Annotated in this window: 79 protein-coding genes (2 of these 79 running past the window's edge); 71 read left to right on the forward strand and 8 right to left on the reverse strand. The window is 45.0% G+C overall.

The features are described from left to right. From MHH56_RS06440 to MHH56_RS06500, 13 genes are all read left to right on the forward strand, one after another. Positions 1–925 carry the 3' portion of a sensor histidine kinase gene (locus MHH56_RS06440; protein ID WP_339207376.1) on the forward strand. Its footprint begins 848 nt before the window's first position, so the window shows 925 of its 1,773 coding nt (coding positions 849–1,773); its start codon lies beyond the left edge, outside the window; the stop codon is at positions 923–925. Then, a complete protein-coding gene (locus tag MHH56_RS06445; protein WP_339207378.1) occupies positions 925–2,463 on the forward strand; it encodes a helix-turn-helix domain-containing protein in 1,539 nt (512 codons plus the stop codon). The genes MHH56_RS06440 and MHH56_RS06445 overlap by 1 nt, the downstream gene beginning before the upstream one ends. A 97-nt stretch (positions 2,464–2,560) precedes the next feature. Then, on the forward strand, positions 2,561–3,889 hold the full coding sequence (locus MHH56_RS06450) for an extracellular solute-binding protein (RefSeq protein ID WP_339207380.1): 1,329 nt from the start codon (positions 2,561–2,563) through the stop codon (positions 3,887–3,889). A gap of 311 nt (positions 3,890–4,200) precedes the next feature. Further along, a complete protein-coding gene (locus tag MHH56_RS06455; protein WP_076269757.1) occupies positions 4,201–5,073 on the forward strand; it encodes a sugar ABC transporter permease in 873 nt (290 codons plus the stop codon). An 18-nt stretch (positions 5,074–5,091) separates the two neighbouring features. Then, positions 5,092–5,973, forward strand: coding sequence for a carbohydrate ABC transporter permease (locus MHH56_RS06460; RefSeq protein ID WP_083682329.1), 882 nt, complete (start codon positions 5,092–5,094; stop codon positions 5,971–5,973). 324 nt (positions 5,974–6,297) lie between these two features. Beyond that, the gene (locus MHH56_RS06465; protein WP_339207384.1) at positions 6,298–9,738 is read left to right on the forward strand and encodes an S-layer homology domain-containing protein; all 3,441 of its coding nucleotides are present in this window, start codon (positions 6,298–6,300) and stop codon (positions 9,736–9,738) included. A gap of 738 nt (positions 9,739–10,476) precedes the next feature. Next, entirely contained in the window at positions 10,477–11,592 is a 1,116-nt protein-coding gene (locus tag MHH56_RS06470) for a GTP-binding protein (protein ID WP_339207386.1), read from the forward strand. A 133-nt stretch (positions 11,593–11,725) separates the two neighbouring features. Further along, positions 11,726–12,256 (forward strand): hypothetical protein, encoded by a 531-nt coding sequence (locus MHH56_RS06475; RefSeq protein ID WP_339207387.1) that lies wholly within the window; start codon positions 11,726–11,728, stop codon positions 12,254–12,256. A 307-nt stretch (positions 12,257–12,563) separates the two neighbouring features. Continuing rightward, positions 12,564–15,053, forward strand: coding sequence for an EAL domain-containing protein (locus tag MHH56_RS06480; protein WP_339207388.1), 2,490 nt, complete (start codon positions 12,564–12,566; stop codon positions 15,051–15,053). Between the two features lie 199 nt (positions 15,054–15,252). Beyond that, positions 15,253–15,780: a sigma-70 family RNA polymerase sigma factor gene (locus MHH56_RS06485; protein WP_339207390.1), complete on the forward strand. Its 528-nt coding sequence runs from the start codon at positions 15,253–15,255 to the stop codon at positions 15,778–15,780. A gap of 65 nt (positions 15,781–15,845) precedes the next feature. Then, on the forward strand, positions 15,846–17,021 hold the full coding sequence (locus MHH56_RS06490) for a hypothetical protein (protein WP_339207391.1): 1,176 nt from the start codon (positions 15,846–15,848) through the stop codon (positions 17,019–17,021). After that, positions 17,018–17,971 (forward strand): ABC transporter ATP-binding protein, encoded by a 954-nt coding sequence (locus MHH56_RS06495; protein WP_339207392.1) that lies wholly within the window; start codon positions 17,018–17,020, stop codon positions 17,969–17,971. The genes MHH56_RS06490 and MHH56_RS06495 overlap by 4 nt, the downstream gene beginning before the upstream one ends. Next, positions 17,968–18,837: an ABC transporter permease gene (locus MHH56_RS06500; RefSeq protein ID WP_339207393.1), complete on the forward strand. Its 870-nt coding sequence runs from the start codon at positions 17,968–17,970 to the stop codon at positions 18,835–18,837. Before MHH56_RS06495 ends, MHH56_RS06500 begins: the two co-directional genes overlap by 4 nt. A 51-nt stretch (positions 18,838–18,888) precedes the next feature. On the opposite strand, the gene MHH56_RS06505 is transcribed toward MHH56_RS06500, so the two are convergent. Beyond that, positions 18,889–19,413: a GNAT family N-acetyltransferase gene (locus tag MHH56_RS06505; protein WP_339207394.1), complete on the reverse strand. Its 525-nt coding sequence runs from the start codon at positions 19,411–19,413 to the stop codon at positions 18,889–18,891. Between the two features lie 206 nt (positions 19,414–19,619). Between MHH56_RS06505 and MHH56_RS06510 the strand changes: the two genes are divergently transcribed. Together MHH56_RS06510 and MHH56_RS06515 are read left to right on the forward strand one after the other, a co-directional pair. Then, positions 19,620–20,657, forward strand: coding sequence for a LacI family DNA-binding transcriptional regulator (locus MHH56_RS06510; protein ID WP_339207395.1), 1,038 nt, complete (start codon positions 19,620–19,622; stop codon positions 20,655–20,657). Between the two features lie 36 nt (positions 20,658–20,693). Then, positions 20,694–22,886 carry an alpha-galactosidase gene (locus tag MHH56_RS06515; protein ID WP_339207396.1) on the forward strand — a complete coding sequence of 731 codons (2,193 nt, stop codon included), beginning with the start codon at positions 20,694–20,696 and terminating at the stop codon, positions 22,884–22,886. A 188-nt stretch (positions 22,887–23,074) separates the two neighbouring features. Here MHH56_RS06515 and MHH56_RS06520 read toward each other — a convergent pair whose 3' ends face one another. Beyond that, positions 23,075–23,371, reverse strand: coding sequence for a hypothetical protein (locus MHH56_RS06520; protein ID WP_339207397.1), 297 nt, complete (start codon positions 23,369–23,371; stop codon positions 23,075–23,077). Positions 23,372–23,719: 348 nt separating this feature from the next. Here MHH56_RS06520 and MHH56_RS06525 point away from each other — a divergent pair, with 348 nt between their 5' ends. From MHH56_RS06525 to MHH56_RS06570, 10 genes are all read left to right on the forward strand, one after another. Then, positions 23,720–24,529 carry a MerR family transcriptional regulator gene (locus MHH56_RS06525; protein WP_339207398.1) on the forward strand — a complete coding sequence of 270 codons (810 nt, stop codon included), beginning with the start codon at positions 23,720–23,722 and terminating at the stop codon, positions 24,527–24,529. Next, positions 24,519–26,288: an ABC transporter ATP-binding protein gene (locus tag MHH56_RS06530; protein WP_339207399.1), complete on the forward strand. Its 1,770-nt coding sequence runs from the start codon at positions 24,519–24,521 to the stop codon at positions 26,286–26,288. Before MHH56_RS06525 ends, MHH56_RS06530 begins: the two co-directional genes overlap by 11 nt. A 140-nt stretch (positions 26,289–26,428) precedes the next feature. Beyond that, entirely contained in the window at positions 26,429–27,280 is an 852-nt protein-coding gene (locus MHH56_RS06535) for an SDR family oxidoreductase (RefSeq protein ID WP_339207400.1), read from the forward strand. 146 nt (positions 27,281–27,426) lie between these two features. Beyond that, positions 27,427–28,266, forward strand: coding sequence for an STM4015 family protein (locus tag MHH56_RS06540; protein WP_339209521.1), 840 nt, complete (start codon positions 27,427–27,429; stop codon positions 28,264–28,266). Continuing rightward, complete coding sequence (locus MHH56_RS06545; protein ID WP_339207401.1) at positions 28,266–29,492, forward strand: STM4014 family protein; 1,227 nt, start codon at positions 28,266–28,268, stop codon at positions 29,490–29,492. The genes MHH56_RS06540 and MHH56_RS06545 overlap by 1 nt, the downstream gene beginning before the upstream one ends. Before the next feature lie 6 nt (positions 29,493–29,498). Next, positions 29,499–30,284, forward strand: coding sequence for an STM4013/SEN3800 family hydrolase (locus tag MHH56_RS06550; protein ID WP_339207402.1), 786 nt, complete (start codon positions 29,499–29,501; stop codon positions 30,282–30,284). A gap of 74 nt (positions 30,285–30,358) precedes the next feature. Continuing rightward, positions 30,359–31,657 carry an STM4012 family radical SAM protein gene (locus tag MHH56_RS06555; protein ID WP_339209522.1) on the forward strand — a complete coding sequence of 433 codons (1,299 nt, stop codon included), beginning with the start codon at positions 30,359–30,361 and terminating at the stop codon, positions 31,655–31,657. Next, complete coding sequence (locus MHH56_RS06560; protein ID WP_339207404.1) at positions 31,654–32,541, forward strand: STM4011 family radical SAM protein; 888 nt, start codon at positions 31,654–31,656, stop codon at positions 32,539–32,541. Before MHH56_RS06555 ends, MHH56_RS06560 begins: the two co-directional genes overlap by 4 nt. A gap of 45 nt (positions 32,542–32,586) precedes the next feature. Then, positions 32,587–33,117, forward strand: a complete 531-nt coding sequence (locus tag MHH56_RS06565; RefSeq protein WP_339207405.1) for a type 1 glutamine amidotransferase domain-containing protein — start codon at positions 32,587–32,589, stop codon at positions 33,115–33,117. 192 nt (positions 33,118–33,309) lie between these two features. Beyond that, positions 33,310–33,951: a hypothetical protein gene (locus MHH56_RS06570; protein WP_339207406.1), complete on the forward strand. Its 642-nt coding sequence runs from the start codon at positions 33,310–33,312 to the stop codon at positions 33,949–33,951. A gap of 37 nt (positions 33,952–33,988) precedes the next feature. Here MHH56_RS06570 and MHH56_RS06575 read toward each other — a convergent pair whose 3' ends face one another. Continuing rightward, the gene (locus tag MHH56_RS06575; protein ID WP_339207408.1) at positions 33,989–34,804 is read right to left on the reverse strand and encodes an alpha/beta hydrolase; all 816 of its coding nucleotides are present in this window, start codon (positions 34,802–34,804) and stop codon (positions 33,989–33,991) included. 118 nt (positions 34,805–34,922) lie between these two features. On the opposite strand from MHH56_RS06575, the gene MHH56_RS06580 reads away from it, so the two are divergent. The 6 genes from MHH56_RS06580 (at position 34,923) to MHH56_RS06605 (ending at position 57,164) form a co-directional block, all read left to right on the forward strand. Next, complete coding sequence (locus tag MHH56_RS06580; RefSeq protein ID WP_339207409.1) at positions 34,923–35,609, forward strand: M50 family metallopeptidase; 687 nt, start codon at positions 34,923–34,925, stop codon at positions 35,607–35,609. A gap of 22 nt (positions 35,610–35,631) precedes the next feature. Then, complete coding sequence (locus MHH56_RS06585) at positions 35,632–36,450, forward strand: PPK2 family polyphosphate kinase (RefSeq protein ID WP_339207410.1); 819 nt, start codon at positions 35,632–35,634, stop codon at positions 36,448–36,450. Between the two features lie 237 nt (positions 36,451–36,687). After that, the gene (locus tag MHH56_RS06590) at positions 36,688–45,231 is read left to right on the forward strand and encodes a cadherin-like beta sandwich domain-containing protein (RefSeq protein WP_339207411.1); all 8,544 of its coding nucleotides are present in this window, start codon (positions 36,688–36,690) and stop codon (positions 45,229–45,231) included. 67 nt (positions 45,232–45,298) lie between these two features. Beyond that, a complete protein-coding gene (locus MHH56_RS06595) occupies positions 45,299–46,438 on the forward strand; it encodes a response regulator (protein WP_339207412.1) in 1,140 nt (379 codons plus the stop codon). A gap of 32 nt (positions 46,439–46,470) precedes the next feature. Then, positions 46,471–49,590 (forward strand): ATP-binding protein, encoded by a 3,120-nt coding sequence (locus tag MHH56_RS06600; protein ID WP_339207413.1) that lies wholly within the window; start codon positions 46,471–46,473, stop codon positions 49,588–49,590. A gap of 371 nt (positions 49,591–49,961) precedes the next feature. Then, on the forward strand, positions 49,962–57,164 hold the full coding sequence (locus MHH56_RS06605; RefSeq protein WP_339207414.1) for an S-layer homology domain-containing protein: 7,203 nt from the start codon (positions 49,962–49,964) through the stop codon (positions 57,162–57,164). Positions 57,165–57,277: 113 nt separating this feature from the next. On the opposite strand, the gene MHH56_RS06610 is transcribed toward MHH56_RS06605, so the two are convergent. Continuing rightward, on the reverse strand, positions 57,278–57,754 hold the full coding sequence (locus tag MHH56_RS06610) for a small multi-drug export protein (RefSeq protein ID WP_339207415.1): 477 nt from the start codon (positions 57,752–57,754) through the stop codon (positions 57,278–57,280). A gap of 20 nt (positions 57,755–57,774) precedes the next feature. Next, a complete protein-coding gene (locus MHH56_RS06615; RefSeq protein WP_339207416.1) occupies positions 57,775–58,803 on the reverse strand; it encodes a M23 family metallopeptidase in 1,029 nt (342 codons plus the stop codon). A gap of 193 nt (positions 58,804–58,996) precedes the next feature. Between MHH56_RS06615 and MHH56_RS06620 the strand changes: the two genes are divergently transcribed. The 3 genes from MHH56_RS06620 (at position 58,997) to MHH56_RS06630 (ending at position 61,870) form a co-directional block, all read left to right on the forward strand. Next, positions 58,997–59,755, forward strand: a complete 759-nt coding sequence (locus tag MHH56_RS06620; RefSeq protein ID WP_339207417.1) for a response regulator transcription factor — start codon at positions 58,997–58,999, stop codon at positions 59,753–59,755. Then, a complete protein-coding gene (locus tag MHH56_RS06625; protein WP_339207418.1) occupies positions 59,752–61,503 on the forward strand; it encodes a HAMP domain-containing sensor histidine kinase in 1,752 nt (583 codons plus the stop codon). The genes MHH56_RS06620 and MHH56_RS06625 overlap by 4 nt, the downstream gene beginning before the upstream one ends. A 184-nt stretch (positions 61,504–61,687) precedes the next feature. Then, on the forward strand, positions 61,688–61,870 hold the full coding sequence (locus MHH56_RS06630) for a hypothetical protein (RefSeq protein WP_339207419.1): 183 nt from the start codon (positions 61,688–61,690) through the stop codon (positions 61,868–61,870). Positions 61,871–61,948: 78 nt separating this feature from the next. On the opposite strand, the gene MHH56_RS06635 is transcribed toward MHH56_RS06630, so the two are convergent. Further along, complete coding sequence (locus tag MHH56_RS06635; protein WP_339207420.1) at positions 61,949–62,611, reverse strand: PspA/IM30 family protein; 663 nt, start codon at positions 62,609–62,611, stop codon at positions 61,949–61,951. A gap of 62 nt (positions 62,612–62,673) precedes the next feature. Beyond that, the gene (locus MHH56_RS06640) at positions 62,674–62,889 is read right to left on the reverse strand and encodes a PspC domain-containing protein (protein WP_076271803.1); all 216 of its coding nucleotides are present in this window, start codon (positions 62,887–62,889) and stop codon (positions 62,674–62,676) included. Between the two features lie 576 nt (positions 62,890–63,465). Between MHH56_RS06640 and MHH56_RS06645 the strand changes: the two genes are divergently transcribed. The 36 genes from MHH56_RS06645 (at position 63,466) to MHH56_RS06820 (ending at position 113,372) form a co-directional block, all read left to right on the forward strand. Further along, a complete protein-coding gene (locus MHH56_RS06645; protein WP_339207421.1) occupies positions 63,466–66,807 on the forward strand; it encodes a PQQ-binding-like beta-propeller repeat protein in 3,342 nt (1,113 codons plus the stop codon). A gap of 465 nt (positions 66,808–67,272) precedes the next feature. Next, complete coding sequence (locus tag MHH56_RS06650) at positions 67,273–67,944, forward strand: hypothetical protein (protein ID WP_339207422.1); 672 nt, start codon at positions 67,273–67,275, stop codon at positions 67,942–67,944. A 1,654-nt stretch (positions 67,945–69,598) separates the two neighbouring features. Continuing rightward, positions 69,599–76,909: an endo-alpha-N-acetylgalactosaminidase family protein gene (locus tag MHH56_RS06655; protein ID WP_339207423.1), complete on the forward strand. Its 7,311-nt coding sequence runs from the start codon at positions 69,599–69,601 to the stop codon at positions 76,907–76,909. Between the two features lie 1,869 nt (positions 76,910–78,778). Continuing rightward, positions 78,779–79,975: a DUF4367 domain-containing protein gene (locus MHH56_RS06660; RefSeq protein ID WP_339207424.1), complete on the forward strand. Its 1,197-nt coding sequence runs from the start codon at positions 78,779–78,781 to the stop codon at positions 79,973–79,975. A gap of 148 nt (positions 79,976–80,123) precedes the next feature. After that, positions 80,124–81,308: an alanine racemase gene (gene alr, locus MHH56_RS06665; RefSeq protein WP_339209523.1), complete on the forward strand. Its 1,185-nt coding sequence runs from the start codon at positions 80,124–80,126 to the stop codon at positions 81,306–81,308. 227 nt (positions 81,309–81,535) lie between these two features. Next, positions 81,536–81,817 (forward strand): CopG family ribbon-helix-helix protein, encoded by a 282-nt coding sequence (locus MHH56_RS06670; RefSeq protein ID WP_028609437.1) that lies wholly within the window; start codon positions 81,536–81,538, stop codon positions 81,815–81,817. Between the two features lie 3 nt (positions 81,818–81,820). Next, a complete protein-coding gene (locus MHH56_RS06675) occupies positions 81,821–82,171 on the forward strand; it encodes a type II toxin-antitoxin system PemK/MazF family toxin (RefSeq protein ID WP_028609438.1) in 351 nt (116 codons plus the stop codon). Between the two features lie 247 nt (positions 82,172–82,418). Continuing rightward, positions 82,419–83,138 carry an SAF domain-containing protein gene (locus MHH56_RS06680; protein ID WP_339207425.1) on the forward strand — a complete coding sequence of 240 codons (720 nt, stop codon included), beginning with the start codon at positions 82,419–82,421 and terminating at the stop codon, positions 83,136–83,138. A 2-nt stretch (positions 83,139–83,140) separates the two neighbouring features. Beyond that, positions 83,141–83,989 carry a hypothetical protein gene (locus tag MHH56_RS06685; protein ID WP_339207426.1) on the forward strand — a complete coding sequence of 283 codons (849 nt, stop codon included), beginning with the start codon at positions 83,141–83,143 and terminating at the stop codon, positions 83,987–83,989. Between the two features lie 44 nt (positions 83,990–84,033). After that, positions 84,034–85,356, forward strand: a complete 1,323-nt coding sequence (locus tag MHH56_RS06690; RefSeq protein WP_339207427.1) for an ATPase, T2SS/T4P/T4SS family — start codon at positions 84,034–84,036, stop codon at positions 85,354–85,356. Next, positions 85,353–86,288, forward strand: coding sequence for a hypothetical protein (locus MHH56_RS06695; RefSeq protein ID WP_339207428.1), 936 nt, complete (start codon positions 85,353–85,355; stop codon positions 86,286–86,288). Before MHH56_RS06690 ends, MHH56_RS06695 begins: the two co-directional genes overlap by 4 nt. Positions 86,289–86,301: 13 nt before the next feature. Further along, complete coding sequence (locus tag MHH56_RS06700; protein ID WP_339207429.1) at positions 86,302–87,192, forward strand: hypothetical protein; 891 nt, start codon at positions 86,302–86,304, stop codon at positions 87,190–87,192. A gap of 35 nt (positions 87,193–87,227) precedes the next feature. Next, a complete protein-coding gene (locus MHH56_RS06705; protein WP_179089950.1) occupies positions 87,228–87,377 on the forward strand; it encodes a hypothetical protein in 150 nt (49 codons plus the stop codon). Positions 87,378–87,422: 45 nt separating this feature from the next. After that, positions 87,423–87,569: a hypothetical protein gene (locus MHH56_RS06710; protein ID WP_179089949.1), complete on the forward strand. Its 147-nt coding sequence runs from the start codon at positions 87,423–87,425 to the stop codon at positions 87,567–87,569. Continuing rightward, positions 87,566–87,991, forward strand: coding sequence for a hypothetical protein (locus tag MHH56_RS06715; RefSeq protein ID WP_339207430.1), 426 nt, complete (start codon positions 87,566–87,568; stop codon positions 87,989–87,991). The genes MHH56_RS06710 and MHH56_RS06715 overlap by 4 nt, the downstream gene beginning before the upstream one ends. A 9-nt stretch (positions 87,992–88,000) precedes the next feature. Then, a complete protein-coding gene (locus MHH56_RS06720; protein WP_339207431.1) occupies positions 88,001–88,498 on the forward strand; it encodes a hypothetical protein in 498 nt (165 codons plus the stop codon). A 63-nt stretch (positions 88,499–88,561) separates the two neighbouring features. Next, positions 88,562–89,782, forward strand: coding sequence for a Xaa-Pro peptidase family protein (locus tag MHH56_RS06725; RefSeq protein WP_339209524.1), 1,221 nt, complete (start codon positions 88,562–88,564; stop codon positions 89,780–89,782). 24 nt (positions 89,783–89,806) lie between these two features. Beyond that, entirely contained in the window at positions 89,807–90,286 is a 480-nt protein-coding gene (locus MHH56_RS06730) for a PH domain-containing protein (RefSeq protein ID WP_339207432.1), read from the forward strand. Beyond that, complete coding sequence (locus tag MHH56_RS06735; RefSeq protein WP_339207433.1) at positions 90,279–91,811, forward strand: PH domain-containing protein; 1,533 nt, start codon at positions 90,279–90,281, stop codon at positions 91,809–91,811. The genes MHH56_RS06730 and MHH56_RS06735 overlap by 8 nt, the downstream gene beginning before the upstream one ends. Positions 91,812–91,958: 147 nt before the next feature. Next, on the forward strand, positions 91,959–92,492 hold the full coding sequence (sigY, locus tag MHH56_RS06740) for an RNA polymerase sigma factor SigY (protein WP_076271743.1): 534 nt from the start codon (positions 91,959–91,961) through the stop codon (positions 92,490–92,492). After that, complete coding sequence (locus MHH56_RS06745; RefSeq protein WP_339207434.1) at positions 92,479–92,817, forward strand: YxlC family protein; 339 nt, start codon at positions 92,479–92,481, stop codon at positions 92,815–92,817. The genes sigY and MHH56_RS06745 overlap by 14 nt, the downstream gene beginning before the upstream one ends. Beyond that, positions 92,805–93,026, forward strand: coding sequence for a sigmaY antisigma factor component (locus tag MHH56_RS06750; RefSeq protein WP_339207435.1), 222 nt, complete (start codon positions 92,805–92,807; stop codon positions 93,024–93,026). Before MHH56_RS06745 ends, MHH56_RS06750 begins: the two co-directional genes overlap by 13 nt. 37 nt (positions 93,027–93,063) lie before the next feature. Then, positions 93,064–93,273, forward strand: a complete 210-nt coding sequence (locus MHH56_RS06755) for a PLD nuclease N-terminal domain-containing protein (protein ID WP_339207436.1) — start codon at positions 93,064–93,066, stop codon at positions 93,271–93,273. Then, positions 93,270–94,220, forward strand: coding sequence for an ABC transporter ATP-binding protein (locus tag MHH56_RS06760; protein ID WP_339207437.1), 951 nt, complete (start codon positions 93,270–93,272; stop codon positions 94,218–94,220). The genes MHH56_RS06755 and MHH56_RS06760 overlap by 4 nt, the downstream gene beginning before the upstream one ends. After that, positions 94,217–95,062, forward strand: coding sequence for an ABC transporter permease subunit (locus MHH56_RS06765; RefSeq protein WP_339207438.1), 846 nt, complete (start codon positions 94,217–94,219; stop codon positions 95,060–95,062). Before MHH56_RS06760 ends, MHH56_RS06765 begins: the two co-directional genes overlap by 4 nt. 104 nt (positions 95,063–95,166) lie before the next feature. Continuing rightward, a complete protein-coding gene (locus MHH56_RS06770; RefSeq protein ID WP_339207439.1) occupies positions 95,167–95,550 on the forward strand; it encodes an ATPase in 384 nt (127 codons plus the stop codon). A gap of 172 nt (positions 95,551–95,722) precedes the next feature. Continuing rightward, positions 95,723–98,782 carry an ATP-binding protein gene (locus tag MHH56_RS06775; protein WP_339207440.1) on the forward strand — a complete coding sequence of 1,020 codons (3,060 nt, stop codon included), beginning with the start codon at positions 95,723–95,725 and terminating at the stop codon, positions 98,780–98,782. Between the two features lie 59 nt (positions 98,783–98,841). Continuing rightward, positions 98,842–99,948 carry a response regulator gene (locus MHH56_RS06780; RefSeq protein WP_339207441.1) on the forward strand — a complete coding sequence of 369 codons (1,107 nt, stop codon included), beginning with the start codon at positions 98,842–98,844 and terminating at the stop codon, positions 99,946–99,948. A 168-nt stretch (positions 99,949–100,116) separates the two neighbouring features. Further along, a complete protein-coding gene (locus MHH56_RS06785) occupies positions 100,117–104,730 on the forward strand; it encodes an Ig-like domain-containing protein (protein WP_339207442.1) in 4,614 nt (1,537 codons plus the stop codon). A gap of 265 nt (positions 104,731–104,995) precedes the next feature. After that, positions 104,996–105,283, forward strand: coding sequence for an Asp-tRNA(Asn)/Glu-tRNA(Gln) amidotransferase subunit GatC (gene gatC, locus MHH56_RS06790; RefSeq protein WP_076271888.1), 288 nt, complete (start codon positions 104,996–104,998; stop codon positions 105,281–105,283). Positions 105,284–105,318: 35 nt separating this feature from the next. Then, the gene (gene gatA, locus MHH56_RS06795; protein ID WP_076271889.1) at positions 105,319–106,776 is read left to right on the forward strand and encodes an Asp-tRNA(Asn)/Glu-tRNA(Gln) amidotransferase subunit GatA; all 1,458 of its coding nucleotides are present in this window, start codon (positions 105,319–105,321) and stop codon (positions 106,774–106,776) included. Between the two features lie 36 nt (positions 106,777–106,812). Further along, positions 106,813–108,252: an Asp-tRNA(Asn)/Glu-tRNA(Gln) amidotransferase subunit GatB gene (gatB, locus tag MHH56_RS06800; RefSeq protein ID WP_339207443.1), complete on the forward strand. Its 1,440-nt coding sequence runs from the start codon at positions 106,813–106,815 to the stop codon at positions 108,250–108,252. 148 nt (positions 108,253–108,400) lie between these two features. Then, on the forward strand, positions 108,401–109,111 hold the full coding sequence (locus MHH56_RS06805; protein ID WP_076271891.1) for an MgtC/SapB family protein: 711 nt from the start codon (positions 108,401–108,403) through the stop codon (positions 109,109–109,111). 62 nt (positions 109,112–109,173) lie between these two features. Then, complete coding sequence (locus MHH56_RS06810; protein ID WP_339207444.1) at positions 109,174–111,018, forward strand: DUF4097 family beta strand repeat-containing protein; 1,845 nt, start codon at positions 109,174–109,176, stop codon at positions 111,016–111,018. 77 nt (positions 111,019–111,095) lie between these two features. Continuing rightward, positions 111,096–111,530 carry a peroxide-responsive transcriptional repressor PerR gene (perR, locus tag MHH56_RS06815; RefSeq protein WP_076271893.1) on the forward strand — a complete coding sequence of 145 codons (435 nt, stop codon included), beginning with the start codon at positions 111,096–111,098 and terminating at the stop codon, positions 111,528–111,530. Positions 111,531–111,608: 78 nt separating this feature from the next. Continuing rightward, on the forward strand, positions 111,609–113,372 hold the full coding sequence (locus MHH56_RS06820) for a glycosyl hydrolase family 18 protein (protein WP_339207445.1): 1,764 nt from the start codon (positions 111,609–111,611) through the stop codon (positions 113,370–113,372). A 170-nt stretch (positions 113,373–113,542) separates the two neighbouring features. Here MHH56_RS06820 and MHH56_RS06825 read toward each other — a convergent pair whose 3' ends face one another. Next, entirely contained in the window at positions 113,543–113,902 is a 360-nt protein-coding gene (locus MHH56_RS06825; RefSeq protein WP_339207446.1) for a YgzB family protein, read from the reverse strand. 153 nt (positions 113,903–114,055) lie between these two features. Between MHH56_RS06825 and MHH56_RS06830 the strand changes: the two genes are divergently transcribed. Next, positions 114,056–114,315, forward strand: the 5' portion of a protein-coding gene (locus MHH56_RS06830) for a nucleotidyltransferase-like protein (protein ID WP_339207447.1). Its footprint extends 625 nt past the window's final position; 260 of the gene's 885 nt are visible here — the first part of the coding sequence; its start codon is at positions 114,056–114,058; its stop codon lies beyond the right edge, outside the window.

Here is a 114,315-nt window from a genome sequence, read left to right on the forward strand (position 1 = left end):
TAATTACGTCCTGCAGCTGATGGCGATTGTCATTATTTTTTCGATGCTGCTCGTGGCCGTACTCGTTCTATACTTCGTTCAACGAGTGACCAATCCGCTTATTATGCTGACGCAGTTTCTAAAGCACTCGAACCCGGAAGAGCCGATGCAAACGTATCCGGTGGAAACGATGGATGAGGTAGGACAGCTCGTGCGAAGCTACAATAAGCTAAGCGAGCGAATTGAAGGTTTGACGGAGCAGGTAAAGCTGGAGGAATCATCAAAAAAAGAAGCGGATATGCATGCGCTGCAAGCGCAAATCAATCCTCATTTCTTGTACAATACTCTATCCTCTATCCACTGGATGGCGCTCATGAATCAAGATGAGAAGACGGCCGATATGGTAGGCAGCTTAAGTGATTTTATGCGATTCAGCTTAAACAATGGCGAGGAGTTTTGCTCGGTTGAGCAGGAGGTGGCGCATGCCGGCCATTATGCCAATATTCAGTCGATCCGCTTCCCGGACAAGTTTGAGTTTATCGTTCAGGTCGATCAGGAGCTAATGGACTTAACGATGCTGAAGCTTCTGCTGCAGCCTTTAATTGAGAATGCACTTATTCATGGTATTCAGAAGAAAGCTGAAGCTGGTTTGATCAAAGTCACCGCACATATGCAAGGATTGTTTATGTCCTTTGCTGTAGAAGATACAGGCGTTGGCATCGACTCGGTTAAGCTGGCTGCTATATATAAAGAGCTCCACGGACCGGATGATCGCAAAAAAGAACGTGATCGCCTAGAACGCGGCAGCTATGGACTTCGCAACGTTCATAAGCGGCTGCAGCTGCATTACGGAGCAGAAGCAGGCTTGCGCATTGAAAGCTTGGACGGAATAGGGACACGCGTGTCCTTCTCGATCCCGATGTTACACGAAGGAGGCAAAGCCTAATGAAGCTGTTAATCGTAGATGATGAGGTCATTATTCGAACAGGTCTGAGCACCGTTATAAAATGGGCAGAACTTGGCTACGAGCTGCTGCAGCCGGCAGCATCAGCCGAGGAGGCGCTTGCTCGTCTGGAATTGGAGCAGCCGGAAATTGTATTGACGGATATTCAAATGACGGGACGCAGCGGATTAGAGCTTGCGGGAGATGTCAGGCGTCTGCTTCCTGATAGTGAGGTCATTATTTTGACAGGCTACGATCAATTTTCCTATGCCCAGCAGGCGATTCGAGAAGGAGCAGGAGATTATTTGCTCAAAACGAGCCGTCCGGACGAAATCATCCGAGCGGTAAATGGAGCGAAGATGCGAATTCTGCAAAAGTGGGAGGCACTAAAAAAAGACCAGCTACGCGACAGATTGCTTGAGAGGCTGATTGCTGATACGGAAATTGACAATCACTCCGCAGAGAAAGCGGCGAAGCTTCTGCCGAAGCTGCGATTGAACGAAACCTTTTTTTATCAAACGGTAATTGTCTCGGCTGAAGGCTGGGGAAATGAATCGGGACACGGCTATTTATTGCTGTTTGCCGTGCACAATATGATAAGCGAGCTGATAGATGGAGAAGCTCTTTTGCGTAAAGATAGTCTTGTTATTCTCCTTAGGCATGAAAGCATGCGAGCAGATCAATCACAGCTCGCTAGATTGATGGAGCGGGTAACAAGGAAGCTGAAATGCAAATTGTTCGGAGCAGCAGGCACGGTTGTTTCAGACTGGCAAAAGCTTCAGGATTCGTACACGGAGGCTTCTTATGCTTTTTTGTTCAAAGGAATTATAGGCCAAGAAGGACTGCTCGCATACGAGGATATAAAGGGACGCCGAGGCGGACGTACCGTCTGCTCGCAGGAGGAGGAAGGACAGCTCACAGCGTTATTCCAGAACGGATCGGACGCGCAGCTTTACCAATGGGTTCAAGAGCTCATCGAACTCCAGCTCAAAGATGGAGATACGACGCCAGATTCCTTGCAGAAGTTTCTTCAATCCGTCCAAATTTCCGCTCACCGCTGGGTGGAGCGAGTCATTGCCTCTTTTGGGGAATCAGCTGTCCTCTCCAAAGAGAAATTTGCTAACAGCATTTCCTCCTCCCCAAGCACTGATAACGGAGTTGGATTGCTGTATGAGCAGCTTCACCAATTGATGATGCTGTACCGTGAGACGATCGGACAAGAAGGCATACCTTACATTAAGCGTGCGATTGCCTATATTCATGATCATTTGGACAAAGAGCTCACATTGCAGCAGGTTGCCAAGCATGTTCATTTGAATCCAAACCACTTCAGCGAGGTATTCAAGCGTGAGACGGGTCATACCTACATTGAATTTGTAACTCGCATGAGAGTGGAGCGCGCCAAGCGGCTTTTGGATGAATCACCGATAAAGGTGAGTGAGGTTGCAAGCCGCGTAGGCTATACGGATATGAAGTATTTTAGCCAATTGTTTAAACGGTTTACGGGTTTTACACCTTCGGAATACCGGACGAGAAGCTGAAGTTTATCTACCCTACTCCTGAGTTCTGTCCCCTGCCCATGTCGCCTATGATTCCCTATACTCGGAGGTAAGACAAATATCAAGGAGGAAACATGACATGAAGAAGACACTAACAATTGCAATTATGGTCACTCTAATGATTTCTATCTTGGCAGCGTGCGGCGGAACAAACAATAACGGCAAAAAAAATGAGGACGGCAGTGAGCCGGCAGCTGAGAAAGTGAAGCTAAGCCTATGGCATAACTTTACCGGTGACGATCTTAGAGCGCAAACGATGCGTTCGATTATTCAGCAGTTCCAGACCGATCATCCGAACATTACGCTCGATATTCAAGCGATCCCGCCAGACGGTTACAAGACGCGTCTAAAAACGGTCGCTGCGGCAGATGAAATGCCGGATGTATTCATTTTATCCAATGGCTCTATGACACAGGAATTTTCAGCAGGCAAACTTATTCAGCCGGTTAATGAGCTAATTGACAGCCACCAAGAATGGAAAGAAGGTTTCATGCCTAATTCCTTCGATGCTTTCACAGTAGATGGCAATATCTATAGCGCTCCGATGGGCTTGTCTCCAACATCGATTCTATACTACAACAAAACGATTCTTGAAGAAAACGGCCTTACTGTTCCAAAAACATGGGATGAGCTGTTGAATGCAATTAGTGTGCTGAAAGGCAAAAATATTACGCCAATCGCTCTAGGCAATAAAGCGGCTTGGCTCGCACAATCCAGTATTTTCAGCTCATTGGCTGACCGTGTAACAGGTACGGAGTGGTTCTTGAAAGCAGCAAGCCAAGATGGAGCGGCATTTACGGACCCTGAATTTGTACAGGCATTAACTTACATGCAGCAGCTAGGTACGGCAGGTGCATTCCAAGACGGATTTAACGCAATCGACAACACGCAAATGGAGCAAATGTTCGCGCAAGGCAAAGCTGCGATGATGATTGACGGCGGCTGGGCATTGTCGAATCTAGCTTCCAACGCTTCAGAAGATGCACTTAAAGCAATGGGCGCAACGGTTCTTCCATCCATTCCTGGTGGAAAAGGCGATCCTAATTCTCTATCTGGTGTCGTAGGTGTTGGCATGGGTCTAGGCAAGGATGCGATTGGTCCGAAAAAGGACGCAGCATTTGAACTTATCTATGCAATGTCAGGACCAGAAGCGCAAAAACGTACGCTTGAGAGCAATCAACTTGTCAGCTACAAAGTAGAGCTGGATAAGAGCAAAGTTTCTCCAATCTTTAGCGAAGTATATGAGCTTGTGAACAGTGTGAAGATGACGCCGGTGTATGATGGCAAGCTGACTTCTGCAGGAGCTGAAGCCGTGAACAATGGACTACAGGAGCTGTTGATGGGTGGCAAACCGGAAGACATCGCGAAAAAAATCCAAGAGGCGCAAGCGAAAGCGCTAGGAAAGTAACATAGCTGCTCGGTAGTTAGGTTATTGAGTACAGGGAATTTCCTGATCGCATGAAGATCGGCAAGCTGAAGTCCTTTACAGCAAGCACAACTGGAAGCTACTAAAAGGATCGCATGCCGAAGCTGTCAGGAAATCCCCGTTCTCTTTACTAGCATTACGAAGCAGGTTTGCTGCGCAAACCTTGGCTTATGCTTACGAAGCAGGTTTGCTGCGCAAACCTTGGCTTATGCTTACGAAGTAGGTTTGCTGCGCAAACCTTAGCTTATGCTTACGAAGTAGGTTTGCTGCGCAAACCTTTAGGAGGGACGATTATGTCATCATCTTTACGCATCAGAGGCTTTATCGCTATCGGACTTCTTCCGGCGCTTGCGCTTTTCATCTTTTTTGTTATCGTACCGATACTATGGTCATCTTATTATGGCTTTTTTGATTGGAAAGGCATTGGGGAGATGCGGTTTATCGGACTGGACAACTATAAAGAGGTTATTCAAGACCGGTTGTTCTGGCATTCGTTCAAAAACAATCTGCTCATTGTTGCTGCGTCTGTTTTCGGTCAGGTGCCGATTGCATTGGTCTTGTCCTTAGTACTGCTCAAAAACGGCTGGTTTCAAAAATTCATCCGAGCTTCCATCTTTATGCCAATGGTTCTTTCTTCCGTTGTAGTCGGTATCATCTGGGGATACATTTATCATCCGCAAATTGGTGTACTGAACTTTTTGCTCGACACTTTGGGATTAAGCAGTTGGAAACAGCAGTGGTTGTCTGACCCATCGATATCAATGTATGCCATCATGGTTCCAATCATTTGGCTGAATGTCGGTCCATATCTCATTATGTTTATTGCCGCTTTGCAAAATATTCCGAGTGAAATTGATGATGCCGCTCAGATTGACGGCGCAAAAGGCTCTCGCAAGCTTTTCTCGATCAAGCTTCCGATGATTTGGGATACGATTAAAGTAGCCGTGGTGCTCTGTATATCCGGCAGCCTTAAAGCATTCGATCTTATTTATGTCATGACAGGCGGCGGACCGGCGAATTCGACGGAGCTGCTCGCATCGTACATGTACAATAATACATTTTCGATCTATCGCTTCGGTTATGGCAGCGCAGTATCCACCATGATCATCATCATCAGCTTGGTTCTCGTAGCGGGAAGCCAATATTTAATGAAATCAAAAAAATAATGGAGGGGGACCCACAGTATGACTACGCCATCAATTAGCGCTTCACACTCAGCCTCCTCCGCAAGTTTAGGAACAGGGCTGCGCAAGCTGAGAGGAAGCTTGCAATCCATTGGTCTTACCGTATACGCCTTAGTCACGCTATATCCACTCATTTGGCTGTTTATTAGCGCTTTTAAAACAAATGAAGAATTTTACTCGCGTCCGTTCGGCCTGCCGGACATTTGGAATTGGAGCAACTTCACTCGTGCTTGGGAAGTTGCAGATATGGGCACTGCGTTCATGAACTCGGCCATTGTTACTTTAACAGCGCTTGTCATTACGCTTGTAATGGGTGCATTAAGCGCGTATGTGATCTCACGCTTTCAGTTTAGAGGCAAGCTGCTCGTAATGGGCATTTTTATGCTCGGCATGCTCATCCCTATTCACAGCACACTCGTTCCGCTGTTCATATTAATGAACAAGATCGATATTTTGAACACTTATGCGGCATTGATTTTGCCGTATACAGCGTTCGAGATGCCGATTGCCATCTTTGTCTGTGTGGCTTATATGAATACCTTTCCGAAAGAAATTGAAGAGGCTGCGATGATTGACGGGTCTGGCTACTGGGGAATTTTCCTGCGCATGATGCTTCCATTGTCCCTTCCGGCTCTAGCGACAGTTGGTATCCTAGCCTTCTTGAGATATTGGAATGATTTCTCCTTCGCGCTCGTCTTTATTAGTGACCCTGGCTTAAAGACGCTGCCGCTCAGTCTATCCATATTTGCAACAGGTTACTCCACAGACTATAAGCTTACGATGGCAGCGATGGCACTTGCTGTTATTCCAACGATCATTGCTTATCTGGCATTTCAGGAGCAGGTCATGAAAGGGATGACAGCTGGAGCAGTTAAAGGTTAGCTAGAGGATAGTAAACAAAAAAAACGGTATCATCCCGCTGGGGAGGATACCGTTTTTTCTGATTCTATCATTAGATTTAGCAGAGGCAGATGATCGTGAATACCTAATGGAGCTTCAAAAAAGTACGGCGCCATTCGTATGAGTTTATTGCTTATATGGGATAAATAGACTACGAATCGACGCCAAAATGCGCGTGGATACTGTCTTTTTCGACTTTATTTGCGCAAAACTAACTTTAGTTGGTGTTTTTTTGAAAGCCTAGCATTTATGCTAAAGCCCGTATGCAACTATAACTTATTCATGATTTGGGAGTGAACTATTCGTATGGCACAAGGATCAATACTAGTTGGGAAAAAGGTAAAAAGTATTCTAATACGAGTTATGTGTTTCGCATTAATTATTTCATTATTTGGGCCTTTGACGAATGCATCACAGGTATTTGCGGCGCCAGGCTTTAGCGGCGGAACTGGATCTGTTGAGGATCCTTATATCGTTACGACACCTGAGCAGTTAGATAACGTGCGAAATTATTATTCGGTAAATTTCAAGCTCGGCAGTAATATCGATTTAACGGATTATCTTTCTGAAGGTGAAGGAGGGTACAATGATGGACAGTTTTGGAAGCCCTTCGGTAACTTTTTCGGCACCTTCGATGGTGATGGTTATGTGATTAAGGGACTGAGAACGAATAGCAACGAAAATTTTGTCGGTCTCTTCGGACAAGTAGCTGCAGGATCTTTTATAAAAAATATAGGGTTAGAAAATGTGGATATCATAGGTGGAATGTTTACTGGTGGTTTAGTGGGCGGTTTAAGGGGCTCTTCATCAACAGTGTCGAACAGTTATGTTACAGGCGATGTTAAAGGGATGAATTATACAGGCGGTCTAATAGGGTACAAAGAAGAAGCAAAGATCATAAATAGCTATACGATAACCAATGTTTCAGGCACTTCTCAATTAGGCGGTTTAGTTGGACTTGAATATAAAGGTTCGATTACAAACAGTTTTGCTGCAGGTTATGTCGCAACTGCCTATCTTAGCGGGGGGCTAGTGGGCGGTACTTATGGAGGTGCTGACGCTAGCGTAGACGTAGATAGCTTCTATGATAGAGAGATTTCAAAACAATATGATAATTCAGGAAAAGGAATGCCTAAGTTAACGGCTGAGATGAAAACAGAATCCACTTTTACGAATTGGGACTTTGACTCAGAGTGGTTTATAAAAGAGGGGAACTATCCTCAACTGCAAGTTTTCTTGGCAGAAACTCCTACAGCGGATGTAGAAGAAGGAGCTGTTGAATGGAAGACAGAAGTGGAGCTTAGCAGTGGGACAATAGGCGCATCCATTTATTATACGACGAACGGCGATGTGCCGACGCTTAGCAGTACACGCTACAGCTCGCCTATCGTGGTGACAAATGATATGACGATTAAAGCAATTGCAGCTAAAGGAATGACCTATAATGAAGTTATGATTCAGAGCTATACGATATTAGGGGGAGCAGAAGCACCAACAACGGGGAAATTATCACCAGGAACAAATGTTGACACTACGCGTTTGGATGGTGTTACCGATGAAGTGGAGCTCAAACTAAATAATGGGCTTTATGTGGCGATTGCAGCGGGCACTGCTTTTATTGACAACCTAAGCGTACAAGTTGGGGATGTGTTATCGCTTCGTACAAAAGCAACATCGGATAAAGCGGCATCTTTTGCACAAGTATTAACGGTAGGTCTTGCGGACATTAAGCCAAGAAGCACGGTGTCCACGCTGACCTCGACAATAGGAACAGTAAGTACTGGCACAACAGCAAATGAAAAGATAACAAACATTCCATATGGAACAACGTTAGCCGATTTTAAGGAAGCAATTACACCAGCAGCCGCTGCGACGTTTGAAGTCTATGAGGCGAATGGAATAAACCAAGCAAACTCTTTAGCGACAGGCAACAAAGTCATCGTTACAGCGCAAGATAGAACAACGAAGACCACGTACACCATAACAGTGCAAGAAGGAGCACCAACAGGGATTTTATCACCTGGAACAATCGCAGCAACGACACGTTTGAATGGCGTAACAGATAAGATGGAGTACAAAATCAATAAAGGGAATTACGTTGCGGTTGCAACGGGTACAACTTCAGTTGATAACATAAGCGTGCAAGCGGGAGACACAATCTCCGTTCGTACAGCAGCAACATCAGAAAACCTTGCATCTGTTGTACAAGTGTTGACGGTAAGTCTAGCGGACATTAAGCCAAATAGTACGGTGTCCACGTTGACCTCGACAATGGGAGATGTAAGCACTGACGGAACAGCAGATGAAACGATAACGAATATTCCATACGGAACAACGTTAGATGAGTTTATTGATGCGATCACTCCAGCAGTGCATGCCACGTTTGTTGTCTATGAGGCGGACGGAATAAAAGAAGCTGACACATTGGTAACGGGCAACAAGGTTATTGTTACAGCGCAGGATACAACGACGAAGACCACATACATCGTAACGATGCAAGCAGCGCCGCCAGCAGGGCATTTGTCACCAGGAACAAACGTTGGAACAACGCGTTTGAATGGGGTTACAGATAAGATGGAGTACAAATACAATAGCGGAAATGATATTGATTTTGTAACGGCAACTAATTTTGTAGCGATTGCAACGGGTCAGACCTCTGTAGATAACATTAATGTACAAGCAGGAGACACAATCTCCGTTCGTACAGCTGCAACACCAGAAAATCCTGCATCTGCTATACAAGTGCTGACGGTTGGATTAGCGGACATTAAGCAAAAAAGCACGGTGTCCACATTGACTTCGACAATAGGAACAGTAAGCACAGGTGGAACTGAAGATGAAACAATAACGAACATTCCATATGGAACAACGTTAGCCGCATTTAAGGCAGCGATCACGCCAGCAGCTTATGCGACTTTTGAAGTCTATGAGGCGGACGGCGAGAATGAGGCAGAAACTTTAGAGACAGGCATCAAGGTTGTCGTTACAGCGCAAGATACTACAACGAAGACCACTTATACTGTAACTGTGAATGCAGCGCCAGTTGTAGTACCAACACCGACGTCAACAGCGCCAACAGGACCGAGTGTACCGACAGTACCAACACCGACACCGATAGCACCAACACCCACGCCTGTTGTCAACAAACCTGTTTACAACGACAAAGTGGATAAAGCATTTGTAGCTGAAATGAAGGCAAAGGCTGAAGCAGCAGCTCCAACAACCTTTAAGGATGTAAAATCAACTTCTTGGAGTTTTGCTGACATTGATTTCGCTGCACGGGCAGGGATTGTAAAGGGTTATGCAGGCGATAAATTCCGTGGTGAAGCGAAAGTAACACGCGGTGAGTTTGCTCAAATGCTCGTAAATGCACTCGGATTCACATCTAACGCAGCGCAAGAGCTGACGGATGCTAAGGGTCACTTTGCGGAGAAAGCAATTAGGGCCATAATGGAAAACGGCATTATGACGGGATATGCAGATGGCAGCTTCGAACCCAATCGTGAAATTACAAGAGCAGAAATTGCAGCACTATTAGCAAGGCTGCTGGATATTTCTCTTTTGAGTACAGAAGCGAAATTCCAGGATATCACTGCGAATTGGGCAGAAGATCAAATCAACGCACTAGCTAACGCTGGGATCATTAATGGTAAGAATGGACAAAAATTCGAGCCTAAAGCAAGCGCAACTAGAGAAGAAGCCGTTGTGTTGATCGTCCGTCTTCTGAAGATGGTACCCACTAATTAAGCGAGTATAGTTAATTTAATTGTAGTCTCTAATCCAAGGGCTGTCCCTAAAGTAAATTCCGAATCATTCAGCCCCCCACTTTTCACGTAATATTCTTGAAAAAAGAACCTTCAGATTCACTCTCGTAGTGGTTTTGAAGGTTCTTTTGCACACACTATGGGATTTTCTCGCACCGATTTAACCTTTTGGGATATCCCCTTTTCTAATTCGGCAAATATGCACTTCTACATCGTTCTTAATTATTTTCTATCTTGCACATTCGCAGGGTAGAAGCATCTTTCTCACACTTGCATTGATCTATACTGTATTTCCTACAATATAAGCGACTCAAAAGTGCTAAAATCGCAGACCATATAGCAAGTTATTGCAAAAATACAACATAAATATCCAACACAGCTTAAGATGGGAGAAGTTCCTGCAATTGTGCAGGATAGCTGGACGTTGATCGCGGAGTTTGGTGTTGGAGACTTCTCAAAATAGCATCAAAACAAAAGACTTGCTGCATCGTCTTCAAAAATATGAAAACCAGCAAACCGTGCTTGGAGATCGAAATAGTTATAGTCAATATTTCTGTTCAAAGTGAGCTATCCCTTCAGTGAGCAAAACGCTTTTTGGACAGCCCCTTTCTTTTTGCTTGATTGCAGTCCTGCTTACGAAAAGATGAATGAACGTAACAATTACGATATAATAGAATTATTCAAATGCGTTTAAAATTTGTTACATACAGGAGAACTTACAATGACTAATAGAGAAAAACACATACCGGTTCATTTGCTGTCTGGTTTTCTTGGAAGCGGGAAGACGACGCTGCTGAGAAGATTGTTGGATTATTACACCGCGCAGGGATTGAAGCCGGCGGTCATTATGAACGAGCTTGGCGATATTAACCTTGATGGTCAGCTTGTAGGGGATGAAGTGCCGATGGCTGAGATGCTAAGCGGCTGTATCTGCTGCACGATGCGGGGCGATTTGGGGATGGAGATCAGCATGCTCATTGACGAGCATAAGCCTGACGTCATTTTTATTGAATCGACTGGTGCTGCCAATCCGATGGAGACGTTGGATGGGATAACCGAGGCAGCGATGTATAAGGAAATCGATCTACGCAGTGTTATCACGATTGTTGATGGCCCTGAGCTGCTCGCGCGGAGCCGCGACGGGAAGGGTCGCACGTTCAAGCTGATGCTGGAGCAAATAAAATGTGCTACGATTTTGCTGTTGAATAAGGCGGACAAGCTGGAGCCGGATCAGCTAGTTGAAGCGCAGCAGCAGCTGCGGGAATTAAATGCCCATGCTCAAATTATAGCAACCGTGCGCTGCGCAATTGACGATTGGAGCTGGCTTGAAGCAGCTGGAAATACGGATCGACATGCAGCTGTGCATGCTGGTGATAAGGCGTTAGACATACATGAGCGCGCATCAGCCGCGCATGGTCATAGCCATGACAGCCAAGTATGCTCAGTAGCTGGATGTACCCATGACCACGGCGATGGCGTTCACTTCCATGATGATGACCTTAGCAGCCACAACCACAGCAGCCATCATCATTCGCATGACCATGTTATGGTTGTGACGCATTATTGGCGCGGTCCTGTGAGCAGTGAAGCCTTCGAATCTCTGCTGCAAAAGCTTCCAGCTAACATTTACCGCGCAAAAGGGATTGTGACGTTCACGGATGCGCCTAGCCGGTTCCTGTTCCAATATGCGTATAAGGAATCTGATTTTATGAGAATCGAGCCGCAAGGACATGTAAACGATGTTGCGGTATTTATTGGAGAGCATTTTTCCAAAGAATGGCTGCAAAATGAGCTGGAGCTACTTGAGCAGCACTTGAACATAGAGACGCAGGGGTAATCAACTTGCTGTAGGGATATGTCGAAAATTGCCATTATCATGTCTATTCCTGTGATTGCTTGGGCAAAATAATGCTGACGAGGCATGACCATCGTCTCTGCATCACGAATGTAATAGAAAGGTGTGGCAACAAATGATTAGAAAATGGTTTATTCCTATGGTAGCGCTGCTTGTACTGTTTTCAGTCGCTCCCGTATGGGCAGCGAAGTCGGTTACTGCTTTGCCTGATGCTTCACTAGTGGTTCTTCACCCTAAAGAGTCTGATATAGACAAAGAGCATAAGCATTACAAAGGGAAAATGACTCGCAAAGATTTTGAGGCTTACCGGCTGGAGAAGCTGAAGGAAATAGCGACCTATTTTGGTATTCAAGCCGATGGCAAGTCAGCGGAGCAGCTGAAGAAGGAAGTTGAGGCTGCGAAGCTTGCCAATAAAGATAAATGGGAAGCATTTAAAGCAGAGCATCAAGCGAAGCGGCTGGAGCATTTGCGTGAGATTGCGAAGGAACATGGCATTAAAACAGAAGGCAAGACGTCGGAGCAGCTGCGCGAAGAGCTATATAAGCTGCATGGCGGAAAAGGCAAACGTCCCCATCGCTTAGAGGATCATGACCGCAGCAACGAGGATAATGATGTTAAAGAGAAGAACAAACAAAATCAAGTGTAAGTGAACGATTCCATGGCCTCCCCTGTCATAGACAGAGGGGGCTTTTCTTCGTGTAGATATAATGGATTTAAATGAAAAGTGCTGGACTTTATTACTAGATATCATACAAATGAGAATAGATGCTATCGACCCTTGTCGTTTCAAAAAATAAAGAAATAAAGTGGTTTTTTGTCGAAATATATAGTGTTATTATCCTATTTTTATCATTGTGTTTGGGTCAAAATGTCAAGTATACTAGAACCGTATCATAATTTGACATATTACGTCGTTTTCTGCTTTCTCCGACAACAAGGGGCTGATAGATCGGATGAGAAAGATTAGGCTAAGCATCGCTCAAAAATTAATATTTTCCATAGGCCTGCTCGTTATTCTTTCATTTGGTCTATTGGTAACCGCTCACCTCATCAAGCTTTATCATTCCAACCTGCGCGAAAGCGAGCTTCTTGCACAGACGGAATCCATGGCCTACATAAATCCTTTCACTAAAACGATGGATCAAACGATGATGATGCTGGAAACGCTTGAAGTAACCATGACTCAAATGGGCAAAAACCAGATGCAAAATCGTGAATACATAGTCGAGCTGCTTAAGCAAATGCTTATCAAACATCCTGATCTATTAGGCGTTTATACGTTGTGGGAGCCTAATGCCTATGACGGGAAAGATGCATTTTACAAAAATAAAAACAGCTATGACGATGCTACGGGGCGCTTCATTCCTTATGTCGTTCGCGAGGATCAGTCCATTCAACTGCTGGCCATTGCAAATTACGAGGATAAGGAGAAAGGCAGCTTCTATCAAACGCCTAAACTTACGAAATCTTTTTCACTTATAGAGCCATATTCCTATGATATAGATGGTAAATCAATAATGATGATTTCCCTTGTGCTGCCTCTATTGAATGAGCAAAATGAGTTTTTAGGTATAGTAGGAGCAGATATTTCACTTGAATCGATGCAGAAACAGATCGAAGCTTTCCGGCCGCTAGGAGGATACTCCACGATTATTACGACGGATAACCAATATTTGGCTAACGGCAAGTACCCTGAGCTTGTGAACACACCGTATCGGTTATGGTCTAATAAGGATGAGCTTGAGGCGATGAAAGGGACGGATTCAAGAATTGCCTATACACGAGACTCGCAGGACAAAGAGACCGTGCTGCGTTTGCTTCATCCGATTCTTGTTCACAATGTGCTTTGGCATATTGAAACGATCATCCCCAAAAAGAACATGTTATCCAATTACTACAAAAGCCTTTGGGAATCGATACTCATCACGGGTATTGCTTTATTTTTGATGGCGATTGCTATGGTGTCGCTTGTAAGGAAAATCATTTTAGTTAATATTTATAAAGTTGTACAAGCCACCTCGGCTGTCGCAATTGGAGGCGAAGAACAGCAGCTAGCCATTCATACGAATGATGAGTTTGAATACATGGCTAATCATTTTAATCATATGCTTATCCAGCGCAAGGAAGCGGAGAAATTAATTGAATATCAATCGACACATGATCTAATGACGGGACTTCCTAATCGCTATGCTTATCATCGCCATATGGAAGGGAAATTAGCAGAGCAAGACAAGAAACAAGGCCATATAGCTTTGCTTTTCATAGACCTTGATCGGTTCAAAATGATAAATGATATGCTCGATCATACGATGAGTGACCAATTGCTCCAGAAAATGGCGCATCGAATTATGATTACCGTCGGCAGCTCGGGGAAAGTATTCCGCTTCGGGGGGGACGAGTATATCGTGCTGCTAGAGCAAGTTACTTTTCTCCATGTGGCGATGCATAAAGCAGAAGAAATTTTATCAGCTATTTCCCAGCCCATTGGGCTTGAGGATCGGATGTTTTATATTACAGCAAGCATTGGAATGAGCATTCATCATGAATGGACGCCTGCGACTGCAGACCAGCTGGTGAAGGAAGCGGATATTGCGATGTATGTGGCGAAGAAAGAGCGAAATACATGCAAACTATATTCTCCTACGATTAATGATGTAACGAAGAAGGAGCTTATTCTTGAGAGCAGCATGTCCAAAGCGCTGGAGCTGGGCCAATTTATGCTTTATTACCAGCCAAAGGTTGATTTAGCTACTGGCTCTATTTATGGGGCGGAAGCATTAATTAGATGGAATCACCCGGAGCTTGGTATGGTGTCACCGCTTGATTTTATTCCGATTGCGGAGAAAACCGGCTTTATTATTTCGCTTGGTGAATGGGTGCTGTTTACTGCCTGCCAGCAAATTAAAGAATGGGAACGCATGGGGCTGCAGCAGATCTCAATCAGTGTAAATATGTCGATGATCCAATTCCAGCAGAAACAAATCGTCCATACGATTGAAAGAATCATTTCGGATGCAGGGATTCGGCCTCATCAAATTGAGCTGGAAATTACAGAGTCGATTTTTATGGATAATGCGGCTCATACGCTTAACATACTGCATGAGCTTCAGCAGCTCGGCGTTAAGCTGTCGCTTGATGATTTTGGAACGGGGTATTCGTCGCTCAGCTACTTGCAAAATATTCCGCTGCACACGTTAAAGATCGACAAATCCTTTATAAGCGGCATCGTAAACGATTATAAGAAACAAATGATTTTTAAATCGGTCGTCGTTATCGCTCACAATTTAAATTTAAAGGTTGTGACCGAAGGAGTAGAGACAGAGGAAGAGCTGCGGATTATTAACGACCACCACTGCGATGCTGCTCAAGGATATATTTATAGCCCTCCTGTTGCGGCACCGAGATTTGTACAGCTGTATATGGAACATAATAAGGAAGCCTGATGGACATTCCGTCTCCCGTCAAACGTGGAGGCGGTTTTTTATTAGACCAGTTTTATTTTCGTATAACCGTTACGTTTTGAGCTTGTCGATAAATATGACATTCGTTTGGTAAAATATTGTTGAGCGATAGGTGTTACAAAATGATCTAAGGCATCGTCTTCTTTATAGCTTGAGCAAAAAACGTAAGGAGGTAAACGGAATGGAACATTCGGCGCCGGATTTGTTTCGTCAACAGTTTAATACACATTATCCTGCGGTTAGACGAAAGCTTGTCGCACTTATACGCGATGAAGCAGCTGCGGAGGATCTTGCCCAGGAAACATTTCTAAGGCTTTACCGGAATCCACCGGATCAGCCTGAAGCAATAGGAGGCTGGCTTCATCGCGTATTAACGAGGCTGGCTTATGATTATATGGATAAAAAAGCACGAGAGCGTGCTCTAACACAAAAGCAGGAACAAAGCATACTCGCACAGCCGCAAGCGGTTCAGTCGAATGAACAGCAGTTGATTGATAAGGACGAGCAGGAACGGGTTAGAGGCTGGTTAGATACGCTACCCGAACGGGACAAAAAAATGCTTCTGCTCCGATATGAAGGATACAGCTATGCGGAAATCGCAGAGCAGCTCCAGCTGCGGCAGCCGCAGGTCGGGACGATGCTGCGCAGAGCCGGGGCTAGGCTGAAGCGCCATGCGCATAAGGCAGAAGGAGCTTTGTCTCATGAATGATGTGCGATGGCCAGCGCCTGCTGCACTTAGCATGAAAGGTCAAAACCTTTTAGGAGGAGTCCAAGATGACAAAAAATGATGAAATAAACAAAAAAGAAGCAGAGCAAATGTCGGCTGCATGGGCGCGTCTAGAGAAACAGCTTCAAGCCTCAGAGCAATCGCCGCTTTGGGAGCAATGGGAAGAACAAGGCAAGCATGCTGCTGAGCTCAATAAGGAGTCAACAGCTGCTGCTAGCGCTGCGCAAACAAAAGCTGCTGCCGTTCAAACGTATCCTGAACAAATGCAAGCAAATGTGGTTCCGTTAGGACGAGCTCGTACTTCATCCAGTCCAGCTGCTAATAAACCGAATAAAAGTGGGGCGGCAGGCCGCTGGTTCAAAAAGAACGTTGGCAAAACAATAGCAGCATGCGCAGCAGCTATCATTACGGTAGTTATTGCGACGCCCTCAACAAATGAAGCATTGGCGGCATGGCTTAATACGTTCCGAATGGATAACGTAATGATTGTGCAGCAAAATGATTTGGAGTCGCTCATGAACAGCTTCATGAAGGATGGCGAAACGCGTGAAACCGTTAACCGTTTCGGCACCTTCGAGCAGACGACTGTCGGAAGCTGGTCAAAGATGACCGTAGATCAAGCTTCTAAGGAGCTGGGTTTTGCTGTTCCAACATTGACGGTTCCAGAGATTCAGTTAGGTGCCATATCATCGATGTCAGCTCAGACGATTGCCTTCCGCCTAAATGTGGATGAAATCAATAGTGCAATGCGTAAGCTGGGCGCAGATAAGCTGCTGCCGAAATCAGTAGACGGCAAAGCAATTGAATTCAACACAGGCCAAGGTGTAACGATCACGTATGAACCTAAGGAAGGAAGTACTTCTAAGCAAAGCCTATGGGTTGAATATATTAAGCAGCCTAGCATCAAAATTGATCCTTCTGTGGATGCAAAGGATGCCTATGAGGCTGTCATTCGCTTCCCAGCGCTTCCTGATCATTTGCGCAAATCGCTTATGCAAGCATCAAACATGGAAAACGGAGAAATTCCATTTCCGCTCATTACAAATGAAAAGCCGGAGAAAATCGTTATTGAAGGGGTTGATGTATATTTGAATCAATCCGCTGACCATAGTTATGCAAATGCGATGTGGCTTAAAGATGGCGTTGTAGCAAGCGCACACTTTAATGATTTTGAGGACAAACAAAAAGTACAGTCGCTTATTGCGGAGCTGATTCATCCATGAGTGCTGTTGCTATTGAAACCATCGGATTATGCAAGGATTACGGCGAAGGACGCGGCTGCCACGATGTTACACTGACGATTAGAGAAGGGGAAGCCTTTGGCTTCCTCGGTCCTAATGGAGCGGGAAAAAGCACGATAGTGAAAATGCTCACAGGCCTTATTAAACCAACCTCAGGTAAAGCTCAAATCTTCGGACAGCCTTCAGGATCAATCGAGGCTAGACGGAGATTTGGCTATTTGCCTGAGTTGTTTCGTTATCCGGATTGGTTGACGGGCGAAGAGGTTTTGGCTTTTCATGCAAAGTTGTGTGAGCTCGACCGCTCTATGGCCAAACGACGCATTCATCAGCTTCTCGACGATGTGGGCATTGGCAGCCGGGGAAGCGACAGGCTCAAAGGGTATTCGAAGGGGATGCAGCAGCGGCTTGGACTCGCATGCGCTTTACTAACAAATCCGGATATCGTTTTTCTTGACGAGCCGGCTTCAGCGCTTGATCCCGTTGGCAGGCATGAGGTGCGGGAATTGCTTGCTAGGCTGAGAAGCCAAGGGAAAACGATCTTTCTTAATTCGCATTTGCTTGAGGATGTGGAACAGTTGTGCGACAAGGTCGCTCTACTGAATAACGGAAAAGTGCTGGCGGAGGGAAAGGTATCCGATGTGCTGAGCTCGCAGTCGAGCTGGCGTTTGCGTGTAAGCGGTTATACCCCTTTAGCAGCTGAACGTATCCAGCAGCTGATAGGCGTGAATGTGATCGTGTCGAACGCTGAGCAGGATGATGCATCTGTTTGGCTGGAGATTGAACTGGAAAATGACGAGCAAATAGGATTGGTCAATTATATTCTTATTGAGCTGGGATTGACGCTTTATGAGGTTGGGAAATTGCAATCACGGCTCGATGAGTGGTTTATGCAGGCCGTAACGGGCCTTGAGCATAGGGGGGAGCGCAGATGATCGCGGTTTGGGGCCTAACTTGGAAGGAGCTCGTTCGTAAAAGAGTAACGCTTATGACGATCATCATGACGGTTCTCTTCTGGATTGCTTACTGGTTTATTGCTGATGCTATCGCCGGCGGCGAGGTGAATGTTGCGACTTCTATGAACTTATTCGAAAATTTTGCCCGCAGTGCAATGATTATGACATTAGGTTTCTTCTTTGGCGCTTTTGCGGTTTCCTTCCTTTCTATATTCAGCTCCGTTGCGGCTGTGACAGGGGAAGCAGAGCAGGGCGTTCTTCAATCCGTACTCGCAAGGCCCATTACGCGCTGGAAGTGGTTTTTGGGCAGATGGCTCGGCTTTGTCAGTTATGTTGCGTTATATGCATTCCTGTTATTCAGCTCAATTATTCTTATCAGCTGGGCAGAAACTGGCGTCTTATTCAACATGATGGTGTACTTCAAATCACTTTTGTTTTTTATGTCTGTTATTCCGCTATTAGTATCCTTAACGATGCTCGGCTCCTGTTATTTAAGTCCTTTAGGAAACGGCATATGGATGACGATGCTCTTCGGTATGGGCTGGCTTGGCAGTACGATTGGCCGGTTTATGAGCACAGGTAGGATTCAAATGAAAGGGATGCAAACACTTGAGACCATAACAGGCTTAATTAAGCTGGCTATGCCGGCGGATACTTTGCAGCAACGCATGCTTAACGAATTATTTTCAATCTCTGAGCTTAGAGGCTTATATAACATTAACGCAGAGCTAAGTATTTTCTCTATTAACGGAGCGGCATCAAATTCCTTTTTAATTTATTGCGGTATTTACACGGCTGCTCTGCTCGGCATAGGTATACTAATTATGAGGCGAAAAGATTTTTAAGCGGGGCTGCCCCTTTTTGGAGGAGGCAGTCGACTGCTTTTTTTTATGTCTTTATGGAAGATTGGATGCCATTAAAGTGGGGAAGCCTGCATAAATAGTATGATTTTTGTTGAAAATAAAAGCTTCTCTTTCTTTGGCAAAGCCAATTTTCTCGGCAACACGAATGGACGCTAAATTATTGGGGTCTATAATACTGATCAATTTTTGCAAGCCTAAGTGATGAAAACCATATTGCTTGCAAGCCATGGCTGCTTCAGAGGCGAATCCGTTGGACCAATATTTTTTATTTATATGGTAGCCGATTTCTACCTCAATTGTTCCATTTATCGTTTGTTTAACAAGGCCACAATCACCGATTAGTTCATCCGTTGCCCTTAAGCAGACTCCCCATAAACCAAATCCATCGTTTTTGTAGCGTGCTTCATTTCTTTTTATCCAATTTTGAGTTTCTTGGACAGTAAACGGTGCTGGATAATTAGCCATCGTTTCGGGGTCAGAAAAAATAGCATGTAAGCCTTCAAAATCTTTCTCTTTGTAGCATCTCAAATATAATCTATCCGTTTTAATAACAATCATATAATTACCCCTCCTTCGATGAGAATTAAATAATTCCACTAAATTATAACAGTAGTTATTCATAAATTCACCGATAATGCTTCTTCTTCATTAGGTATGAAAAGTGATTTCAATAAAAATGCAATAGGGTGCTTGTGGACTTTGCGAGCGTCTGCTAAACTAAAGTTGTTATTCAGTAAATTTATTAACTAAATACGGAGTGTGGCATGGCAACGATAAAAGATATTGCGCAGGAGGCAGGCGTTTCAGCTGCTACCGTATCCAGGGTTTTGAACAATGATGTCACCTTGGCAGTAAGTGAGGAAACGCGTACTCGAATATTCAGCATTGCCGAGCAGCTGCAATATAAGCCGTCCAGGCTGCGAAGAATGAAGAAGGAAGAGCAGCTCTCGCGTCAGCAAATCGGTTTGCTCATGTGGTCGACACTGGAAGATGAGCATGATGATCCTTATTTCTCCTCCATTCGCAAAGGCATTGAAACGCGCTGCGAGGAGCTTGGAATCAACATTGTGAAAGTGCTTCGCGGCAACAGTCGAGTGGAGATGCAGTCGTTCAACGAGCTGGATGGTGTGATTGTTGTAGGCTCCATTCATGATGAGGATGTTAATCAGTTGTATAGCAACGGAAATCGGCTTGTATTTGTGAACCATTCAGGCGAACTGTATGAGTATGACACCGTAAAGCTGCATTTTGAGCAAGCAACCCGAGCAGTAATCAAACATCTTAGAGAACTAGGACACCAAAAAATAGGCTATATCGGCGGGAATGATTATATCCATCGTCTGAATCGTCAATTTGAGAGTACAGAGACGGATGAGCTTCGCCGTGTTTTTTTCGAGAAGGAGATGCGTGAGCGAGGTCTTTATGATGAAAACTTCGTCATTAAGGCATATTGGTCTTCTAACAGCGGATATGAGGCGATGAATCACATGCTTCAGCAAAGCTCGCGGCCAACCGCTTGTTTTATTGGAAGTGACCCCATGGCTGTAGGTGCTTTGCGCGCGCTGCATGAGCATGGTCTTCGGGTTCCTGAGGATATGGCGATTGTAGGTTTTGATGACATTGAAATCTCTGCATTTTTGAATCCGCCGCTAACGACGGTTCGCGCGCATACTGAGCATATGGGCAGAACGGCGGTACAACTGCTGCTTGAGCGGATCGAAGGCCGTGAGGCAGCTGTTCATATGACCGTTAATACGACACTCATCGTGCGGGAAAGCTGCGGCAGCTCTGTGAAATCGTAAGTATTCATTTATATAAACTTCTAGGAGGTTGTTATTTTGTCTATTCAATATAATCAACAGCTCTCGGTATTCCACCTGCAAGCGAAGGATACAAGCTATGTTATCCATATTACGAAATCAGGTTATCCTGCACATGTCTATTGGGGCAAAAAAATTCGCGGCGTGCAGCTGGAGCGTTTATTTGAGCTTAAGGAGCGGGCTTCATTCACGCCTAGCACAGAGCTGGACCAATTGGAACTGTCGCTGGATACGCTTCCGCATGAGTATCCTGCATACGGCAACTCTGATTTCCGCATGCCTGCATTTCAGGTCAAGCTTCCAAATGGAACAACAGTAACGGATCTGCGCTTTGATTCGCACCGCATTGTGGATGGAAAGCCGGCGCTTGCTGGATTGCCTGCAACGTATATTGAGAACGACTCGGAAGCGCAAACGCTTGAAATCACGCTGAAAGATGATTTGACAGGCTTGTCCGTCAGTTTGTCTTATACCGTATTTGAAAACTACGATGCGATTGCCCGTTCAGCTAGAATCGTCAACAACGGTACTGATACTTTGGATTTACAGCGCGCGTTCAGCATGAGCTTGGATTTTGCGCATGACAACTTTGAGATGCTTCAGCTCTCTGGTGCTTGGATTCGTGAGCGCCATATTCATAAGCGCAAGCTTGAGCCGGGTCTGCAATCGATCGAGAGCCGCCGAGGTTCAAGCAGCCATATGCAAAATCCGTTTGTCGCTTTGCTCTCTGAGGGTTCTACCGAGGATCACGGTGATGTATACGGTGTAAACCTTGTGTATAGCGGTAATTTTACGGCTGGCGTCGAGGTTGATCAATTCCATGCAGCAAGGCTATTCATTGGCATTAACCCATTCGACTTTAATTGGCGATTGGAGCCGGGTGAGGAGTTCCAAACGCCAGAGGCGGTAATGGTTCACTCTGAGCATGGCCTCGGCGGCATGTCACGCAGCTTCCATGATCTGTACCGTGCTCGCTTAATTCGCGGTACGTTCCGTGATCAAACACGTCCGATACTCGTCAACAACTGGGAAGCAACGTATTTTAACTTTAATGCAGATAAAATCGAAGATATTGCGCGTGCCGGCAAGGAGCTTGGCATCGAGCTGTTCGTACTGGATGATGGTTGGTTCGGCAAACGCGACAACGACACAACTTCGCTGGGGGATTGGTTTGTTGACCCGAAAAAGCTGCCCAACGGCTTAGAGGATTTGGTTAGCCGCGTGAAGCGTCTAGATATGCAATTCGGCCTATGGTTCGAGCCGGAAATGATTTCGCCAGAGAGCGAGCTGTACAAAGCTCATCCAGATTGGTGTTTGCATATCGACGGCCGCAGACGGACACAAGCGAGAAATCAACTCATTTTAGATTTGTCACGCGCGGACGTTCAACAATATATCGTTAAGTCGATATCGGATATTCTTTCAAGTGCGCCGATTACGTACGTGAAATGGGATATGAATCGCAATATGACAGAGATCGGTTCAGCACTTCTGCCTGCAGAGCGTCAACGCGAGACCGCTCATCGCTATATGCTGGGTCTCTATTCCGTGCTTGAAGAAATTACGTCTGCTTTCCCTGATGTATTGTTCGAGAGCTGCTCTGGCGGCGGCGGCCGCTTCGATGCGGGCATGCTGTATTACATGCCGCAAACATGGACAAGCGACAACTCCGACGCGGTATCCCGCCTGAAAATTCAATACGGAACAAGCATCGTTTACCCAGTAAGCGCGATGGGCGCTCACGTATCAGCCGTGCCTAACCATCAAGTGAATCGGATAACTTCCCTAGAAACAAGAGGAAATGTTGCGCTATCTGGAAACTTTGGTTATGAACTTGATCTGACTCAATTTACGGAGGAAGAGAAGACGACCGTTAAGGAGCAGGTTGCACTTTATAAGGATGTAAGGCATCTTGTGCAATTCGGAGATTTCTATCGTCTGCTTAGCCCGTTCGAAGGAAATGAAACGGCGTGGATGTTCGTTTCCAAGGATAAAAAAGAAGCATTTGTAGTGTTCGTTACTGTTCTGCAAGAGCCAAATCTGAAGCTTAATCGCTTCTGCCTCAAAGGCCTTGATCCGAACCGCGATTACAAGCTGCTTGGTGAAGAAACGGTATATGGCGGCGATCAGCTGCTATATGCTGGACTTGCAACTCCGCAATTTTATGGCGATTATGCAAGCAAGGTATACCGATTCCTCGCTGTGGAGTAAACGATCTAAAATAAAGGGGTTATCTCAAAAGTGGATTTAATTACTTTTGAGGTAACCCCTGTTTTTTTTAGCTTAGGTGTGAATAAAAAAATAGCGATGCAGGGGTCGTCCCTGTACCGCTATTTATTCCTTGTTCAAAAACGAGCAGACTGCTGCTCGGATTTTCACTTCTATTATGTATTATTGTACTAGCTGCTCATAGAAGATGAAGCTGCTGCAGCAATAAAAATAACGAAAATGATGATGTAAATTACGAGAATGATTGCCGCCCAAATTAAGGATGCTTTAAAATAGTTTTTCTTCGTTGGGTTGCCTTCACCAAACGCCCATACAAACATCATAATAACATTAACGATCGGAATGATTAAAATGAGTGTAGTGAGCATCCACTCTTTAATTGTAATGACAGGCGACATTTCCTGATTTTGTTGATGCCCGTATCCTGGTACACCGGGATTTACTGGGGGCTGCTGATAGTTATCCATTCTTTCTCTCCTCTGAGTTCATAGTGCTGTAACAATTTGGTCACAAATTGATTATATATAAATTCCCATAATTTACAACCCTTGAATTGAAGAAAATTGTTTTTTATTTATAAAATTTAGGGCTTGTATTCAATTATAGCGACAAAATAATAGATTAATTGATAGAAAATAAATGATATTATCGAGTATCAAATTGTATTTTTACGAGCGGAAAGGTTAAGATAAACTCCTTATAAGAAGACATATTCTAGACAATATTTCCATAAAATTATAAATTTCATCCTGTAAGCCACTTGCCCTTGACGTTACGTCAAGGGTTATACTCTGTTCAAGAGGGGGAATGAACAGATGAATAATAGTTCTTCTTATGCGATTGGCGCATTCGCGAAGCTGACAAAAGTTACTGAGCGAACGCTCCGTTATTACGATCGACAGGGACTGCTTAAGCCGTCCAGCCGAAACGCGCATGGGCATCGCTTTTATACGGATCAGGATTTAATTCAACTGCAAAAGATTTTGACGTTAAAATATTTGGATTTCTCCTTAGAGGACATTTCTTCTTATTTGCAGCGTCCGGAAGAGGACTTGCAGCACTCATTAGCTTCGCAATATGAGATGCTTAAGAAAAAGCAGGCGCATTTGGAGCGTGTAATAGACACCATTGGACGGATGCAGAAAATTTTGGAGGGAGCGGGAAAGGTCGACAGCCATTCATTGCTAGTGTTTATTCAACATATTCAGCATGAGCAGCAGCAGAAGGAATGGCTGTCAACGCAAATGCCGCCTTCTTTAGTAGATGCGATATTTATGGAGGGGATAGACTCGGAAATCAGATCGGCATTTGAAAGTAAAATAACGGTGTTCGCCATGGAGCTAAAGGAACTTTATAAGCAAGGAAAACAGCCTCTGGACGAAGAGGTGCTTGCTTGCGGACTGAGTCTTGTTGCGCTCTTAGAGGAGCTGCTGTCACCTGTCTTAGAGAGATTTAGTGAAGAGGAGCTTGCGCAATTAGAGGTGCTGAACGATCCAGCTCATTCCTTTGATCCTGTTTTATTCCCAAATTTGTTTACGAAGGATGAAGAAGCCTTCTTAGCCGTTACTTTCGATCATCTTGAGGCATTGAAAATGTTGAAAGCAGGGATAACCGATGAAAAATAGTGTTGAAGCAGATAGGCCGAAGGCAACCATTGGCGTTTCACAATTTTTCAAGCTGATCGCGAAGCATAGACCCGCTAAGTTTTTAATTATCGTTGCCGTTGTACTAGGACTCGGAGAGACGCTGCTCTCGCTGCTCATTCCATTATTGACGAAAAATTTAGTCGAGGAGTTATCGCAATCGACCATCCAAACGATGACGTTTGTTGTGCTGGGAGCAGTATTTCTAGTTCAGACCATTATGTCTGGTTTCTCGGTCTATACGATGTCCTATGTAGGTCAGTTTGTTATTGCAGGCTTGCGACGTGAAGTATGGAACCGAGTGATAAAGCTGCCAGTACCGTTTTTTGATCGCAACAATTCCGGCGAGACGATGAGCCGTGTTACGAATGATACAAATGTGATCAAAGATTTTATCATCGGGCATGTAATATCGTTTTTTGGAGGAATTGTATCTATTATAGGCGGCGTCATTCTCCTGCTGCTGATTGATTGGAAGCTCACGCTGCTTATGCTGATTGCCGTTCCGGTAGCACTTCTTGTTCTATGGCCGCTAGGCACCAAAATGTTCACAGTATCCAAATCCATGCAGGATGAAACTGCATTATTTCAAGGCGATCTTGGCCGTGTGCTCTCCGATATTCGGCTTGTGAAGGCGTCGCTTGCTGAGCCGGTAGAAAATCGTCAAGGCGACAAGCGAATCTCGCATTTGTTTACATTTGGTTTGCAGGAAGCACGAATCATGTCAATCGTAACCCCTTTAATGATGACGGTGATGCTGCTCATTCTTGTTATATTAATCGGTTATGGCGGTGTAAGGGTCGCACAGGGCACTTTAACGGGCGGAGAGCTGGTTGCTGTTATTTTGTATATGTTCCAAATTGTTATGCCGTTTACGCAGATGGCTTCGTTCTTCACGCAATTCCAGAAGGCGATGGGTGCTTCAGAACGTATTTTGGAGCTGCTAAATGAGAAGGAGGAGCAGTCCAGCCATGAGATTGAGGCAGCAGTCCTTCACGAGAAAGACCATCATTCCTTTATTAAATTTGAACAGTTAAGCTTCGGATATTCGGAGGATCGGCCGCTGCTTCATTCGCTCTCGTTTCAAGTGAAGCAGGGACAAGTAACGGCGTTTGTAGGCCCAAGCGGCACAGGCAAGACAACGCTGTTCTCGCTGCTGGAACGGTTCTATAATCCAACCGAGGGCGTCATAACGTATGGCGGGGAACCGATCGCGTCCATGGCGCTGGAAGATTGGCGCAAGCGGATTGCTTATGTTTCACAAGATAGCCCGATGATGCAAGGCTCGATTCGTCACAATCTTACTTATGGGCTGGAGGATGTGAGCGAGGCGAAAATCAGGGAAGCTGTCGATCAAGCGAATTTGACAACTTTTATCGATTCGCTTCCTGAAGGTTATGACACGGAGGTTGGAGAAAGAGGCGTTAAGCTTTCGGGAGGCCAGCGTCAACGGCTGGCAATTGCCCGGGCTATTTTGCGAAATCCTGATATTCTGCTGCTGGATGAAGCGACGGCTCACCTCGACAGCGATTCGGAAATGCAAGTACAAGAAGCTCTTCAGGGCCTGATGACGGCAAGAACGACATTAGTCATTGCCCATCGACTTTCAACTATTCGAGGAGCCGACCAAATCATTGTACTTGAGAAAGGTGAAATTTCGGGTCAGGGCACCCATGCGGAGCTGCTGGAGACCCATGAATTATATGCTAAGCTCGTACAGCAGCAGTTTAGTATTGAGTAGTTAGGTTAGTCGCGACACTAAAACATGCTTTAGCGTTAATGCGATTCCAAAGGGGTATCCAAGCCGTTTTTGTCCAAATAAGCTATACTCAATACAACATGTTATTGTATACCATTCCTAGGAATTGAGGTGGCTTAAGGATGGCTAATGTAGCAGAAGTATCCAATCGACCCCTTGCATTGATTACGGGAGCATCCAGTGGGTTTGGGCTTTTGACTTCGATTCGCTTAGCGCAAGAGGGCTACTTTGTAATCGCAACAATGAGGGACATCGGGAAGAAGGAAGATGTGCTTGCAAAAGCAAAAGAGAACGGCGTACTAGATCATATTGCATTAATGAGGCTTGATATTACCGATTCTGACAACATAGTGGAAGTCATCGAGCAGGTAATGGAGCGCTGGGGCAGAATCGATGTGCTTGTCAATAATGCGGGTTATGCCGTAATGGGCGTCGTTGAGGAAATACCGATGGTGGATTGGCGTGCTCAATTTGATACGAATTTCTTTGGTACCATTGCTGTTACGAAAGCGGTTCTGCCACATATGCGAGTCCGCAGCCAAGGCAAAATTATTAATGTCAGCAGCGGAGCAGGCATTATTGGTTTTTCCAACACGGGTGCGTATTCGGCCTCGAAATTTGCATTAGAGGGCTTTAGTGAAGCGCTACGTCTAGAGCTGCTGCCTTTTTCTATCCCGGTCGTACTCGTAGAACCCGGTACTTACGATACTGGCATTGCAGCAAAGCATGTGTTTCGTGCGGAACAAAACTCCCCTTACAGCAAAATGATTGAGCGCTTTAATCAATTCAATAAAAAGTCGGAGAAAAATGCGCCTAATCCGATTCAGGTTGCGAACACGATCGTGAAAATTTGCCAATCCCGCCGTCCGAAGCTTCGTTATGTGTGCGGAAATGATGCGAAGATGATTTTTGTTATGAAAAAGCTGTTCCCTTGGCGACTCATCGAATTTCTACTTCGCAAAGCACTGCACTAAATTCAAATAGCTGAGAGCGCTGTTTTCTGCGCTGCTCGGCTTTATTTTTATGAAGCCAAGACAGATAAGACCCTGAGACCATTGACGCATCGAAAAAGTCCATGTTACTCTAACTTCACATGGAAACTATTGGAGGGATCATCTTGATTGAAATTCGCTTATCGGTAGGTTATGACGAGTATGAAGAAGGCGTAAGGATGTCTGAACTGATTGAGAAATTGGCATCTAGCGCAGATGGCGAGAAGCTGTCTATACTAACGATTGGCGATTGGGGTCAGGCGTATGAGAATTCTCCGGACAGCTTCTTGGAATCATTGATCAGCCATAAAGATTCTTTTCCTAATTTAACGAAATTATTTATTGGAGATATGGGTTTTGAGGAATGCGAGGTTTCCTGGATTAATCAGACGAACCTTTCACCGCTGCTTGCGGCATTCCCGAATTTGCAGTCATTGTCGATCAAGGGCAGCCAAGAGTTAAGCTTGCAGCCTCTTGTACACGAGAAGCTGCAAGAGCTCGTTATTATTTGCGGAGGGCTTCCGAAGTCTGTACTAGAGGAAATAACGAGTGCAAAGCTGCCTGAGCTGAAGAAGCTTGAGCTTTATCTGGGCGTAGATGATTACGGTTTTGACGGCGGAATAGAGGATGTCATGCCGCTGCTGCAAGGTGATCTGTTTCCAAAGCTTACATACTTAGGCTTGAAGGATAGTGAAATTCAGGACGAAATCGCAATTGCGATCGCGGATGCGCCGATTTTGGACCAGTTGGAAATACTTGATCTCTCTTACGGCACATTATCCGATGAAGGCGGAAAGGCACTGCTTGCAAGCGAGCGTGTGAAGAAGCTGAAGCACCTTAACCTGAGCTACCACTATATGTCGGATGAGCTGCTGCTTCGCTGGAAGCAAACAGGCCTGTCAGTAGATGTGACGGACCAGCAGGAAACGGATGAAGATGATTGGCGTTATCCGTTCCTTACCGAATAATGGATCATTTTAAAAACGACGGCGTTGCCGAAGCTCCTTATTTGCTCATCGGAAATCCGTCAAACAAACGAACATTCGGCTTGCAGGCTGCAAGAAGGAAGCAGGGGCTCGCTCCTGCTGTTGTGCTCTCCTATGAGCAGCTGCTCAAGCGAACAGTGTTTATTCAAGATATTTTGCGAGAATATACAGAAGCTGATAAGGTCATTATTCGGCTTGATGCGCCAGGTGAGGATCAAGCCGTTGAACGACAGTTGATCGCATGGGGTGCGGCTGACCGAAGCGGCGATGACTTATTCTGGTCAGCGGGCTCTCTGCCGCACAATATTTCGATATCCGCGGAGGAAGCGCAGCAGTTGCCGCTGGAGCATGGACGAATCTATTATCCAGCACAGTGGTACCGCGGGTACTGCCGATTTCTTGCTGCTATGCATACAGAGGTTAAAGCTTCAGGCGTTTCCGCAAGCTGGGTAAACTCGCCGGGAAGCGTAGCTAATATGTTCGACAAAAGAAGCTGCTGGCAGCTGCTCACACGCCATGGACTCATCATGCCGGCTCTTCCTGCTCCTACAGGAAGCATAAAAAATTACGATGAGCTGCAAGCGGCGATTGCTGCAAGCGGCATGAGGCGTCTGTTTATTAAGCTTGCTTGCGGATCGGGCGCTTCTGGTGTTATTGCCTATCAAATCAATCCTCGTACAGGCGATGAACTTGCTATCACGACCATCGGCATAGAAGAACGGGCCCGCGGCATTTGCTTTTTCAACGAAGGCAAGCTGCGGCGTTACCGGGAACACTCCGACATTCGGCGAATGGTCGATTGGGTATGCCGGGAAGGTGCACATATTGAACGATGGATTGAGAAGGAAAGCTTCGAGAGCAAGTCGTTTGATGTACGGCAGCTTGTCGTGGATGGTAAGGCTTGTCATACGGTACTCCGTTTAAGCAGCACTCCAATTACGAATCTTCATCTGCGCAACGAACGGAGGATGGATGTCGATCAGCTGCTATCTGCAGAAATAATGGCAGCGGTGCAGCGGACAGCTGAATCCGCGCTCCGAGCATTTCCCGGCTGCTCTGCGGCAGGGGTTGATGTGCTCGTTCAAAGAGGAAGCGGCATGACCTATCCGATAGACATCAATCCTTTTGGTGATTTGCTGTACGGCGCCGAGTATGAGGGAATGAACACCTATGAATGGCAAATGCAGCAGCTGCTTAGAGGGGAATAGATACGAATGCTAGATATGAACCAAATTGTAGGTTCTCACGATATACTCATGATTACGCTTGATACGCTGCGTTATGACGCTGCGAAGCTTGAGGAAAAGAATTGCCCGAACCTTTGCGGAAGTGGAGGCTGGGAGAAGAGGCATTCGCCGGGCAGCTTTACTTATGCTGCCCATCATGCTTTTTTTGGCGGTTTTTTGCCTACTCCTGCAAATACGGACAAAGCTTCTCATATTAGATTGTTTCATACAAAAAATACGGGGCTTAAGACGCACCCTCATACATGGTTATTTGACGCTCCGGATCTTGTATCCGGCTTGCAGGAGGCGGGCTACCGAACAATCTGCATCGGAGGCGTCATTTTTTTTACGAAAAAGAATAAGCTAGCCAAGGTTCTGCCTAGTTATTTTCAAGAAAGCTATTGGCGGATGACATTCGGGGTAACGAATCCGCGTTCGACGGAGCATCAAGTGAATCACGCGCTTAAGCTGCTGGAGAAATCGGATCCCGCCGAGAAGCTGTTTCTGTTCATGAATATATCTGCCATGCATGGACCAAATCATTATTTTGTAGATGGCGCCAAACGGGATTCCGTGGAAACACAGCGTGCCGCGCTTCGTTATGTTGATAGTCAGCTTGCCCCATTGTTTGAAGCCATGCGGCGCAGGGGAAAAACATTATGTCTCGCGTTTTCCGATCATGGGACAGCTTACGGCGAGGATGGCTATGAAGGGCATCGGCTTGCCCATGAGGTTGTCTGGAACGTGCCGTATCGCGAATTTATTTTGGAATAAGGAGGAGAAGCAGCTTGCAAAAATCATCTTCGCTACCATCTTTTTCGGAGCTTAAGGAGCAGGAGCAGCGCTGGATGGGGGCTCCTTACCGTTCCTATTTGTATTCCTATCCCCATAAGACAGCTTACCGAGATTTGTATCCCGCGCAGTCGCTGAAGGAGATGTGGGAGCGGGATCAAACCGATTATTATTTTTTGTATATGCATATTCCCTTTTGCGGTGCTCGCTGCGGCTTCTGCAATTTGTTCACGCTGCCGGATCGTCGTTTAGACGTACATGAGCAGTATATTGATGCTATGCAGCGGCAGGCGGAGCAGTGGGCGCCTTGGTTTAAAGGCAAAACATTTTCGCGATTTGCGATTGGCGGAGGGACGCCAACCTTGCTTGCGGCTCCCCAGTTGAACCGTCTATTCGATATAGCAGAGAATACAATGGGCCTTGATCCGATGAAAGCATCGATATCGGTCGAGACGTCGCCGGAAACGGTAACGGCTGACCGCATGCGCGTTCTTAAGGATCGGCATGTTGATCGGATCAGCATGGGTGTTCAAAGCTTCGTTGAAGAGGAAGCAGCAGCTATCTATCGTCCGCAGAAGCCGCGGCTTGCGGAAGAGGCGCTGGAGACGTTGATGTCCTATTCGTTTCCACTCGTGAATGTCGATCTTATTTACGGTTTGCCTAAGCAAACCGCGGAAACATGGATTTATTCACTGGAGAAGGCGCTCAGCTATGCGCCTGGCGAAATATTTATATATCCGCTATATACACGTGAGAACACCATTATTAAGCCAGAACAGATGCGCAGCGAGGGAGAGGATATTCGACTGGAGCTGTACCATATTGCGCGGCAGCGTCTGGAAGCGGCAGGCTATAAGCAGTTTTCGATGAGGCGTTTCGCTAGAGATACATCGTTTGATCATAAAACCGTGCTGCCCTTCAGCTGTCAGGAGGAAGGCATGGCAGGGCTTGGCTGCGGAGCACGCTCTTACACCCGCGATGTACATTATGCATCGCGTTATGGTGTGAGCGCAGCGGCAACGCGCAGCATTATTGAACAATATGTTGCTGCAGAGCGTTATGATACAGCTGATTACGGTTTTATTCTGAATGAAGCAGAGCAGAAGCGCAGGTTTATATTGAAAGCTTTGCTGCACCGCGAGGGGCTAATCTTACACACGTACGAGGAGCGATTCAAGAGTAATGCGCTAGCCGATCATCCTGATTTGCAGACACTGATCGGTTTGGAGCTGGCGGAGCTTCAGGAGGGTACTCTCCGCCTGACGACACAAGGCATGGCTTATTCGGATGCGATTGGCGACGAGTTTATTTCGGGCGATGTAAGGGAGCTTATGAACGGGTACGTCATCCGATGAAGGCGGTGCTCTATTACCGCGGCGCGTTGTCATCATGCAATTATGACTGTCCTTATTGCCCATTCAGCAAAATAAAGGACAGCAAAGCGACGCTTGCGAAGGACAAGGAGCAGCTTCATGCCTTTATGGACTGGGTTCGGGAGCAAAGCGGCTCCGGACATCAGCTTTCGATTTTTTTTAATCCTTATGGCGAAGCGCTCGTACATCGGTGGTATCGTGAGGCGATGATCGAGCTGTCCCATATGCCGCATATCGAGAAGGTAGCTGTCCAGACCAACTTATCCGTCAAGCTTGAATGGACGAACGACATCGACCGGAGCAAGGCAGCCTTTTGGGTTACCTATCATCCTGGACAAACGAGCCATGCTGCTTTCCTAAGCCAGTGCATGAAGCTGTATGAGCAGGGAATTCCTTTTAGTGTCGGGTCTGTTGGGATACGCTCGGCTTTCGGCGCGATTAAGCAGCTGCGGCAGCTGCTGCCAGAGGACGTATACCTGTGGGTCAACGCCTTCAAGGATCAGAAAAATTATTATTCAGAGAATGATATCGTTTATTTAACCGAAATTGATCCGCATTTCCAGCTGAACGTTCCCGATTACGATAGTTTAGGCAAACCATGCGGCGCGGGCTCACATGTGTTTTATGTGCAGGGGGCTGGCATTGTCAAACGCTGCTATAGCGATCGCAAGGTTATCGGCCATCTCTATCGTGACGGACTTGAGGGTCTAACATCTGAGCGTCCTTGCACGATGAAGAAATGCGGGTGCTACATTGGCTATATTCATATGCCCGAACTGAAGCTTGGCGAGGTTTACGGTGATCGTCTGCTAGAACGTATTCCGTCAGGTTATACGCAGCAGCTTGCTTCAAATTCATCGAAATAGGGTAAAGTAAATCATGGCTTGAATCATGAGAGGAGTGTGCAACATATGACACCACTAAAAAAGGTAGCATTTCTGCTAGCTGATGACTTCGAAGATTCCGAAATGAAAAATCCCTATGATGAAATGGCAAAGAACGGTCACGACGCCGTTATTATTAGCTTGAAGAGCAACGACGAATTAAAAGGAAAACAGGGGACCATTGCGTATACCTCGCATTTGTCCATTGAAGAAGCTGATGCAGATGACTACGCTGCAATCATTATTCCGGGCGGAAAATCACCGTCTCATCTTATGGACAATGCGGATGTGCAGGCGTTCGTTCAAAAGGCAGATAAAGCTGGCACAACTATTGCGGCAATATGCCACGGTCCGCAAATTTTGGAGGCAGCTGGCCTGCTGAAGGGACGCACGTTAACGGCCTATCCTGCTTTATCCGCAGAAATTGAAGCAGCCGGCGGGACTTTTGTCGATAAAGAAGTTGTCGTTGATCGCAACTTTGTTACGTCACGAACGCCAGAGGACGAGCCTGCTTTCATTCGGGAGACACTTGTAAAGCTTGGCGTAAACGCTTGGTAGTTTGAAATTGCTTTCGCTTTTATAGCGAAAGCGCAAGCAGGCAGGACTGTCTCACTAGATCCAAGCGGATCTGGGACAGTCCTTTTTTGTATCACATTGCATATTTTGCTGGAGCGAACTTGGTCATCGCAATGCAAGTAGGGTATACTTTTTAGTATATATACGTTTAGTAAGGAAGGAGAGCATGCTTGAATGCCACACATGAAGCAGGGTGAACATACAGATCAAGCAAACCGCCCCCTTATTCAACGGCCTTCTACAGTGAGCAGGACAAGCCTTATTGATAACGGCATGACCGTTTTGCAGCAATGGGGAGCAGATCATATTTGCAAAGTTTGTATAGCAAACAGCGGATCATGCTGCCGCGATTGCCGCCATTTGCTCGATGGGGTAGGCTGCCAATTGCGAAATACAAGCTGTACAGCATGGTTATGCGGTTTTCATAAATATTTATTGTTTGAGGTTGAACAGTTGGAAGAGTGGAACCTGTTTTGGGATGATGTTCCCGGTCAGGCATTTCGTGAGGACTCTACACCTGAGCAGGTCATAATTGATAAATCATTAACGATTCAACAGCAAACAATGGAGCATCTTGGCGAAGCGCTTGCTGCAGATTTACAGGAGATGGAACGCTCGCATATTGCGATCGGCATTATCCTTACGCTTCGGGAGAAGCTGGATAAAAATATTGATCAGTTTATGCTGGAAGACAAGGATCATAAGCGGAAGCTGAGGATCAAACGGAAAATAAAAGTTCTTTCAAGCGATTTCCAGCGCTTTCACCATTTATTGAATAAGTACAAGATAGAGCTAGCTGAGCTCCATAACATGTAGAAAAAGGAGCCGATTAATACGGCTCCTTTTCAGCTTTTTATTTCAAAAATTCGAGCAGCTCCTCATTGAATCTAGTTGGTTCGTCGAAGAGCATGCCATGGCCGCTTTGCTCGAACGTAACGAGCGTAGAGCCGTCAATGCCGCTAAGCAGCTGCTTGGCGAATTCTGGTGGACATATTTGATCCAGATTGCCTTGGAAAATCGTCGTCGCAGCTTTGATTTGCAGCACATCCTTCCGCAAGTCCTCATCGCGCAGCGACTCGAACGTATGGATTGACCCCCACGCGGATGCCTCTAAGCCGAGCAGCTGCAGCCAATCTTTGAATGGCTGGCTGATGGCGTTTGGGTCTTGATCGGCTAGAAATTTCTCGCCGAAATCTCGGAGCAGCTGCGGACGGTCTTTTTTGATTGCAGCGATTTGATCATTCGCTTCCTCTTGTGTCATGCCATGCGGGTAATTTTCACGCTGCGTGAATGAGGGAGCTGCTGCGCCTAGAAGCGCGAGCTTGCGAATGCCGTAACCGCCATGGCGCGCCATATAGCGGACGGCAATTGCTCCTCCTACCGAGAAACCAACGAGATAGGCTTGATCCAGTTTCAAATAATCAATAACAGCCTTTACGTCATCTGCTAGCCGATCGTAGCTATAGCCAGCTGCGGGAGCACTGGATTTGCCAAAGCCGCGTTGATCGATCCCAATACAGCGATAACCTTGCTCAGATAGCAGGGTGAACTGAGCTTCAAACATTTTGTGGTTCAGCGGCCAGCCATGCAAGAAGATAACGGGGCTGCCGGAGCCTATATCCTCAACATAAAGTTTAACTTTTTTCTCAACCTCAATATAATGTCCCATAATATCTCTCCTCTCGCGTCTATACTTTTACTTACCCGTATTAGCATCTTTTGAAAAATAATTCTTTTTCATACGTAAGAAGAGTTAGAATAGCGGTATATGACTTGGAGGCTAAAGCATGTTTTCTTGGTTGCGAATGACGGCTATTATTATCGTTACTGCTTTTTTAACTAGGTTCATTCCGTTCTCGGCTTTTTTTCAAAATGTGAATACATTAGTCCACGAGCTTGCCCATGCGCTTGCAGCTTTGCTGCTTAAGGGAAGCGTCTTGCATATTTATTTGTACGCTGACCAAAGCGGAGTGACTTATACCTCGTACACGGACAGCTGGATGCTAATCCCGATTGCGCTTGCCGGCTATACGGGCTCAGCTTTGTTCTCGCTGCTGCTTTTCTTTCTATATGCAAAAGGAAAAGCTCGTTTTGGACTCGCGATCGTTGCGATAGCAGCTGGAGTGGCGCTCGCGCTTTTTGTTCGAAATGATTACGGCATGGCTTGGAGCGCGGGTTTCCTAGCATTGACGGTTCTTATTTATTTTGCTGCTCCTCGCTGGCTCAGAGACTTTTATTATTTGCTGATCGCTTTTATTTGTTTAGTGGAATCCATTATTAGTCCATTTGTGTTGCTCTATCTTGCGATTACGGAGCCCGCATCAGCTGGGGATGCGGCTGGTTTAAGCGACGTAACCGGTGTACCTGCCTTTGTGTGGTCCGCTTTGTTCTGCTTCTTCTCGCTCTGGTGTGCCAAAATAGCGACTAGCTGCTTGTTTAGGAGAGGCGCTGGTGGGATACTAATAAGTAAATAAACACTGGAGAGGCTGTGAGCAAATGTCCAAAAGCTACAAACTGCCAGAGAAGAAAAAGGTGGATCTGAAGGACATCGATCCGAAGGATACGGGGCGCTTTTCGAATAAAGAAGAGGTCGTTCAGGCAGTGAAGGAGCTTGAGCTTGAGCTGCAGCAGCTGCAAGAAAAACTTGCCGCGAGCAAAGAGCATGCCGTGCTGTTTGTGTTTCAAGGCATGGATTGCAGCGGCAAGGATGGTGTAATCAAAAAAGTATTTGCCGGACTTCATCCGCAGGGCATTTCTGCCCACAGCTTTAAGACGCCAACAGAGGAGGAAGCGCGGCATGATTTTTTATGGAGAGCACATGTTGCCGTGCCTGCCCTTGGCCAGATAGCTGTATTTAACCGTTCATACTATGAGGAAGTTTTGATCACTCGAATCCATGGTACGGTAAAGAGCGAGGAAGCGAACGAGCGGTTTAAGCATATCAATCATTTTGAAGCTCTTTTAGCGGGCAGCAGGGTGAAAGTGGTCAAAATCTTTTTGCACATATCGAAGCAGTTCCAACTGGAGAAGCTAATAAGCCGTATTGAAGATCCGAAAAAAAATTGGAAGTTCGACCCGTCCGACTTAAAGGAGCGCAAGTCTTGGAAGCAGTACAGCGAGCTTTACGAGGAGCTGTTTGAAAAATGCAGCAAAGCGGCGCCATGGTATGTCGTCCCCTCTGATAATCGCTGGTATCGCAATTATGCGGTGCTTCGAATCGCGGTGGATGCGCTGCGGAGCCTTGATTTGAAAGATCCGGCAGCAAGGCCTGAGCTCCAGCCCTTTTTGGAGGAGCTTAAAAAAGAAGAAGCATAGCTTGCAGATGATTGATAAAGAATGGCAGTCCAACACATGGCTTCATGTGCGGGGCTGCCTTTTTTGTGTTTATAAGATGTAGGCTGCCTTTTGATCCTCAAGGAAGCTTTCCTATTTATCTTGTTATCCAGAGCGAGAATCATGTCGAAATATGTTTAGAACATGTCCAGAGCCAACTACTATAATGGTATTTATTGCTATATCAACGATGATAGAAGACTCAGGAGGGATTTTTTTATGATACATAAACCATTTGTCAGAGTAGTCAGCATGCTGCTCGCAGTGGTGCTGCTTACAACGATTTATCCTGTATATCCAAGCAGGTCGGGGCAGCAAATTTTCGCTCAGGAATCAGCTGAGACAGAGGTGGAAGAGCCTACAGTAACAAGCTCCTCCTACGATATGGAGTCTTTGGCTGTTGCCGGAGGTGCTGATAAGTTCTCCGATTATGGATGGGAGAAAATAGAATCGAACATTAAGCCTAGCCCGCGTATGGGGGCTGCTATGGCATTTGATGAAAAGAACGGAAAGGTCATTATGTTCGGGGGAGAAGGCACTTCGGGGCTGGTGAAGGATAACTTCCTGTGGGACGGCGAAACCAAGCAATGGCAAAAGCTCGCTGACTCGAGTGTGCCAAGTGGCCTTGTTGCCCGCAAAGGAGCGGCGATAACCTATGATCCTAACCTAGAGCGCGTCGTGATGTTCGGAGGCGAGGGTGCTTCAGGCGTCTTGAACGATATTTGGGTGTGGCATGGTGAGGTATTGCAGTGGAAACCATTGCTAATCCCAGCTCCATCGGCACGTGCTGGCGCTCAGTTTGCCTATGATGGACAAAACTTGGTGCTGTTCGGCGGTTATACGCTGTCTGGTTCTACTAAGAATAGATTAGCGGATACTTGGATTTTTAACGGAACGAGCTGGGAACAGCGGACACCTGCCCAAAGCCCTCCGGCCACTTATTCGGGCTCGATGGTTTATGACGGGCAGCATGCCGTGCTTTATGGCGGTAATATTGGTGATGAAATTCGCGGAACAGCCTATCAAATCAGTTCGAATACGTTATGGGCATGGGACGGAACGACTTGGAATGACAGCGCTCCAAAGGTTGAAGCGCAGGACTGGGGCCGCTGGGGGCAAGCGATGGCCTACGATGGACGGAGAGTCGTCTTCTATGGTGGAGAGTTCGATTGGATCAACCCGAGCAATAGTGCGGTTACGCCAAACAAAAAACGGCCTATCGCAAATTCGCAGGATGATCAAGGGAAGAAAGCTGCTTTCGGCTGGGACGGGAGCGCTTGGTCGGTATGGTCTGGCAAGAGCAAAGGGCCGGGCGGCGGCATAGAAGGCGGTCCAGGCTCAGGAAGCTATATGAGCATGGCGTATGATGGTTATAACTTTGTCGTATTCGGCGGAAACCATGAATGGGGAGGACTAACGAATGAGACGTTTACATTCGGCAATCCTTTGCCTACCTTGCCGCTCGTGAGCATAACGGGTTCACCAACGATATTGATGGACAAGAACAACAAAGCGAATGATCTAGCAAGGTTCTCTGCTAATGTGAAAGGCAAAGCGCTCAGCGAAATTGGGATAGAATACCGTGAAGCGGGTCAAACCACATGGCAGAAGAAGGCTCATTTGTCGGCTGAGGCTGGTGCAGTCACCATTGATCTTAACGGCTTGAAGTGGCAGGTCGACTACGAAGCACGCGTGTATGCGACAAATGTTGTGGGGACGGCATACAGCGCAGTTTCTACGTTCAAGTTTTTTGAGGACCCGGCTATGGTGGTTCCAGACCTGCGTTATGACCGTGCTTCGCCATCGGTGCTGCATACGAAAGATAAGAAGAGGCTGGTCGTCGTCGGAGAGGGCATCACCAATTTGTGGAGAAAGCCAGCTTCTAATATTCATTATTCACTCAAAAGCCAAGGCGGGCAGTTGTATCCGTTGACGCCAAACGTTCGCAATAATCAGGAGCTAGAGCTGACTTGGACGGATGAATTGCCGGATGGCAAATATGATTTGGAGCTTAATCACGATTTTTACGATGATTTTGTTCTCTCAGGCGCTTTGCTTATTACTTCAACCGGCGTATATGAGCCGCGCGATTATAATGAAATTATCATTCCTAGTACAGACTCGGACAATGAAGATATTAGTCAAATGGCTATTAGAGGGCCGTTCACGGAAAATCCCTCGGAGCTTGGTATATTTAAGCTAAACAACATAAATCAAGTGGTCATGCTGAATGAATATATTAAATTTAAAGGAACGAGCCTGACGATTGATAAGACGGGTGTAGATACGTATGTAACGGGTGTCGGACGGCTTTATGTTGAAAAAGCTGGCATTATGTATACGTTGTTCCTTGGCTCCTTTGAGTTTAATTCAGCCGAGTTCGTTATCGAGCTTGCTGGTGATATGCAATCTGATTATTTGAGCTTGAATTTGCCGATTACATTGAAGAAAATTACTTTTATAGCAGGCGGGGTAAGGCTCGGCGGGGATGTTAAAGTAGATTTCAGTGCAGGAACGACCAAAATTAAAGGCGAATCGGAGATTGAAGCGTTAGAGTACAAGCGCGAACGGTTCGATTTTGCTGGTAAATTCAGTATTGCAGGCGAGTTTGAGGCAGGTCCGCTCGAGGGTGCTGAGCTGAGCTTCCGGCTTGATACACGCATTCCGCTCTATGGTGCGGGAGGCTCCTTCGATTTGCGCAAGCAGAAGGTTGGATTTGAAGCAGATATTCAGTTCAAACGCGGGAAGCTTGATGCGCTTAGCTTTGGCGTTCGCCGCAAAATCAAGCTTGGCTCGACGGGGGCACAGCTCACTCGTCTTGGCGGCGGGTTTTCAAATCTAGCGAGCCAGAGCGAAGTACCGTTTACGTTGAAAGCGTTTGGCGGTGCATCAGATGTCATTGCGCCTGAGATCAAAGGCTACAATATGGTGAACGGCAACAATTTGAGCGTAGGATTATCGCGTTATCATTTTGAAGCGTCCGGAGAGCTGGCTGTTTACTGGGTTCCGGTTGCGAATTTGGATTTTCTGACCATTTGGAACGCAGCGGGCTTTAAAGAGTACAGCAGTGCAGGCTTCCGATTGGATGCGAACTTGAATCTGGTAGACGTTGTGGTCGGTCAGCTGTTCGCGCAATATTTTGCAAAAAGCGGCTACGCAGGTTTTGTTAGTGCACGCATAAAAATACCGAACTGGGTGTCGGTTATCGGCGGCAAAAGCTTTGGCGGCATTGATGTCGGCGTAAACAATCGTGAGATTTTTGGATCGGTTGGTTCAGGCTGGTTCGGTGGTTCTGCCAAGTATATGTTTGCTCCGAACAGCTTCGACTTCAGCCTTGGCGCGAGCAAGGATATGAAGCGAGAAATTGAGAGAATGAAAAAAAATATGGTTAAGCCGCCGAGCGCTCGCTCGATGCCATTGCTAAGCAGCAGTGCTTTGCTGTTCACAAGCGCATTCGCGGATACTTCTTTTACACCTCTTACGAATCCTTTGCTCACAGAGGATAAAGGTTACATGCTGAAGCTTCAGAAGGATGTGCTGCAGCAGGGTGAGATAGGTGTAGATACGGCTGCAAGCGGTCGTATTTTATTGGGTCAGTTTACGGCTGCATTGCGTGAGAATTCACCGCAAGCCAGCTTTACGAAGCAGGATCAGATTCAATACACATTGCAGGCAGACCATAGTTTCAAAGCGCTGCTTGTGCTGGATGGCAAGCAGGAAGATCTTTCGATCATTCGTCCGGATGAAAGTGTGGCATCACTCAAGTTCCCTGACACGGAGAAGGCTGGTAATGGTGCTATTTCTGCCGTATATCGTGAAGATGAGGATAAAACGTATATCCGTTTACAACTAACAGCGAATGAAGATTGGAAGCTGGCTGCATCGCACTCTTTGCAAGTGGAATTGTACGAGCTTACATTCCTAAATGAATCGCTCAGTCTTACTGAGCTAGCAGGACGTTGGGCTGCTGCACCTGAATTGAAGCTAACAGCAATAGATATGATGGAGCGCGGCTTGAAGCTGGTAGAGCTTGACCAGCCTAAAGGCGCTGTGAAATTGTACAAGCCAGATGGCCGTGAATATGGTCTGGAGTCGGATTCACTTAAATCAGGCTGGAATCATTTTGTCGATCCAGTAAGCGGTAAGCTTTATCTGTTGATCGATGTAGCTCAGCCGGGCGAATGGCTGCTTGAAGCAGGACAGAAAACGCCGGCTAAGGTATTTGCTCTTGGAGAGCATACCACGATTGGGGAGCTGAAAGACTGGATAACAAGCGGTGAGCTTCATACTGAAGTCAACCTAAAAAGCGGTCAGACCTTGCTTGAAATCGATCAGGCGGATGAGTCTGCGGTACTGTATCGCCCAGATGGCTCGGTATATCCGCTGCAAGCGGATCGCAGCGAATCAAACTGGAATGCATATTATGAGGCTGATAAACAAAAATGGACGATTTTGGTGCAAGCAGAGGATGAGGAAGCGGGTCTTTGGACCGTTCGCGGCAAACAATTCGTGACCATACGTGCCTTCCGCAGTGATGAGCAATACGACAGCTTAATTCCGTTTTTCTCAAATGGAACAGCAGAGTATACGACGAGTTTACAAATCGATAAGCCAGGCCGATATATGTTTATGTTAACAGGTGGTTCTCGCGATACCCAAATTATTGCACCTGATAACAAAGCCATTTCGGTTGTTTTTGAGGACGAGAATGCCAAAAACTACAATGCGGTGCTGCAAGCAGCAGTTGCAGAGGAAGATGAGGAAGCGGATAAATACGGCGATATGACATTTACATCGAATCTGCCTTTTGTTGCAGATGCGGATATGCTTTATGTCGCTGTTGATATCGAACAAACAGGAAAATGGGAAATTCGCTCATCACTGCCTATTCAAGCAAGCATGTATGAGCTCGATCCTGTAACTGAAATTAGCGAATTTAGTGCAGTTCCGGAGACAGAAGGCACGAATCGCTTCAAAGTAAAATGGAACGTCGACCATGCCAAGCAGGGAACCAAAGTAAGCTTAATGGTAACCGATCAATCCAATAAGGCAATCGGGCCGGTTATTTTGAAAGATCTTCCTGCATCAGGCATTCAAACGATTGATATTCCGGATGAATTTATGCCGGGTCAATACTGGTTGTCTATGGTGGCGGAAGGTGAAGAAATTGCACCTCTCTTTGCGGTAACGTCTGAGCCAGTACAGTTGACTGCTGAGGTCTTGCTGCCTCAACCGAAGCAGCTAGCGATTACTTCAACTGGAAACGGTGAGCTTACGCTGCGTTTTCCTTCCATTAAGGCCGAGGGACTAGAATATTATCAGTTGACGGTCAGCTATAAGGATGATGAAGGAAAAACTGTAACGGATACATTCGGAGCAGATCCTATGGCCGGAGATTGGCAGGACGTCATTATATCCGGGTACAAGCCGGAGCACAGCTACACCATCAATGCGATGGCGGTTGGCGAGCAAAATGGCAAAGTTATTGTTAGTCCAGTGTCAGCTAATGTGGAGGCGTTTTTGCCTAATCCGAAACGGGCAAAGCTTAACGTTGCTTTTAATACTTTTGGTGCTAAGCAGAAAACAAGCACCTACAAAAGTTATGATGAGCAAGAGGAGATTATGGTTAACACAGCTGCGGAAAAGGTTAGTGTAGAGCTGACTAGTGATCAAGCAGCAAAGCTTAATCTTTACGTAAACGGGGAATTGTTGCAGTCCAAGGATACCGAAGCCAATACGATCGCATCGTTCAATCTGAATGAATTGCTACTAGGCAAAGAAACGAATGAGCCGCTAGAGCAGCTTGATTATACGATTGAAATTGAAGCGGTTAACGAGCGCGGCGATTACAGCTCTGATTATAGGAAATTGTACGTAGACCGTACGGAGCCATTCTTGTATGTAGCAGGCAAGCAGAATGAGGATCTTGTTCGTGAGCCTCTCAATGGGCAGGTCGTATATGGCAGCCGTATACCTATGGTTGGTCAAACGGAAATAGGAGCTTTGCTGACCGTTGACGGACGAGCTGTTCCAGTGAACGCAGAAGGGAAATTTAATTATTTTGCTCCGATTGTGTGGGATGAAGCTGGCCTTCATACTGTAATCGTCGAAGTGGAAGATGAAGTCGGCAATCGAGTCGAATATCGATTTGATGTTGTGCAGGGAACAGAGACCGAGGAGCAGTCCAAGGTGAAGCCTTCCGATTTGGCAGCGCTAGAGCTGAACAAGGGTGTTCTATCCCAGCCTTTCCATCCGGATATGACGGGCAAATATGAGACGGTAATAGAAGATGGCAAGGTTCGATTATACGCTGTAGCTGCTGCAATAGATTCTATTGTAACAGTGAACAATGTGCCGTTGAACGCGGAAGGTTACGCAGAGCTTGAGGCTCCGATTGGCAACGGCGTAACTACAGCGCAGGTGAAGGTATCAGGAGCAGATACAAGTGAAAAGACATACGTCATTGAAGTGAGAAGCAAGCCGTCGGATGTCGCTGTTCTGAAGAGCCTCACGATGCGGGCAGGGACAGAGGAGCTGCTGACAGAACCAGCATTCAATGGTGCTGATAGCACTTATAGCGTGTATGTCGAAAATAATACGAATGCGGTAAGCGTTGCGGCTGAAGCTTATAAGCAAGGATCTACGATTCGTGTAAATGGCGAGCAGATTGGCGAAGCTGGGATTTCTGTGCCAGTACAGGTGGGAGAGACCCATGTAGCCATACAGGTTATCGCGCCAAATGGACAAGAGAATAAAACCTATAACGTTAAGGTTATTCGTGCGAAGGACAGCAATGCACAATTAAAGGAGCTAACGGTAAGCGGAGGAGTGCTAACGAGTGCTTTTGCAGGGAATGAGATGAATTACCAGATCATAGCGCCTTCCGATTCTGCGGCTCTTAGCATTGCTATGGAAGCAGCTAGTCCGAGTGCAGTCATTCGTATAGCAGATGGCGAAGTTGACCTCGGCAGCGGAGGAACGCATGTGCTTTCTTTGCGCAGCGGAATTCAACCTGTTCGACTGGATGTAACAGCAGAGGATGGTACTGTTGCAACTTACAAGCTTGCTGTTATCAAGCAGTCTGCTTCTGCAGCACCAGCGCCGTCGTTAACTGAGCTTTCTATCTCTGGATTAGAATTGCTGCCGGCATTCTCTGCGAGCAAGCTCAGCTATAAGCTGAAGTCAGAGATAGAAGACGCGAATGTGACTGTGCTTGCCAACACCTCAAATTCTGATGCTATACTGACCATAAATGGTAGGCCAGTTGAGAAAGGCGTGCATCAGACTGTAAGTTTAAAGGTGGGTACAAATCTAATTGTGATTGGAGTCGAGTCTGCTGACCGCAGCAGCTCAAGGCAATATTCGATTGAAATCGTTCGGAAACCAACGTATGCAACGCCGGATCGATTAGCGACTGTCGCATCAGGGGATTCAAATGCTGCAATAGCAAATGTAACCATTACTAGAACGGTTGCTAGAGATGGCAGCAAAATAGATACGGTTAATATTCCGCTTGCTAAGGCGGAGGAAATTCTTGCACAGATGAAATTGCAGAAGCAGAATGCGGCTCGCATCGTTATTACGAATTTGATTAATAATCCGAGCGATGAGATCAAGCTGAATGTTCCGTTAAAAGCAGTTGCCGCTTTAGCCGAGAGCGGAATTAGTCTTGTCATCTCAACGCCAACAGCAGAGTTGACGTTATCGCCAGAGACGATTCGTCATATCAAGGAAGCGGGTATTGACCTTTATCTCCGCTTTGTACCGATTCGCGAACAAGCGAAGCAAAAGCAAATTTATGACAGGCTGCTTGGCGAAGAGAAGCTTAAGAAGCAGTTGGGTGGCAGGGATGCTGAACTGCTAGGCCAACCTACTGCAATTGAAACGAACTATAAGGATAGTGTTACTCGCATCGTACTGCCGATAGCTGGTCTTGAGATTGCAAAGGACAGTGCAGCTGCGAAGGAGCTTGAGGCTCAATTAGCTGTTTACATTGAGCATAGCGATAGAGAAAAGGTGCTCCAGCCAGGAACACTGCAATATGACACAAAAGGAATCGTGAAAGGTATGGCATTTGATGTTGCTAAATTCAGCAATTTTGCTGTCGTTCGGCTTACGAAGGACAAACTTTATGAGCCTTACGTAACGGGGTATCCGGATGGAACCTTCCGTCCAAGTAAAACGATTACTCGTGCAGAGCTTGCAGTCATACTTGCCAAAGAGCTTAAGAAAAACGCCAGCCTGCTGGAAGAAACGGCGCCTAATCCTAATGAAACAGAGCTGCCAGAGTTTAGCGATGTCGTCTCCGATCACTGGGCAAAAGAAGCGATTACGCTGTTGAAAAATCATGGTATTATGAATGGTGACGAGCAAGGCAAGTTTAGACCGGGCGACGGAGTCTCTCGTTCAGAGATAGCGGTTATCGCGGCTCGTTGGAACAAGCTGTCTCTAAGCGGTACTGCCAAGGCGGATTTTACAGACTTAACGGGACACTGGGCATCAAATGAAGTTGCTGCTGTTGCAGAGGCAGGGTTTATGAAGGGATATCCGGATCATACCTTCCGTCCGAATGGTTTGCTGCTTCGCGGAGAAGCGGTTCGTGTACTCAACGCAATCTTCAACCGTCCAGTGCCGCAGGAAACTGTCAGCTCTAGCTGGCCGGATGTCGCGCCAAAACACTGGGCTATGTTAGATATTGAAGCTGCTTCTAGATATGTGCAGAAGCTGCCAGATGGACAAGTTCGAGTCGTAAAAACGAAATAAAACTAGGTCATACCGATAGCAGAAGGCTCACTGAAAAATAACAATGGAAGGAGGAGGGCATGGATCAATGCTAAAGGTAATATTAGTGGATGATGAGGAGCCGGCATTGATACATTTGGAACGATTGCTGAGGGCAGATGGCCGGGTTCAAGTTGTGGGCAAGTATACCTCTGCTATGGAGGGACTTGACCACCTAGCTCGCAGTTATGCCGATATCGCGTTTCTTGATATCGGCATGCCCGAGATGAACGGCCTTGAAGCAGCTGAACGTATACAGGAGTTGTACCCTGCAATACGTATCGTTTATGTAACCGCCTATTCAGCGTATGCTGTTGAAGCATTTGAGCTGCATGCGCTGGATTATTTATTGAAGCCGGTCGATTCTGCGAGAATTGGAAAAACGATAGATCGTATTGAGGAATATGCGAAGCTTTTGAACAATCAAGCACAAAGCTTCGAAGCTCTAGTGGAACAAAATGAGCTTTCAGTGCGATGCTTTAAACGGCTTGAGCTTGTAGGCGGGGCTGCTTTAAACGGCAAGGTGAAGTGGAGAACGAAAAAGGCGCAGGAGCTCTTTGCTTATTTCCTTCATTTGGAGGGTGCTTGGGTTACGAGAGAGCGGCTTATTGAAACGCTTTGGCGAGAGTATGAGCTGGACAAGGCGGTTACCTACCTTCACCATTCCGTTTCACGCATTAGATGGCTACTGCGTGAGTGGGGAGTTTCTTTCACAGTTGAGTATCAAGGTGAGAGCTACCGACTTCCGTATGCTGCCATTCGTACCGATGTAGCTGAGTTTGAGGAGACAGTAGCTGAGCTCCCGTATCAGTTTCAGGATAATTGGAGTCGGTATGAGCATGCGATTTCTCTTTATAAAGGCGATTATTTGGAGGATCATAATTATGCGTGGGCAGAGACCAAAAGAATAAATTTGCAGCATCGTTATTTTCGGCTGGTTAGCAGTATGGCAAGATATGAACTGGAGGAAGGCCGTGCTCAATCGGCTATCCAGAGACTGACGACTGCTCAGATCAGCTTCCCATACTCAGATGAAATTTGCAGATTGCTTCTTGCAGGTTATGCTCAGATAGGGGATACGGAATCGCTTAACCGCTGCTACGAAACCTATGCGCAATTATTATTGCAGGAGCTAGGCGTCATTCCTGAGAGGCAAACGACGGATTTATATCATCAATTATCCCAGTAAGACGTGAATTTAGGCAAGGAGGCAACGATGGGATGAGAAAGCAATGGTGGACGATAGTTGTATTTTTCCTTATCGTTGTAGCTTTTCCGGTAAACGAGTTTTTTTATAATCAATCCATTGAGAAGAGTGCACCCCATTCAAGCGCTGGCACGTTGGATTTGCGGGAATGGAATTTCGAATCAGAAGGACTTGTCGCGCTGAATGGTCAATGGGAATTTTATCGTGGACAGCTGCTGCTGCCAGAGCAATTCGCAGATCCAGCTATTTCTCCTTATAAGAGGCCTGAACTAACAGGCCTCTTTCCTGTGCCAGCGGAGTGGAACAGCTATATAGCGGAGGACGGCAACCCGCAGGGAGCAGGATTCGGTACTTATAGGCTGAGAGTGGAGTTAAACAACACAGCAAAAACGCATTACGGAATACGAACGACAAATATCCGCATGGCTAACCGGATATTTATAAATGGACAGGAAGTGGGAGCAAGCGGAGTACCGGGAGTCTCAGATAAAGAAGATATCGCATCGAATATCCCTTATGTTGGATTCGTACCCGTAGATAGATCCTATGTTGAAATTATCGTACAAGTATCCAATTTCAACTATGCTTCGGGCGGCATCATCTATCCGATTTGGTTTGGCTATGAGGCTGATATTCGCAAGAGCCGCGACATCGCGTTGTTTGGTGAATTTATGAACATCAGCGGGTTTGCATTGTTTTCTATGTTTTTCCTTCTTTTGTTCTACATGCGCAAAAAAGAGCGCTCGTTGCTTTACTTGGCTTTATTTTGCTTAGCTCTGCTGCTCTATGTATGTACTCATGGCGAGAAGATGATTGCACTGGTCTTGCCTCAGCTTAGCTACGATTGGATCATGAAGCTGCAGAACATTTCTTCAGCATTCGGTTATTATTTTTTATTGCAATATGTGAACGTGTCGGTACCAAGAGCTGTCAACAAGCTTGTGTGGCGGGCAAGCAATATTGCAACGATTATCGTCATTATTGCAGCATTCATGCTGCCGACGATGCTTTATTCACAGTGGTTTTTGAAGGGAATAGGTCTTTCAGTATTTACTTTTGGAGTAGTGCTTTACACCCTTGTCAAAGGTGTTATGCGCCGATCGAGGGATGCCTATTTTTTGCTTTTGAGTGCGATAACCATTTTGGTATTTATAATCGTCAGTGTCATGCAAGTATTTGGTCTATTGGAAAATCATTTTTTTATCTCGTTTGAGCTGCTTATCTTGGTCATTGTTCAAGTAATCATGCTAGCTCGACGTTTCTCTCACACCTTTAATGAGGTGGAAGAGCTCTCTCGCAAGCTGTTGACCTTGGATGAATTAAAGGATGAATTTATGGCGAATACGTCGCATGAGCTTCGAACGCCGCTGCATGGTATTGTAAATATCGCAGAATCCTTGCTTGAGGGTGTAGCGGGGACGCCAAACACCGATCAGGCAAGACAGCTTTCTATGATTGTATCAACGGGTAGACGATTGAATTATCTGATTCATGATATTTTAGATTTTTCCACCTTGCGAAACGGACAGCTTACACTGAATCGGCAAGCTGTTGATTTATCAGCAGCAGCGCAATCCGTAGTCGAGGTCATTGGGCATTTAGCCGATAAAAAAGGGGTAAGCCTGACGCAGGATTGGCCGCAGCAGATGCCGCTGCTCGATACTGATGAGGAGCGTCTGCGTCAAATTTTATTTAATTTGCTTGGCAATGCGGTGAAATTTACGCATCAGGGTGAAATTCGGATCTATGCGGAAGTCGTGGATTCATGGGTGAAAATTAGCATTACGGATACTGGAATTGGCATCGCGGCGGATCGTTTAGATGACATTTTCAAGGCGTTTAATAGCGTTTCCACTGTAGATCTACAATCGGGCTATAGTGGCACCGGTATCGGGTTGAACATTACGAAGAGACTCGTGGAACTTAATGGCGGGTATATTGAAGCAAATTCACAGCTAGGTATAGGTTCAACGTTTTCATTTACACTTCCTTCAGCTGCGCTGTCTGCTATTTCTGAGGTTGCTGCTGGTAAAAGCGGCAGAGCAGCGATTCAACCAGCATTAGCGCTCAATAAAACATTTCAAGCAGCGATGAATCGGAATGAAGTGATAGAAGATACACATCCATTCACTGTGTTAGTAGTAGATGATGATCCCGTAAACCTGCAAGTATTAATAAATGTATTGTCTATGGAAAATTATACAGTCATTGCGGTTGACAGCGGCGCTGAAGCGCTGGAGGTACTATCCAGCGAGCGACGGATTGATCTCGTTATAACAGACTGGATGATGCCAGCGATGTCTGGCCTAGAGCTTTGCCGTAGGATCAGGGAACAATACTCGTTGTCTGAACTGCCTGTACTTATGCTGACCGCAAGAAAATTGGCAGGCGATATTCAAACGGGCTTTAGTGCTGGAATCAATGATTTTTTAACAAAACCTGTTGACGGTATTGTACTGCGTGCTCGCGTACGAACTTTGCTTGAGCTTAGACAGTCTGTTCAAGCGGCTATTCGATCGGAACTGGCTTTTCTGCAGGCACAAATTAAACCTCATTTTTTGTACAACGCACTCAATACGATTATTTCGATATGTCCTGATGATCCGGATAAGGCTACAGAATTGTTATTGAATTTAAGCCGATATTTACGCAGCAGCTTCGATTTCCAGAATCGTCAGCAGATCGTCAGCTTGGAGAAGGAGCTTGAGCTTGTTCAGTCTTATGTCAAATTAGAGCAAGCGCGGTTCGGCAAACGATTGAATGTTGTATATGAGGTGGATAAACAGCTGCGAGGATTTATTCCGCCGCTTAGCATTCAGCCGATTGTAGAAAATGCAGTTAGGCATGGTGTCATGCAAAAGGCTGCTGGGGGCAAGATCGTATTACGTATTCAAGAGGCAGAGGAGAAGCTAATTATTTCAGTTTCGGATAATGGCGTTGGCATTAAGCAAAGTGATCTCAGTACGCTATTGCTTGGGCAACGGCAGTTGTCAGGCGTTGGCTTAACCAATATTCACCGCAGACTGCTCTCTTTGTACGGAAATGGCCTTGGTATTTCAAGCGAAGCAGGAGAAGGAACGACGGTGACCTTTGAGGTTCCGCAGATACAAATAGATATGAGCAAGACTTCGTAAAGTTTGATTGAATCGATGAAGTGAGAAGCGCTTAGGTGAGTTAGAGTTTGATCCTAAGTGCTTTTTTTCTTTAAAAAAACGGCTTGGAGAAAACATCAGTTTATTGATTGATTCTGTATGAAATAAAACGACATTTCATGTCGAAAAAAAGAGGATTTTATTCTATATTGTCGAATATCAAATTAGTTATAACACTGACATTTTTTGGTGAAAGGAAGGTTGGGAGGAAATTTCAACTGGATAGCATTTCATAGAAACGAATCGGAAGTTCAGTTCATTTACTAGAAAGGAGAATGCTAGACATTTTTTTAGTTGAGTAGCAGCTGTATCAAAAGACACATCTTGTAAAATTCTAATTTGGAGTTGAATTTATGTATAAGCGTATTCGTTTTCTTCGCGCTCCCTTACTCGTTATTCTTAGTTTTCTCGTCGTATTTTCTCAAATCGTATGGTTCTCATCAACAACATATGGAGCCGGCTCGAGCTGGAATACATTAAATAACCCTATCAATAATACGAGCAACCAGTTTTTGGGGATGGGCTATGGCAATGGCATTTATGTTGCAGTAGGAAGTAACGGTCTGATTGCTACATCTTCGGATGCTGCAAAGTGGACAACAAGAAGTACGAATAGTACTCAAAACTTAAATGAAGTGGATTATGGAAACAACGTCTATGTTGCAGCTGGTGCAGGAGGTACGATTTTATATTCTACTGATGCTGTTACATGGAATGCAGCAACATCCAACACGTCGAATCAGTTATTTTCTGTGAAATTTTTAAATGGTTCATTTTGGGCAGTTGGAGCATCCGGCATTATTCTGAAATCAAGTGATGGACAGTCGTGGACATCCATTGCATCTGGAATTTCCAATGATTTGTACAACATCTCCTATGGAAACAGTAAGTATGTCTTAGGCGATGCAAACGGAAAAATTTATTATTCGGCCACTGGAAATCCATCAACATGGGGCGGAGGACAGCAGCTTAACAGTACATATTATAGTTCAATAAACTTTATAGGATTTTTAAATAATCATTTTTACGCTTTTGATTCCAGTCCAATACTTGCAAGCTACAGATCTTCAGATGCCATTACCTGGACAAGTACTCCTTTAGCTTGGCAGGCTTTTGCAGGTGCATATGGCAATGGCGTGTATGTTTTGTATAGCAATGCTAATACAGCATTCACTTCTATGGATGGGGTGAGCTGGACTGAACGGACAACAAACTATGGAAACACGATGCAGGCTATTACATTTGGCAATGGAAAATTTGTCGCTGCAGGCAATAGCGGCTCTATCATGTATTCGCTTGATGGTATCGAATGGACAACAGTAACACCAAACATCACAGATACGGTCTATAACAATGGTCTTTATGTTGCTGTAGGCTATAACAATTCGGCTACGATTGGCGGCACCATTTTTACTTCCACTGATCGAGTGAATTGGACAAGCCGGATAACGCCAACTGCAAATGGATTTTCAAGTATTGCATACGGCAACGGCACTTATGTAGCAGTTGGTTCGGGCGGTACGATCTATGTATCAAGTAATGCAACCAATTGGAATTTGGCAGCTTCTAATACGACAAGCAACTTACAAGGTGTCCAATTTGTAAATAATCGGTTTATTGCTGTAGGAAACAGCGGAACGATTTTAACATCTAGCGACGGAACGGCATGGACATCAGCTGCAATTACTGGAGGTCCGGCTATCACGACTGTTCTTTACTCTGTTGCTTATGGGAATGGAACATATGTTGCTGTAGGTCAAGGATCAAGAATGGCATATTCATCAGATGGATTGAATTGGACTGCTTCCTCTTTAACAGGTTCATCCTTCATTTTCAGAAACGTTGTTTATGCAAATAATCTATTTGTTGCTGTGGGAGCCAGTGGTAAAATATTTACCTCGTCAGATGGCACCAGCTCGAACTGGACTAGTCAAGATAGTACAGCTACTGGTCACTTAACAGGGATCGCATACGGAGCGGGACAGTTTATGGTTTCAGGTATTGGAGGGAAAATTGTATCTTCTCCGGATGGAGCAAGCTGGACTTCAGAAGCAACTAATGTAGCAGCTTTTCTTACAAATGTGGTTTATGACGGCAGCCGGTTTCTTTCACTTGGATATAATTTCACGACTATAGAGGCTGCTGCCGTAGTTTCTTCACCACCTTTGATTATTGGAAATCCTAGCAATGCAACGATTAATGAAGGCGAGAACGCTACCTTCACGGTTGCTGCGTCTAATACGAACTCTTATCAATGGCAGGTAAATACGGGTGCTGGATTTTCAAATATTGTTAATAGTTCAACGTATAGTGGAGCGACTGCCTCAACGTTAACTATAACGGGTGCGACAACGGGAATGGATGGATACCAATATCGAGTCATTGCTATGGGAAGCACAGCGCCTGCGGCAACCTCGAATAGTGCGACGTTAACGGTAACAGCACCTTCGATTGCTTCGACTATTATGTTTAAATCGAATGCTGGTATTGCTGGCAACGCAACCGTTGTGTCAGATGGGCAGGGAGGATCAGATGATATACCGGGCTTTTCGCTTGATTTTTCGGCTAAGGCTGCTGCAAATCCAAATGAAAATTTAGTTCTAACTTATGAAATTCCTTATCCGGATACAATTGGTGCAAGTGGACTATCCGCTGGTTATGCAGATAGTGAATCCCAAAGTATATGGACGATTAAAAGTCGAAATTCATCTCAAAACTTCTCTTTAGATTCGATTACGTTAATCGATTCGGGCAATAAAGATGTCAAAATTGGTGCTTTTAATGATGGTGTTCAGGTTGGAGAATGGGTCGATCTAACGATTAGTGTTGATCCATGGATGTTTACGTTCGATCACTCAAATGGATTAAACTTTTCATTTGACAATATTGATGAAATTCGAATAATTCCTCAAGATTCAGAAATGTGGATTTCAATTAATAACGTTCAGATTGGTGATCCTGTGACAAGGCCAGCTCCTTCGATTACAAGCAATCCAAGCAATGCGACGATCAATGAGGGTGACAACGCGACCTTCACGGTTGCTGCATCTAATGCGAGCTCGTATCAATGGCAGGTGGACACTGGTGCGGGATTTACAAATATTAGTGATAATACAGATTACGCTGGAGCAACAACAGCAACTTTAGTTATAAAAGGCGCAACAGCGGCAATGAGCGGATACCAGTATCGCGTAGTCGCTTCGGGTAGTACTTCGCCTGCGGCAACCTCGAATAGTGCAACGTTGACAGTAATTCCTATGAATGTACCTTTGGCAGACTTTGCAAATACGAGCAAGACTGGAACATCGGCGACATTTGCATGGAGCGCAGCAACGGGCGCAACCAGCTTGAAGATTGAACAATCGCCAACTGGCGCAAACACATGGACAACAGCGACAACAGGTGCTCTTTCCACGAACGCAACAACAGCAACGGTAACAGGCTTGTCTGCAGCGACGGAGTATGATTTCCGCCTTGCTGTAACTGGCGGAGCGAATGCTGGCAACTCGAATGTGGTGAATGTGACTACTAATTCAGTTGCTTTAATAAACTTTGCTAGTACGACCAAGACCGGAACATCGGCGACATTTGCATGGAGCGCAGCAACGGGCGCAACCAGCTTGAAGATTGAACAATCGCCAACTGGCGCAAACACATGGACAACAGCGGCAACTGGCGCACTTGCGACCAATGCAACAACAGCAACGGTAACAGGTTTGTCCGCCGCAACGGGATATGATTTCCGCCTTGTTGTAACTGGCGGAGCAAATGCTGGCAACTCGAATGTGGTGAATGTGACTACTAATTCAGTTGCGTTGATAGACTTTGCTAATTCGAGCAAGACTGGAACATCGGCGACCTTTACATGGAGCGCAGCAACGGGAGCAACCGGCTTGAAAATTGAGCAATCCCCGGCAGGAGCAAATACATGGACAACAGCGTCAACAGGCGCGCTTGCGATCAATGCAACAACAGCAACGGTAACAGGGTTGTCCGCCGCAACGGGATATGATTTCCGCCTTGCTGTAACTGGCGGAGCAAATGCAGGCGACTCGAACGTAGTAACGTTGACGACAAATCCAATCGCACTTACAAACTTCGCGAGTGCAAGCAAAACGGGAACAAGCGCAACGTTCACATGGAGCGCAGCAACAGGAGCAACAAACATTAAAGTGGAGCAATCACCAACAGGTGCTAACACGTGGACAACAGCGACAACAGGTGCTCTTTCCACGAATGCAACAACAGCAACGGTAACAGGCTTGTCAGCAGCGACAGGTTATGACTTCCGTCTAGTTGTAACAGGCGGAGCAAATGCAGGCGACTCTAACGTAGTAACGGTGACGACAAATCCGATTGCACTAACAGACTTCGCAAGTGCAAGCCAAACGGGAACAAGTGCAACGTTCACTTGGAGCGCAGCAACGGGCGCAACAAACATTAAAGTTGAGCAATCACCAACAGGTGCAAACACATGGACAACAGCGACAACAGGCGTGATTGCGACCAATGCAACAACAGCAACGGTAACAGGTTTGTCCGCTGCAACGGGATATGACTTCCGTCTAGTAGTTACAGGCGGAGCAAATGCAGGCGACTCAAACGTAGTAACGGTGACGACAAACCCGGTTGCACTGACAGACTTCGCTAGTGCAAGCAAAACAGGAACAAGCGCAACCTTCACATGGAGTGCAGCAACGAATGCAATAAGCATTAAAGTGGAACAATCACCAACAGGTGCAAACACATGGACAACAGCGACAACAGGCGTGATTGCGACCAATGCAACAACAGCAACGGTAACAGGTTTGTCCGCTGCAACGGGATATGACTTCCGTCTAGTAGTTACAGGCGGAGCAAATGCAGGCGACTCAAACGTAGTAACGGTGACGACAAACCCGGTTGCACTGACAGACTTCGCTAGTGCAAGCAAAACAGGAACAAGCGCAACCTTCACATGGAGTGCAGCAACGAATGCAATAAGCATTAAAGTGGAACAAACACCAACAGGTGCAAACACATGGACAACAGCGACAACAGGCGTGATTGCGACAAATGCAACAACAGCAACAGTAACAGGCTTGTCAGCAGCGACAGGTTATGACTTCCGTCTAGTAGTTACAGGCGGAGCAAATGCTGGCGACTCTAACGTAGTAACGGTGACGACAAATCCGATTGCACTAACAGACTTCGCAAGTGCAAGCCAAACGGGAACAAGTGCAACGTTCACTTGGAGCGCAGCAACGGGCGCAACAAACATTAAAGTTGAGCAATCACCAACAGGTGCAAACACATGGACAACAGCGACAACAGGCGTGATTGCGACCAATGCAACAACAGCAACAGTAACAGGCTTGTCAGCAGCGACAGGTTATGACTTCCGTCTAGTAGTTACAGGCGGAGCAAATGCTGGCGACTCTAACGTAGTAACGGTGACGACAAATCCGATTGCACTAACAGACTTCGCAAGTGCAAGCCAAACGGGAACAAGTGCAACGTTCACTTGGAGCGCAGCAACGGGCGCAACAAACATTAAAGTTGAGCAATCACCAACAGGTGCAAACACATGGACAACAGCGACAACAGGCGTGATTGCGACCAATGCAACAACAGCAACGGTAACAGGTTTGTCCGCTGCAACGGGATATGACTTCCGTCTAGTAGTTACAGGCGGAGCAAATGCAGGCGACTCAAACGTAGTAACGGTGACGACAAACCCGGTTGCACTGACAGACTTCGCTAGTGCAAGCAAAACAGGAACAAGCGCAACCTTCACATGGAGTGCAGCAACGAATGCAATAAGCATTAAAGTGGAACAATCACCAACAGGTGCAAACACATGGACAACAGCGACAACAGGCGTGATTGCGACCAATGCAACAACAGCAACAGTAACAGGCTTGTCAGCAGCGACAGGTTATGACTTCCGTCTAGTAGTTACAGGCGGAGCAAATGCTGGCGACTCTAACGTAGTAACGGTGACGACAAATCCGATTGCACTAACAGACTTCGCAAGTGCAAGCCAAACGGGAACAAGTGCAACGTTCACTTGGAGCGCAGCAACGGGCGCAACAAACATTAAAGTTGAGCAATCACCAACAGGTGCAAACACATGGACAACAGCGACAACAGGCGTGATTGCGACCAATGCAACAACAGCAACGGTAACAGGCTTGTCGGCAGCGACAGGTTATGACTTCCGCTTAGTTGTAACAGGCGGAGCGAATGCAGGCGACTCGAACGTAGTAACGGTAACAACTTATTCAATTGAACCTTCACAGCCCAACCCGCCAAAAACGGAAGAAACCGATGTTGAAGTGCTGGTGAACGGTAAAATTGAATACGCAGGTAAAGCGACTACAGCAATTGTGAATAATCAAAAGGTGACAACGATTATCGTGGATCCTAATAAGCTTAAGAACAGATTGGAGTCTGAGGGTCAGCATGCTGTCATTACGATTCCGTTAAAAGGCAGCTCAGATGTTTATGCTTCACAAATAAATGGGCAGATCATTTCTGATTTGGGACAAAAGCAAGCTAACTTCGTCCTTCAACATGATCAATTTACGTATACGATACCTGCTTCGCAGATCAGTATTGATGCACTCACTAAGCTTTTTGGAAAAAAATTAAATCTTCAAGACCTCAAGCTCGAGATAGAGATTGCCAAGCCATTAGCAGATACCATAAAAATGGTGGAAAGTGCAGCAGTTAAAGGCCAGTTTGAGATGGTTGTTCCAGCGCTTAATTTCACAGTGCGAGCTTCGTATGATGGAAAAACGATTGAAGTTTCTAAATTCGATGCGTATGTAGAAAGAATGATAGCTATCCCAGCTGGTGTTGATCCTAACCGAATAACGACAGGGATTGTGGTTGAACCAGATGGATCTGTTCGTCATGTTCCAACTAGACTTGTCGTTAAGAATGAAAAGTATTATGCCGTAGTGAACAGCTTAACGAACAGCACATATACCATTGTCTGGCATCCACTTGCATTTAAGGATGTAGAGCGGCATTGGGCAAAAGAAGCTGTGAATGATATGGGTTCACGAATGGTAATAACGGGTGTTGGCAATGAAATGTTTAATCCGAATAAATCGATTACTCGTGCGGAGTTTGCTGCTATTATCGTTCGGGGATTAGGTTTGAAATTGGAGACAAGCTCATCGTCATTCTCGGATGTGAACAAAAATGAATGGTATAGCAGCTATATTCAAACCGCATTTGCAAATGGTCTTATTAACGGATATGAAGATGGAACCTTCCGTCCTATGGACAAAATAACGAGAGAGCAAGCCATGGCGATCATTGCAAAAGCAATGAAAATCACCGGCTTGAAACCGAGTCTTGCAGCAAGTGAAGCTGGAGAATTGCTGCTTCCTTATAAAGATGCGAATGCCGCATCCGAATGGGCGAAGAGCAGCATCCTCGATTGCTTGCAAGTGGAGATCTTCTCAGGCAGAAGCAGTACTGTGCTTGCTCCTAAAGATGAAATCACGAGAGCAGAAGTGGCTGTGATCATCCAAAGACTTCTCAAAAAATCTAATTTGATTTAAAAGACTAAATACTAAAGGGTTATCTTACAAAGGTGAATACACCAATGTGAGATAACCCTTTTTTCTGTTTGAGCAATAGGATTTAAGTGAGCCTGTATGCTCGATCATCGCAATTAAATTATTTTCATATAGCTAAATCCATAAACAGAGCCGAGCGCCATTACAATGGTCCATACGGCAAGGCTGACTGCCATCCATTGAATGACGCGTTTTCGCGAGGATCCTAATGACAAAGCTAATAAAGCCGCGATGTCGGTGCCCACAATAAGGGGAGCCAGCAGGGCAAGTCCGGGAAGGCCGTAACGCTCCCAAATTCGCCTTGCTCGAGTCTCCTTTTTTGATGTTGTGGTAATGCCCTTCTTCAATTTCCGATTCGTATTCCACTTCGAAAATTGTTTGAAAAACAGGCCCAGGAGCAGTACCAAAAGAAAGTTGCCTGCAAAGCCGATAATGGCTACAGCTACTGGCGACAATCCTGCTACGATGCCAAGAGGTACGACTAGAAATACATCCAACCACGGCGCTGCTGCGAGTAAAAATAAAACAATATATGGCCATATCCCATCCGTTTGCTGAATCCATTCAATCATATTGTTCCTCCAGTTATTATTTAATTAGCTGAGGAAATGGTTTCGCCTTGAGACGGCTTCATCGCATTTTCCCACTTCACATTGATGGATCGGGCAGTGAATAGTTCGGGTCCGTCTGATAGCTGAAAATGCAAATGGGGCTCACTGCTGTTGCCTGAATTGCCGGTCAGACCTATGACGTCGCCTTTTTTGACCTTGTCTCCTGGCTTAACTGTTGCAGAGCCTTTCTTGAGATGCGCCAGATGGCTGTATTCTCCACCGTGATCAATGACGACATTATTCCCAGCAGGTTGATTCGGATTCATTACCCCAACAGGCGCATTATCTAAAATATCATTCACTACCGATATGATTATACCATCCGCTGGAGCAATGATTTCTTTCCCGAAGGCATAATAGCTTTCATTTTTGAGCGGGTCACCTTTATAGGAAAAATGATCTTTTGTTTGGATAAAATCGTACGCGTATCGCTGAATCTCTAGTTCATAATGATAATTCACAAGAACATTCTCGCCGCCCCAAAATACAAACCATTCGCCCTCAAAAGGTAAAGCATATTTATTTTTGCTCAGCTTCGAATCGGTTTCAGGTGAGGAGGTTAGTTCCTGAACTTGAATTGATGTAATGACTCCGTCAGAATCAAACATTCCGAGCAGCCCCTTATTCCCCTCGTCACTCACCCATATACGCCGATCGTAACCATTAAGCTGTATAGTAGAGGATTTCTCGAATGTATGGATACCATTCGTAAACTCCTCTCCCGTCTTTTCTAAATCTGCTTCGCTTACCGCATCCCTTAAAGGCTGATTAAAACGGGCATAAATTTCCTTATACTTGCCGTCCAGCAGTGCCTTTGGCAGGTCGTCTGGCATAAGTAATTGGTTCGTCGTCTCAGTGGGGCTCATTGTTTGCACAGCTCCTGTATTGGTGGTCACTGCTGAATTTTCTCCGCTGCAAGCGGCCAGAAGTAAAGCTAGTGAACCGGCAGCTAATGCCGTTTTTGCAGTCATTGCTGTACCATATATATAATTCGTTGCTCCTTTTTTCATTTTCATCGCCTCCCGATAATACCATTGTAGCAGCAGAGTCTTAGCTCTTATGAAACCCATCATTAACGCACTCTTAACTTTAAGAAGAGTGAATGGAGACGAATTAAGCTTCCCTTAAGATTAGAATGATTTAAAGTGAAAAAAATCATGCTATGATGATATAAACATCAGTTGGCGGAAGGAGCTGGCACGAATGAACCATGCATCAATTTTGCTCGTTGATGATGAGCAAGCGCTACTGGAGCTTTTGCAGACGGTATTGCGCAAGGAAGGCTACATGAATATTGATACCGTGCAATCGGGTGAAGAAGCCATTGAAGCTTGTGAAGCTAAAAAATACGATTTAATTGTACTGGATGTGATGCTGCCAGGGCGCAGCGGAATTGAAATATGTCCTTTTATCCGTCAAACGACGAACGCGCCAATTTTATTTCTCACCGCGAGAACATCGGATTTTGACAAGCTGACAGGGTTTGCGATTGGGGGAGATGACTACATTACCAAACCATTTAATCCGCTGGAAGTAGTAGCCCGCATAAGGGCGCAGCTGCGGCGGTACTTTAGTTCGTCAACGGAAACTGATGCCTTAAAAAATACCTCGGAAGATTCCCACAATCGAAAATCCAACGTATTTGATTACGGTCGATTTAAATTAGATGAGACAGCAGGTGAGCTGTTTATTGAAGGACAGGCTGTTTCATGTCCTGCACTTGTGTTTCAGCTGCTGCTTTTTCTTTGCAAAAACCCTAATCGAATATTCAGTAAAAGCGAGCTGTATGAGAAGGTTTGGGGTGAAGAAGCCTTCAGTGATGACAATACGGTCATGGTTCATATTCATCGGATAAGAGAAAGAATTGAAGCTGATCCGTCTAATCCAAAATTTATCGTTAACGTCAGAGGTATGGGCTACAAACTAGTTAAAACGGATCAGCAGGAGCTTACTATGCCATGAATATTAAGCGACAACTAACAGTGAAGTTCGTTCTTCAACTCGCAATAGCAGGAATGATCGTTCTTCTCATAGCTGCGCTGACCTTTTATTGGATGCTGCAGCGGTTTAGCGAGATTAACATTACACGTGATTTTGCCAGTGTAGGGTTAGAACAGATGGTAGAATCCTCTAAGCTTGGCAAGAATGGCATTACGTTTGCACCAAGCTTGCTGAGGCAGGTGAAGAAAAACAATGGCTGGCTGCAAAGCCTAGATGAGAATGGAAAAGTTGCTAGTGCTTATAACACGCCCAAAGATGTTCCCAACCAATATGGGCCAGGTGAATTAGTGGAACACTGGATGGGGAAGAGCACATTTCCTTACCAGATTGCGTTATGGATACAGCAGAAGGATGGGAAGAAATACACAATGGTCTATGGGGCTCCAAAAGTAATAGAGCCTATATTGGAACAATTAAATGAAGTCGAATTCATTGTTTCTGAAAAAAAATTAGTCCTTCCAGATGCCTTATCAGGAAAAATAAGATCGGCTCATGCTTTTGTTCAACTGATCGATTCGGCAGGTGTGGAACTGGTCTCCTATAACAAACCCGATGCGGTACCTTCGTTATACTCCGTTCCGGAACTTGCGCTTCGTACATTGTATGGTGAAAGATACGGTTACCGGATAGCAACCTCGCATGATGCAGAAACAGGAAACACCTGGCTTGTCGGAGAGCCGAATAGTGTAGCGGGAGATTCGGGCAAAAAGAAATGGATACCGGAGGAAGCACAGGTAGTCATTATCGGGTCCATTTTCTTGTTTATCTCCTTACTGGTCTTGTTCGTACTCCTCTCACTATGGCAGGCCCATCGCTTTGGCGCACCGATGCTGCACATGCTTGTGTGGCTCGATTCAATAGGGAAAACGGTGTATGAAGAACCTGTTGATCGTAGAGGTCTCCATCGAAGCCGAACGTCAGCAGGGAAATGGCGGCGAAGGTATCGTGTTTTTGCTGATGTGATGGTTTCTATTGAAAAGTTATCCAATGCGTTGAAGAGAGAGCAAGCGATGCGGGAGCAAACGGAAAGCCTAAGAGAAGAATGGATTGCTGGCGTTACCCATGATTTGAAGACGCCGTTATCCTCTATAACTGGTTATGCCCATTTATTAGCAGAGCCGGCATATGATTGGTCTCAGGAGGAGGTACGTAAATTTTCTTCGACGATGCTGGAAAAATCGGCTCATATGGATATGTTGATCAGCGATCTTGCTATGACGTACCGATTGAGGTCGGGAATTCTTCCTCCTGAGACGATGAAGGTTGAACTGAACGCCTGGCTTTATGAAGCGCTTGAGCAGGCTGCCGCTGATCCTGCTTATGGAAAAGAGCGCATTGTATTTCATGCTGCGCAAGATGATGTTTGGGTCCAACTGTATACGCCTTGGCTGGAGAGAGTGGTTAATAATTTAACCGCTAATTCGCTGCTTCATAACCCGCCTGGTACCGTTTTGACGGTATCGCTTCTGGCGACTGAAGAAGGTGGCGGAATAACGATAAAATTCACCGATGATGGCGACGGTATGGATGAAGCTACATTGAATCGGCTTTTTGAGCGTTATTATCGCGGCACGGATACCGCATCCACCACCAACGGTTCTGGACTTGGCATGGCTATATCGAAGGGACTGATTGAAGCTATGGGTGGCAGGATTGCGGTTAAAACAACACCGGGTGAAGGGACGACGATTTTGTTAATTTGGAGCTGACAACGTCGACTTTCATCGAACAAACAACAGTTAAAGAATCGCTATAAAATTAGTAAATAAATAAAAAAAACGCTAGATCATGATATATTGATGATCTAGCGTTTTTTTAAATCTACAAAAGAATGAAAAATGTAAAGATAACATATTCTTGTCAATCGAAATTATTTGCCAGGGAGGGGTAAGAATGCAGCAACAGGAAAAAGAAATACAGGAGCTTAAAGAACGATTAGTTAACGTCGAGGAAAAACTTCAACGTAAATCGAATTCTTCTAACGCTCTTAAGTTTGTACTGTGGTTCATCCTTATATTCGTCGTTCTACTGATCGCAATTGGCGTATTTCAATTTATTGGCTCTTCTTCATCCTAATTTAAAATAATATTCTAACGAATAAAGCGGCGGTCAATGACGTTATTATACGTCTTTGCCCGCCGCTTTAAGTTGTATTTATGATTTTTTAGTTTGAAGCCGTTTAAGTTCTTCATCCACACGAGCTTTGCGCTGCTCTAGCTGCTGATCGGAACCATATGCGCCAGCATGTAAGCTGTTGTATGAACCTTTTGTAAGCTCACGTTGTGCTTCTAATTCCATTACCTTTTGTTCAATCCGATCGAACCCTTGTGAAGCGGAGCTTCCATGAAGGGAGTTGGAATAGCTAGAAGAGGTTGCAGTTGTCTGCTGCACGCGGGTAATGAGCTCAGCGCGTTTTCCTTGCAGCCGTGTTTTCTCTTCTTTCAATGCCTCAATGCGATAACCGAGGTCAAGTACCGCTTGCTTTGCAAGCTGCTGCAATCTTACCGTTTCTTCAGCTTGTTCTAGATACAGCAGCTTCGCTTCAAGCGCCGTACGAGCTTCTGCTTCACGTTCCTCAACTGCCGCTTGCTCTGCTTTACCCTCGTAATAGCTTACTTGTCCGCTGAATTCACTTAGTTTAGATTGCAGCATGCGATCCTGTGCTTGCTGCTGCGCCAGCGCATGCTCAGTTTTGGCAATTTCCTCATCCAAATCTCTCAAATAATGATTAAGCATCATGACCGGATTTTCCATCTTGTCCAACATTTCATTTGCTGCTGCCTTTGTCATACTAACTACTCGTTGTAAAATTCCCATTGATAATCTCTCCTTAAAAGTTTGTGTTTGGTTTTATTTTCATTTGCATTCGTTTATTTGATTTAGTAGTGATCGGCAAATCGAAAGTCGTTGTTAATTGCTTTTGGGATAAAGAGTGTAGCTATAAAATATGCGAGTATAACCGTTCCGAAGCTGAAGAACGCCGCAATGACAACTAACAATCTAACAATAGTGGAATCAATGCCGAGCCATTGTCCGATGCCTCCGCATAGACCTGTCAGCTTGCTGTCTGTCGTTGATCGAAATAATTTTTTCATATACAGTCATCCTTTCGTGTAGCTCATCTATGTCCTTATTGTAGTCTCTGGAAGATTGTTTCGTAACGGTCCTCGGGCCATTTCGGTGCTAGGCTTTAGGCGGGGACTGTCTGCGACGGGCGACGGGGCTGCCGCTATTCTTATAGCAGTTATAGGCTGTGCTTTATTAGAAATTGCTTTTGGATTGGTGTTGGTCTCAGATGAAATTGTAAATCCATAAAAAAGCTGTCCGAAAATCATTAGACCTTTGGGCAGCCTTATCGGGATGATCAGGTTGTAGAACCAGCGAATTACGGTTGTGGGTTACATGTTCATTGCGTAGCTAAGCTGTAGTAGCGTTGCTTCTTTAAAGGAGCAGCTTAGAAATTCTATTTCTGCAGGCAAACCTTCTGCTGTGTAATCAGTCGAAACCGTAATTGCTGGCTGAGAATCCTGAATAAGGACTTAGTTTATTATTGTTTACCGCCTTCCCGAGCGAGAGAGGCTGCTAAATTCCTTTACTCTATTCAACCAATCTACTATTATAAATTTAGATTTTAGAGATAATAATTAGTATAAATGGGAGATGGGACCAACATGAACAGATGGTTTTATTATAAAATCGGAATTTGCTTGCTGATCGTTTTTACGCTGTGTGTTCCAAGCTTCGGTGCTTCATCCTCTGTCCAAGCGAATGACGCTAAACCTGCTGCTTCCTATTTAGCAGAGCGATGGAGCGAAAGCATCAAGGGAGGTACAGCTGCGAATCCGGCCATCGGTGAGGACGGCACGGTGTACATCCTATCTCAGCAAGGGAAGGTTTATGCCTTTAGCCCTGTTGGCAAGCAGCTGTGGTCTGCTGATGTTAGTCCTATGGATGTTACTTCTTCAGAAAGAGAAGGTCAGCTCGAAATAGGAGCAGACGGGATCCTTTATGTCGGCTCAAGAGGGAATTTATATGCTTTCAACAAAGATGGCGTGAAAAAATGGGAGTATGAAACAACCTATTCAAGCTTTCAAAAGGTTGTCGTTCAACGTAACGGCTTAATCTATATTCAAGTGAGATCAAGGGACCTGCTGCTTGCCCTGCGTATGGATGGTACGAAAGCATTGGAACGGACCAATATTACGAATTTGGTAAAGTACGCAGACACTTTAGAGGATAAGGTTTTTATTACATCTTATAAAATAGATACCAAATTTGTTGAGGGCAAGCTAAGCACCGAATGGATATCTTATGCGGAGGAATTAAATGCTAGCGGCTCATCGCGCTGGAAAGTCAATATGTATGGATCATCTTATAATACCCCAATGACGGACAAGCAAGGCAATTTAATCGTATATTTAGAGGCTTCGAAAAAAGGAGATCAATCGGGTAGTTCACAGCTTAGTCAGGACAGAAGTCCAGGTGAGGTTAAAGTGATCAGTGAGGGAGCTGTGAAAAAAAGTTACTCGCTAAGCGCAAGGTCATACGCTCCTGTTATTTTTGATGATCAACAAAACGCTTATATTGTTACGAGAGATGCTGTCATTACTAAATTTGATACGCAAGGAAAACTGATATGGAAGCTGCAAATCGACGAAGATACTAATGTATTGGAAAACGGAACAGCAATGCAGCTGGATAAGGATGGTTCCCTTCTTTTCTACAGCTCATTGATTGGTTATGACAAGACGAAGGTTGAGAAAACCGAGCAAAGTGAATATTTTAAAAATCGCTTGCTTCGGATAAATCAAAGAGGGGAATTGCAATCCTCTATAAAGAGCGGCCTTTATGCTAGTTCGGTTGTTTCGTTAGACAATGGAATGAATGTAATAAATGGTTATAACAAAGTTGTTTTATCGGATTTGAAATCAACGAAGCTAACAGAGTACAACACAAATTCCCCCATTTATTTAACATATAGGGATATCAATACGATCTATGTTGGAACAGAGAGCGGCCGGATAATCGCGTTTGAAATTAAACAAGCCTCAAACAAGGGCGATGCGGTTTCCATCACGTTTGGGAACCTCTTTCCGTACATTGAATCAAAAAGTACATACTCGCTATTTGCAACTGTGAAGTGGGCAGATGGCAAGGAGCAAACCAATCCGCAAGGCATCGTTTATCGCAGCAACAATGAAAAAATTGCTTATTTTGATAAACAGGGCCTTCATACGGTCGGAGCTGGTGAAGTCGAGGTAAGCGCTGAATATTTGCATTTGAAGACGACAATGAAAATTAAGATAAACGAGCGAGCTTATATGAATGAGCCTGGGGTTACCTATAGCGCTCAGCTTGTGAAAAAATGGGGAGTGTCGTTGCCTACACTGAATAGCAGTATTAATGAGGTATACCAGGCTCCCCTCATCTCGGATAATGGTACGGTTTATGCACTTAGCAGTCAAGGGAAGGTAGCAGCTGTCAGCTTGGAAGGAAAGCTACAGTGGCAATACGATTTGAAGGATCAGGTATGGGCGAGACCTGCAATTGGACCGGATGGACGGCTTTTTATAGGAACGAATAGCGGTTTGCTTACAGCATTTGATCCAAGCAGCGGCAAGCAGGTTCTTCATAATATGGTGGCAGCTAATCAGCGCAATACTATGATTGGGTGGGATCGTTCCAGTAATAGATATACAGGATTTACAAATAATAATATTGTTAGGGATGGCAACAAACGCAGCGTCACCAGTTATCTTGAAGCATCAAATGTTTCGGATACTCGGCTTTGGTCGATATCGTTGAGTGGAGAGATCACACATTTTGAGCCAACTTTAAATGATACTGGAGACACTTTATATGTTATTACTACGGCAGATGAGTGGGTTGGTGAGAGTGCGACTATACCTTCAGGAATAGTACAAATTCGTAGACATGGCACGCTTTACGCTATTAATGCTTCATCTGGCAGCATTCGTTGGAAGTATGAGCTCGGCGTGTCAGATAATACATTTTATAAACCGTTGCTGCTTCAGGATGGGACCATTGTTACGAGCAGCTCACAAGGTACTGTAGAAGCAGTAGATAAAGAAGGCAAATCGAAATGGAAGAAAAATTTGAAAGTATATGCCTATACAGGACCATTTTTAAGCGAAAATAAGCTCGTTATATTTAAACCTGGCGAGAATATTGGCGTGACCGAGGGAGAAGAGCTTATCCGTTTTATTAATGTGAAAAATTATCCCGAATCCACCAATAGTATCAACCAGCAGCAGAATGAATGGCTTCTTACTTTATCTGATAATACTTACGCTAGTAGAGGACGTCATTCCCTTGCATCGTATAATTTAGCAGGCAAGTTGAAGTGGGAGCTCCCTATTGCTGGAGAAAAGACTGCAGTAAGTAGAATTAGCAACAACTTTCAAGTTGCAGTTATCGATTCAGCAGGTGAATTAACCTTCTCTGATATTGAGGTTAAACATACTTCTGGACTTTTATTTTCCGATTTGAAGCTGCACTGGGCAAAAGGAGCCGTTGAGGAACTTGCAGCAGCTGGCGTTGTAGACGGTTTTCCAGATGGAACCTACCGTCCTGCTGCTCAGGTAACGAGGGAGCAGTTTCTGGCTATGCTTGCGAAGAAACTGAAAGTTTCTGTTAAAGCAGAAAACCTGTCATTTCTTGACGTCCCGAGCACGCGTTGGTCTAGGCCATTTATTGAATCGGCTGTAACACAAGGCTGGATTGATGCTTCAAAATATGGAAATCGCTTCAAGCCTGAACAACCGATTACAAGAGAAGAGGTAGCGGTATGGACAGCAAAAGCACTAAAGTTGATCGAAAAAACGGACGGCTTAGCTAAGATTTCTGACAAATCATCCATACAAGCATCAAACCTTGGGTTGGTGGGCGCAATAATAGATTCCGGTATTATTACTGGCTACAAGGACGGAAGCTTCAAGCCGCTCGCGACTTTGACTCGTGCAGAGGCAGCTGCTCTACTGGCACGAATGTAACAAGTTAGAGCAGAAGTACACGATAACAGCAGCTGCCTAAGATGTGGCATTAGCGTATTGAAAAGTTGAATAAAAAAAGTGCGACGTAGAACGTCATAGTATGACATATTATAAAAAGATGAATAAACAAGTGTGACGTAGAACGTCATAGTATGACATCTTTGAAAAGTTGAATAAGATAGTTGTGACATAGAACGTCATGGCTGACATCTTTGAAAAGTTGAATAAGATCGTTGTGTCGTAGAACGTCATAGGCTGACGTCTTTTAAAAGTTGAATAAGATCGTTGTGACGTAGAACGTCATAGGCTGACATTTTAAAAAGTTGAATAAGATAGTTGTGACATAGAACGTCATGGCTGACATCTTATAAAAAGTTAAATAAAAAAGTGTGACGTAGAACGTCCCTGGTTTTCCTCTGAACAAGAGGAGCCAAGGACGTTTTTTCATTTTGAGGAGGATGAGAGATGGAATTTGCTGAAGAACATGAGAAATGGTTGAAAAAACATTTGCGTGCAAGTAAGGGAGAGCACAAGAGCAGGCTTCAGCGTGGACATGGGCATGGTGAACGTTTGTTTTTGAAGCAAGTTTGGTGGCCGATGATGGGTAGTTTTGATCATTTACATCCGGAGTATGAAGTCGTGGATTGGCGTGGGAACCCTTTTTATATTGATTTAGTTTGGCAGCGGGGAGCGACGAGGTTCGCTTTCGAAATAAAGGGCTATGGACCTCATGTTCAGAATACCGATCGAATTCGATACCGACGGGAGCTAAATCGGGAAACATTTCTGCAAGTGCTTGGATACCGCGTCGTGTCCATACCTTATGACGAGTTGGAGGAAAAGCCGCAACTTATTGCGTCTTTGCTGCAGTCGCTGCTGGCTCCTTATTTGGTGACTCACACGCAAGAGCAAAACATGACACGCCTGGAGCGTGAGTTATTGCATTATGCGTTTAGGTCAAACAAGAACATTCGCCCAGCCGATGTGATGAAGGAGTTTCATATTAATCGCCGTACAGCGGTCAAATATTTAAAAAGACTGTGTGATGTTGGCAAGCTGCGTCCAGTTGTATCAGGAAAAGGTATTCGTATTGTCAGCTATGAGCTGATACGCTCGGCTTTTAATCCTTTTTTGTAGGGAGCGGAAGTGGACGTAGGAGTAGGACTAGGAGTAAGAGTAAGAGTAAGAGTAAGAGTAAGAGTAAGAGTAAGAGTAAGAGTAAGAGTAAGAGTAAGAGTAAGAGTAAGAGAGGAATTAGAAGTGACGGCTGAATATGTGTGAATGTGTGCATTTGTGGAGCGTGTGACTTGTGAGTATGTGGAGTGTGTCTTAATTACATACGAATTGTATAGGTAGATTGTGTCTTAATTGCATACGAATTGTGTAGGTAGAGAGGGATTGAAATTATGTATATGGATTGTGAATGTAGTGTGTGTGGGGTGTGAATTTGGATTGTGCACGTAGTGTGAGTGAAGTGTGTATGTACCGCGGGTAAAGTTTGAATAAGTGCAAAAGTGCATCTATTTTCAATAAATGAGATGGATTTGACGAAAATAGGTGCACAAGTGCATCTATTTGAGTGGATTGAAAAAGTAGTTGTCGGAATAGGTGTATTTATGCGCTTAGATGAAACTGCTGGTATGAACCGGGGGGCTCACTTAACTAATCAGCATGTACTCTCGACTTTTTTTGTTGAGAGTAGCTGCTGGACTATGAGAGAATGTGCGTTTGTTAGGTGTATTCGGAGTACAGTTGGATGTATGTTAAGTGTGCGAGGAGTGTATTTGGATAGCATGTGAATTGTTTAGTTAGTTTATGGCGGCTTGTGCAGGTAGAGTGGATTATAGTGTGCTTGAACCATCTGTGAAGTGTAATTAAGCGCAGAAGTGCACTTGTTTTTATCAAATTTGATGGAAATGATGCAAAGAGGTGCAAAAGTGCATCTAGTTGAGCGGATTTGAAAGGTAGCTGGCGGAATAGGTGCACTTATGCACTTAGATGACGTTGCTGCTGCTAACTGGGGTTCTCACTTAGCTAGCCATCTTTTTATTCTTCTTGGCTTTTGTAGATAGTAGTAACTGGACACGCAGCAGTGTGAATATGTGAAGTGTATTAGGTGTGGGGGTTATGCGTTTGTAGAGCGTGCAAGGAGTCCGATTTGTATGTTAAGTGTAAGGAGTGCTATTAAACTAACAGTATGACATTTGTGTAGGTAGTGTGATTTGAGAGTATAAGTGGTTTACGTATGTTGTGTGATTGTAGTGTGCGTGACCGATCGTAAAGTGCAAATAAGCGCAGAAGTGCACTTGTTTTTATCAAATTTGATGGAGATAACACAAATAGGTGCACAAGTGCATCTAGTTGAGCGGATTTGAGAGGTAGCTGGCGGAATAGGTGCAGAAATGCACCTAGATCAAGTTATTGAGGTTAACTATGTACCTAAATGAAGCTATTACGGTTAGCTGTGCACCTAGATCAAGCAATTGAGGTTAACTATGTACCTAAATGAAGCTATTACAGTTAGCTCTGCACCTAATTTAAGGCATTACGGTTAGCTGGCACCTAGATCAAGCAATTGAGGTTAACTGTGTACCTAAATAAAGCCATTACGATTAACATATAACCTAGATGCAACTGAGCGGGCAACACCATAGCACCCGCCCCATCCCAGACAGACTTTTTTCAAAAAAGATCAGACTTCTAACAAAAATGATCATTCTTAAGCGCTTTCATCTGTTCTATGCTAATAAAATCCGATTAGGATCAGATTACCATGGAGGATGGGTGAAAGATGATTAAGAGGAAAAAAAGCACGGTTTTCAAATTGTATGTTTGGATGATTTGTTTCGCAATTTTGAGTCAACTGGCTGTATGGCCAAGTGCGGTATCCTATGCAGAGGAAGTCGTTGAGGTAAAAACGATCGCGAGCATTCCCTCTATCGAGAATGACACAACAATAGGGAACCCGCCGATTCTTCCGCTGGAGGTACAAGCTGTATTTAGCGATGAATCCGTTGGACAAGTTCAGGTAAGCTGGGACGAAATTGATCCCTCGCAATATGCTGAGGCGGGAGCTTTTAAAGTAGAAGGCACCGTTCAAGGCACTCCCCTCAAGGCTTCCGCAGAAATTACAGTGAGGGAGAACGATTTTACAGTATTTCTGAATGAGATCACGAGCAATGTGCCAGATGGACAAAGCGTCGTTTCCTACAGCAACAACTATCAGTCCATGCAGCCCGAATTGATGACTTTTATGAAAGGAAACGGGACTACATCGGTTAACAATGGGCTTACAGTAGATATGAATTCGTTAGAAAAAAATATCGCTATTGCTGCTTGGGATAAAGGACCATGGCTGTCCGCCGGCACAATCGATGCAATGCTGCGTTACACCAGCGGGACGCAAGGCAATATCGGGTTTGTAATCGGTGCCTATAATTCTACCCAAGGATTGTCTATTCGTTATGATGCGGGTACGACTTGGATCATTCAAAGCCCAGATGGTTCTGGCGCGTGGGAATCCTTTGAAGGACCTGAGTTGAAAATGGATACCGATTACCGAATCAAGATTGGTTATAACGGAAACAAGCTATTGGTTATCGTTGATGGCGTTACTTATTACAACAAGGAAACAAATTTATTAAATCTGAAGGCAGCAATAGGTCAGGTGGCCTTGTATAAACGTTTTGCGACGGGACAAGTCGTTTTGAAGGATATTAACATTCAAGGCGTTGGCCAAATCGAAAAACCGTCAGATATCATCAATTATGTACAAAATTACGAAGACCTGGCGTACACACCGCGTTGGTCCGGACTTAACGCTCAAGTGGTAACAGACATTACAGGCAACAAGGTATTATCGCTAAAAAAAGGAGCTAAAGAACGCGGAGCCGATTTGGATTCCCCGCAGCTACAATCGGGTACGCTTTCATTGGACTTTAAGCTAGTCAATCCTGTTAAGCTTTCTAGCGGCCAAGGTTTTGCATTTGGCTTCAGAATGAATGAGACAGCAAGCATCTTTAGCGAAATCGGAGTCGATCCAAATCGCTGGTTGCCTGAATCCAGCTCAGGTTGGGGCAGCAATTTAAATATTCCTTATCCGATTCAGGGGAAATGGAACAATCTATTGTTCAATTTTAATGGAAAAACAATTACGGTCTATATGAACAAAAAGCTAGTTGGCGATATTACATTTGCTGAATTTACAGATGCGGCTGGCTTGTTTGGACTTCGAATCAGAAGCACAGTAGAGCTGTACATCGACAACCTGCAGTATACGAATCAAATGATTACTCCAAAGGAATTGGTGCAATACAGCAACAACTTTCAGGATGGCATTACGGGAGGGTGGAGCAGCGGCTCTTCATCCATCATCAAAGAAGGCAGCAATCGCTTTTTGAAGTTGTCCGGCATCACGGGCACCGTATTGAATAACGACGCACCTCTCCTGCAGAGTGCAACTTATATGCTGGATGTAAAACCTACGACTGATGCGATTGGTTTTGCTATAGGCAGCAGCTATTTGGTGAAATTTGCGAATGAACACTGGATTTTGGAGAAGGATGGCAGCACTATTCCTTTTGTAGCAAGTGACGCTATTTCATCGAGTCCATTACTTATGAGTTGGAATAAGGTCGGATTACAATATAGCGACTCTTCGGTCACACTAAGTATAAATGGAGCTAAGTTGACTGCGAATTTACCGTCCGGACAACAATTCGGAGAAGGTTCATTCGGAGTATACGGGCAAGGCGACTTGTATGTGGACAACATTTTGTTCACGGAGGAATTTATCCAAATGGATACTTCCCCTGTCGCAGGCAAGATGTATTATGAACAATATTATGAAACAGCTTCAAGTATGAACTGGACAGGACTCGGCGGCAGTCAAGTCGTCGATGGTTATTTGAAGGGCAGTATCGCTTCGGGATCGGTTGCGATAAATGAAGATATCGTACCTGTGAAAAACGGCGTATACCAGGTCAAGATGAGGACAAATGCTTCGTCCGCAGGAGTTAAAATCGGCAATGCAGCCATTTATTATGAAGGTCAAGGAAAATGGTTGTATCAACCTAACGGTGGAGAGAAAATAACTATCGGAGACAACGTTGAAATTGTACCTGGCAAAGATTTTATTTTGCGGGTGCGGTTGATCGAAAATGAGTTGAATCTTTATGTGAATGGCATTTTGGCGGGCACTGTCCAAACGAAAAACTTCACCCCGGGAGCATTTGGAATTTATAATCCTGGAAATGAAGTGATGCAAGTTGAGATGGATGCGATGACCGCAGAAGAAATCAGAATTTATGAGCCTGACTTCGCAACGCCTAACTGGAGCGCGATGGATTCGAGCAGTCCGGCCGTGCTGGAAAGCGGCGAAGGCAGCGTTAAATTAAGGCTGCCCGGCGTATCTCTCGTTACCGATAATAACAGTCCAGACGTTGTCGATCAGAAAGTGACCTTTGATTTCAAGACGAGTGTAGGCGCTGGGACAGACGGAGGGCGCTATGGATTTATTTTGAGAGGATATGACGATAACCGCTACGTATCTATCGTTCATGACATCAATGGAACTTGGAAGCTTTCTGCAAACGGCAACGATTCCAACTTCCCTACTGCGTATTCCATGGCGGCGGATACTGTGTATAAAATCGAATTGAATCTGATCGGTAACACAGTTACTTTCGCTATTACTGATGTTGATGGCAACAGAACGGATATGGGCGCGGTTACGGATAATACGGTGACCTCAGGGGCTGGGAAATTTGGAGTGCGTTCCTGGTATAGCGCCAAAGAAATGACGATTGCCAATCTCAAAGTGGTTGAACAGGAATCCATGCCAAGGCTCCAGCTTGCGGCGGAGCTTGATTCGATCACCAAAGACGATTTGACTGTGACGCTGAATAAGGGTTTTCCGAGTATTTTTTCTTATCAGGTCGGCAATAAGACGATGAAAGCAGCAGACGAGCAAACCAATACATTACAAATTAACAATACGGAGTATACAGCTCAGACGGTTTCGGAAAAGGTTGGCGAAAGCAAATATGCCTATACGATGGCTTTTGACGAAATTGGCGTGGTGATTAAGGCTTTCATAGAAGCAAAAGAAAATAACGTTGTTCGATTCGAAGTGAGCGAAATTCAAGAAAAAAGTGATTTTGTTGTCAGATCTCTCGAGTTGAACAGTTCACTCTTCTATGTGGATAGCTCAATGAAAGGCGCGACGTATGCTTGGAACAAGTCTGACGGCAAGTGGCACGGGATTTCGGAAGAGCTGGTTGATGACATGTCCAAAATGAATCAAACCGGTTCATTCGGCGCAACGATGACGATGGTGAGCGCAGAAGGATTGGGCGCGTCTATGGAAAATAACGTGATGAGCGGCGGAAATAAGATACTCGTTAACGCCGAGAAAAAGTCCCTTGTAAACAAGCTTACCGTAAAACCAGGATCGTGGACTTATCGTCATACCCAGAGCAATGAAAAGGAAGCGCTGCCGTGGTATAACGTTGTTCTTACCGAGGATCGCAATTCCGATGGGAAGGTAGACTGGCAGGATGCTGCTGTGGCTTATCGTAAAGAAATATACGTGCAGCCGTTCGGCGCCGAAGACATGAAAAACAATATGATGTACATTGCGTTCAACTTCGCTAGTCAGGCAAATGATCCGTTCCTGAACGCTTTGGACACCGGTAAAGTGCTGTACAATTATTCCGACGGCTTTGGTCAAATGATTTTGGAAAAAGGTTATCAGGCGGAAGGGCATGACGATGATATTCCTTCTTACTCCAACATTGGGGTGAGACAGGGCGGATTAGCCGATTTTAACTACTTGATTGACGAAGGGGCCAAATATAATCTTCGCGTCGGCGTTCATTTAAACGCCACAGAATACCATCTTGATGCAAACGAGCTGAACTATTCCAATCTGACAGGCGCTACGCCAAACGGATATAAACAGGATCGGCTAGCAAAAGGTTGGGATTGGATCGATACGAGCTACTATGTAGATCAGACAAAGGATGTTTTGAGTGGTGATCTGAAGTCACGATTTACAAACTTGTACAATCTCACCAAAGATCCAGCAAACCCGAATGACCCAGCTTTGGATTTTTATTATATCGATGTATACACAGGCAACGATTACAACGCTTATAAATTGCTGCAGTATGCAAATGGCTTGGGGCTGAAAGTAGGAACCGAATTTGCGGGGCCGATTGAGCCAGGATCGGTATTTGTCCATTGGGGAACGGATTTGGGTTATCCGAACCAAGGGAACAAAAGCATTCTTTACCGATTGGTTAAAAATGACCTCGATATTTTCGTCGGCAACGCGCTGTTTAAAGGCCAGAAAATCCCGGTCGTAGCGACTTGGGGGGATTCGAAGCCAGATATTCAACAGGGTGTAACCGTGTTTTTCAATGAAGTGCTTCCGACAAAATTTACGCAGCATTATGGCGTCATGAAATATGAGACGGATCAAGTGACCTTTGAACAAAATGTTGTATCCAAACGAAATAAAGCAAGCAACAAGATTGAGCTTTCCAAAGACGGGAAAGTCATCTCTTCTTGGAAAGATACCGGAACAACGACGGATACAGCCGAGCGTCATACGAGCGAAGCAGACTCCTTGATCCCGTGGCTGTGGGATGTGAAGACCAACCAGCCTCTAGGCATAAACGAAGGAGCTAAATTGTACCACTGGAATACGACCGGTAATACGACGACTTGGCAACTGACAAATGATTTTAAAGACGTTGCATCGTTTAACATGTATGAATTAACGCAGCAAGGCAAGGTGCTTGTAGATACGATTGTTGCGGTGGATGGATCGCTAACGATTGCGAAGGCAAGCAAAAATACGCCTTATGTTCTTTACCCTGCAACAGCAGATGCTTTAAACCTGATTCCTTCTGCGGGTGAATGGGGAGAAGGCAGCCTGATTAAGGACTTTGCTTTCAATTCGGAGAAATTTAATGTTGAAGGATCATGGTCTGTTAAGGATACGGCCAATGCTTCCATTAAGGTCGTTCAAGGCGATGTTGGATACGACACGACAAAAGAGATGGTAAGGTCCAACTGGAACCGCTATGCGGAAATTGGAAGCCGTGCTGGTGAGTTGTCTCAGCAAATCACTGGATTGATTCCGGGAGGAGAGTATACGGTTGGTGTATGGACTCAAACCGTTAAAGGAAGAAAATCCTCTTTACAGGTAACCATGAACGGCAAAACGTACAGCAATTATGTAACAGGCTTGGACGGTTCACATCAAAGTTCATTTAAATATGTAGACACAACTTGGCAGAGAATGAATGTGAAATTTAAGGTGCCAGAAGGTACGACAACGGCAACAATCAAGTTAATCGCAGATGCTGGAGCTGGCACTGTGCTATTCGATGATGTCCGAATTTGGAAGCATCTGACGGCGGGAAGCGGTGCTGAGCAAGCTGGTTACGTCGTGAAGGAAGATTTTGAGAATGTGTATGAGGGCTGGGGGCCTTTCGAGTATGGAGGCGGCAGTCGAATGATTCATATCGCATCGGATCAGAGCAACCCGCATGACAACAATCCGATTGTTCAGGCAGCTGATCAAAAAATCGGTCCTGTCATGACTTGGGTATTGAATGGTCAGAATTCATTAAAGCTGAATGAAACTGACGTGGGCAGACTGATCAAATCAAATGAGTCCGACATTAAATTAAAAGCGAATAAGACGTATGAGCTTGGCTTTGTTTATACGATGGAAAATGGGGTTACCTATGAGGTCAGCGTGTTGTCTCGTTCGACCGGTGCTGCGGTGTTGAAGGAAACGCTGCAAAACAAGCCTAATTCGGGGATTAAGGCAGAGGATGGCTACATCCGCTTTAGCCAAACCTTCACCACTGGGGCCCAAGACGATTATCAGGTCGTGTTTAAAATGATTGCCAAAGGCGCAGGTAACGCGACTTCCGATTATGCTTTCATATTGGATGATTTCTATATCAAAACTACAGGCGTTGATTACGCCAAGGAGCTCCTGCTGCAAGCAATTAAAGATGCACAAGCGCTTAAAGAAGCGGAGTATACTCCTGTGACATGGGCGACTGTTGCGGCGGCTCTACAAAGCGCTATTGAAGTAAGCAGCAATGCTGAAGCAACAATAGAAAAGATTGAATCGGCGAGGACAGCTTTGGAGAAGGCTGTGAGTGAGCTGGAGACTCATGTCATCGCTATTGTAAGCTTGCAGGCAGTTTCGGTAACCACGACGGTTGGAACGGCGCCAGTGCTGCCTCAGACTGTGAGAGCTGTTTACAGTGACAAATCGGTTAAAGATCTTTTGGTCGTCTGGAATGCGATCAAAGCTTCCGATTATGCGCAAACTGGTACTTTTCAGGTAGAAGGCACGGTTGCAGGTACGACGCTTAAAGCGATCGCTACGGTGCAAGTGCAGGCGGACAACAGCGGGCCGGGTACAGATCCAGGAACAGGGACGAATCCTGGAACAGGAACAAATCCGGGAACGGGCACTGATCCAGGCACAGGCACAGATCCGGGAGCGGGTACTAAAGTGACTTTCCAAGATACAGCCAGCCATTGGGCTAGAAAAGAGATTGAAGCTCTTGCAGCCAAAGGCATTCTAACAGGCGTATCAGAGAACAAGTTTAACCCTAATGCGTCCATTACTCGCGCTGAAATCGCGGCTATGTTCACTCGGGGATTCAATCTCCAAGCAAGCACTCCTCAATCGTTTGAAGATGTGCGTGGGGACAAGTGGTACAACAATGTGATATCGGCTGCATCGGAAGCCGGATTGCTGCAAGGAACAGGAGGCAAACGATTCGAGCCCGACCGTTCCCTTACCCGTGAGGAAATGGCTGTCATTATCACGCGAGTGCTGCAAATGAAAGGTAAGCTGCCGACTCTTGCGACTTCTGAAGAAGCCATTTTAGCGAGCTTTAAAGACGAAGATCAAGCAGCCGCTTGGTCCAGAAATGCGCTGGCTATTTGTATCCAAGCAGGCTTGTTGAAAGGCATGCCGGATCAAACGCTCAAAGCCAACAAAGAGCTGACTAGAGCGGAAGCAGCGATTGTATTGAGCAGATTGTTCGACTATTTGAAATAGATTTAAAGTTTTTAGAGGACTAGTGGAGTTCTCTGCATTACAGATCAGGCTATCCTAAGAAGTAGTATTTGAAAAAATAGCGATATAGGGAGTTATTCCTGTATCGCTATTTTTCTATTCTGATGCATGGCTGCTTGTTTAAGTAGTTGACGTGTAAACAAACGCTGCTCGACCCGTTAGATGAGATTCTGGCAGCCGATAAGCAAGAGACGGAATCAGGGAACCCAGGGATTCTGTAGCCCCTGTAGCAGCCCCTCAAAGCCCTCAAAGCCCTCAGAACACCCCGAACCCCCGAACCCACAAAAAAACCGGAACCTTCGGAACCTTCGGAACCCCTGGAACCCCTGGAACCCCTGGAACCCCTGGAACCCCTGGAACCCCTGGAACCCCTGGAACCCCTGGAACCCCTGGAACCCCTGGAACCCCTGGAACCCCTGGAACCCCTGGAACCCCTCTACTATACTTTAGCTGTCTAAATACGCTTTCGAAAAGCGTGTTGGAGTGCGAATGAACTGTATATGAATTGTGAAGGTCGTGTGATTAGAGTGTGCGTGAACCAATCGTGGAGTGTAAATAAGCGCAGAAGTGCACTTGTTTTTAACAAAAGAGCTGGAAATGACGAGAATAGGTGCACAAGTGCATCTATTTGAGCAGTTATGAAAAGTAGCTGGTGGAATAAGTGTATTTATGCGCTTAAATGCTGCTACTAATCGGAGTGTGCTCACTAAACTAACTAATTTTATATTCTTGGCATCTGTAAGGAGTGGCGACTGGATGTGTGGGGGGGCATTTGTAAGTGTGTAAGGAGTGCGATTGGACTGTATGTGAATAGTGTAGGTAGAGTGTTGGTAGTGTGATTTGAGTGTGCGTGAACCGATCGTGGAGTATAAATAAGCGCAGAAGTGCACTTGTTTTTAATAAATTTGCTGGAAATGACGAGAATAGGTGCACAAGTGCATCTATTTGAGCAGTTATGAAAAGTAGCTGGTGGAATAAGTGTATTTATGCACTTAGACGCTTAGATACCGCGATGCTGTTGCTAATCGGAGTGTGTTCACTAAACTAGTTAGTTTTGAATCCTTGGATCTAGTAGGGTGTGGCGACTGCATGTGTGGGCGCGCATTTGTGAAGTGTGTAAGGAGTGCGATTGGACTGTATGTGAATTGTATAGGCAGAGTGTGTTGGTATTGTGATTAGAGTGTGCGTGAACCGATCGTGGAGTGTAAATAAGCGCAGAAGTGCACTTGTTTTAATAAATGAGGTGGAAATTACACAAATAGGTGCAGAAGTGCATCTATTTGAGCAGTTTTGAAAAGTAGTTGGCTGATTAGGTGTATTTATGCGCTTAGATGTCGCGATGCTGTTGCTAACAGGTGTGTGGTCACTAAACTAGCCAATGTTACATTCTTGAAATTTGTTGGAAACGGCGGCCAGTTACGTGAGAGAGCGTGCTTTTGTGAAGGGTGTGTAAGGAGTGCGATTGGACCGTATGTAAATTGTATAGGCAGAGTGTTGGTAGTGTGATTAGAATGTGCGTGAACCGATCATGGAGTGTAAATAAGCGCAGAAGTGCACCTGTTTACAAAAAATATGATGGAAATGAAGTATATAGGTGCAGAAGTGCATCTATTTGAGCAGTTTTGAAAAGTAGTTGGTGGAATAAGTGTATTTATGCGCTTAGATGCGCGATGCTGCTGCTAAACGGGTTGTGCTAAAGAAACTAGCGCGTCAATATGGGCTGAGATAGCCATATATTTTGATCCAAGCCCCTGCTTGTCAAACTAGTCCGCATAATTGGTCAAGTCCCCTCATAGACATGTTATCAGCCAGTAAAAAACAATGTGCAGAGGGGATGATTACATGCGTCGCATGACATGGACCGCGGCAATATTATTAATTTTTTCATTAGTATTAGCGGCTTGCGGAACGAAGGACGCCGAGTCCGTGGTTAAGGAGCTCGACAAGGTAGTAAACAGTATGGAGAGCTATCAAGGAAGCGGGACGATGACGCTGCGAACGGGACAGCAGCCACTCGAATACAAGGTGGAGGTTTCCTATCAAAAGCCGCAATTTTATCGGATCAAGCTGACAAATGAAGAGAAGGACATTACACAAATCGTGCTTCGCAATGACGACGGCGTATTCGTTCTCACACCGAAGCTGAATAAAGTATTCCGCTTCCAAAGCGATTGGCCGCAAAACCAAGGGCAAGTATATTTATATCAAACGCTCATTCAAAGCATTCTAGTTGATAACTCGCGGCAATTTGTAATCGATCAAGATGCTTACGTGTTTGATGTCATGGCTAATTACAACAATGGTTCATTGTCTCGTCAAAAGATTTGGCTTAATAAAGCAGACTACAAGCCGGTTCAGGTTGAGGTCAGCGATACGAATGCAACGGTAATGGTCGAAGTGAAATTTGACAAATTTGATTTTGGTCCAAAATTTGATAAAGCTGTGTTTGAGACAGAAGCAAACATGAATGCTGCTCCTACTAATCAAGAGACGGAAGAGCCAACGATGACTACGCCGGAGCAACCCGGCAACAAGGGAACAAATTCGAATACTGAAGTAGAAGCAGGAACCCCAGGAAATAAAGTGGACAAAGACGGGAATAAGCCAGGAACTGACAGTGCAGTAGACGGTAATAATGAAACGAACAATAGCGGCAATGCTGCGGAAAATGAAGACGATGGAGCTGCAACGGGTACTACTCCTGAAGCCACTAATTTCACAGCAATGGAACCTTCGTACATTCCAGATGGTGTGGGCGAGCCAGAATTAGTCGATATTAAGTTTGGCGGTAATCCTGGTCTGATGCTTCGTTACACTGGCGATTATAGCTATACGTTGATTCAGACGGAGCCAAAAGATCAAGCAGCCTCCCTAGTAGATGGGGTGATGGTCGATCTAGGCTTTACGTGGGGTCAGCTCAGCGGTGATGAACAACAGACGCTCACCTGGACTTACGAGGGTCATCAGTTCCGGCTTACCAGTGCAAATCTGCCTGAGTCCGAAATGCTTAAGGTCGCACAGTCGGTACAGGGAGAAATCGGGAAATAAAGCGGGGAAAAGAGCGAATTTCCAAGACGTACTAGCCAATTCCGAGGTTCGTTTCATTGACAGTCTTAGCAGCAAGGTTTAACATTATTGCTATTGATGTTTGCTGCTCGGACTGTTGTGGCTGAAAGATGAGGAGAAGGTGAAAGACTTGGATTCGTTTTATCGCCCGACTAGGGTTGAATTATCACTTGATGCATTACGACATAATTTACAAGCTTTTCGCAATGCCATGCCACAGGACTGCAAGCTAATGGCCTCCGTTAAGGCTAACGCTTACGGACATGGTGCGGTAGAAATAGCAAGGGAAGCAGAGCGCTTTGGCGTGGACTATTTAGGAGTCGCTTTTCTTGATGAAGCATTGCAATTGCGCAAGGCAGGCATCCTAACCCCGATTCTTGTACTTGGATTCGTGGCTGCGGATGCCTTGTCTGTCGCTAGAAGCAATGATATTACAATAAGCCTGTTCAGGGATGACATCATGGAAGCATCTGCAAAGCTGCCGCCTGACATAAGTGGACGAAAGCTTAAAGTTCACATCAAGATCGATTCCGGAATGGGACGGCTCGGCATAATCGGGAAAGACGCTGCGATATCTTTTATTGAAAAGGCGTTGCAGATACCTCAAGTTGAAGTTGAAGGGTTGTTTACGCATTATGCGCGTGCGGATGAAGCGGATAAGAGCTATACGATCATGCAATACGAGCGATTTCGAGAAGTGGCAGATTATGTCCAGCAGAATGGATTGCCTATACCGATTATTCATGCGGCAAACAGCGCTGCAGGCATTGACACTCCGCAATTTGCGGATGGTATGCTAAGATTAGGAATTAGTATGTTTGGTCTTTATCCTTCTGAAGAAGTTAATCAGCAGCGAGTGGAGCTGAAGCCGGTCTTGACGCTGAAAACAGAAGTGGTTATGGTCAAAAAAGTACCTGCCGGCTGGGGAATCAGCTATGGCACTCGTTATTTTTCAAAAAGCGAAGAAATCATCGGAACACTTCCGATTGGATATGCAGACGGCTTTAGTCGCATGCTAACGGGTAAAGCCCACGGACTTGTACGAGGTGTAAAAGTACCAATCCGAGGTACGATATGTATGGATCAATGTATGATAGCGCTTGATGCAGCTTCTGATGCGGGAGCGTTGCCAATTGAGCCAGGTGAAGAGGTTGTGCTCATTGGACGCCAGGGCAATGAGGCTATTACAGTGGAGGAAGTAGCTGAGCAGCTAGGAACGTTAAATTATGAATTAATCTGCATGCTTGCTACACGAGTACCTCGCGTATATGTCAGAGGTAACCAAATAATAGCTGTGCAAAACCCCCTAACTTAGACATCATTCGAATTGGTAATTGTTTCATCTTACAATTTTTCGTAAATGAAGAGGATTTTCGCCAAATATCTCGAATGTAGTAAGGCAGATCATCTATAATGGCTATACATGAAAACATACAGCATATTTGATATACGGCTATCATAGATATGTTGAAGTATAGCGACGGCAATATATTGTCATAATGTGTATTAAGGTTATGGAAAAGTTTTGGGGGTGCGAGTTCGGTGGCCAATGTACAAAATACCAAAAGAATCATGATTAGCCTGCCAGATCACTTGCTGGAGGAGGTTGACGGGATTGTAGCCAAGGAAAACTCCAACCGCAGCGAATTTATTCGGCAAGCCATGAAACTGTATTTGGTGGAGCGCAAAAAACGTCAAATTCGAGAATCCATGCAGCGCGGGTATATGGAAATGGCGAAAATAAACCTGAACATGGCCTCGGAAGCTTTTCAAGCGGAGGAAGAAGCAGATCATACGTTAGGCCGTCTCGTTAGCGGGGTGTAGAGGTTGATTGTAAAACGTGGAGATGTCTTTTTTGCGGATTTATCGCCTGTCGTCGGATCGGAACAGGGTGGTGTTCGCCCCGTCTTGGTCATTCAAAATGATATTGGAAACCGTTTTAGTCCAACGGTAATTGTGGCTGCAATCACAGCTCAAATTCAAAAGGCAAAGCTGCCTACCCATGTTGAAATGGATGCAGCCGCTCATGGGTTTGATCGTGATTCCGTCGTATTGCTTGAACAAATTCGGACGATCGACAAGCAAAGATTAACGGATAAGATTACGCATTTGGATGACGAAACGATGCGTAAAGTTGATGATGCTTTGTTAATCAGCGTTGGATTAATTGATTTTTAATGAGTGAGAGGGCTATTTGGCATAGGAAGGGGATTTCCCTTCTGCTGAATGGCTTTTTTTGTCGACTTTTACTGAATGTTGTTGAACTTGGAAAAATAATGATAGACAAATGAAAGTTCAATTTGCTATTATGAATTCAATTACTTATTGCAAACCTATATATGAGCTTTATTATGCGAAGAACGCACGTAGTACGCCTTAGTTGGCTGCTGCTGCGTTCTTTTTTTGTGCTCAGAGAGGAATGGGGATGAAAAAGAGACGAAATGCAATCATTAGTTTAACAGCTGCGGTGTTGTCGGCAAGCCTCGTGTATGGCATGTATGAGCTGCAACGAATTCAAATCCAGGGGGAGGAGACGGTAGCTGTTCTCGTACCCAAACGATTTATTGGGGCTGGCGAGCGGCTTAAGGAAAGTGATTTAGAGTATAAACTGGTTCCGCAATCCGCATATGTCTCCGACATGGTATTGAAGCTGGAGCAGGCTGCTGGGAAGGAAACGATGATCCCCCTTGGCAAAGGGGAGCCGCTCTTGATCTGGAAGGTCGATGATTATTATTTGCAGCCTAGAAGAAGCGAGTCGACATTTCAAATTCCGAAGGAGTATATACGCTCGATTTCGAATGGGATCAGAGCAGGTGATAAGGTGCTTCTATACGCATCAGGTGATGCGTCTCCATCGATGAGGATTTTCTCTGAGGCAGTTACTGTAGCCTCGGTCAAGACATCTGGCAACGTCGAAATAGATAATATTGAGAACCCGAATTTATTTTCGCTGGCTGAGGGAAATAAAGAGCAAATGTATGCGTCTAGGCGGGAAGCTAACGGAATGATTGATTATTTGAATTTAAATTTGTCGGAGGAACAATGGCTTAAGCTCGACAGCTTATGCAAGGGAGGCTCTTTGAAGCTAGTTGTCGCTTATAGTCCGACATCGCTTGATATGGTTGCTGGAGAGGAGGCTGAGTAATTGTGAATGGAACGCCAGCGCCTCTTGCAGTATTTATTGGCACGACTCCCAATATCGGAACGACAACCGCGGCGTTTGCAACCGCATATCGTATGGCGGAAGCATGCGGCAAGCCAATCGGCTACTTATGCCTTAATCTCAAAAGTGCGAAGATTCATCGGTATATCGGTGTAGACGAGCCGCTTGTAACGCTGGATAAGCTTCGTCCAGAGCTTCGTTCCTATACGTTGACGCCGGATAAGCTTCGCAGGGCTGTATATTCAGTGCCAGGTCAGCCGAATTTGCAGGTGCTGTTCGGCAATCTCATGAGAGATCAGGCCGAATATTTCACCCCAGAAGAAGCGGAGCATTTGCTTTCGATTGCGGAACAAACCTTTGCATTTGTCATTATGGATGTGGGTGCCTATTGGGACAACGCAGCGACTATTTGCTCTATCCGCAGCGCGGGCTCGCGCATACTCGTTACAACTCCTGCATTATCGCATTTTCAAGAGGATGGAAGACGCTGGATAGGACAAGTATCGCCTTTATTTGAAGTCACACCTGAACAATACGATTCGGTCATTATCAACGGTCCATGGAGAAACGGAGGTTATCAGATGAAGCATATTTGCAAAGAGCTGGGAACAAAGGCACTTGGCCAGCTTCAATTAAGCGAGCCAGTTTTTAGTCAGTTGGATAGTGGAACGTATGCACAGTGGCTAAAGGTAGATACGGAGGGCAAGCAGGTTATGCTGGAGCCCGCCAAAGCGATGATGAAGAGGCATAATATACGCAGTATGAGCACTTCTGTTACAGTACAGCCTTGGTATCGCAAACTGTTAGCGCATCGCAATGGTACGAGTTCGTGACAGCGGGGCAAAATCGATTTTCGCCTTCCCAATTCGCAGCTCAAATGCAATCAGAGAAAGAAAAACGTGAGCATGATGCAGTTGGTTCTTATTTACCATCGGACGCACAAGAGGAAATGGGCAAGCTTGCCGATGATATTCGAACTTATTTAAGCGCCCCGCACGGGCTTGGCGAGGAAGAGCGCAGGCAATACAGCGAGACATTGAATCGTGCAGTGCTTGGCTATGCGCAGGAGCGTGAGCAAATTCTTGCGGTTATCACGGATCGTTTAATTAGGCTTCGAATACATGGAGCAGCTAATATGCAGCATTCGTTTCAATCGCTCGCAGAGGCGTTATTTGCGGAAGTGATAGGATTGAATGTTTTGGAGCTGGTGCTTGCTGACAAGGAAGGCTTGGAGGAAATACAAGTCGTTGGCGAGAGGATTTTTACGGTAAAGAATGGGGTTACAAATGCATCATGCTACCGCTTTAACGACATTCGAGAGGTGGAGCGCATCCAGCAAAATTTAGTGCTCTACAATAATGACCGCATCAATCCGCGTAAACGATGGGCAGAGGTGATGCTGCGAGATGGATCGCGTGTTACGATGACAGGTTTTGGCTTCACGGCAAACCCGACCTTAACAATTCGATTCTACACGGTACGAAGCTTCAGCCTTGAGACATTAAGTAAACAGGAATACCAGACGATTAATGCGCGAGTAGAGAGCTTGCTTAAAGCCATCTTAGCTGCACGATTCAATATGGTCATTATTGGACCAACGAACTCAGGAAAAACCAATTTAATGAAAGCTTTAATTGCTGAGCTGCCTGATGAAGAACGAATCATTACGATTGAGAGTCGATTTGAGATGATGCTGGGGCGTGATTTTCCAAATAAAAACGTTGTGGAATATATGACGGATGAAGAGGATTCCTATCATCGCTCTGATCAAGCTTTTAAGCTCGCGCTCAGGCAATCGCCGCAGCGCATTATCCACGCCGAAATTCGCGACATGGATGCGAATATTTATGTCCGTGCTTGCACACGTGGACATACCGGAAGCATGACGACCGTTCATGCGAACAGGCTGGAGGATGTGCCAGAGGCGATAACCGATATGTGCATGCTCGATGGAAGAGGCATGAACGCTGAACGGCTCGCAAAACGAATTACACAGTATGTAACCGAAATCGGCATTGAAATGAGTTACTTGGGCGGACGGCGAGTCGTTAGTCGGATAGGAGAGCTATGCTGGGAGAATGGGCAGACAATCGTTCGAGACTGGGCAAGATTTGATGAGCTACTGAATGATTGGCGATTTCCAATGGAGCCAACTGTGAGGTCGGCTAGCAGGCTAATCACAGGGGGGGCACAACGATGAATAAACTTTCCACAGCAGCAGCGGCATGTTTGTTATTTTGCTTAATGTTTATCGCTTTGTATCACCTGTTCAAGCTGTGGTCGGCTGAGCAGCAGCTCAGAAGCAAGCTGGCTTACCGGGCAAATAACGGCTGGCGCAAGAAGCTGGCTGAAGGGTTCAGACGATATAGCTGGCTGCATGATCATTTGAATGAACTGATCGAGACGCTCCGATTGAAAATAACGCCTGCTTCCTTTGCTTGTGGATCAGGATTGCTGCTGCTTGCGGGGATTGCTTCTGGGGGCATATTTTTTCAAAGCGTCAAAGGAACCTTGTTGTTCGGCGCGTTGCTAGGGTTTTTCCCTTATACAATATTAAGAGCACTGCTGGTACACCGTAGAATGCAGACGCAGATGGATTTTTTACCTGCGGTGGAGCTTTTTTATCAATGTTATCTCGTAACAGGTGAGCGGCATGTCAGGGTTGCCCTGCAGCGCACGGTGGAGGAGAGAAGGCTGCTTGGACCGATGCAGCTTGTTTTTGAACAGCTGTATCGTAATTTATCGGTTCGAGGCGATGATGAAGCGAGCCTGAGGCTGCTCTCCGTTTCACTCGGCCATTTGTGGGCGGATTATTTCGTTCATATTTTGCGAGTGGCGCTTGTTGAGGGAGCTCCTATAACAGATAGCTTAAAAGAGCTTTTAACCGATATGCGCAAGGCAAGAAGAGCGGGCGAGCAGGAACGAAATCGATTGCTAGAGATTCGTGTAGCTAACTTCACGCCAATATTGTTCCTAGCTTTATTTGTAGGCATTAATCTCAGATACAACAAAGATAACTCTTATTATTACTACATCGTTGACCCGATGGGAAGAGATATGCTGCTAAATGCAATGGTGCTCATCTTTGCATCGTTCCTTATGGGTTTGTGGCTTTCACGCAAAAAGATGTGAAAGGAGGCAGTAAATGCCTGAATGGACAGGAGTATCAATACGGTTAGCGCTGTTAATAAGTCAGTGCATAGGCGGCGCGGCTGCGATTTATATGCTTTTGCAGTTGTGGCCGGAGCGGCCATCGAGATGGAAGCACCTCGCTGTATTCGGGTGGCGAACGAGGCAAGCACCTGATAAGTGGCTGCGGCTTTTGCTTATTTCAAGACAGCACCAATCGTTTATAGAGCGGGAGCTGCTGCTCGCAGGCTGTGGTGTAACCATCGATACAGCTTGGTATGTTTTTGCAAGGCGATCGTTATTAATTGGTGTAAGCGGGATGATTATTTTGGCTGCTGCATGGTATGAGCGTATAAACGCCTATATCCCCATGTCGTATGCGGGTCCAGGCTTACTCATTGTGATGCTTGTTTTATATGTCGACCTAATATGGCTGCGTTCTATTCGCAAGGTGCGCACCCTGCAAATTACGAAAGAAATATTCATTATTAGCAGGCAGCTTCTTTATTTATCCGATTCCTCTCTGCATGTCCATGCGAAGCTTCTAAGATGTGTACCATTTACGAGAGCGATGCGCTACGATCTTGAACGGCTTCTGGCTGAATGGTATCACGATGCGGGCGGCGCGCTTCAACGGTTTAAGCAAAGGCTCGGAACGGAAGAAGCTTTGAGCTTTGTAGAAACGATTGATGCGCTTCGACTCCATGAGAGTCCGCAATATTACGAATTGCTGCGTGTACGTATAGAGGATTATAAAGAGAAGCTGGAGCTGGCTAAAGAAAGCCGTAAGGAATCAACCTCTTATTTTTTGTTTGTCATCGCGGGAATCCCCATCTTGTATACCTTTCAAGTGTTTATATATCCATGGGTGAGAGAAGGACAGAAGCTGTTTGAATCGCTAGGCTAATCATTAATCGTTTATTTTGGAAAGGAGGTGGTAGCATGCGTAATATTTTGATGACAGTCATGATGCTTGTTGTTGTTATCGTTTTGTTTAACTCAATCATAGCTGAGGACAAGACTGGAACTAGCAGTCAGATCGAATCGCAAGGAACAGCAGCCAATACAAAAATTGGCGCTCTGCTTCCTTAAGCTCAGCTGCATAAATTTATAAAGTAGAGCGGAGGTGTTCCATTATTGCGCTCAATACTTGTATCAATGCTGCTGCTTGTTGCCGTAATTATTTGCTATCAAGCAGTTGCTGATGGTGATAAGGGAATGAAGAAGCAAATCGACGGGGCAGGCAGCTCGATAAGCAGCCATATTAGGGAAATGAGCCCATGAAGCAAATATTGGTTTTCGTTTTGTTTGCGGGGCTTTTATGCTGGCTTATGTTTTCACCCATTTATAAGCATGTTCTCATTGTTAGACAAGCTGTTTTGCAGCAGGAGGTTGATTATTTACTGGAAATAGGGGCGAGCGGTACCTACGGCTACATTAGCGAGGAAATGCAAGAGCAGTCTAGGCAGCGTATGGCTCGCTTTGGCATGCAGGCTGACAAGATCGAATATAAACTAGCCACAACGAGCGGTGTCGCAGCTTCAAACCCTAGCGCCCCTGTTGTAAGAGGGACCGGCATTTCGTTGACACTTAGCTACCCGTATGAGGATTTATTTGAAATAGATCGATTAATTGGTCTGGCACCTCCGCTGCCAGGCGAGCGAATGCGGGCATTTGGAATGAAAATGAGTGAATATTTGCCATAAGGGAAAGAGGTGAATGAATCGATGTACAAGCTATTGCTTATCGTGTTGATGATGACGGTCTGGATATCGATTCATTTGCTTCAGGTTGAAGAGGAGCTTGCGATGCGCACCTTGTTCCAAAGCAAGCGAGCGATTAATCGAGCTGCGCATGCAGCTGCACAACAGATTGATCCAGCGGCGCTTGGCAATGGCGTGCTTCGATTATCTCCGGGTGAAGCGGCAGCGGCAGCTACTTTATATTTACGGGAAAATTTAAGGCTGGATGAACAAGGCATGCCGCTGCCGGAATCATTTCTGAAAGAGCGAGTTGAGGTGCTCGTATTTGAGATCGTAAATGATGAAAAAACCTTTCCATACCTTTATCGAAATGAAACCTTTGATTATGAGGTAACGCTTAATCGTCCAGGAGTTGTGTTGATTATACATATCGTATATCCGCGAGCGTTTCAAGTGATGGATGCTATTGAATGGGATATTAAGGGGGCGGCGGAGCTGGTAGCAGGTTGACGAAAATTTGGAAAATTGGTGTAATAAGAGGAGGGAAATAAATAGGAGTTGATTAACGAAGTGATGGATATTAAAGCAGATGTTCCTGCTGAGCTTATCAAACAACGAATAGAGCGATTGCAGGACGTTATGAAAGCAGAAAGTATTAATGGTTTTCTTATTACTCAAAATGTAGATCTATATTATTTTTGCGGATCTATGCAAACGGGTTATTTATTTATTCCAAGCATTGGGGAACCTACCTTTTATGTACGTCGCAGCGTTCAACGCGCTAAGCTGGAGACGGTCATTCAGGTAGAGGAGCTCGGTGCTTTTCGTGTTTTTGGAGAAACGCTGGCAAAGAATTATGCGTATTTGTTTAACAAAGGAGAGGAGCTGCGGATAGCCGCCGATCTAGATGTGCTCCCAGCGCAGCTTTACATCAAGCTGACGGAGCTGCTTGGCACATCGGGACGTTGCGAGCTGATGGATGGCTCAGCTCACATTCGGAGATTGCGAATGATTAAATCTCCATGGGAAGTAAGCCGAATCGAGGCAGCTGCCGAAGTAGTGGCACAAGCATTAAGCGAGGCGCTGAATGACCTTAAGGAAGGAATCAGCGAGCTTGAATGGATGGCGCGTGTTGAATATGAGCTTCGCATTCGCGGACATATTGGTTTGATGCGCATGCGCGGCTATAACCAAGAGATAACGACCGGTATGGTTATTTCGGGAGCTGCAGCAGCGGTACCATCGTATTTTGACGGACCTGCGGGCGGACTTGGTCTTGGCGGGGCATCGCCGCAAAGCGTAAGCAGATCGATCATCAAACGCAATGAACCTATTTTAATTGATATTGGCTGCTGTGTAGATGGATATGTTATCGATCAGACACGTACAGCCGTAATAGGGAAGCTTTCAGAAACCCTTCACCATGCCTACAAGGTGTCGGAGTCAGTAATTGCTGATTCTGAGAAACTTATGATTCCTGGCACGCCTTGCGCAAGGCTTTACGAGGCTGCGCTTGAGAGCTGTGCAGCGGCTAAGCTAACGGATCATTTTATGGGTTATGGTGCGGATCAAGCCAAGTTTCTAGGGCATGGCATTGGGCTTGAAATCGATGAGTGGCCTGTACTGGCAAAAGGTTTTCAAATGCCTCTGCAGCCCGGCATGGTTATCGCAGTTGAACCGAAATTCACGTTTCCGGGAGAAGGCGTGGTCGGTATTGAGAATAGCTATTTAATTACGGAGCAAGGCGCTAGGGCGCTGACTCGTTCCAAGGCGGAGCTCATAATTTTGCCTTAACAAATAGAGGGGGAAACGATAGAAATGAATCGAAAGTTAACGAATCGGCTTCATCGTGATTATATTACGGTTTATCGCATTAGTGAGCTAATTACGAACGGTATTTTTCTCGCTTTAATCATCGCCTATTTTTCTTGTGCAACGATTTGGGATTGGACGCTAATACCAGGATGGATCGCATTATCCATTTTTGCCATCTCTTTTATTATGTTCACTTGGGTTATTCCAGAAATGAAGTATACGCGATTTTCATATGAGCTATTTGACGATGAGCTTGAAATTCAATCAGGTCTTATCTTTTTGAGCAATGTTCTTGTTCCGATGGTACGCGTACAGCATGTCGAGCTTGAGAGCGGTCCTCTGATGCGGAAGTATGATCTGGCTAGCGTATCGATAGTTACAGCTGCTACAACCCACCGAATCAGTGGTTTGAAGCAATCGGAAGCAGAGCAGTTGAAACGTAAAATTGGAATTTTGGCTAAGGTGGATGATCAGGATGAATGATCGCCGTACGCTTCATCCAATTTATATATTGTTCGGACTGCTGAACACGATTAAAGGTTTTATTCCTGTTATTTTGATCGGCGTATTGAAAGGCACCAGTTGGACTAATTTGAATTGGTACTGGTATACCGGGGCAGCCGTGTTATCTGTCGTATTATTAGTCTTTAGTTTTTTTGAATGGAAGCGTTTCGGTTTCTGGCTGGAAGAGGATCGTATTATCATTCGAAAAGGCTTGCTGTTCAGGGATGAGAAAACGATCTACTATACACGTATCCACTCCGTTAACGTCGAACAGCCGCTTATACAGCGGATACTCGGGGTTGCTCAAGTGAAGATCGAGACGCCTGGCGGCAATAAGAAGGCAGATGGGATATTGCCGGCACTCTCTATAAAAGAAGCAAATGACATCCAGTATATGCTTAGAAAACAAGCATCGTCGATCGTTGTACCGACTGATCTGGCTGCTGAACATATCGCGGTCAATGAACAGGCTGATGAGCAGGTTGTTGTAAAAATAAACAATAAGCCGCTTACACCGCAAGCTCCGACTGTCGAGGCCAGCACCAAAAAATCGGAGATAACGTTATCGGCTGCGCAGCTTCTTCAAGCAGCTGCGACATCGACTAATTTTGGTCTCGTAGCGGCGTTTTTGGCGGGTTTGTTTTCTTTTGCAGATGATATTATCAATCAGCTTCTCCCGGATCACTTTTTTGAAACGGTTGTCGAAGATTCAACTAGTTTAATGCCAAGCTACATACTCATCGTAATTGTTGTCGTTATTGGAATTGTGCTGGCATGGCTTCTGTCTATTGTTTTGTACGTGCTGAAGTATAGCGGCTTCTCCATTAAAAGAGATGGCAGGCAAATTGCAGTTTCTTATGGTTTACTTGAGAAAAAATCGTTTGTTTTTGACCCGAAGAAGGTTCAGGCGGTTATCGTCAACGAAGGACCGCTCCGGCAGGCGATTGGTTATGCGGAAATCCAGCTTCAAATCGTATCATCTGACAAAAAGGAACAGCTTATGCTGCATCCTTTTCTGAAGTTTTCCGATATTCAAAAAGTACTCGATGAATTTGTTCCTCAAATGAACATTCCTTCGAGAGCTAAGCTGATCGGTGCGCCAAAACGTGCCTTCATTTATTACGTTAGAATCGAATTATTGATTACTCTGCTTTTATGTACCGCATTGATCGTATTATTTAAAGCAGATGGGTTATGGTCGCTAATACTGTTGCCGCTAGTTATTTTGTGGAGAAAAAGCTGCTATAACGCTGCGGGGGTTCATTTGGGAGAAGGCCAGTTAACGCTTCGCAATCGTTTTTTATCACGATCTACTTATATGGTTAGGCGCCCGCAAATTGTAACGATGAGAGTAAGCCGCTCCATTTGGCAGCAGAAAAAAAATCTGTTTGCAATAGCGGTTCGGGTTCTGGGCAGCCCTTACGAATATCGTGTGAAATCACTCGATCGTGCGGACTTGCAGCCTGTATGGAATTGGTACAGCCGCAGTCATAACAAACAATAGAATATGGTTTCCATTCAACAGCTGCGGAAGAGCTAGTATTTCCGCAGTTGTTTTATTTTAAAAAAATAAATTTAAAAGCAAATGAACGAAATGTGATAGTGAACCGTCTAAGCTACAAGTGAATGAAAAAGAGGAGGTTGCGCGCTCGTGCATGACGAGACGAAGCTAATTAAGCAAGCAGTTCGCGGCGATTCGCGAGCGCTCTCGGAACTGCTGCGACAAAATTATTCATTTCTGTATCAATACGCACTTAAAGTAACGATGAACAAAACACGTGCGGAGGATGTCACACAGGAAACGATGCTGAAAGCGATTGAAAAAATAGCGACCTTTCAGAATAAAGCCAAATTTTCTACTTGGCTTATAACGATAGCATCGAGGCTCGTTGTTGATCGAATTCGGCGAAACGAGCTTGAAAAGCATTGGGTGCAAGAGGAGCAGTCGCTCAGGTCCATTCGCTACAATACTTTGCAGCGAGGAGATGAATGGCCCGAGGCGCTTCAAGCATTAGGTGATCTGAATAGCGATACTCGAATACCGGTATTGTTAAAATATTATTACGGCTACTCACAAGAGGAAATCTCCTCGATGCTGGATATCCCAGTAGGGACAGTAAAATCAAGGCTGCATAATGGGTTAAAGCAGCTGCGGAAGGAGCTAACGGAGCATGAAGAAGCTTAAAGAGGAAACAGAGGATCAGAAGTGGTTCGATGATCAACTGCAAGAGACATTAAATCGATTTGATGCTATTCATGCACCGCATGTTCCAGAGCTGCAAAGATTCGAGGACATGGTGGATGCGCATAAGCAGCAAATGAAAAGAAAGCTATGGAAGGATCTTTTGATTTTTTGGCTGTTAGCTTGTTTAATTTTTGGAATGATGATGTGGATGTTGGATCGTAACTTGGTATGGTTCGCTGTGCTTCAAGTGGTCATTGCCGTTGGAAGCATAGGTTTTGTTGGCATAACGTTTGGTCGAAGGAAGGTGCGAACATGGAAGAGCTGAAGATCATACCGATTTGGGGATGGATTTTGCTTATCTCTGTCTTGATCGCACAATCAACGTGGCTATTCATCGATGCTCGTAAAAGGGACAGTATGCCTTGGTTTTGGGGGTTATGGGGTTTGATTCAGGCGCCGATGCCGCTTCTCTTTTATTTTATTTTTGTGCGGAGCGGATGGTTTCCACGTCGCCGTGGAAAAGGAAAAGAATAGCTTGATCATTTTTAAATCGAACTAGGGGGGCTTTATAATGAATAATCAAATCGAATTATCGGATATATTACCTATCATTGCACCAATAATCGTTATTCAATTGATCTTAATGGTGATTGCATTGGTATTGTGCGCTAAGGCGGAGAGTACACGCGGTCCTAAGCTGATGTGGGTTTTAATTATTATATTTGTAAATATTTTTGGCCCGATCGCCTTCTTTATTGCTGGAAGGAGGAATGAAAGATGAGCGCATTGCTTCAGGTGAAGGGACTCACAAAAACGTTCGGTACAGTTGATGCAGTAGCTGGAATCGATTTTTCGATTGCTACAGGCCACTGTGTTGCCCTTCTAGGACCGAACGGAGCAGGGAAAACGACAACAATTAAGATGATTACAGGGCTGCTTAAGCAGACGGCAGGACAAATGGATTTTATGGGATCTGCTCAAGCAGGCAATCATCGTGAATTGATTGGATACTTGCCGCAATCACCGTCGTTCTATAATTGGATGACTGGAATGGAATATGTGATATATGCAGGTAGATTATGCGGTCTCAGCGCTGCAGAGGCCAAAAAACGAGCCAAAGAGTTGCTCGAGCGTGTCGGGATTTCCTCTGCTGCGAAGCGGAGAATAGGCTCCTATTCCGGAGGGATGAAGCAGCGCTTAGGTCTGGCTCAAGCGCTTGTCCATCAGCCTAAGCTGCTTGTTATGGATGAGCCAGTTTCAGCGCTTGATCCGATTGGACGCAGAGAGGTGCTTGAATTGCTGCGTGAGCTGAAGCGGGAGACGACGGTGCTTTTCTCGACTCATGTTCTGCATGATGCCGAGGAACTGTGTGATGATGTCATTATTATTCGGAATGGGAAAGTTGCGCTGCAAGGAGCGATTGAGAAGATTCGCAATGAGCATCGCAAACCGATCATTGAGCTTCAGATTGAACGTGATGAAAATTCAGAACGCTGGTTATCTTCTTATGTAGAGCGTATCCACCCAGCCCTTACGAATAGCAGCAAAACTAGTCTCTTTCAAGATGTTCAATTGCACAATGGAATTGCACGATTTACTGTAAACGAAGTGGATGCAGCTAGACGGAGTTTGCTTGAAGAATTGACGAGAGAACAAGTTAAGGTAAGCAAATTGGAGATTGGTCATTCATCATTGGAGGATTTATTTATGAGGGTGGTGACTGCATGAGTACAAAAGAAATGAGTCGTTTACAGACAGTTACTGTTCCATCAGCTGGAACTTCAAGCTTTACTCGATACATGGTTATGGTTCAAAAGGAGCTTCTCGAACTTATGCGAAGCTTTAAGCTTCTATGGGTGCCATTAGTATTTATATTGCTCGGTATTATGCAGCCGGTATCAACCTATTTCATGCCGGTCATATTGGAGAAGGCAGGAAGTTTGCCGGAGGGAACGGTTATCGAAATTCCTACGCCGCTCGGTACTGAGGTTCTTGCACAAACACTGCAGCAATTTGGCACACTAGGGGTTCTTGTTCTCGTGCTCGTTTGTATGGGGACGGTGTCTGGTGAGCGTATCAACGGCTCAGCATCACTTATTCTTGTAAAGCCGATTTCAGTATTATCCTACATCTGCTCCAAATGGACAGCTATCGTTTTACTTACCTGGGGCTCATTTATAGCGGGATATCTTGCTTCTTGGTATTATACAGACTTGTTGATCGGCGATGCTCCAATGGATAAGGTGTTTAACAGCTTGCTTATCTACGGTTTGTGGCTCACCTTTATAGCAACGATTACGCTCCTTTTCAGCTCGCTGCTTCGGAGTCCGGCGGCTGCGGCGTTCTCGGCATTAGGGGGAGCTGTCATTTTATCCATTTTGACGGGGCTGTTTCCTAAGGCACTGGGGTGGAGTCCAGGCGCATTAAGCGGTTTTGCCTATCAAGCCGCGGTATCAGGTATAGAAAATAATAGTCGATTCGGGTGGTCGATTATAATTACGATATTATGTATTGCAGCGTCTATTAGCTTATCAGCAACGGTTCTTCGCAGAAGTTCAGCTGTTGAATAATGTAATTATTCCGTCTATCAACTCTCTTTGATTGGACACCGCTATCATTTTTTAGTAGGATAGTAGTGAAAGAATCAGCGGCGAAGAAACAGGAGTTGAGGACGATGCTACAGCTAGGCACAAAGGTCGTCATTGTGGCTGACCAATATGAACAAAACCTGCCCATCGGGGAACATGGTTATATTATAGCTTACGACCGCAATGCGGATAATGTATTTGATTACGTGCTCAGAGTACCCTCTGCGAATCGTAATTTCCTTATTCCTGATGAAGATGTAGAACTTGAAGAGGTACTCATTCAAGATGAGGTTGACCGCATTGAACGTGAGGCTTTAATTGATTTTGCTCTTGCTACACATAATGAAGAATTGTTTAAACGAATTATGAACGGCGAAGAAGAAACGGAAGCGGAGCCAGAGAGTACGGCTACGGAGACGCTTAGCCCAGCGGACTTTATTCGTCAGGTTAATTTAAAGGCTTGGATTTAAAAGAATAGCTTGAGCTTTGGACTGTCCTGCAAGTCACTTTGGTGACCGCGGAACAGTCTTTTTTTTGTGCCTAGAATTATAGAGATTTATGTGAGCTTGTGGTGATAAAATGGACGAAATGTTATGAACCGTGGAAGGGGCTGCTGCATTGCACAGAGAGAGCGTTAAAAGATTGATCAAAATAGCAGTATTTCTACTAATTACAATTGTATTTACAGCCAGCCTGCAGGCATTAACGCAATCTAACCGAGACTTGCCGCAAGCAAAGCGGGGAGTGCTGGATTTGTCTAATTGGAGCCTTGAGCAGGATGGCCCGGTTTTTCTTGATGGTGAATGGGAATTTTACGAAGGACAGCTGCTTACGCCTGCCGATTTTCACCAAAACAATTCGGGAATTTCTTATTTATCTGTACCTGCTACTTGGACAGGGAAAAACGCTGAAGGAGGTATGGCTCGAAAAGGCTTTGGGACATATCGACTAAAGGTTCTTCTCCAAGATGAAAAGGAAGGTTTGGGTCTGAAAACAAGAAGTATCCGAATGGCTCATCGGTTATTTATTAATGGCAAATTGGAAAGCGAAAGTGGACAACCATCCTCGAGCAAAAAATTGAATATACCTGGAAATACGCCTTCTAGCGCTTTTTTTCAAACAGAAACGAGGGAAGTTGAGCTTGTTATTCAGGTATCCAATTATGTGTTTGTCACCGGGGGGATCGTTAATTCGATTTCTTTTGGATTGGATTACGATATTAGCAAGATGAATGGCAGACAGCTAGGTATAGGAATTGGACTTGTTTTGATTATGGGTATGTTCGGGGCGTATCATCTTATCTTTTATTATCTTGGACGGAGGAATAAAGCTTACTTGCTTAGCGGATTGTACCTGCTAATCTTGTCTTTAGAGCGTTCACTGAATGGTGAGAAAATATTTCAACAGCTGCTTCCTAACATTCCATTCGACATCACTTATAAGCTGCTTGATTTGAGCCAAGTTTTAAGTGCTATGGTCATTATTATATTTTTTTGTTCATCTGATGCAAGGTTATTGTCGCCGAGAAACTTAAAGCTGTTTCAAACGCCATTTATCCTTTATATTGCTGCTGTTTTGCTGCTGCCGTACAGCATTCACATAAATGTAAAAGGTTTAACTTTATATTATTTAGGGCTGTTGGTGTCGTATATCATTTTGAAAATGGCTGTATTTTACATACGCAGTGAGAGTACTTCGTCTGAAGGGAAAGAATGGCTTCTGTTCATTGGGAGCGGCGTTTCTTTGATGGTTTTTCTCCTATACGATGGTCTTTACTCGACGAATGCCGTAGACACTAATTTAGTGGGAACATTCGGTATTATCGGATTTATTGTCATTATAAATATTTTGCTCGCTGTAAGATTTTCGAATGCCTATGAGAAAACTGAAATACTCTCCCGTCAATTGCTCGTTTCCAATCAACTGAAGGATGAGTTTTTGATGAGTACCTCTCATGAGATCAAAACACCTTTGCACGGTATTATGAACATGACAGCTCATTTGCTTGAGGATGAGGATCATAATTTGCAGCCAAAGCAAAAACAAAATCTTTGGTTGATCAAGGATACTTCCACTAAACTGTCTATGTTAATTCATGACTTAATTGATGTAAGCCGCTTGAAGCATGGAGAATTAAGGCTGCATATGACAGTGGTGGATTTGCGAGTAGCCGTCCAGATCGTATTTGATGTACTGCAATTCGAGCTAGCTGGGAAGTCGGTGCGATTAGACAATCAGGTGGAAGTGGATATTTGGGTAGTTGCAGATGAAAGCAGACTTAGACAGGTGCTCTATAATCTCATTTATAACGCAATCAGGCATACAGAGAACGGCTGGATAAGGGTTAATTCGAGGTTGTTGGACAATAGGGTAGCTATCACTGTTGAGGATACGGGAAAAGGGATTCCGAGCAATAAATTTTTGAAGGTTTTTGAATATTTTGAGCAGCTGGAAGAAACACTTCCGACGGATGGTTATATGGGAATGGGCGTTGGTCTGTACATTAGCCGCAAGCTGGTTGAGCGAATGGACGGCGAAATTCGAGTGGATTGGTCCGAGATCGGTGAAGGAACTCGTATGCTCTTTACACTGCCCAGGGCTTTAGACATTCAAGGCTATCGGGAAGCTTCGGCATCCTCAGAAAACGAAATGGTGCAGCGAGTGACAGCTGATCACGCCTCGCTCGACGTTATAGGCTATCATGATCATACCATTTTAATAGTGGATGACGAGGCCTCCAATATTTATAGCTTATTGCATATATTAAAGCAGCATCGATACAATGTGATTACAGCATTTTCGGCTAAAGAAGCGATGTTCAAGATGGACGAGCATCCTCGTGTGGACCTTGTTATTTTAGATGTCATGATGCCGGGTACTTCTGGTATTGAACTATGCCGTACACTGCGAGGCCGCTATTCTATTCTAGATTTGCCCATTCTCTTCGCGACTGTTAAGGACACACCTGCAGATATTGCGTTAGGTTTCAGGGCAGGTGCTAATGACTATATAACGAAGCCATTTGATGGTGAGACACTGCTTGCTAGAATCCAAACATTGATTGCAATGAAAACCTCCATTCAGGAGGCCATTCAAAATGAGCTGGCTTTTCATCAGGCTCAAATTAAGCCTCATTTTTTGTTCAACGCGTTAAGCAGCGTTATTTCCTTCTGTTATACAGATGGAGAAAAAGCAGCCTATTTATTGTCGATGCTTAGTCAATATATTCGCTACATTTTGGATACGGATCGATCTAATTTAGTCGTTCCTCTAGACCGTGAGCTTGAATTGATTCATGCCTATGTTGAGATCGAAAAGGCTAGGTTTGGAGAGCGGTTTACTTTTATCTCTCATGTAGATGAAGGTCTTCAAGATGTAGAGATTCCTTCTTTATGCATACAGCCCTTTGTTGAGAATGCGATCCGTCACGGGTTGTTTGATAAAGAGGGAGAGGGCACTGTTTCATTAAAGATTAATGAAGGACATGGCTATATACAAGTAACCGTTGAGGACGATGGTGTTGGAATGTCGGATATTCTGCTTAGTCAAATAACGAGCGTAGAGAAGCGGGATGGGGGCATTGCTATCGCTAATATTCGAAAGCGGCTAGAGGCCATTTCTGGTGCTGCATTCACCGTTCATTCAGAGCAAGGGAGCGGAACAAAGATAACGATGTATTTGCCTTATGGTATCGTAGGGTGAATAATCATGACGCAACACTTGGACGATATTTTGGATGAAGGATTAAAGGGGGGAAGATTATGTTTCGGGCTGTCATTATAGAAGATGAGAAGCCGATATTGGAATTGATGAAGGTTATTTTAGGACGGAATACTAATTACACCATTGTGGGAGCTTTCACTAATCCTATTGAAGCGCTAGAGAAGATGGAAGACATTAAGCCCGACGTAGCTTTCATAGATGTGGAGATGCCTAAGATGAATGGGCTTGAGCTTGCACGGAAAGTACGGGCGTTAACGATACAGACAGAGATTGTTTTTACAACAGCTTACAAGAACTATGCTCTGGACGCGTTTGGAGTAGAAGCGATTGATTATATTTTAAAGCCAGTAACACCTTCAACAATTGAACGGGTGACAGAACGTTTAGTTAATCGGCAGCGCGTAACTACAATGGTCATCCCTCAAAAGGATTTATCTATGATCCAATGTTTTGGTGGGTTCGAGGTTCGCAATTCGGAAGGGGTTCCTGTACATTTTCGGACACGCAGGGCGGAGGAGCTGTTTGCCTATTTTCTGTGTCATTCGGGACGCAATATTAGCAAATGGCAGGTAATGGATTTGTTGTGGCCGGATATGCCGGAGGAGAGAAGCTCTTCCAATTTATACAATACAATTTATCTTATGAAGAAAATATTGAAAGAAAATGAACTCGGCATGAGCATTCGTAAAATGAATGATGGTTATATGATGGAAACAGGAAACCAAATGTATGATGCGCTAGCGTTCCAACGCTCAAATGTCTCTTTTGCCGAGGGGAAGCTGGATAGGGAGCAAATGGAGTATTTATGTGCGCTGTATCAAGGGCCGCTGTTGGATGGGAAAACCTATCTATGGAAAATACCACTGGAGGAAGCTTATTTTAAACAATACTCCACGATGACCAAAAAGCTAGTCGAAGATGATTTATTATCGAATGACTGGAATCAAGCGGAGCATCGCCTCGACAAATATTTGACTGTTTATCCGCTTCATGAAGAGATGAATCAGCTTATGATCGATATTTATGAGAGACAAGGGAACAGAGAGAAGATGCTTCGACTATATTCGAAATATGAGAGGGCCAGCCGCGAAGAGCTTGGAATAGAGCCGTCTTTGGATATGAAGAGCAGGTTATCTACGTTCTAGATTCATTAAAAATATAGTTATAAACCATTAGAGCAGAGGAATGTCCTCTGTTCTTTTTTGTTTTTTCGACATGTTGTGACGAATTGTGAGATTTTGTTGAGTTCTAATTGATAAGATTCTTCCAAACATGGTAATAGCCAATCACACGGTGGGAGAGAGGTCAAAAATATGCTTAGTTTAGTAAGGTCCAAGAAGATAATCAGTATGATTCTATTCGCGCTGATGGTCAACCTATGCTCGTCATTGTTTATTGAGGATGGGAGAAAGGTAAAGGCGGCTGGAGCTGGAGAAGTTTCTGTATTTAAAAAAGCGTATATTACAAGCTTTAACAATGGTACTGTCGATGTTGTTAATCTATCGGATCTGACTGTAGAAAAGGCTAAAATCACGGTAGGAAATCAACCGAACAGCGCTGCGATCAACCCCAATCAGAAGCAGGTGTTCATAACCAACAGAGCAAGCAATACGGTCTCGGTTATTGATCCGGCGAAGGATGAGGTAATCGCGACCATACCGGTTGGAGTTCAGCCTCATGGCGTTGCCTTTAATAAGGATGGAAGTAAAGCCTATGTGGCAAATGACTCAGGAAGCTCGATTTCAGTTATAAATACAGCCTCACTGGTTGAGGAGAAAAAAATATCCGTAGCTACGCCTATTGCGATGGCATTGGTTGGGAATGATCTTTATGTTACTAGTAGAACCGGAAAACTCACGATTATTGATATAATAAGCGAAACAGTTGTGAAGGAAATTACCATTGAGGGGGAACTTTACGGACTCTCGGTTAATCCCTCGGGTACAAAGATTTATGTGGCTAACTTAGTAACTAATTTCGTAAATATAATTGATACGAGTTCAAAAACACACGAAGCGGATATACCGGTTGGCAGCATGACAACTGCAACAGAAGTTAGTCCTGATGGCAGTAAGGTATTTGCAGCACATGGCTATAATGACTCTGTGTCAGTAATCAATGCGGCAACCCTTAAAGTGGATGCTACCATAAATGTTGATGCTAACCCTTACGTCATCGGCGTTTCCAAAGATGGTCTTCAAGCGTACACGATCAATTATGGCTCGAGCAATATGAGTGTAATTAATACAGCAACGAACAAGGTCGACAAGACCATTGAACTCAGTGGAGGTCCATTTATGGTCGGAACCTTCATGGTTCCTGTTGCTGTTGCATTGGATGCTGAAACGTCTGAACCATCCGAGCCAGCTGATAATCAAGCTCCTGTTGTGACAGCACTAACTCCAGTTAAGGGTGCACAAAATGTTGGTGTGGATGCTAATCTTAAATTAACATTTGATGAAAAAGTAAAGGCAATGGCGGGTAAAAAGGTAACGATTTGGAAACCACGGGAATTATCAATGATCAACGGACCTGATTATCCGATCTTAATAAGCGATTCAACGTTAGTAGAAACAATTGATGCAGGTGATTCGACAAAGGTAACAGTCTTGGATAATGTAGCAATGATTAATCCAGCAGCGGATCTGGAATATCAGACGAATTATTTTGTGAAGATTGAACGATCTGCTTTTACGGATATTGCAGGGAACGGCTATGCTGGATTATCCGCTGATGTTGAAATCCATGATGGTCAAGTACAGGATACTTATACCGAATCATGGCATTTTAAAACGGGTAAGGCAGCAGATACAACCGGACCGGTGGCGACAACATTTGTACCCGCGAAAGCAGCTGTGGATGTTTCCATTAGTGCGGACATGACATTAACGTTCAACGAAAATGTGAAGGCTGGAACAGGCAAGAAAATAAAGATTTTTGAACCGGGCAGAGCCACACCGGATGGAACAAATCCAAGTGCTCCAATTTTACTTGAAGAAATAACTTCATCAGATACGAGCAAAATAACGATTTCTGGGAACAAAGTTACCATTAATCCAACGAAAAACATGAAAAACAATACCTATTATTATATCCTCATGGATAAAGGTGCGTTTCAGGACATATACAATAATGATTTTGACGGCATGTTCCAATTCATTCAGTTGATGAACGAAAACGTCATGTATATGGGTGAGCCGGGGAAGATATGGTTCTTCAAAACAGAAGCTGCACCAGACACAACAGCGCCGACAGCTACTGGATATACACCAGCGAATAATGCGCTTGATGTGGCGGTTGATGCGAGCTTACAGCTCACTTTCAGCGAGATCGTGGAAGCGATGGCAGGCAAAAATATTAGCATTCGCAAAGCAAGTGATGATAGTGTTGTTGAAACCATTGCAGCTAACGATACTGCAAAATTGACACTAGCAGGAACTAAGGCGACCATTAAATTGTCAACTAGTTTAGCTAACGATACGGGCTATTACGTTCTGATTGATGATGGAGCCTTTAAGGACAAGGTTGGCAATACATTTAAGGGGATTACAGGAAAGACGATCTGGAGCTTCAAGACAGCAAAGAGTGTTTCGCCACTAACTGTCACGACATTATCTCCTATTGATGATGCTTCAGCGGTGGCTACTAACTCCGATTTGTTGCTAACTTTTAGCGAGAATGTACAAGTGATTCCGGGTAAAAAGATTTTTATCAAGAAGCAATCCGATGACAGCATCGCTCATACTTTTGAAATTAGCAGCATAAGCGATGTAAGTGTATCGGGTAATAAAGTAAAGATAAATCCTTACCTAATGGTACCTGATGCACCAGGGAATTATTTGGAATACAATACTGCTTACTATGTTCAAATAGAAGCGGGAGCACTGAAAAGCACGACCAGCAGTGCACAATACGCAGGTATTGCAGACAAGACAACTTGGAATTTTACTACAGGTGCTGCACCAGAAAAAAATGATCTGAAGGTTATAGCATACTCACCTGCCGGAGGGGCAAATGGTGTATCTCAGAGCACGGCTCTAAAGCTGACGTTCAGCACAAATGTTCAGGGAGTAAACGGCAAGAGCTTTGAAATTAGAAAGAAATCTGACAATAGCGTTGTGCACAAAGTGAATTTCGGAGAAATGGGAGTCGAGATATCGGGAAATACGGTAACGATTAATCCTCCAATCTTCCCGCAACCTGGCAATGGGCCTAAGGTCGAATATTTGGAGCCAGATACAGAATATTACGTCCTAATTGCAGCTGGAGCTTTGAAGGATAAAGACGGAAACAGCTATGCGGGTATTTCTGATAAATTAGTATGGACCTTTACCACGGAGCCAGATTTGGAACTGGATACAGACGGAGATGGTATTCCAGACTCCATTGATCCAGATGATGACAACGACGGTTTATCGGATGAGCAAGAAGCGAAAATAGGTACAAATCCAAAAGATCCTGATACTGATAAGGATGGAATCAATGATAAGGACGATCCATTCCCAACGGATGCGTCTAAGCCAGGGACAGTAAACGGTGAACTGGATACAGACGGAGATGGCATTCCAGATTCGACTGATCCAGACGATGACAACGACGGTCTGACGGACGAGCAAGAAATTAAACTAGGTACAAATCCAAAAGATCCAGACACCGACAAGGATGGAATCAACGATAAGGACGATCCATTCCCAACGGATGCGTCTAAGCCGGGAACAGTAAACGGTGAGCTTGACACAGACGGAGACGGCATTCCAGATTCGACTGATCCAGACGACGATAACGACGGTTTGACGGATGAGCAAGAAATTAAACTAGGTACAAATCCAAAAGATCCAGACACCGACAAGGATGGAATCAATGATAAAGATGATCCATTCCCAACGGATGCAGCTAAGCCGGGTACAGTAAACGGTGAGCTGGACACAGACGGAGATGGTATTCCAGATTCGACTGATCCAGACGACGATAACGACGGTTTGACGGATGAGCAAGAAATTAAACTAGGTACAAATCCAAAAGATCCAGACACCGACAAGGATGGAATCAATGATAAAGATGATCCATTCCCAACGGATGCAGCTAAGCCGGGTACAGTAAACGGTGAGCTGGACACAGACGGAGATGGCATTCCAGATTCGACTGATCCAGACGACGACAACGACGGTCTGACGGATGAGCAAGAAAAAGCAATTGGAACGAATCCAAAAGATCCTGACACCGACAAAGATGGAATCAACGATAAGGATGATTATTATCCGTTGGATCCAACGAGATCCAGTTATTCAGGCAACAACTCGGGCGGCAACGTGACTCCAAAGCCTGATAAGCCTGATCCGGTTGAAGTTCCAGAACACAAAGAAGTCAAAGCTTATATTATTGGTCATCAGGACGGAAGCTTTAAACCAGAGAAGGGGATTACACGTGCTGAAATGGCAGCGATACTTGTTCGCATACTGGGCAAGGAAGCTGAATTATCTTCCGTGAGCAGCACGGGCGTTGATGCTGAGCATTGGGCTGCAAAATACATTGCAATTATAACCGAATTGGGTTTAATGGTTGGTTATCCAGATGGCAGCTTCAAACCAAATCAGACGATCACTCGTGCGGAAATGGCTGTTATTATTAATCGATTGATGGAGCATATTGAAACCGGCGGCAAAAGTTTCTCTGACATTAATGGGCACTGGGCACAAACGGCCATTGATCAGGGGACTGCAGCAGGAATTTTCAACGGATATAAGGATGGTACATTTGCGCCAAACCGCGTTCTTACGAGAGCAGAGGCTGTTGTCATATTCAATAGACAGCAGGGCAGATCTCCTCTAGCAGGAGCAGATCAACAATGGAGTGACGTTTCGCAGAAGCACTGGGCGTATGAAGATATTCAGACTGCGAGCATCGACCATGAGATTAAAGAGCAATAATGCTAACGGTCATCTAGAGCATTTCAGTAAGAACCTGATTCTCTAAAACTAAAAAGCAGCCTGCCTCACAACAGCTTAAGTTGTGAGAGTGGGCTGCTTTTGTTTGTTTGATAAACGATTGCTTTTACGCCCAACTCTTCTGCTTTAGATCCAGTTCCTTTTATGTGGAAATTAAGAAGTGATTTGCCGTTTACATTGATGTTCTCCCTGTATGTGCGATATAATAGGAAGAATGATTACAGGAATAGGAAAGGAAGAATACCTGATGAGCATTTCACCTAAGGATGTAGACCATGTAGCAAGACTTGCGCGGTTAGAGCTATCCGATTCGGAGAAGGATCAGTTTACGGAGCAGCTCAATGCGATTTTGAAATATGCGGAAAAGCTAGAAGGCTTGGACACGGAAAATGTTGAGCCAACCAGCCATGTGCTCCCTATAACGAATGTAACGCGCGCGGATGAGAAACGCCCGTCGCTGCCGATCGAGAAGGTTTTGCTGAATGCGCCTGATGAAGAAGATGGACAATTTAAAGTACCTGCGGTGCTTGAATAATACGAATGGGTTTAATTTGAAGGGAGGAACTACTGTTGGCACTGTTTGATTTGCGCCTGCAGGATGTACATAACAAGCTTAACAATAAGGAACTGTCTGTTTCTGAGCTGGTTAGCGCATCATTTGCGAGAATTGCGGAAACTGAGCCTGCTATTAAGGCTTTTATTACATTAAATGAAGAGAATGCACGCTTGCAGGCTTCCGAGCTGGACAAGCAATTGCAAGAAGGCGGCGACCAAGGTTTATTGTTTGGATTGCCGGCGGGTGTTAAGGATAATATTGTGACGGAAGGTCTACTGACCACTTGTGCGAGTCAGTTCTTAAGCAATTACAATCCTATCTATGATGCCACTGTTGTTCGCAAGCTGAAAGCAGCTCAGTCGGTAACGATTGGAAAGCTGAACATGGATGAATTTGCAATGGGCGGTTCCAACGAGAACTCCAGCTTCTATCCAACTCGCAATCCATGGAATACGGATTATGTTCCAGGCGGCTCAAGCGGCGGATCGGCAGCTTCAGTTGCTGCTGGACAAGTTTATTTCTCGCTTGGCTCCGACACTGGCGGCTCGATTCGTCAGCCAGCTGCTTATTGCGGTATCGTTGGCCTCAAACCAACGTATGGCCTAGTATCACGTTTTGGACTTGTTGCTTTCGCATCTTCTTTGGACCAAATCGGTCCGCTTACCAAAAATGTTGAAGATTCCGCATTTGTGCTGCAAGCCATTGCTGGTTACGACACAAGTGACTCTACATCAGCGAATGTGGATATTCCAGATTACACAGCAGCTCTTACAGGTGATGTAAAAGGTCTGCGTATCGGTGTGCCTAAAGAATACCTAGGAGCTGGTATTGATCCGCGTGTGAAAGAAGCGGTACTTAAAGCGCTGGCAGTATACGAATCACTGGGCGCGACATGGGAAGAGGTTTCACTTCCGCATACGGAGTATGCAATCGCTACTTACTATTTGCTTGCTTCCTCGGAAGCATCGTCAAATCTAGCTCGTTTCGACGGCGTACGTTACGGTGTACGTGCGGAAGATCCTGCAAATCTCATTGATTTGTATAAGAAATCCCGCAGCGAAGGATTTGGCGCTGAAGTAAAACGCCGGATTATGCTTGGAACATATGCTCTAAGCTCTGGCTATTATGACGCATATTATTTGAAAGCTCAGAAGGTACGTACACTTATCAAGCAGGACTTTGACCAAGTGTTCAGCCAATATGATCTCATCATCGGACCTACGGCTCCGACACCTGCGTTCCGAATCGGAGAGCAAGTTGGAGATCCATTAACGATGTATTTAAACGATATCTGTACGATACCGGTAAGCTTGGCTGGCGTTCCTGCCATTAGCGTTCCTTGTGGAACGGCAGATGGCTTGCCGATTGGCTTGCAAATTATCGGGAAAGCGTTCGACGAATCGACGGTGCTGCGCGCCGCTCATGCGTTCGAGCAGCATACAGAGCATCATAAACAACGTCCGCAGCTATAAGCGGACCTATATAAGTTTACGAAGGGATCGATACGAATGTCTGAACCGAACAAATACGAGACGGTTGTCGGGCTGGAAGTCCATGTGGAGCTGCATACGAACAGTAAAATCTTTTGCGGCTGCTCTACGGCTTTCGGCGCGCCGCCGAATACCCATACCTGTCCAGTATGCCTTGGACATCCCGGCGTTTTGCCGGTATTGAATCGCCAAGCCGTTGAATATGCAATGAAAGCGGCAATGGCTTTGAACTGTCAAATTGCAGATATCAGCAAGTTTGACCGTAAAAACTATTTTTACCCCGATTCGCCAAAAGCGTATCAGATTTCGCAATTTGATCAACCGATCGGTGAACATGGCTGGATTGATATTGAAGTGGGTGGCGAGACCAAACGAATTGGGATCACAAGGCTGCACCTTGAAGAGGATGCAGGCAAATTGACTCACGTCGATGGCGGTTATGCATCACTTGTCGATTTCAACCGTGTAGGTACGCCGCTAATTGAGATCGTATCAGAGCCTGATATTCGTACACCTGAGGAAGCGAAAGCATACCTCGAGAAAATCAAAGCCATCATGCAGTATTGCGATGTTTCTGATGTGAAGATGGAAGAGGGCAGCTTGCGCTGTGATGCAAACATAAGCCTTCGTCCATACGGACAAAAGGAATTTGGTACACGTGCGGAGCTTAAGAACATGAACTCCTTCCGCGGCGTTCAGCGCGGCCTTGAGTATGAGCAGTTCCGCCAAGCGGAAATTCTCGACAGCGGTGGTGAGGTCATTCAGGAGACTCGTCGTTTTGACGATGCACTTGGTAAGTCCTTCTCTATGCGCGGCAAAGAAGAAGCACATGATTACCGCTACTTCCCGGACCCGGATCTAGTACAGCTTCATATTAGTGAAGACTGGAAGCAAAGCATTCGTGCGACAATCCCAGAATTGCCTGATGCGCGCAAAGCGAGATATACGGCTGATTACAGCTTGCCTTCCTATGATGCTGAAGTCATTACTTCATCTAAGAAGCTTGCTGATTTCTTCGAGGAGAGCCTTTCTTACACGAAGGATGCCAAATCCGTATCGAACTGGATCATGGGTGATTTGCTTGGTTATTTGAATGCCAACGGTCAAGAAATTACCGATGTGAAGATTACTGGACAAGGCCTAGGTGAAATGATTGGTTTGCTTGAGAAAGGCACAATCAACGGTAAAATTGCCAAAACGGTATTTAAAGCGATGCTGGATTCAGGCAAGCTGCCACAGCAGATTGTAGAGGAACAAGGTCTCGTTCAAATCAGTGACGAAGGCGCTATTCAAGCCATCGTTAACCAGATCGTTGAAGCAAATCCGCAATCTGTTGAAGATTACAGAGCAGGTAAAGATAAAGCAATTGGCTTCCTTGTTGGTCAGGTTATGAAGGAATCAAGAGGGAAAGCAAATCCCGCACTCGTGAATAAGCTGCTTGTAGAGCGCTTGAAATAAAAGCAGTTGCACGCAAAAAGACGCGGTTCATCAACATGATGAACCGCGTCTTTCTTTTTGAACACCACTCTGGACAGAAGACCTGTAAGCTCCATACGCTGCATACAATTATGTTACAATAGCGAATATAGAAAGGTCGGGATTGTTTATGCTGCTAAGTACACTTCATAATCCTTGGTATATTAGTGAACTTCATATTTTATTAAGGCTGCTGCTTGCCTTGCTATTGGGCGGACTTATTGGCTTCGAGCGAGAACAGTCGAATCATGCTGCTGGACTTCGAACGAATATTCTAGTTTGTTTAGGTTCTTGCTTGTTGATGCTGCTATCCATGTACGGTTTCTCAGCATTTGTCGACGAGCCTAACGTACGGGTTGACCCGGCGCGACTTGCAGCCGCAGTTATTACAGGCATTGGATTTCTAGGTGCAGGTACTATTTTATTTACCGGAAAATCAATAACGGGTTTAACGACAGCGGCGTCCCTATGGGTCGTTTCTGCAATTGGATTAGCAGTCGGAGCAGGCTTTTATTTTGCATCAGCTACCGCAACGATCATGGTTCTTGTAACATTATGGGCGTTTAATAAGCTGGAAAAAAGGTATATTAGTGCAAAGAAAGAGCACTTGCTCAAAATAAAAGCTAATAATTTATCTCAAGCCATGCTTGAATTAAATAGCCTACTGACTGATCGGAAAATCATCATGAGAAAAATGCTGCTGGAAGAATGCGAGGGTGAAGAGGAAGGCGAGCAGATTTTGCTGCAGGTGTATATTACACTGCCTAAATCAGAAGCATTGTTAGTGCTCCTCGATAATATAAAGCACTTGGAGGGTGTACGTTGGGTCAGCTCAGAATAAAACGAATAAAAAATAGGCTTCTCACCGTATTATTCGCATTTGCTATGCCAGGAGCAGGACATATGTATACTGGACAGCATCCGAAAGGCTTACTGTTAATTGCGGCCTTTTGGCTGGATTTGACGGCGATTGTAAGGTTAGCCGATTCAGATGGCGGCAGACATTTGCTGTTGATCGTTTATTTAGGTATTATGCTTCCTATTTTTTATTTTATTAGCGTGTTTGATTCCTTGCAAAGCGCGGATGCCGATAATAACAACCCCGTTGCACTGAATCGCACACATGGTATTTTACTTTTGGCGGCTGGAAGCGTCATGCTTATTTTAGTGAAGCCTCCACAAGCGATTTTACCCTGGATGAATGAACTAGCGGAGTTATGTGTTGGCCCGATTATTATAATCGCTTCAATATTGCTGCTGTCACGTTCAAGGAAAGGAAGAGTTACTATGTTTAAGCTCGGACGCTTTACAGCAGCGGCACTGGTATTGGTCGTGGGAGGATTGCTTCTCTGGGATCAAATTCAAGGACGGAATGATATTTCATTGCTTGGTCAATGGTGGCCGGTTATTTTTATATTGTTAGGTTTAGAAATCATTCTATACAGCATAAAGTTTAAAGACATAGAAAAAAAGCTTCGATTTGATGTTGGAGGCGCGATGATTGCTGTTGCGATTTCATTGACCGCTTACGTTGTGACCCAATACGCGGATATTCCTTATCGTTGGCTGGATCAATTTAATGTTGATTTGAACGGGGCAGCAGAATTTGGAGAAGAGAAAGGATTTCATTATGAGAAGACCATCATTAAGGTTCCTTTAGATGAAGCGATTTCTCTCATTCGTGTTGTTAATCCCAATGGGCAAGTAACCATTCGATCGGGTGACGTACAGGAAATAGAGCTTTTGACTGCTGTATGGGTTGATGTGCCAGGCAAAACGGAGGCTGATGCGATCGCAGAGCAATCAACCGTCAAAATTAATCCAGGCGCTGAAGTAACGTTGGAGGCGAAGGGTCAAACCTATGGCGCTAACGGAAGCAGAAAACCGAGAATGAATATGATCATTACCGTACCAATGTCTTTGTCTGATCTGGTTGAGGTTAATCAACAGCCTACAGAAACACCGTTATCCTTGGGTTCGGAAAGTATTGATACGATTGGCGAAGAAGTTGATGCGGGAGCATCTGATGTTGATTTGAACGATCAGTCCGCAACTGAAAAGCCTACGGATACAGATGCAGGTTTAAATGGTCAATCTGAACAACCGCCTCAGAATGCTGAGGAACAGAAGCCTGTATTAAAGATGAAAGTTGAATCAGGCAATGGTTCAATTGAAGTCATGAATTTGACGCTGCCAGGCGGCCTTGAGCTCCGAAGCAATAGCGGAATTGTTTCCGTAAGCAACATTAAAGGTCCTATCTCCGTCAAAGGTAATAATGGCGGAATTAATGTGAAAAGCATAACTGGTGATACCAGTCTTGAAACAAAAAATGGTACGGTTACTGCAGATTCTATTGAAGGTAAGCTTTATGCGAATACACTCAATGGCAGTTTGGAGATCAAGCAGATTGATGGAAACATTGAAGCAGAAACAAAAAACGGGAAAATCAAAATGGACGGTGCAGGCGGTTCTGTTAAAGCGGATACGCTGAATGGGAACATTGAACTAAGCAGTGCTGAAGTTAGCGGAGATTGGGATCTCGATAGCTCCGTCGGAGAGGTAAAGCTTGCAATACCGGAGGATGCTCATTTTACGATTTATGGATCGGTAACTTTCGGTAATATTGTGTCCGATTTGCCGCTTGAAGTAAGTAAGAAAACGATAAGAGGCACTATAGGCGACGGCACTTTCAGGATTCAGATTAATGCTACGAACAGCATTGCAATTAAGCAATTTGGACTATCCTAAAAAGGCGCTTTCATTGACAAACTCTTAAATAAGAACGTACAATAGCTTTAATAACTTTAAGGAAGGGCGTGAGGGGAATGGGAGCCAGCGTTAACTTAGCACTTGAGCAACTGAAGATGAATGGCGTCCGAATGACCCCGCAACGTCACGCAATATTAAGCTACTTGATGGACTCGATGTCGCATCCGACTGCAGATGAAATTTATAAAGCGCTCTCACCAGTTTACCCGAGCATGAGCGTAGCTACCATATATAACAATCTGCGTTTATTTGTAGAAGCTGGATTAGTGCGTGAGCTGACTTATGGCGATGATTCAAGCCGGTTTGATTCGGATTTATCCGATCATTACCATGCCATTTGCAAAAATTGCGGTTCAATCGTCGATTTTAATTATCCACCGCTGCTTGAGGTAGAACGTGCAGCGTCACGTGTAACAGGTTTTGTGGTTGAAGGACATCGGATGGAAATTTACGGTGTTTGCTCGACTTGCAACACTAAATCAGCGAAATAATTGGCGTTATGCCTACAAGAACGTGCCGGGAAGCGATACAACGCTAATCTGCACGTTTTTTAATAGTCGAATAGAATTTTGAAGTTAACATTACAGGAGAGTGATGACTTGGAAACGATGTACAACCGAGCGCCACGCCGAAAAGGCAACCGAGGTGTTCGGAGCATAATATTGTTGTTTTTGTTAGGAGTAATAGCTGTCTTTTGTTGGTATGGATATATGCGCTTTATTCCTAACAATGAAAAGGTAGATCCAAATTATAAGACAGAGCATCCTATATTTATTCAAGGCGTTGAAGCGGAGCAAGGAGCTATTATCGAAAATGATGAAGTCAAGCTGCCGCTTTCGGTGCTGGAGCAGGTATTAGGAGTGGACAAGCCTATAAGATATGAGCCTGATTCAGGTTCAATCATCTTGACAACTGCCAATAAGGTACTTCACCTTAAGACGGATTCTTTAACGGCGACTATCAACCAAAAGCCATATGATCTAACGATTACTGCAGAAACGTCTAATGATATGGTCTATATTCCTGCAGAACCTTTGGAGGAGTTATATGGGCTGAAAGTAGAATTCGTAAAAGAGACAGGCACAGTAACACTGCTGAATGCAGGAGACATGGTTCAGCTTGCTGAGGCTACTCCTGAGAAAGGGGCAGCTATTCGAACCGAAGCGACTATTCGAGCGCCTTTTGTTCAAAAAGTTCCTCAATCACAGTCAATAAGAATTTGGAAAGAGCAGGAAGGTTGGCTGCTTGTCCAAAACAGCGAAGGCATCATCGGTTTTATGAATAAAAAAGATGTGAAGCTTACTTCTATTGAAAAAATGCCCGAGCAGGCGGCAGAGCCTCCATTTATTGCGTGGAAGGTGCTCGGCAACAAAATTAATATGACATGGGAAGCTGTTTATCAACGGAAAATCGATACTGCCAAAATAGCGCCGATGCAGGGAGTAAATGTCGTTAGTCCTACCTGGTTTGAACTTGCCGACGACAAAGGAACAATAAAAGGCAAGGCTGATCCCGCATATGTGAAATGGGCACATCAGCAAGGGATGCAGATTTGGGCGCTGTTCAGCAATAGCTTTGAGCCTGATCGAACGACAAAGGCATTAGCGTCAGTGGAAACGCGATTCTCGATGATACAGCAGCTGATCGGCTTTGCTCAAGTATATGGATTGCAAGGGATTAATTTAGATTTTGAAAATGTACACACGTCGGATAAAGCTAATTTTGTACAATTTGTTCGGGAGCTGACTCCGCTTTTACATGAGCAGGGCTTGGTTGTCTCCGTGGATGTAACACCCAAGTCGAATAGTGAGATGTGGTCGCTGTTTCTTGATCGTGCAGCGCTTGGCAATGTTGTAGATTATATGATGGTCATGGCTTACGATGAGCATTGGGCTGCGAGTCCAAAATCAGGTTCGGTAGCATCGCTGCCTTGGACAGAGAGTTCTCTTGTTCGTATCATGCAGGAGGATGCCGTACCAGCAAGTAAAATTATTTTAAGCATGCCTCTGTATACCCGGATATGGACTGAGAAAAAAGGGGAAGACGGTAAAATAGACGTTTCCTCAAAGGCAGTAGGCATGAAGAAGGTTAATGAGATTATTACGACTAAGAAACTTAAGCCAGTGTTTGATGCAAAAGCAGGTCAGAATTACGTGGAATATACGGAAGACGGAAACTTGATGCGAATATGGATTGAGGATGAAGTGTCCATTAAAGCTCGAGTAGCGCTTGCACGTAAATATGATTTAGCGGGTGTAGCAACATGGCAGCGTGCGTTCCAAACGGAAGCTATTTGGAAATCGATCGACGATTCTCTCAAGATTAGGCCATAATTCATTTATAAATGTTAAATAAGAAACGCCTCCTCACATGTGAAGACATGGAGGAGGCGTTTCTTATTTATGTAATGCTGCGATCAAAAGTTGGTTTTCTTAGCTTTTTACCTTCTTAGTAGAATAAAGGTTGTTTCCTAAGAAAGAATCAACCGTATATTCACTATAGGTTAAACTTGCTGTTCAGAAGGAGTAGTTGTTGCTTGTGCAGGATCAAGCGTAAGTATCGTTTTGCAATACATACAACGATCTGTTTTTCCAAGCATCTTGGTTGGACGCGAGCATTCTGGACACTGAAGCATTGTGGCACTTGTTGACATCATGCCAGCCCAGAAATAAACGGCTACGCTGATTAACAAGGAGATCATGCCGATTACCATGAAGATAGCAGCAATGATTTTGCCTGCTTGTCCCAAAAAAACAATGCCGGCTGTTCCGAGTATCATGACTCCCATGCCAACAAGGGTGAAAACGAGTCCCCATAGACGGAATTCATTGATTTTGGCTGACTTGAAAAAGAACTTATTCATGTATTCATACCCTTCCTATGACCAATGACTTATGATTTTGAAACAGTTTCTGAGTTAGTAAGCAGGAATGTGCCTCCAACCTGTCGAAAAAGAATAAAACTGTAGAATATTATTATAGCGTAATAAAATGTGATTAGCTATATGGAGGAACCAGTGGAACATATAAAAGCGTACTTCTCGGACAGCTATCGAGATGAACCTCATTTAATCGGTTTGGCTGTTATTGAAAACCCATATCCTTATAATCCTTTAGCTGATGGATTAGATTCATTAGTACTTGTTGTAATGAACGAAGAGATTGAGCGGAATGATACGGAGCATGTCCAAATCGAGGGTCAACGGATATTGATTCGAACCATTGATTCGAATGGATTGAGTGAATGGTTGTCTGGTGGCGAAAACCGCAATATTAT

This window comes from Paenibacillus sp. FSL K6-3182 (assembly GCF_037976325.1).
Classification (GTDB): Bacteria; Bacillota; Bacilli; order Paenibacillales; family Paenibacillaceae; genus Pristimantibacillus.

Excerpts from the sequence above, each read along its gene's own strand:
- gatB (WP_339207443.1), top strand. The coding sequence starts at position 106,813 with ATGTCTGAACCGAACAAATACGAGACGGTTGTCGGGCTGGAAGTCCAT.
- MHH56_RS06660 (WP_339207424.1), top strand. The coding sequence starts at position 78,779 with ATGACATGGACCGCGGCAATATTATTAATTTTTTCATTAGTATTAGCG.
- MHH56_RS06560 (WP_339207404.1), top strand. The coding sequence starts at position 31,654 with ATGAAGGCGGTGCTCTATTACCGCGGCGCGTTGTCATCATGCAATTAT.
- MHH56_RS06450 (WP_339207380.1), top strand. The coding sequence starts at position 2,561 with ATGAAGAAGACACTAACAATTGCAATTATGGTCACTCTAATGATTTCT.
- MHH56_RS06590 (WP_339207411.1), top strand. The coding sequence starts at position 36,688 with ATGATACATAAACCATTTGTCAGAGTAGTCAGCATGCTGCTCGCAGTG.
- MHH56_RS06460 (WP_083682329.1), top strand. The coding sequence starts at position 5,092 with ATGACTACGCCATCAATTAGCGCTTCACACTCAGCCTCCTCCGCAAGT.
- MHH56_RS06530 (WP_339207399.1), top strand. The coding sequence starts at position 24,519 with ATGAAAAATAGTGTTGAAGCAGATAGGCCGAAGGCAACCATTGGCGTT.
- MHH56_RS06630 (WP_339207419.1), top strand. The coding sequence starts at position 61,688 with ATGCAGCAACAGGAAAAAGAAATACAGGAGCTTAAAGAACGATTAGTT.
- MHH56_RS06745 (WP_339207434.1), top strand. The coding sequence starts at position 92,479 with ATGAAGAAGCTTAAAGAGGAAACAGAGGATCAGAAGTGGTTCGATGAT.
- MHH56_RS06735 (WP_339207433.1), top strand. The coding sequence starts at position 90,279 with ATGAATGATCGCCGTACGCTTCATCCAATTTATATATTGTTCGGACTG.
- MHH56_RS06570 (WP_339207406.1), top strand. The coding sequence starts at position 33,310 with ATGCCACACATGAAGCAGGGTGAACATACAGATCAAGCAAACCGCCCC.
- MHH56_RS06505 (WP_339207394.1), bottom strand. The coding sequence starts at position 19,413 with ATGATTGTTATTAAAACGGATAGATTATATTTGAGATGCTACAAAGAG.
- MHH56_RS06470 (WP_339207386.1), top strand. The coding sequence starts at position 10,477 with ATGACTAATAGAGAAAAACACATACCGGTTCATTTGCTGTCTGGTTTT.
- MHH56_RS06465 (WP_339207384.1), top strand. The coding sequence starts at position 6,298 with ATGGCACAAGGATCAATACTAGTTGGGAAAAAGGTAAAAAGTATTCTA.
- MHH56_RS06605 (WP_339207414.1), top strand. The coding sequence starts at position 49,962 with ATGTATAAGCGTATTCGTTTTCTTCGCGCTCCCTTACTCGTTATTCTT.
- MHH56_RS06635 (WP_339207420.1), bottom strand. The coding sequence starts at position 62,611 with ATGGGAATTTTACAACGAGTAGTTAGTATGACAAAGGCAGCAGCAAAT.
- perR (WP_076271893.1), top strand. The coding sequence starts at position 111,096 with ATGGGAGCCAGCGTTAACTTAGCACTTGAGCAACTGAAGATGAATGGC.
- MHH56_RS06645 (WP_339207421.1), top strand. The coding sequence starts at position 63,466 with ATGAACAGATGGTTTTATTATAAAATCGGAATTTGCTTGCTGATCGTT.
- MHH56_RS06535 (WP_339207400.1), top strand. The coding sequence starts at position 26,429 with ATGGCTAATGTAGCAGAAGTATCCAATCGACCCCTTGCATTGATTACG.
- MHH56_RS06565 (WP_339207405.1), top strand. The coding sequence starts at position 32,587 with ATGACACCACTAAAAAAGGTAGCATTTCTGCTAGCTGATGACTTCGAA.
- MHH56_RS06625 (WP_339207418.1), top strand. The coding sequence starts at position 59,752 with ATGAATATTAAGCGACAACTAACAGTGAAGTTCGTTCTTCAACTCGCA.
- MHH56_RS06610 (WP_339207415.1), bottom strand. The coding sequence starts at position 57,754 with ATGATTGAATGGATTCAGCAAACGGATGGGATATGGCCATATATTGTT.
- MHH56_RS06580 (WP_339207409.1), top strand. The coding sequence starts at position 34,923 with ATGTTTTCTTGGTTGCGAATGACGGCTATTATTATCGTTACTGCTTTT.
- MHH56_RS06750 (WP_339207435.1), top strand. The coding sequence starts at position 92,805 with ATGGAAGAGCTGAAGATCATACCGATTTGGGGATGGATTTTGCTTATC.
- MHH56_RS06805 (WP_076271891.1), top strand. The coding sequence starts at position 108,401 with ATGCTGCTAAGTACACTTCATAATCCTTGGTATATTAGTGAACTTCAT.
- MHH56_RS06650 (WP_339207422.1), top strand. The coding sequence starts at position 67,273 with ATGGAATTTGCTGAAGAACATGAGAAATGGTTGAAAAAACATTTGCGT.
- MHH56_RS06825 (WP_339207446.1), bottom strand. The coding sequence starts at position 113,902 with ATGAATAAGTTCTTTTTCAAGTCAGCCAAAATCAATGAATTCCGTCTA.
- MHH56_RS06705 (WP_179089950.1), top strand. The coding sequence starts at position 87,228 with ATGCGTAATATTTTGATGACAGTCATGATGCTTGTTGTTGTTATCGTT.
- MHH56_RS06695 (WP_339207428.1), top strand. The coding sequence starts at position 85,353 with ATGAATAAACTTTCCACAGCAGCAGCGGCATGTTTGTTATTTTGCTTA.
- MHH56_RS06760 (WP_339207437.1), top strand. The coding sequence starts at position 93,270 with ATGAGCGCATTGCTTCAGGTGAAGGGACTCACAAAAACGTTCGGTACA.
- MHH56_RS06480 (WP_339207388.1), top strand. The coding sequence starts at position 12,564 with ATGAGAAAGATTAGGCTAAGCATCGCTCAAAAATTAATATTTTCCATA.
- MHH56_RS06545 (WP_339207401.1), top strand. The coding sequence starts at position 28,266 with ATGGATCATTTTAAAAACGACGGCGTTGCCGAAGCTCCTTATTTGCTC.
- MHH56_RS06475 (WP_339207387.1), top strand. The coding sequence starts at position 11,726 with ATGATTAGAAAATGGTTTATTCCTATGGTAGCGCTGCTTGTACTGTTT.
- MHH56_RS06485 (WP_339207390.1), top strand. The coding sequence starts at position 15,253 with ATGGAACATTCGGCGCCGGATTTGTTTCGTCAACAGTTTAATACACAT.
- MHH56_RS06500 (WP_339207393.1), top strand. The coding sequence starts at position 17,968 with ATGATCGCGGTTTGGGGCCTAACTTGGAAGGAGCTCGTTCGTAAAAGA.
- MHH56_RS06640 (WP_076271803.1), bottom strand. The coding sequence starts at position 62,889 with ATGAAAAAATTATTTCGATCAACGACAGACAGCAAGCTGACAGGTCTA.
- MHH56_RS06770 (WP_339207439.1), top strand. The coding sequence starts at position 95,167 with ATGCTACAGCTAGGCACAAAGGTCGTCATTGTGGCTGACCAATATGAA.
- MHH56_RS06520 (WP_339207397.1), bottom strand. The coding sequence starts at position 23,371 with ATGGATAACTATCAGCAGCCCCCAGTAAATCCCGGTGTACCAGGATAC.
- MHH56_RS06495 (WP_339207392.1), top strand. The coding sequence starts at position 17,018 with ATGAGTGCTGTTGCTATTGAAACCATCGGATTATGCAAGGATTACGGC.
- MHH56_RS06755 (WP_339207436.1), top strand. The coding sequence starts at position 93,064 with ATGAATAATCAAATCGAATTATCGGATATATTACCTATCATTGCACCA.
- MHH56_RS06490 (WP_339207391.1), top strand. The coding sequence starts at position 15,846 with ATGACAAAAAATGATGAAATAAACAAAAAAGAAGCAGAGCAAATGTCG.
- MHH56_RS06620 (WP_339207417.1), top strand. The coding sequence starts at position 58,997 with ATGAACCATGCATCAATTTTGCTCGTTGATGATGAGCAAGCGCTACTG.
- MHH56_RS06765 (WP_339207438.1), top strand. The coding sequence starts at position 94,217 with ATGAGTACAAAAGAAATGAGTCGTTTACAGACAGTTACTGTTCCATCA.
- MHH56_RS06725 (WP_339209524.1), top strand. The coding sequence starts at position 88,562 with ATGGATATTAAAGCAGATGTTCCTGCTGAGCTTATCAAACAACGAATA.
- MHH56_RS06585 (WP_339207410.1), top strand. The coding sequence starts at position 35,632 with ATGTCCAAAAGCTACAAACTGCCAGAGAAGAAAAAGGTGGATCTGAAG.
- gatC (WP_076271888.1), top strand. The coding sequence starts at position 104,996 with ATGAGCATTTCACCTAAGGATGTAGACCATGTAGCAAGACTTGCGCGG.
- MHH56_RS06595 (WP_339207412.1), top strand. The coding sequence starts at position 45,299 with ATGCTAAAGGTAATATTAGTGGATGATGAGGAGCCGGCATTGATACAT.
- MHH56_RS06550 (WP_339207402.1), top strand. The coding sequence starts at position 29,499 with ATGCTAGATATGAACCAAATTGTAGGTTCTCACGATATACTCATGATT.
- MHH56_RS06510 (WP_339207395.1), top strand. The coding sequence starts at position 19,620 with ATGGCAACGATAAAAGATATTGCGCAGGAGGCAGGCGTTTCAGCTGCT.
- MHH56_RS06690 (WP_339207427.1), top strand. The coding sequence starts at position 84,034 with ATGCAATCAGAGAAAGAAAAACGTGAGCATGATGCAGTTGGTTCTTAT.
- MHH56_RS06600 (WP_339207413.1), top strand. The coding sequence starts at position 46,471 with ATGAGAAAGCAATGGTGGACGATAGTTGTATTTTTCCTTATCGTTGTA.
- MHH56_RS06445 (WP_339207378.1), top strand. The coding sequence starts at position 925 with ATGAAGCTGTTAATCGTAGATGATGAGGTCATTATTCGAACAGGTCTG.
- MHH56_RS06730 (WP_339207432.1), top strand. The coding sequence starts at position 89,807 with ATGAATCGAAAGTTAACGAATCGGCTTCATCGTGATTATATTACGGTT.
- MHH56_RS06655 (WP_339207423.1), top strand. The coding sequence starts at position 69,599 with ATGATTAAGAGGAAAAAAAGCACGGTTTTCAAATTGTATGTTTGGATG.
- MHH56_RS06785 (WP_339207442.1), top strand. The coding sequence starts at position 100,117 with ATGCTTAGTTTAGTAAGGTCCAAGAAGATAATCAGTATGATTCTATTC.
- MHH56_RS06810 (WP_339207444.1), top strand. The coding sequence starts at position 109,174 with ATGTATACTGGACAGCATCCGAAAGGCTTACTGTTAATTGCGGCCTTT.
- MHH56_RS06525 (WP_339207398.1), top strand. The coding sequence starts at position 23,720 with ATGAATAATAGTTCTTCTTATGCGATTGGCGCATTCGCGAAGCTGACA.
- MHH56_RS06700 (WP_339207429.1), top strand. The coding sequence starts at position 86,302 with ATGCCTGAATGGACAGGAGTATCAATACGGTTAGCGCTGTTAATAAGT.
- MHH56_RS06455 (WP_076269757.1), top strand. The coding sequence starts at position 4,201 with ATGTCATCATCTTTACGCATCAGAGGCTTTATCGCTATCGGACTTCTT.
- MHH56_RS06715 (WP_339207430.1), top strand. The coding sequence starts at position 87,566 with ATGAAGCAAATATTGGTTTTCGTTTTGTTTGCGGGGCTTTTATGCTGG.
- MHH56_RS06555 (WP_339209522.1), top strand. The coding sequence starts at position 30,359 with ATGGGGGCTCCTTACCGTTCCTATTTGTATTCCTATCCCCATAAGACA.
- MHH56_RS06575 (WP_339207408.1), bottom strand. The coding sequence starts at position 34,804 with ATGGGACATTATATTGAGGTTGAGAAAAAAGTTAAACTTTATGTTGAG.
- MHH56_RS06615 (WP_339207416.1), bottom strand. The coding sequence starts at position 58,803 with ATGAAAAAAGGAGCAACGAATTATATATATGGTACAGCAATGACTGCA.
- MHH56_RS06680 (WP_339207425.1), top strand. The coding sequence starts at position 82,419 with ATGAAAAAGAGACGAAATGCAATCATTAGTTTAACAGCTGCGGTGTTG.
- MHH56_RS06780 (WP_339207441.1), top strand. The coding sequence starts at position 98,842 with ATGTTTCGGGCTGTCATTATAGAAGATGAGAAGCCGATATTGGAATTG.